Annotated in this window: 99 protein-coding genes and 1 pseudogene (1 of these 100 only partly in view); 44 read left to right on the forward strand and 56 right to left on the reverse strand. The window is 70.0% G+C overall.

All coding sequences use genetic code 11. The features are described from left to right. Positions 1-91 precede the first annotated feature (91 nt). Positions 92-1,321, reverse strand: a complete 1,230-nt coding sequence (locus ACIBF5_RS12565) for a helix-turn-helix domain-containing protein (RefSeq protein ID WP_396810952.1) — start codon at positions 1,319-1,321, stop codon at positions 92-94. A gap of 974 nt (positions 1,322-2,295) precedes the next feature. On the opposite strand from ACIBF5_RS12565, the gene ACIBF5_RS12570 reads away from it, so the two are divergent. From ACIBF5_RS12570 to ACIBF5_RS12585, 4 genes are all read left to right on the forward strand, one after another. Continuing rightward, positions 2,296-2,991, forward strand: a complete 696-nt coding sequence (locus ACIBF5_RS12570) for a GNAT family N-acetyltransferase (RefSeq protein ID WP_396810954.1) — start codon at positions 2,296-2,298, stop codon at positions 2,989-2,991. A 118-nt stretch (positions 2,992-3,109) separates the two neighbouring features. Further along, positions 3,110-3,337: a hypothetical protein gene (locus tag ACIBF5_RS12575; protein WP_396810956.1), complete on the forward strand. Its 228-nt coding sequence runs from the start codon at positions 3,110-3,112 to the stop codon at positions 3,335-3,337. A 13-nt stretch (positions 3,338-3,350) separates the two neighbouring features. Next, positions 3,351-3,872, forward strand: coding sequence for a GNAT family N-acetyltransferase (locus ACIBF5_RS12580; protein WP_396810958.1), 522 nt, complete (start codon positions 3,351-3,353; stop codon positions 3,870-3,872). Positions 3,873-4,016: 144 nt separating this feature from the next. After that, positions 4,017-7,124, forward strand: a complete 3,108-nt coding sequence (locus ACIBF5_RS12585) for a M14 family zinc carboxypeptidase (RefSeq protein ID WP_396810960.1) — start codon at positions 4,017-4,019, stop codon at positions 7,122-7,124. Between the two features lie 97 nt (positions 7,125-7,221). Here the strand turns inward: ACIBF5_RS12585 and ACIBF5_RS12590 are convergent, their stop codons facing one another. From ACIBF5_RS12590 to ACIBF5_RS12620, 7 genes are read right to left on the reverse strand one after another with little or no spacing between them, the layout of a single operon-like run. After that, on the reverse strand, positions 7,222-9,363 hold the full coding sequence (locus ACIBF5_RS12590; protein ID WP_396810962.1) for a hypothetical protein: 2,142 nt from the start codon (positions 9,361-9,363) through the stop codon (positions 7,222-7,224). Positions 9,364-9,382: 19 nt separating this feature from the next. Further along, positions 9,383-10,291, reverse strand: coding sequence for a carbohydrate ABC transporter permease (locus ACIBF5_RS12595; RefSeq protein WP_396810965.1), 909 nt, complete (start codon positions 10,289-10,291; stop codon positions 9,383-9,385). 35 nt (positions 10,292-10,326) lie between these two features. Beyond that, on the reverse strand, positions 10,327-11,415 hold the full coding sequence (locus ACIBF5_RS12600) for an ABC transporter permease (RefSeq protein WP_396810967.1): 1,089 nt from the start codon (positions 11,413-11,415) through the stop codon (positions 10,327-10,329). A gap of 50 nt (positions 11,416-11,465) precedes the next feature. After that, positions 11,466-13,076: an extracellular solute-binding protein gene (locus ACIBF5_RS12605; RefSeq protein WP_396810969.1), complete on the reverse strand. Its 1,611-nt coding sequence runs from the start codon at positions 13,074-13,076 to the stop codon at positions 11,466-11,468. 38 nt (positions 13,077-13,114) lie between these two features. After that, positions 13,115-16,639 (reverse strand): hypothetical protein, encoded by a 3,525-nt coding sequence (locus ACIBF5_RS12610; RefSeq protein ID WP_396810971.1) that lies wholly within the window; start codon positions 16,637-16,639, stop codon positions 13,115-13,117. A gap of 10 nt (positions 16,640-16,649) precedes the next feature. Further along, positions 16,650-18,203 (reverse strand): FAD-dependent oxidoreductase, encoded by a 1,554-nt coding sequence (locus ACIBF5_RS12615; protein ID WP_396810972.1) that lies wholly within the window; start codon positions 18,201-18,203, stop codon positions 16,650-16,652. A 21-nt stretch (positions 18,204-18,224) separates the two neighbouring features. After that, positions 18,225-19,898 carry an FAD-dependent oxidoreductase gene (locus tag ACIBF5_RS12620; protein ID WP_396810974.1) on the reverse strand — a complete coding sequence of 558 codons (1,674 nt, stop codon included), beginning with the start codon at positions 19,896-19,898 and terminating at the stop codon, positions 18,225-18,227. A 304-nt stretch (positions 19,899-20,202) separates the two neighbouring features. On the opposite strand from ACIBF5_RS12620, the gene ACIBF5_RS12625 reads away from it, so the two are divergent. Together ACIBF5_RS12625 and ACIBF5_RS12630 are read left to right on the forward strand one after the other, a co-directional pair. Continuing rightward, positions 20,203-21,687 carry an FAD-dependent oxidoreductase gene (locus ACIBF5_RS12625; protein WP_396810976.1) on the forward strand — a complete coding sequence of 495 codons (1,485 nt, stop codon included), beginning with the start codon at positions 20,203-20,205 and terminating at the stop codon, positions 21,685-21,687. 15 nt (positions 21,688-21,702) lie between these two features. Continuing rightward, a complete protein-coding gene (locus ACIBF5_RS12630) occupies positions 21,703-22,758 on the forward strand; it encodes a LacI family DNA-binding transcriptional regulator (RefSeq protein WP_396810977.1) in 1,056 nt (351 codons plus the stop codon). A gap of 67 nt (positions 22,759-22,825) precedes the next feature. Here the strand turns inward: ACIBF5_RS12630 and ACIBF5_RS12635 are convergent, their stop codons facing one another. The 4 genes from ACIBF5_RS12635 to glgC all read right to left on the reverse strand — a co-directional run bounded on the left by ACIBF5_RS12635 (position 22,826) and on the right by glgC (position 27,690). Continuing rightward, entirely contained in the window at positions 22,826-23,665 is an 840-nt protein-coding gene (locus ACIBF5_RS12635; RefSeq protein WP_396810979.1) for an ABC transporter permease, read from the reverse strand. Then, complete coding sequence (locus ACIBF5_RS12640) at positions 23,662-24,666, reverse strand: ATP-binding cassette domain-containing protein (RefSeq protein WP_396810981.1); 1,005 nt, start codon at positions 24,664-24,666, stop codon at positions 23,662-23,664. The genes ACIBF5_RS12635 and ACIBF5_RS12640 overlap by 4 nt, the downstream gene beginning before the upstream one ends. 76 nt (positions 24,667-24,742) lie before the next feature. Further along, complete coding sequence (gene pgm / locus ACIBF5_RS12645; RefSeq protein WP_396810983.1) at positions 24,743-26,389, reverse strand: phosphoglucomutase (alpha-D-glucose-1,6-bisphosphate-dependent); 1,647 nt, start codon at positions 26,387-26,389, stop codon at positions 24,743-24,745. A gap of 68 nt (positions 26,390-26,457) precedes the next feature. Continuing rightward, positions 26,458-27,690, reverse strand: coding sequence for a glucose-1-phosphate adenylyltransferase (glgC, locus tag ACIBF5_RS12650; RefSeq protein WP_396810985.1), 1,233 nt, complete (start codon positions 27,688-27,690; stop codon positions 26,458-26,460). 72 nt (positions 27,691-27,762) lie between these two features. Between glgC and glgA the strand changes: the two genes are divergently transcribed. The 3 genes from glgA to glgB all read left to right on the forward strand — a co-directional run bounded on the left by glgA (position 27,763) and on the right by glgB (position 33,230). Then, entirely contained in the window at positions 27,763-28,995 is a 1,233-nt protein-coding gene (gene glgA / locus ACIBF5_RS12655) for a glycogen synthase (RefSeq protein WP_396810987.1), read from the forward strand. Between the two features lie 87 nt (positions 28,996-29,082). Continuing rightward, positions 29,083-31,101 carry an alpha-1,4-glucan--maltose-1-phosphate maltosyltransferase gene (locus ACIBF5_RS12660; protein WP_396810989.1) on the forward strand — a complete coding sequence of 673 codons (2,019 nt, stop codon included), beginning with the start codon at positions 29,083-29,085 and terminating at the stop codon, positions 31,099-31,101. A gap of 20 nt (positions 31,102-31,121) precedes the next feature. Next, a complete protein-coding gene (gene glgB / locus ACIBF5_RS12665; protein ID WP_396811291.1) occupies positions 31,122-33,230 on the forward strand; it encodes a 1,4-alpha-glucan branching protein GlgB in 2,109 nt (702 codons plus the stop codon). A gap of 90 nt (positions 33,231-33,320) precedes the next feature. Here glgB and ACIBF5_RS12670 read toward each other — a convergent pair whose 3' ends face one another. Then, a complete protein-coding gene (locus tag ACIBF5_RS12670) occupies positions 33,321-34,208 on the reverse strand; it encodes an oxidoreductase (protein WP_396810991.1) in 888 nt (295 codons plus the stop codon). A gap of 165 nt (positions 34,209-34,373) precedes the next feature. On the opposite strand from ACIBF5_RS12670, the gene ACIBF5_RS12675 reads away from it, so the two are divergent. From ACIBF5_RS12675 to ACIBF5_RS12705, 7 genes and pseudogenes are all read left to right on the forward strand, one after another. Next, positions 34,374-35,696 carry a cation:proton antiporter gene (locus ACIBF5_RS12675; protein WP_396810993.1) on the forward strand — a complete coding sequence of 441 codons (1,323 nt, stop codon included), beginning with the start codon at positions 34,374-34,376 and terminating at the stop codon, positions 35,694-35,696. An 85-nt stretch (positions 35,697-35,781) separates the two neighbouring features. Further along, on the forward strand, positions 35,782-36,255 hold the full coding sequence (gene rnhA, locus ACIBF5_RS12680; protein ID WP_396810995.1) for a ribonuclease HI: 474 nt from the start codon (positions 35,782-35,784) through the stop codon (positions 36,253-36,255). A gap of 44 nt (positions 36,256-36,299) precedes the next feature. Further along, positions 36,300-36,578, forward strand: a pseudogene (locus tag ACIBF5_RS12685) (hypothetical protein); the annotation flags it as partial. 156 nt (positions 36,579-36,734) lie between these two features. Beyond that, positions 36,735-37,184: a SitI3 family protein gene (locus ACIBF5_RS12690; RefSeq protein WP_396810997.1), complete on the forward strand. Its 450-nt coding sequence runs from the start codon at positions 36,735-36,737 to the stop codon at positions 37,182-37,184. A gap of 192 nt (positions 37,185-37,376) precedes the next feature. Then, positions 37,377-37,598: a helicase-associated domain-containing protein gene (locus ACIBF5_RS12695; protein WP_396810999.1), complete on the forward strand. Its 222-nt coding sequence runs from the start codon at positions 37,377-37,379 to the stop codon at positions 37,596-37,598. Between the two features lie 280 nt (positions 37,599-37,878). Next, positions 37,879-38,634, forward strand: coding sequence for an SDR family NAD(P)-dependent oxidoreductase (locus ACIBF5_RS12700; RefSeq protein WP_396811001.1), 756 nt, complete (start codon positions 37,879-37,881; stop codon positions 38,632-38,634). Between the two features lie 183 nt (positions 38,635-38,817). Beyond that, the gene (locus ACIBF5_RS12705; protein WP_396811003.1) at positions 38,818-39,195 is read left to right on the forward strand and encodes a MerR family transcriptional regulator; all 378 of its coding nucleotides are present in this window, start codon (positions 38,818-38,820) and stop codon (positions 39,193-39,195) included. A gap of 74 nt (positions 39,196-39,269) precedes the next feature. On the opposite strand, the gene ACIBF5_RS12710 is transcribed toward ACIBF5_RS12705, so the two are convergent. The 3 genes from ACIBF5_RS12710 to ACIBF5_RS12720 all read right to left on the reverse strand — a co-directional run bounded on the left by ACIBF5_RS12710 (position 39,270) and on the right by ACIBF5_RS12720 (position 42,013). Beyond that, positions 39,270-39,797, reverse strand: a complete 528-nt coding sequence (locus ACIBF5_RS12710; protein ID WP_396811005.1) for an AAA family ATPase — start codon at positions 39,795-39,797, stop codon at positions 39,270-39,272. 155 nt (positions 39,798-39,952) lie between these two features. After that, entirely contained in the window at positions 39,953-40,780 is an 828-nt protein-coding gene (locus tag ACIBF5_RS12715) for a DUF72 domain-containing protein (protein WP_396811293.1), read from the reverse strand. A gap of 162 nt (positions 40,781-40,942) precedes the next feature. Next, positions 40,943-42,013, reverse strand: a complete 1,071-nt coding sequence (locus ACIBF5_RS12720) for an App1 family protein (RefSeq protein ID WP_396811007.1) — start codon at positions 42,011-42,013, stop codon at positions 40,943-40,945. Between the two features lie 156 nt (positions 42,014-42,169). Between ACIBF5_RS12720 and ACIBF5_RS12725 the strand changes: the two genes are divergently transcribed. Further along, on the forward strand, positions 42,170-43,855 hold the full coding sequence (locus ACIBF5_RS12725) for a hypothetical protein (protein ID WP_396811009.1): 1,686 nt from the start codon (positions 42,170-42,172) through the stop codon (positions 43,853-43,855). A 37-nt stretch (positions 43,856-43,892) separates the two neighbouring features. On the opposite strand, the gene ACIBF5_RS12730 is transcribed toward ACIBF5_RS12725, so the two are convergent. The 10 genes from ACIBF5_RS12730 to ACIBF5_RS12775 form a co-directional block, all read right to left on the reverse strand. Continuing rightward, on the reverse strand, positions 43,893-44,525 hold the full coding sequence (locus ACIBF5_RS12730; RefSeq protein ID WP_396811010.1) for a pyridoxamine 5'-phosphate oxidase family protein: 633 nt from the start codon (positions 44,523-44,525) through the stop codon (positions 43,893-43,895). Between the two features lie 145 nt (positions 44,526-44,670). Further along, positions 44,671-46,242 (reverse strand): aldehyde dehydrogenase (NADP(+)), encoded by a 1,572-nt coding sequence (locus ACIBF5_RS12735; RefSeq protein ID WP_396811012.1) that lies wholly within the window; start codon positions 46,240-46,242, stop codon positions 44,671-44,673. Positions 46,243-46,354: 112 nt separating this feature from the next. Continuing rightward, positions 46,355-47,011: a redoxin domain-containing protein gene (locus tag ACIBF5_RS12740; RefSeq protein ID WP_396811014.1), complete on the reverse strand. Its 657-nt coding sequence runs from the start codon at positions 47,009-47,011 to the stop codon at positions 46,355-46,357. Beyond that, on the reverse strand, positions 47,008-47,466 hold the full coding sequence (locus tag ACIBF5_RS12745) for a hypothetical protein (RefSeq protein WP_396811016.1): 459 nt from the start codon (positions 47,464-47,466) through the stop codon (positions 47,008-47,010). The genes ACIBF5_RS12740 and ACIBF5_RS12745 overlap by 4 nt, the downstream gene beginning before the upstream one ends. A gap of 175 nt (positions 47,467-47,641) precedes the next feature. Continuing rightward, positions 47,642-49,645, reverse strand: a complete 2,004-nt coding sequence (locus tag ACIBF5_RS12750) for a M6 family metalloprotease domain-containing protein (RefSeq protein ID WP_396811018.1) — start codon at positions 49,643-49,645, stop codon at positions 47,642-47,644. 257 nt (positions 49,646-49,902) lie between these two features. Continuing rightward, entirely contained in the window at positions 49,903-50,907 is a 1,005-nt protein-coding gene (locus ACIBF5_RS12755; RefSeq protein ID WP_396811020.1) for a proline racemase family protein, read from the reverse strand. Next, entirely contained in the window at positions 50,900-51,811 is a 912-nt protein-coding gene (locus tag ACIBF5_RS12760; RefSeq protein WP_396811022.1) for a dihydrodipicolinate synthase family protein, read from the reverse strand. Before ACIBF5_RS12760 ends, ACIBF5_RS12755 begins: the two co-directional genes overlap by 8 nt. Further along, complete coding sequence (locus ACIBF5_RS12765; protein WP_396811024.1) at positions 51,808-53,226, reverse strand: NAD(P)/FAD-dependent oxidoreductase; 1,419 nt, start codon at positions 53,224-53,226, stop codon at positions 51,808-51,810. Before ACIBF5_RS12765 ends, ACIBF5_RS12760 begins: the two co-directional genes overlap by 4 nt. After that, positions 53,219-53,524, reverse strand: a complete 306-nt coding sequence (locus ACIBF5_RS12770; RefSeq protein WP_396811026.1) for a (2Fe-2S)-binding protein — start codon at positions 53,522-53,524, stop codon at positions 53,219-53,221. Before ACIBF5_RS12770 ends, ACIBF5_RS12765 begins: the two co-directional genes overlap by 8 nt. After that, positions 53,511-54,695 (reverse strand): NAD(P)/FAD-dependent oxidoreductase, encoded by a 1,185-nt coding sequence (locus tag ACIBF5_RS12775; RefSeq protein ID WP_396811028.1) that lies wholly within the window; start codon positions 54,693-54,695, stop codon positions 53,511-53,513. The genes ACIBF5_RS12770 and ACIBF5_RS12775 overlap by 14 nt, the downstream gene beginning before the upstream one ends. Positions 54,696-54,973: 278 nt before the next feature. Between ACIBF5_RS12775 and ACIBF5_RS12780 the strand changes: the two genes are divergently transcribed. The 7 genes from ACIBF5_RS12780 to ACIBF5_RS12810 all read left to right on the forward strand — a co-directional run bounded on the left by ACIBF5_RS12780 (position 54,974) and on the right by ACIBF5_RS12810 (position 62,706). Next, a complete protein-coding gene (locus ACIBF5_RS12780; protein WP_396811029.1) occupies positions 54,974-56,206 on the forward strand; it encodes a PucR family transcriptional regulator in 1,233 nt (410 codons plus the stop codon). Between the two features lie 74 nt (positions 56,207-56,280). Further along, a complete protein-coding gene (locus ACIBF5_RS12785; protein WP_396811295.1) occupies positions 56,281-57,627 on the forward strand; it encodes an aminopeptidase P family protein in 1,347 nt (448 codons plus the stop codon). 168 nt (positions 57,628-57,795) lie between these two features. Further along, entirely contained in the window at positions 57,796-58,509 is a 714-nt protein-coding gene (locus ACIBF5_RS12790) for an SDR family oxidoreductase (protein WP_396811031.1), read from the forward strand. Between the two features lie 159 nt (positions 58,510-58,668). Then, positions 58,669-59,886, forward strand: coding sequence for a DUF2786 domain-containing protein (locus ACIBF5_RS12795; RefSeq protein ID WP_396811033.1), 1,218 nt, complete (start codon positions 58,669-58,671; stop codon positions 59,884-59,886). 254 nt (positions 59,887-60,140) lie between these two features. Further along, on the forward strand, positions 60,141-60,512 hold the full coding sequence (locus tag ACIBF5_RS12800; protein ID WP_396811035.1) for a hypothetical protein: 372 nt from the start codon (positions 60,141-60,143) through the stop codon (positions 60,510-60,512). A gap of 6 nt (positions 60,513-60,518) precedes the next feature. Further along, entirely contained in the window at positions 60,519-61,880 is a 1,362-nt protein-coding gene (locus ACIBF5_RS12805; protein ID WP_396811037.1) for a hypothetical protein, read from the forward strand. Positions 61,881-62,397: 517 nt separating this feature from the next. Next, positions 62,398-62,706, forward strand: a complete 309-nt coding sequence (locus ACIBF5_RS12810) for a hypothetical protein (protein WP_396811039.1) — start codon at positions 62,398-62,400, stop codon at positions 62,704-62,706. 98 nt (positions 62,707-62,804) lie between these two features. Here the strand turns inward: ACIBF5_RS12810 and ACIBF5_RS12815 are convergent, their stop codons facing one another. After that, entirely contained in the window at positions 62,805-63,773 is a 969-nt protein-coding gene (locus tag ACIBF5_RS12815) for a helix-turn-helix domain-containing protein (RefSeq protein ID WP_396811041.1), read from the reverse strand. Between the two features lie 70 nt (positions 63,774-63,843). On the opposite strand from ACIBF5_RS12815, the gene ACIBF5_RS12820 reads away from it, so the two are divergent. Then, a complete protein-coding gene (locus ACIBF5_RS12820) occupies positions 63,844-65,115 on the forward strand; it encodes an APC family permease (protein ID WP_396811043.1) in 1,272 nt (423 codons plus the stop codon). Here ACIBF5_RS12820 and ACIBF5_RS12825 read toward each other — a convergent pair. The 3 genes from ACIBF5_RS12825 to ACIBF5_RS12835 are packed head-to-tail and all read right to left on the reverse strand — an operon-like array spanning position 65,098 to position 67,641. Beyond that, positions 65,098-65,886, reverse strand: coding sequence for an amino acid ABC transporter ATP-binding protein (locus tag ACIBF5_RS12825; RefSeq protein ID WP_396811045.1), 789 nt, complete (start codon positions 65,884-65,886; stop codon positions 65,098-65,100). The two genes, ACIBF5_RS12820 and ACIBF5_RS12825, sit on opposite strands and share 18 nt — an antisense overlap. Before the next feature lie 6 nt (positions 65,887-65,892). Further along, positions 65,893-66,756, reverse strand: a complete 864-nt coding sequence (locus ACIBF5_RS12830) for an amino acid ABC transporter permease (protein ID WP_396811047.1) — start codon at positions 66,754-66,756, stop codon at positions 65,893-65,895. 57 nt (positions 66,757-66,813) lie between these two features. Beyond that, positions 66,814-67,641, reverse strand: coding sequence for a transporter substrate-binding domain-containing protein (locus ACIBF5_RS12835; protein ID WP_396811049.1), 828 nt, complete (start codon positions 67,639-67,641; stop codon positions 66,814-66,816). A 261-nt stretch (positions 67,642-67,902) separates the two neighbouring features. Here ACIBF5_RS12835 and ACIBF5_RS12840 point away from each other — a divergent pair, with 261 nt between their 5' ends. From ACIBF5_RS12840 to ACIBF5_RS12850, 3 genes are read left to right on the forward strand one after another with little or no spacing between them, the layout of a single operon-like run. Beyond that, positions 67,903-68,070: a hypothetical protein gene (locus ACIBF5_RS12840; RefSeq protein WP_396811051.1), complete on the forward strand. Its 168-nt coding sequence runs from the start codon at positions 67,903-67,905 to the stop codon at positions 68,068-68,070. 47 nt (positions 68,071-68,117) lie between these two features. After that, the gene (locus tag ACIBF5_RS12845) at positions 68,118-69,170 is read left to right on the forward strand and encodes an ATP-binding cassette domain-containing protein (RefSeq protein WP_396811053.1); all 1,053 of its coding nucleotides are present in this window, start codon (positions 68,118-68,120) and stop codon (positions 69,168-69,170) included. Continuing rightward, positions 69,167-70,009 (forward strand): ABC transporter permease, encoded by an 843-nt coding sequence (locus ACIBF5_RS12850; protein ID WP_396811055.1) that lies wholly within the window; start codon positions 69,167-69,169, stop codon positions 70,007-70,009. Before ACIBF5_RS12845 ends, ACIBF5_RS12850 begins: the two co-directional genes overlap by 4 nt. Positions 70,010-70,032: 23 nt before the next feature. On the opposite strand, the gene ACIBF5_RS12855 is transcribed toward ACIBF5_RS12850, so the two are convergent. The 3 genes from ACIBF5_RS12855 to ACIBF5_RS12865 are packed head-to-tail and all read right to left on the reverse strand — an operon-like array spanning position 70,033 to position 73,271. Next, a complete protein-coding gene (locus tag ACIBF5_RS12855; protein ID WP_396811057.1) occupies positions 70,033-70,947 on the reverse strand; it encodes a sulfotransferase family protein in 915 nt (304 codons plus the stop codon). Positions 70,948-70,950: 3 nt separating this feature from the next. Further along, entirely contained in the window at positions 70,951-71,991 is a 1,041-nt protein-coding gene (locus tag ACIBF5_RS12860; protein ID WP_396811058.1) for a sulfotransferase family protein, read from the reverse strand. Continuing rightward, a complete protein-coding gene (locus tag ACIBF5_RS12865; protein WP_396811060.1) occupies positions 71,988-73,271 on the reverse strand; it encodes a glycosyltransferase in 1,284 nt (427 codons plus the stop codon). The genes ACIBF5_RS12860 and ACIBF5_RS12865 overlap by 4 nt, the downstream gene beginning before the upstream one ends. 261 nt (positions 73,272-73,532) lie before the next feature. Here ACIBF5_RS12865 and ACIBF5_RS12870 point away from each other — a divergent pair, with 261 nt between their 5' ends. The 5 genes from ACIBF5_RS12870 to ACIBF5_RS12890 all read left to right on the forward strand — a co-directional run bounded on the left by ACIBF5_RS12870 (position 73,533) and on the right by ACIBF5_RS12890 (position 78,132). Further along, positions 73,533-74,504, forward strand: a complete 972-nt coding sequence (locus tag ACIBF5_RS12870) for a hypothetical protein (RefSeq protein ID WP_396811062.1) — start codon at positions 73,533-73,535, stop codon at positions 74,502-74,504. Then, the gene (locus ACIBF5_RS12875; RefSeq protein ID WP_396811064.1) at positions 74,497-75,282 is read left to right on the forward strand and encodes a sulfotransferase family protein; all 786 of its coding nucleotides are present in this window, start codon (positions 74,497-74,499) and stop codon (positions 75,280-75,282) included. Before ACIBF5_RS12870 ends, ACIBF5_RS12875 begins: the two co-directional genes overlap by 8 nt. Continuing rightward, positions 75,279-76,778 carry a hypothetical protein gene (locus ACIBF5_RS12880; RefSeq protein WP_396811066.1) on the forward strand — a complete coding sequence of 500 codons (1,500 nt, stop codon included), beginning with the start codon at positions 75,279-75,281 and terminating at the stop codon, positions 76,776-76,778. The genes ACIBF5_RS12875 and ACIBF5_RS12880 overlap by 4 nt, the downstream gene beginning before the upstream one ends. Before the next feature lie 85 nt (positions 76,779-76,863). Beyond that, on the forward strand, positions 76,864-77,430 hold the full coding sequence (locus ACIBF5_RS12885) for a dihydrofolate reductase family protein (protein WP_396811068.1): 567 nt from the start codon (positions 76,864-76,866) through the stop codon (positions 77,428-77,430). Positions 77,431-77,523: 93 nt separating this feature from the next. Beyond that, positions 77,524-78,132: a class I SAM-dependent methyltransferase gene (locus ACIBF5_RS12890; RefSeq protein ID WP_396811069.1), complete on the forward strand. Its 609-nt coding sequence runs from the start codon at positions 77,524-77,526 to the stop codon at positions 78,130-78,132. Positions 78,133-78,261: 129 nt separating this feature from the next. Here the strand turns inward: ACIBF5_RS12890 and ACIBF5_RS12895 are convergent, their stop codons facing one another. Beyond that, positions 78,262-78,789 carry a PadR family transcriptional regulator gene (locus ACIBF5_RS12895; RefSeq protein WP_396811071.1) on the reverse strand — a complete coding sequence of 176 codons (528 nt, stop codon included), beginning with the start codon at positions 78,787-78,789 and terminating at the stop codon, positions 78,262-78,264. 62 nt (positions 78,790-78,851) lie between these two features. Between ACIBF5_RS12895 and ACIBF5_RS12900 the strand changes: the two genes are divergently transcribed. Next, complete coding sequence (locus ACIBF5_RS12900; RefSeq protein WP_396811074.1) at positions 78,852-79,604, forward strand: alpha/beta fold hydrolase; 753 nt, start codon at positions 78,852-78,854, stop codon at positions 79,602-79,604. 183 nt (positions 79,605-79,787) lie between these two features. Here ACIBF5_RS12900 and ACIBF5_RS12905 read toward each other — a convergent pair whose 3' ends face one another. Continuing rightward, positions 79,788-80,336, reverse strand: a complete 549-nt coding sequence (locus tag ACIBF5_RS12905; RefSeq protein WP_396811076.1) for an SRPBCC domain-containing protein — start codon at positions 80,334-80,336, stop codon at positions 79,788-79,790. 141 nt (positions 80,337-80,477) lie between these two features. Between ACIBF5_RS12905 and ACIBF5_RS12910 the strand changes: the two genes are divergently transcribed. From ACIBF5_RS12910 to ACIBF5_RS12925, 4 genes are all read left to right on the forward strand, one after another. Beyond that, a complete protein-coding gene (locus ACIBF5_RS12910) occupies positions 80,478-80,903 on the forward strand; it encodes a winged helix-turn-helix transcriptional regulator (protein ID WP_396811078.1) in 426 nt (141 codons plus the stop codon). Between the two features lie 221 nt (positions 80,904-81,124). Further along, positions 81,125-82,021 (forward strand): glycosyltransferase, encoded by an 897-nt coding sequence (locus ACIBF5_RS12915; RefSeq protein WP_396811080.1) that lies wholly within the window; start codon positions 81,125-81,127, stop codon positions 82,019-82,021. Positions 82,022-82,257: 236 nt separating this feature from the next. Further along, positions 82,258-82,752, forward strand: a complete 495-nt coding sequence (locus tag ACIBF5_RS12920) for a nitroreductase/quinone reductase family protein (RefSeq protein ID WP_396811082.1) — start codon at positions 82,258-82,260, stop codon at positions 82,750-82,752. A gap of 121 nt (positions 82,753-82,873) precedes the next feature. Next, positions 82,874-83,770 (forward strand): hypothetical protein, encoded by an 897-nt coding sequence (locus ACIBF5_RS12925; protein WP_396811083.1) that lies wholly within the window; start codon positions 82,874-82,876, stop codon positions 83,768-83,770. 876 nt (positions 83,771-84,646) lie between these two features. On the opposite strand, the gene ACIBF5_RS12930 is transcribed toward ACIBF5_RS12925, so the two are convergent. From ACIBF5_RS12930 to ACIBF5_RS12955, 6 genes are all read right to left on the reverse strand, one after another. Next, positions 84,647-85,825 carry a DUF6891 domain-containing protein gene (locus tag ACIBF5_RS12930; RefSeq protein WP_396811085.1) on the reverse strand — a complete coding sequence of 393 codons (1,179 nt, stop codon included), beginning with the start codon at positions 85,823-85,825 and terminating at the stop codon, positions 84,647-84,649. Between the two features lie 28 nt (positions 85,826-85,853). Next, positions 85,854-86,576: a hypothetical protein gene (locus ACIBF5_RS12935; protein ID WP_396811087.1), complete on the reverse strand. Its 723-nt coding sequence runs from the start codon at positions 86,574-86,576 to the stop codon at positions 85,854-85,856. An 834-nt stretch (positions 86,577-87,410) separates the two neighbouring features. Beyond that, positions 87,411-88,655: a tyrosine-type recombinase/integrase gene (locus ACIBF5_RS12940; protein ID WP_396811089.1), complete on the reverse strand. Its 1,245-nt coding sequence runs from the start codon at positions 88,653-88,655 to the stop codon at positions 87,411-87,413. Next, complete coding sequence (locus ACIBF5_RS12945; protein ID WP_396811091.1) at positions 88,652-89,731, reverse strand: tyrosine-type recombinase/integrase; 1,080 nt, start codon at positions 89,729-89,731, stop codon at positions 88,652-88,654. The genes ACIBF5_RS12940 and ACIBF5_RS12945 overlap by 4 nt, the downstream gene beginning before the upstream one ends. 434 nt (positions 89,732-90,165) lie before the next feature. Continuing rightward, positions 90,166-90,600 carry a VOC family protein gene (locus tag ACIBF5_RS12950; protein ID WP_396811092.1) on the reverse strand — a complete coding sequence of 145 codons (435 nt, stop codon included), beginning with the start codon at positions 90,598-90,600 and terminating at the stop codon, positions 90,166-90,168. 72 nt (positions 90,601-90,672) lie between these two features. Further along, positions 90,673-91,272 (reverse strand): TetR/AcrR family transcriptional regulator, encoded by a 600-nt coding sequence (locus tag ACIBF5_RS12955; RefSeq protein WP_396811094.1) that lies wholly within the window; start codon positions 91,270-91,272, stop codon positions 90,673-90,675. A 90-nt stretch (positions 91,273-91,362) separates the two neighbouring features. Here ACIBF5_RS12955 and ACIBF5_RS12960 point away from each other — a divergent pair, with 90 nt between their 5' ends. After that, positions 91,363-92,331: an NADP-dependent oxidoreductase gene (locus ACIBF5_RS12960; protein ID WP_396811095.1), complete on the forward strand. Its 969-nt coding sequence runs from the start codon at positions 91,363-91,365 to the stop codon at positions 92,329-92,331. 54 nt (positions 92,332-92,385) lie between these two features. Here ACIBF5_RS12960 and ACIBF5_RS12965 read toward each other — a convergent pair whose 3' ends face one another. The 6 genes from ACIBF5_RS12965 to ACIBF5_RS12990 all read right to left on the reverse strand — a co-directional run bounded on the left by ACIBF5_RS12965 (position 92,386) and on the right by ACIBF5_RS12990 (position 99,462). Then, complete coding sequence (locus ACIBF5_RS12965) at positions 92,386-92,781, reverse strand: hypothetical protein (RefSeq protein ID WP_396811097.1); 396 nt, start codon at positions 92,779-92,781, stop codon at positions 92,386-92,388. Between the two features lie 39 nt (positions 92,782-92,820). Then, complete coding sequence (locus ACIBF5_RS12970) at positions 92,821-93,678, reverse strand: sulfotransferase family protein (RefSeq protein ID WP_396811099.1); 858 nt, start codon at positions 93,676-93,678, stop codon at positions 92,821-92,823. After that, entirely contained in the window at positions 93,675-95,297 is a 1,623-nt protein-coding gene (locus ACIBF5_RS12975) for a flippase (RefSeq protein ID WP_396811101.1), read from the reverse strand. Before ACIBF5_RS12975 ends, ACIBF5_RS12970 begins: the two co-directional genes overlap by 4 nt. Positions 95,298-95,319: 22 nt before the next feature. Next, complete coding sequence (locus ACIBF5_RS12980; protein WP_396811103.1) at positions 95,320-96,420, reverse strand: Wzz/FepE/Etk N-terminal domain-containing protein; 1,101 nt, start codon at positions 96,418-96,420, stop codon at positions 95,320-95,322. A 27-nt stretch (positions 96,421-96,447) separates the two neighbouring features. Then, positions 96,448-97,962 carry an O-antigen ligase family protein gene (locus tag ACIBF5_RS12985; RefSeq protein ID WP_396811105.1) on the reverse strand — a complete coding sequence of 505 codons (1,515 nt, stop codon included), beginning with the start codon at positions 97,960-97,962 and terminating at the stop codon, positions 96,448-96,450. Between the two features lie 192 nt (positions 97,963-98,154). Next, positions 98,155-99,462 carry a glycosyltransferase family 4 protein gene (locus ACIBF5_RS12990; RefSeq protein ID WP_396811107.1) on the reverse strand — a complete coding sequence of 436 codons (1,308 nt, stop codon included), beginning with the start codon at positions 99,460-99,462 and terminating at the stop codon, positions 98,155-98,157. A gap of 267 nt (positions 99,463-99,729) precedes the next feature. Here ACIBF5_RS12990 and ACIBF5_RS12995 point away from each other — a divergent pair, with 267 nt between their 5' ends. From ACIBF5_RS12995 to ACIBF5_RS13015, 5 genes are all read left to right on the forward strand, one after another. Continuing rightward, the gene (locus tag ACIBF5_RS12995; protein WP_396811109.1) at positions 99,730-101,622 is read left to right on the forward strand and encodes a CocE/NonD family hydrolase; all 1,893 of its coding nucleotides are present in this window, start codon (positions 99,730-99,732) and stop codon (positions 101,620-101,622) included. A gap of 253 nt (positions 101,623-101,875) precedes the next feature. Next, positions 101,876-102,457 (forward strand): hypothetical protein, encoded by a 582-nt coding sequence (locus ACIBF5_RS13000; protein WP_396811110.1) that lies wholly within the window; start codon positions 101,876-101,878, stop codon positions 102,455-102,457. A gap of 96 nt (positions 102,458-102,553) precedes the next feature. Next, positions 102,554-103,660 (forward strand): L-dopachrome tautomerase-related protein, encoded by a 1,107-nt coding sequence (locus ACIBF5_RS13005; protein WP_396811111.1) that lies wholly within the window; start codon positions 102,554-102,556, stop codon positions 103,658-103,660. A 30-nt stretch (positions 103,661-103,690) separates the two neighbouring features. After that, positions 103,691-104,551, forward strand: coding sequence for a GNAT family N-acetyltransferase (locus ACIBF5_RS13010; protein WP_396811112.1), 861 nt, complete (start codon positions 103,691-103,693; stop codon positions 104,549-104,551). A gap of 150 nt (positions 104,552-104,701) precedes the next feature. Beyond that, a complete protein-coding gene (locus ACIBF5_RS13015; RefSeq protein ID WP_396811113.1) occupies positions 104,702-105,730 on the forward strand; it encodes a DUF4331 family protein in 1,029 nt (342 codons plus the stop codon). An 82-nt stretch (positions 105,731-105,812) separates the two neighbouring features. Here ACIBF5_RS13015 and ACIBF5_RS13020 read toward each other — a convergent pair whose 3' ends face one another. The 9 genes in view from ACIBF5_RS13020 to ACIBF5_RS13060 are tightly spaced (at most 38 nt apart) and all read right to left on the reverse strand, a layout consistent with a single transcriptional unit that may run on beyond the window. Further along, on the reverse strand, positions 105,813-106,565 hold the full coding sequence (locus ACIBF5_RS13020; RefSeq protein ID WP_396811115.1) for an SDR family NAD(P)-dependent oxidoreductase: 753 nt from the start codon (positions 106,563-106,565) through the stop codon (positions 105,813-105,815). Positions 106,566-106,603: 38 nt separating this feature from the next. Next, entirely contained in the window at positions 106,604-108,235 is a 1,632-nt protein-coding gene (locus ACIBF5_RS13025) for an aldehyde ferredoxin oxidoreductase N-terminal domain-containing protein (RefSeq protein ID WP_396811117.1), read from the reverse strand. Next, entirely contained in the window at positions 108,226-109,521 is a 1,296-nt protein-coding gene (locus tag ACIBF5_RS13030; RefSeq protein WP_396811118.1) for an L-fuconate dehydratase, read from the reverse strand. Before ACIBF5_RS13030 ends, ACIBF5_RS13025 begins: the two co-directional genes overlap by 10 nt. Continuing rightward, positions 109,518-110,351: a fumarylacetoacetate hydrolase family protein gene (locus ACIBF5_RS13035; RefSeq protein ID WP_396811120.1), complete on the reverse strand. Its 834-nt coding sequence runs from the start codon at positions 110,349-110,351 to the stop codon at positions 109,518-109,520. Before ACIBF5_RS13035 ends, ACIBF5_RS13030 begins: the two co-directional genes overlap by 4 nt. Further along, entirely contained in the window at positions 110,348-111,184 is an 837-nt protein-coding gene (locus tag ACIBF5_RS13040) for an amidohydrolase family protein (RefSeq protein WP_396811122.1), read from the reverse strand. Before ACIBF5_RS13040 ends, ACIBF5_RS13035 begins: the two co-directional genes overlap by 4 nt. Then, positions 111,181-112,206, reverse strand: coding sequence for an aldo/keto reductase (locus tag ACIBF5_RS13045; RefSeq protein WP_396811124.1), 1,026 nt, complete (start codon positions 112,204-112,206; stop codon positions 111,181-111,183). The genes ACIBF5_RS13040 and ACIBF5_RS13045 overlap by 4 nt, the downstream gene beginning before the upstream one ends. Beyond that, positions 112,203-113,762, reverse strand: a complete 1,560-nt coding sequence (locus tag ACIBF5_RS13050) for a sugar ABC transporter ATP-binding protein (protein ID WP_396811126.1) — start codon at positions 113,760-113,762, stop codon at positions 112,203-112,205. The genes ACIBF5_RS13045 and ACIBF5_RS13050 overlap by 4 nt, the downstream gene beginning before the upstream one ends. Then, positions 113,759-114,751, reverse strand: coding sequence for an ABC transporter permease (locus ACIBF5_RS13055; RefSeq protein WP_396811128.1), 993 nt, complete (start codon positions 114,749-114,751; stop codon positions 113,759-113,761). Before ACIBF5_RS13055 ends, ACIBF5_RS13050 begins: the two co-directional genes overlap by 4 nt. After that, a protein-coding gene (locus tag ACIBF5_RS13060) for an ABC transporter permease (protein ID WP_396811131.1) crosses the window boundary here: on the reverse strand, positions 114,748-115,343 show its 3' portion. It continues 481 nt past the right edge of the window; 596 of the gene's 1,077 nt are visible here — the last part of the coding sequence; the start codon falls outside the window, past its right edge — the gene reads right to left on this strand; its stop codon occupies positions 114,748-114,750. Before ACIBF5_RS13060 ends, ACIBF5_RS13055 begins: the two co-directional genes overlap by 4 nt.

Genomic DNA, 115,343 nt, shown 5'->3' on the forward strand with positions numbered 1-115,343 from the left:
TCGTGCAGGGTGCTCCCGGTGAGGGCCACTGTCGCGCCCGGAAGACATGGTAGGCGGCAATTGGGCGGTATCTTCGGCTTACCCGCGACCCTCACACCCGGGCGCCCATCTGCGTCGCGAGGTCCGCGACCAGAGCCGGGGCGGTGCCCTTCGTACGCCGAAGGATGTCCGCCATAAGCTCGTGCGCCAACGGTCGTCCCCGGATCTCCCAGGGCGCCACCCGGTCGGCCTCGACCAGCGCGTCCCCGGCGCAGCCGGTCTCGCCGACCAGCAGATACCCCCGGGCGATGTCGAGCAGGTGGTGTGCCCGGCGCTCCGGTAGCAGCCCGGCAAGGCGCCGGTGGTGGAGCCGGTTCTCGTGGATGTCGACCGCCTCCCGCCCCTCCCCCAGCTCGATCGCAGCCGCCGCCCGATGCAGTTCCACGTTGGTCGGGCCGAAGCTGGTCCAGTACTCGTTGCGGTCCGCACCGAGATGGTTCGCCGCCTCCTCGGCGGATCGCAGCAGCTCACGTACGCCGTCGTGATCCCCGAGCCGGGCCGCCGCCATCGCCGCCTGCAACAGTGTCGACCCGTACACGGACAGCCGGGCCGGGTCCGCGATGCTCGGGTCGTGCGGGGCGAGCCGCTGCGCCATCACCATGTTCGCCTCGAAGGCCGCCCGCGCCCGTCCGGTGGCCAGCAGTGCGTTCGCCATCCTGCTGGTCGCCACCCCGGCGAGGAGTTCGTCCTCGGCCCGCAGCGCGACCGTGATCGACCGGTCGGCGGCGAGCCGGGCCGACTCGTGGTCACCGAGCTTTCGCAGCGCCGACGAGGCGATCTGGAGCACCTGACCGAGCAGGCTCGCCGCCTGCCGGCCGGTGTCGCCGGTGTGGCACGCGTCCGCCGCCTGGGTGTCCCGCAGCAGTCCCGGCAACGCGCGGGTGAGCACGCCGTAGCGCGCGTACTGGTAGGTCAGCCAGGCGTGGTTGACCGACCGGGCCAGCTCGGGCAGCGGTGGACCGGAGCCGGTGGCCCGGCCGAGGTAGGCGGCGGGGGCGCACCGGTCCAAGGCCAGGCGGAGATCGTCCAGCTCACGCTGGTCGTAACTTCCGGTCGGGCTGGACCTGCGCTCCGGGTCACGGTTGAGCAGCATCGCCACGTCGATCTGGAGCACCACGGCGATCTGGTGGAGCAGGGAGAACTTGTCCAGCCGCCGGTCGCCCCGCTCGATCTTGTCGACCCAACTCTTCGACCGGCCGATCCGGTCGGCGAAGACCTGCTGCGACATCTTCCGCTGCCCACGCCAGTAGGCGACCCGGCGCCCGATCGGCAGCTCGTCCATCAGGCGGTCGGGTTGCGGCGGATCCGACCGGACACCCCGATCGAAAAGAATTCGAGCGGCTCGGGGGGCGTCGGTGTGTCGAACCGGCCTCGGTTCCGGGCCCGGTGGCGGTTATCGGGCTCGGAAGGCAGGTCAGGCGTCAGCTCGCGGGGGGCGGTCGCCGGTGTATCCGAATCCGTCGTCGTCTCCGGTTCGCGTTCGCGGTTGGCCATCGCACTCTCCCTCTCGTCGTCGACAGGAGCCGCCCCGATGCTGAGCGGGGAGGCCGGAGCGGCCCTGTGGTCACGCCCGGGCGAGATCGCCTGCCGACGAATCCGAGCACTTCCGCTAGTGACACTCTGTTGTGGAAACCCCAACTTCGCGGAGTGGTTACGCCCAGCAATGGCCCGGTTTGATCCGCGACCAACAGGTGAGACGGAGGCAGGCGGACGACGGCAACGAGTACGCGGTGGTCAGGCTCGGGGTCGACGCCTGGTCCGGCCGGACACCCCGATCGCGAAATTCTGGTGTGGCCCCGCACCCTTGCCGGCACTGAGCGTCGAAGGGGCTCGTCCGGCAGGCGAAAAGGTCTCGGGTCCCGCCTGCTCGACCTCGACCTCGATCTCGACGTCGGGCTCGATCTCGACGTCGGGCTTCACAGACGTCGAGCCTGCCGCCGACGCTCCATCCTTAGTGGACATCGTTGTCCTCCCTGTGCGGTGGAGCGCTGCTCCCGTACGAACCTAGGAAACCCTAGATCCAAACCCGCTCCGGCCGATCGTTCGACGCGGATCTTGATGAAGACTTGAGCCTCCCCCGTCGACAGCCTCGGCGCCCCGAGTTCGGATGGAACGGACGACTCGGGCGCGGCGATCAGGATGGCCGAGGTGTGGTCCAACTCTCCGAATTCGCGTACGCCCAGTTCACGGCCCTCGGATAGCCTTGCCCCCGGCGAGGACCAGCCCCCATCGGGAGAAATGACGACAATGACCCTGATGCCGACTGAATACAACATTCCGGATAACGCGGTATGGCAGTCGCTGACCGGTCGACACGCCCGGTTCGCCGAGTCGCACGGTCGGGCCGTCCGGTACCAGCCTGACGTGTCACCGTTCTCGGCCGTCGAGGACTGGTCCGACGAGCGGGCTTGGGCCGACCTGGCCGAACTCGCCGGCCCGGGGACGACCGTCGTCGTCGCGGGCGTCGGTCTGACGCTCCCCATCGGGTGGGAGGTGCTGTGGCACGGCGAACGGTTGCAACTCGTCGATGTCGCCGTTGACGCAGCCGACGACGCCGAGGCCGTGACGCTCACCGCCGACGACGTACCGGAGATGCTCGATCTGGTCGCCCGTACCTTGCCGGGACCGTTCGCCCCGCGCACCGTCGAACTCGGGACGTACCTGGGAATCCGACGCGACAGCGCCCTGGTGGCGATGTCGGGCGAGCGACTCCAGGTACCCGGCATGACGGAGATCAGCGCGGTCTGCACCGATCCGGCCCACCGGGGTCAGGGACTGGCCAGCCGACTGATCAGGGCGTCGGCGGCCGAGATCCGCCGTCGGGGCCAGACACCGTTCCTGCACGTCGCCGGCCACAACCTCAACGCGATCCGACTGTACGAGTCGATGGGCTTCAAGGTCCGTACCTCGATCACCTTCGCCTCGATCCGTACGCCGGCAGTCTCCGCCTGACGACGCGGCGGACAACCTCACCCGGAGCGAGCCGAGGATCAGCTCAAGCGCGAAGTCGTCGACCTCGGCCCGGGCCGAACCAAGCCCGCTGAGCCGGCTACGGATCCGCAACCGTCAGGTGCTGCCGCCGCCGGGCGAGGAGGCGGCAGCGGCCCATCCGTACACGGTGGAGGGTCGGCGGACGGTCGAACGGATCCGGCAGACGTACGCGCTGGGCTCACCGGAGACGGTCCGGGCCCAGCTCACCGAGGTGGTACGCCGGACCGACGCGGACGAACTGATGCTGGAGACGATGGTCTACGACCCCAAAGACCGGGTCCGATCCCACGAACTGATCGCGCGTTAGGCACCATGCCTATGTGCATGCCCCCGAACCCCTGACCCCCGCAGCCCCACTCATCCGGCCGGCCACCCCCGCCGACGTCGACCTGCTGCACCGCCTCATCGTGGAACTCGCCGAGGCGGAGCGGTACCCGGGAGCGGTCACCGCCGAACCGGAGGACCTGACAAAGAGCCTCTTCGGTACGGAACCACCGCTCGCCGAGGCGGTCGTGGCGGTCGTGAAGGGGGAACCGGCCGGGTTCGCCCTGTTCTACCCGACGTACAGCACCGTCCTGGGGCAGCCCGGCCTACACCTGGAGGACCTCTACGTCCGCCCCGAACACCGTGGCGGTGGCCTCGGGCGGGCGCTGCTCGGACACCTCGCCGCCCTGGCCGTACAACGCGGCTGCGCCCGGCTCGAATGGTGGGTGCTGCGCGACAACGAACCGGCCCTGCGGTTCTACGACCGGCTGCACGCGCGGGGCCTGCACGAGATCGAGGTACGGCGACTCGACGGCGACGTGCTGCGGCACCTGGCGGCGACGTACTCCCGTAGCTGACGCCTGTCCCACGCCGACGGGTGCCTGTCGGAGCGCTCGGTCAGTGCCCGGCGGAACCGGGGTACAACAACCGATCGAATCATTGACACGTCTGATCCGGCGCAGGAGGCTCGCGCGTAGAGATCCTTCGAACGAGGGGGCGCAATGCGCAAAACACGGCTGGCGATCGCCGGCGTGTTCACATTGGTCGGCGTCATGGTGCTGACCACACCGGTCAGCGCGGCACCACCGGCCGCGCCGGGCGGTGGCAACAGCAATCTTGAGGTGTACGTCGGCTCGGCCGACGCCAAGCAGCTCGACGTGCTCCGAAATAGTGGTGTCGACGTCGGCCACGCGGTCGGCGAGGTCGACAAGTCCGGCAAGTCCGCGGTACAGGTGGTGCTGACCAAGGAACAGGCCGCCAAGTTGGCCACCGAGGGCGTGCCACTGTCGGTCAAGAAGGTACGCGGTAAGGAGGCCTCCCGGGCGCTGCGCGAGCAGTCGTCCAAGGGCTGGTCGGCGTACCGGTCCTACAGCGAACCGGGCGGTATCCGCGACGAGATCACCTCGACGGCGGCCCGGTTCCCGAGGCTGACCAAGGTAGAGACGATCGGCAAGACCACCCAGGGCAAGCCGATCCTCGCGATCAAGGTGACCAAGAACGCCAAGAACGTCGAGGACGGCAAGCGCCCGGCCGTGCTCTACGGCGCCGCCCAGCACGCTCGTGAGTGGATCACCCCGGAGATGACTCGCCGGCTGATGCACCTGGTGCTGGAGAACTACGGCACCGACCCGGAGATCACCCAGCTGGTCGACACCACCGAGCTGTGGTTCCTGCCGGTGTCGAACCCGGACGGGTACGACTTCACCTTCACCCCGGGCAACCGGTTGTGGCGCAAGAACCTGCGGGACAACAACGGCGACGGTCAGATCACCAGCGGCGACGGTGTCGACCTGAACCGGAACTTCTCCTACAAGTGGGGCTACGACAACGAAGGATCCTCGCCGGATCCGTCGAGCGAGACCTACCGGGGGCCGGGCCCGAACTCGGAGCCGGAGACGAAGGCGCTCGACGGGCTGTTCCGCCGGGTCGGCTTCGAGTACTACATCAACTACCACTCCGCCGCCGAGCTGCTGCTCTACGGCGTCGGCTGGCAGGTGGAGACCCCCACTCCGGACGACCTGATCTACAAGGCGCTGGCCGGTGACGACGCCCACCCGGCGATCCCCGGCTACGACCCGGACATCTCGGCCGAGCTGTACACCACCAACGGCGACACCGACACGCACGCCACGGTCCGCTACGGTGCGCTCGGCTTCACCCCCGAGATGACCACCTGCGAGACCGCCTCGAACTCCGACCCGAACGACGAGTGGCTGGCCGAGGACTGCGCCAGCGGCTTCAACTTCCCGGACGACGAGGACCTGATCGCCGCCGAGGTGGCGAAGAACGTCCCGTTCGCGCTCGCCGTCGCCAAGTCCGCCGCGACCCCGGACAACCCGGTCTCGGTGGTCGGACGCAGCACGCCGGACTTCGAGATCGACAAGTTCGACGTCTCCTACGGCACCCGGCAGCCGGTGGCGGCCATCGCCCGCCGGTCGCTGAAGAACGTCCAGATGCACTACGTCGTCAACGGCGGCCGGCCGAAGTCGGTCGAGGTCAAGGAATGGCGTGGTGGGGAGCGGTACGGCAACACCCACGACGACTACTTCGCCGAGGCGCGCGGAATTGTGACCGGCACCAAGCCCGGTGACCGGGTGGAGGTCTGGTTCACCGGCACCAAGCCCAAGGGTGGCGGCCCCACCGCGAGTGAGCACTTCACGTACCAGGTGAGCACCGACATCGGCGGTGACGTGCTGGTGCTGGCGGTCGAGGACGTCACCGGGCCGAGCCCGGTCCAGACCGGCACCAGCGCCAAGTACGCCGACGAGGTGGCCGCCGCGCTGAGCGCCGCCGGCAAGACCAGCGACGTCTACGACTTCGACACCCGGGGTCGGAAGGCGCCGCACCCGCTCGGGGTGCTCTCGCACTACGACGCGGTGGTGTGGGAGACCGGCGACGACGTGATCCTGCGGGCGCCGGGGCAGGTTCCCGGCACCACGGCGAGGGCCGCGTTCGAGACCGAACTGGCCGTTCGGGACTATCTCAACGAGGGTGGCAAGCTGCTCGTCAGCGGGAAGAACGCGCTGCTGGCACAGTCGGCGAACGGCTCGTACTACTACGCGCCGGGGGCCCCGCCGGAGTGCGCCGCACCGGGCGGCGCCTGCCTGCCGATCCTGAACGATTTCCAGCAGTACTACCTCGGCGCGCACACGTACGTCAGTGGCGGTGGCCAGGACGGTGACGGGAACCCGTACCCGGTGGTCGGCAACGACGGCCCGTTCTCCGGGTTCAACGGCACGCTCAACGCGCCGGGCTCGGCCGCCAACCAGGATCACACCGCGTCGTTCCTGTCCACGTCGAGCTTCCTGCCGCCGGACCAGTTCCCGCAGTTCGCCAGCTCCGCACCGGTCGGCTGGGGTCGGCCGGGCGGCGCGCCGTTCGACCCGCACACGGGTGACTGGTACGTGTTCAGCGGCCAGTCTGACGTGTCGTACAAGCGGCTGACCCGGACCGTCGACCTGACCGGAGCGACCAGCGGCGAGCTGCGCTTCTTCATGTCGCACGACATCGAGGCGAACTGGGACTTCGCCTTCGTCGAGGCGCACGAGGTCGGCACCGACAACTGGACCACGCTGCCGGACGCCAACGGTCACACCGGCACGGCGACCGGCGACAGCTGTGGCTCGGGTTGGGTGGACGCACTGCACCCGCAGCTCGCCCACTACATCGGCGCCGACTGCTCGCCGACCGGCAGCACCGGCACCTGGAACGCGGCGACCGGCGCCTCCGGTGGCTGGCAGGAATGGTCGGTCGACCTGTCGGCGTACGCCGGCAAGCAGGTCGAGCTCTCCATCTCGTACGCCTCCGACTGGTCCACCCAGGGCCTTGGCGCGTTCGTCGACGACGCCAAGGTGATCAGGGATGGTGTCACCATCGCGGAGACGTCGTTCGAGACGGACCTGGGTGGCTGGACGGTGGCGGGACCGCCGGCCGGTTCCGTGCCCGCGTCCAACGACTGGGCGCGTAGCCAGAAGGCATTCGAGGAGGGTTCCGTGGTGGTCACCCCGGACACCGTCTACCTCGGCTTCGGTCTGGAGGGGCTGGCCCCGGCGGCCCGGAACGACCTCGTCGCCCGCTCGCTGGACCACCTCCTGGGCGGCAACCAGTAAGTGGTGACCGAGAACAGGTGACATGACGTCGGGGGGGGGGGGGGGCGCCCCCCCCCCCCCCCCCCGACCCCTTGTCCCGCTCGCGGCAGCCGGCCGCTCAGCTAATGATCTGGTACGCGAACTGCACCTCAAGCCCCTGCGCGGCGGCGGCGCCGGTGACCCTCAGTTGGAGCCGCTTCGGCCCGCCGACACCGTCGAGGGCGTACGGCGGGTTGACGTTCGTCGACTGGAGCTGCGTCGAGACCGCGATCGTCGGACCGCCCGCGCTGGCCCCGTCCGCGTCCAGCCGTACGGTGCAGCCACCGGCGGCGAGTTTCCGGGTGACCTTGGTGATCCGGATGCGCTGGCCGTCCAGGTAGAGGAAGTTGCGGAAGTCGTAGAGCCCGTCCGCGACCGGGCCGACAATCTGGGCGCTCAACCAACCGTCGATCTGCTCGACGCCCTTGTTGCCGACAAACCGGGTCTGCGCGGACTGCGCCCCGGTGTTGAGGTACGCACCGGTGGTGTTACCGGCCAGGTCGTTGCTGCTGACCAGTACGTCGGTCGCGTCGTTGACGATCCCGTAGTCCTGCCGGGAGATCCCGTCGGCGAGGGGGCCGATCACGTTGCCCGTGATCACCACCCGGGACGCGGTCGACCGGATGTTGATCCCGGCACCGTGCCGGTACGCCGACCCGCCGCCCGCGTACGCCCGCTCGAACCTGACGCCGACCAGGTCGAACTCGGTCGGGCTGACCACGGTGATCCGCCGTTTCCCGTTCGCCTCCGTGCTGCCGGTGACGTCGGAGACGGTGATCCGGTCCTCGGTCTCCCAGCCGTGCGGGACCGCGGTGGTGACCCGTACGTCGCCGGACGGGTTCGCGGCGACCCGCTCGACCGCCCGGGAGAAGGCGGTGTGGGCGGTCCGACCGTTGTTGCCGATGAGGCAGCCGGTGACGGTGACCCGGGTGGAGGCGATGTCCAGCCCGTTGCGGCCACATCCGCGCAGCACGCAGCCGACGAAGGTGGCGCTGCCGACGAAGCCCGGCCCGATCTTGACGTCGTCGTGCTCGTTGTCGGCGGAGATGTACGTGTTGGCGAAGTGGACCTGCGCCCCGGCTTCCAGCAGCACCGGGACACCGTGCCCGTTCTCGAAGCCGCCGCCCTCGAAGTAGAGGAACTTCGGCGTGTTCTGGCCGGTGGTGTTACGCAGCCAGAGGCCGTGCCGTCCGAACAGCAGGGCGGTGGAGATGAACTTGATCGACCCACCGAGTCCGTCGATGACCAGGTTGTCGGTGTTGTTGTTGCCGGTGCCGGCGGCGATGCCGCACTCCACGAACTCGACCGGGTCGGCCCGGCTGCTGTCCCCGACCCCGTTGAGAAGGATGACCTGCTCGCCGACGAAGCCGTTCCACACGCAGTTGACGAACCGGACCGTGTTGCAGGCCCGCAGGGCCATGCCGTTGTAACCGTCGCGGAACCGCACGTTGGCGAAGGAGAGCATGTAGTTGCCGTCGGTGCCGGAGCGTTCGGTGGCGAGCAGGTAGCCTCCGGTGAGCCCTTCGCCCCGGACCTGTAGGTCGCGCATCCCGCCGCCCCTGGCCCCGCTGAGCCGGAACCCGTCGGCGGTGCCGGTCGCGACGACGTACTGGGTGGAGTAGTCGACGTTGTCGGTGGCGCCGGCGCCCTGGAACGTGATCGGCACCCGGTCCACCGTGACGGTCTGCTCCAGCCGCACCTTGCCCGGCCCGGCCTCGATGAAGCCACCGGTGGGAAGTGCGTTCACCGCCTCCTGGACCAGGGGTGAGTCGTTCCCGGTGCCGCGCCCGGTCCAGCCGAACCAGGCCAGGTCGAGCCGGTTGGTGGCGGGACGCTTCCAGCGGCCGGTGGCAACGCCCTCGACGGCGAAGACGGTGCCGCCGTTGTCCCGTTCGGTGCTGGCCGCGTCCCAGTAGAGATCGCCGCCGCCCCGCCCGATCTGGTCGCCGTGGTAGGCCAGCAACCACACCCAGTGGCCGGCGCTGCCCCGGGTACGACGCAGTTGCGCGACGGTGTCGACCGGGTCGCCCTGCGGCGTTCGCTTCGCCGGGCGGCGGTCGTCCTCCGGCCGCCTCGACCCGGCCTGGGCGGCCGACGGGGCGAGGAGCTGCCCGCCGGCCGCGACCATGCCGGCCAGCCCCAGGGCGGAGAGGGTACGGCGGCTGAGCGTGCCACCGACCGGTTCGTGGGCGGCGGGGTGGGACTCGTTCTCCTTCTTCACCTGTTCCTCCTTGCGGGGATCAGCCCTTGACCGCTCCGATCACGACACCCTTGGCGAAGTGCCGTTGCAGGAACGGGTAGACCAGGCAGATCGGGATGAGGGAAACGACCAGGATCGCCATTTGCAGCGACTGCTGCGGTGGCATGACCTCGCCGGGGAGGTCGGCGGCCCCGAGCGCGGTGTTGTCGATGACGTACGTGCGGAGCACGAGCTGTAGCGGCCACTTCTCGGTGGAGTTGATGTACAGGACCGCGTTGAAGAACGCGCTCCAGTAGCTGACCGCGTTGAAGAGTGCGACCACGGCGATGACGGCCTTCGACAGCGGCAGCATGATCCGGGTGAGGATCTGCAGTTCGCTGGCACCGTCGATCCGGGCCGCGTCGATGATCTCCTTCGGCACCTCCATGAAGAAGGCGCGGACGATGATGATCTGGAACGCCGAGGTCAGGCCGGGCAGGATCAGCGACCAGTACGAGTCGATCAGCCCGAGTTCCTTGATCAGCAGGTAGTTCGGGATCATGCCGGCGTTGAAGAACATGGTGAAGAGCACCAGGAGCAGGATCGGCCGGTGCCCCCAGCTCCCCGGCCGGGACAGCGAGTACGCCAACAGCGCGGTCACCACGACCGAGAGGCCGGAGCCGACCAGGGTGATCCCGATCGACACCAGGGTCGCCCGGGTCACCACGCCACCGCGGAAGATGGCCCGGTAGGCGTCGAGGGTGGGGTTCTCCGGCCAGAGCACGTACCCGCCGGCCTTGGCGATCTGGGCCTGGTCGGCGAGGGAGGTGGCGATCACCGCCAGGAACGGGGTGAGCACCAACGCGCAGGCGACGAAGAGCACCACGCCCTTCAGTCCCCGTACCGCCGGGCTCGGCGGGTTGGCGCCGTTGATGGTCCGCAGCCGGCGGGCCCGCGAGACCCCCGGCATCAGCTTCGTCGGTCGCGGCCGGTGTTCTGTCCGGGTCACCATTTCGCGTACAGCCCTCTCTCCCCGAACAGGTGCGCGACCTTGTTCGCACCCAGCACCAGGACCGCGCCGACCAGGCCCTTGACCAGCCCGACCGCGGCCGATGTGCCCCAGTTGCCGCCCGCGATTCCGTAGTTGTAGACGTAGGTGTCGAGCACCTCCGACGCCTCCAGGCCGACCGGCCCCTGCTGGAGGAAGATCTGCTCGAAGCCGACCGAGAGCACGTCACCGAGCTTGAGGATGAACAGCAGGATGACCACCGGTCGGATGGCCGGCAGGGTGACGTGCCAGAGCTGCCGCAGTCGTCCGCCGCCGTCGACCGCGACCGCCTCGAACAGTTCCAGATCGACCCGGGAGATGGCGGCGAGGAAGATGATCGTTCCCCAGCCCGCGTCCTTCCAGACCACCTGGGACGTGATCAGGGCCATGAAGAGGTCCGGGTCGCCGATGATGCTCAGCAGCGGCAGGTCGTGCGCCCGGGCCCAGGTGTTGTAGAGGCCGGCGTTGCCGAGCATGTGCTGGAACAACGCCACCACGATCACCCAGGACATGAAGTGCGGCAGGTACAGCACCGACTGCACCACCCGCTTGATCCGCTCGCTGAGCAGGCTGTTCAGCAGCAGGGCCAGCACGATCGGCACCGGGAAGACGAGCGCGATCTGGAGGAACGAGATGACCAGCGTGTTGGTCAACGCGTTGAGGAACGCGGGATCACCGTTGAAGATCACGTCGAAGTTGTCGAACCCCACCCAGGGCGATTCCCAGATGGTCAGGTACGGCTGGTAGTCCTTGAACGCGATCACGTTGCCGATCAGGGGTACGTACTGGAACAGCAACACCAGGAGGACTCCGGGCAGGGCGAGCAGCAGCAGGAACCGGTCCCGCTTGAACCGTCGCCAGGACGCGAGCGACCTGGAGGGCGTACGCGGCCGGGGTGGCGCTGCCGGCGAAGCCGGAGGAGGCTTACCAGCGGAGTCACCGGGTCCGGCCGTACCCGCGCCGCCGGTGTCGTCCCCGCCCGGATCGGCTTCGACCGGTAGGTCCACCGCCAACCCCGTTTTCCGTGACATCCCGCTGGAAGCCATCTCTCGCTCCTCCGATTCGCCCCGACACCGACACCGCTACGACTGCGTACTCACCCCTGGCTCGCGCGGGCCGCCACGTACTCGGCCCGGATCTGGTCCCCGCCCGCGCGGCGCCACTGCGCCACCGCCTCGTCCCAGGCGCCGATCGGCTTGCGCCCGGAGACGATGTCCAGTTCGACGTTGTCGATAATCTTGCTGAGTTCACCGGACTTGTCGATCGAGGTGTCGGAGTAGAGCCCCTCGGCCGGGTTACGCAGCATCCGGGGCACGACCTTCTCCTGGTACGCCCGCTGGGCGTCCACCCGTGCCTTCTCCGCCGGGCCGAGGATCGGCGGGGCCTCGGCGACGTACTCCAACGGGAGCTTGACCTCGGTGTTGCCCAGCGCGGTCCGGACCGGTACGTCGTCGCGCCAGGTGTAGTGCTGTCCCTCCACGCCGAACTTGCGGAACATGTACTCGCTGGTGCCCAGCGGTGTGGCCAGCCAGTCGCAGATGCGCAGCAGCTTGCGCAGCCGCTCCGGGTCGGCCTTCCTGAACGCGGTGAGCGCGAAGGTCGGGGTGCCGGTCCGGTTGATGCCCTCGCCCCCGCTGAAGCCCGGGGCCGCGATGCCGCCCACCTCGACCTTGTACGTGTTCGCGAGGATGTCCCAGGCCGCGTAGCCGTCCGAGGTGAGGCCGAGCGTGCCGTTGCCGAACAGGTCACGCAGTTGCAGCTTGCCGCCCATCGCGTCCGGGTGGAACAGCCCCGCCCGGTACATCTCGGCAACCCGGGCGACCGCCTCCTTACGCTGCTCGGTCTCGAACTCGGAGGTGAACGCGCCCCCCTCCTCCCGCCAGACGTTCGGCACGTTCAGCATGTTGCCGACAAAGGTGATCACGCCCTTGGGGTGACCGAACGCCCACTGGTTCGCCTTCGCGTTCGTCAGCCCCGTGGCGAGTTCGAGGAACTCCTGGTAGCTGCCGGGGGCCGGGTTGAGACCACGCTGCCGGATCAGGTCCTGCCGGGAGAACATGATGGTGCCGGCCACCCCCCGGGGGATCGGGATGGCATAGATGCCGCTGCCGTACCCGGTGGAGAGCCACGAGTCGCGGGGAATGTTGGCCAGGAACGGGAAGTCCTTCACCGCACTGCCCGACAGCAGGCCACTCAGGTCGGCGCAGAGCCGGGTCAGCACGTCCGCCCGCTTGGTCAACCGGGCCGAGATCAGCATGACGTCGGGCAGGTCACCACCAGCGATCACGGTGGACAACTTGTTCAGGTAGTCCGCCGACGGGGTCATGGTGATGTTGAGCTGCGCACCGACCCGTTTGTTGAGTTCCTGCCAGTAGCCGTTGCCACCGAGGCCCGGAGGCACCGGGTTGAACATGTTCGTAAAGATCGACACCTCGCCGGCACCGTCACCGGGCTTGTCGGAGAAGGCGTCGACCAGCGTCCGGGGGTAGCGGTAGTACGCCGCCATCACCCCTTCCGGGGTCGCCGGAAGGTCCGGCTTGACCAACTCCGAGGCGATGTAGTCGGGCAACTGGGCGGTGGACGGACCGGATGGCTGCCCCGACTCCGCCGTGTTGCAGGCGGACAGCAGGCCGCCCGTACCGGCCGCCACTGCCGTACCACCGACCATCGTCAGGAACCGACGCCTGTCGAAACGCGCGTCAACCACGGCACTCTCCCATCTGTTGTGAACGGCCAGATATGTCCTCAGCGCAGGATGAGCGTGATGACCTGCCAGGGGCGCAGGTCAACGGTGAAGCGGCCGTCCGGGTCAGACCGCCGTCGGGCGATCTCACGCTCGTCGGCGTGACACAGCACCGCGCTCCCGGCCGCTCCGGCCGGGTGACGCAGGGCGAACGTGCTCGGCCGGCCGGCCAGGTCCTGTAGCCGCAGCAGCAGCCCGTCGCCGTCGCGGGACTGCGCGACGGTGGCGTGCACCCACTCGGGCAGGTCCAGGTCGAGCAGGGAACCGGCCGGCTCGGCCAGCGGCCTCGGATCGAGGTCGAACTTGTCCAGCCGGGTCACCTCGGTCGCCACCGCGGCGGCCCGCACCTCGCGGGCGAACCGACCGGCGGCCACCGGGTCGAAGCCCGGCAGCGGGGTGAAGGCGTACCGCAGGGTCAGCGAACCGTCCTGCTCCGGCGGGGTGTTGGTGGGCCAGTAGTTGTTCATCACCCAGGAGAAGAGCCCACCGGTCGCCGGTGTGAACCGCTCCGGCCAGGCGCCCCGCACAATGTCCCCCGCCGTGAACAACGGGGCGTCGGCCGAGGTCCAGGCAATCGCCGGACCGGCCGGTGCGGTCTCGACGACCACGCCGTACTGGGTGGTGAACCACTCGTGGCAGGCTCCGGGGGCGTGGTCGGTGGCCGGGTCGACCCAGCCCTGCTGCCGGTCGTAGCGGAACGTCGGGTCGTCGGCGGCGAACGGGAACGCCACGTAGACCGACTCCTTGCCGAGCACCCGCTCCTTGTCGAACCCGACCAGCACGTCGATCCGGTCGCTCCGGTCACGCAACAGGATGTCGACCTCGATCCGGGGCAGGCTCGGCGCCGTGCCGACGGTGCGCAGTCGCCACCCGTCGTAGCCGCGTCGCAGACCGACCGGCCGCATCGTCGCCGGGCTGACCGTCAACTCGGGACGGTCGGTCACCGGGCGTCGGCCGAGCAGGGTCGTACGCGGTGCCGGCGGATGGGCGTGTGGCGTACCCGAATGATGGTGCGGATGTGGGTGCGAATGCTCGGCCTGGTCGCCCCGGGTGAGCGAGTCGGGACCGTTGAGGACGTGCAGCACCTGCCCGAGCCGCCACGGCGAGGTGTCGTCGAGCAGTTCGCGTCCGGTGGACCGGTGGGTGAGTCCGAGCACCGCCCCGGTGAGCGGGTCGAGCCTGAGCTGCCAGCGCTCGGTGGTCAGCGTCGCCGGCACCGACCCCCAGTCGTCCCGTTCGGCGGGCAGGCCCGTGGCCCCGCCGCCGTCCTCCTCGCCGGGCGAGAGGGTACGGGCACCACCGACCGGCACCGTGCGGTAGCCGAAGGGCGGAACGTCCGGCACGGTGACCCGGAACCGGTGCAGCCCGTTGCAGTCCGCCAGCACCTCGGCACCGAGCGGTTCACCGTCGAGCAGGAACGGGGTGCCGGCCTTCGCCTCCACCTCGACCTCGATGTCACGCCGCCAGCCCAGCGGGTTCTGCACCAGCAGGGTCGGGCCGGCCGTGGTCACCAGCTCACCGAGTTGGCTGAGCGCCCGGCGGGTCTCGTCCACCGCCGACCGGTACGCGGTGTGCACCTGGTGCCGCTTCCAGTCGAGCTGGTCGGCGACCTGCTCGCCGTGCGGGTGGGCGTTGGCGTGAGCCCAGGTCCAGGTGTGCTCGCAGCCGTACAACGCCCCTTCCCAGGCGGCGTCGAGCACAGCCCGGTGCGGCCGGTAGGAGGGGTCGAGGTGGGCCACCAGGGCGGCCAGTGCCTCCGCCGCCGGCAGTGCGCTCTGGGCCCGCCGATGCTCGGCCGCCACGGTCGCACCGGTACCGACCCCGTCCTCCCAGTAACTGCCACCGTCGCCACGCCAGACCGGCAGCCGGTCGGCGAGCGGACGGACCGCGTCGAGGTAGTCGGGAATGGTGGAGACCAGGATCCTCGGGTACGCGTACACGGCGTTCCACCGGGCGGCGAAGCCGGCGTCCCCGTCGCCAAGGTCCTCGTTGTCGGCGTGGGTGCCGATCACCGCGAGGTCGTGTGGCAGGTAGCCGGGGCGTTCGTAACGGGCCAGCAGCCGGGGAAACGAGTGCGCCCCGCCGGTGATGGTCTGCGGGTCGCCGACCATGAACCGCAGTTGGGAGTAGGTGTCGGAGAAGTGGGTCAGGACGCGTTCGCCGTCCACCCCTTCCCACATCACCGGGCTTGCCAGGTGCTGCTGGTCGCTGTCGGCGTTGCCGCCACGGTGGTGGTTCTCGATGCCGACGAAGTCGTCGATGCCGAGTGCACGCAGCATCGACGGGACCGCCCAGGAGTACGAGGGCACGTCGGTGAGGTTGGCGTACGTCACCGGCACCTGGTGCTCGGCGCGGAGTCGGGCGGCCAGGTAGGCGGCCCGGTACACCTCCTCCAGGCTCGCCACCCCGGAGAGGAAGAGGCTGTGGAAGGCGTTCACCGCCAGCCGGCCCGAGCGCAGCGCGGCGAGCACCCGCTCGGCCCGCTGATCCGAGCGGGTGGCCAGGTACTGATCAATGATCATGGAGCCGTCGACGGAGAAGGCGAACCGCTCCGGTCGGTCGAGCGCGTCCAACGCCCGGTCGAGGTTACGGCTGTGCAGCTCCAGGACCTTGCCCTGAAGATCGGTGTAGCCGACGTCCAGGTGGACGTGCGGGATGAGGTGCAGGGTCCACTTTCGGCCCGGCCGCAGCGCGAAGGTGACCGGCTCGGCACCGTCGAGGCGCACCTCGGCGTCGGTCACGGCGACGAGTTCCGGCACCGGGAACCGCACCCGGACCTGGCCGAAATGCCGGCCCGGCCGGTCCAACTCCAGATCGTGGCTGGCGTCACCGATCCGCACCAGCGCGTGCCGTGGCCAACTCTGCCCGCCGGCTGGCACCGTGACCGTCAGCTCCAGTAGCTGACACAGTCCCGCATCCCGGTCGGTGTCCGCCGGCTCGCCGTGGTTGGCGTCGAGGTAGAGCGGGGTCGCCACCAGGTCGAGGCCGTGACCGGCCCCGGCACCCAGTTCCGCCCCGGCCGGCAGCAGGGTGAGCCGGTGCCAGGTGATGCCGCTGCCGAAGTGGTTGCCGAACTGCTCCCGGTGCCGCGCACCGTCTCCGTCGTCGACCCCGGTGAGCGGGCCGGTCGCCGCGTCCCGGTCGACGGTCGTGGTCAGCGCGAGGACGTGCTCCCCCGGGACGAGCCAGGCCGCCGGCAGTGGCACGTCGAGCGTGACGTCGCCGGCGATCGGGCCGTGGCGGTAGGTCTCGGACCGGTCCTCGCGGCGTACCGAGGGATGGAACAGGCCACGGTACGCCCCGTCGATCTCTATCTCCAGATCGGGACAGGGGCCGTGGCCGGCGGCGAACTCCAACCGGAGCAGCCAGCCACCGGCCGGTGCCGGGCCAGATTCGATCCGGAACGCTAGCTCGACCCGGTGCGGTCGCCACCCGGTGGAGGCGTTCAACGGCCCGGGTTGGAACGCCGGCAGGTCCACGCCGGCAACGGCGAGGGTCAGCGGCGACGCGACGGTCTGCACGGACACGGCGGCCATCTCAGTGCAGTTCCGGGAGGGAGAGCACGCTGCCGTACTCCTCCAACGCCGAGGCCAGCTCGGCGTACCGGTATTCCTGCACCGGACGGTCGGCCTGGATCGACTGGGCGGCGAGCTCGCCGCACGCCTCACCGAGCATGCCGTAGTTCGGTTCCATCCGAGGTGAGCTGAACCCGACGTGCGAGGCCGAGAAGCAGACCGGTACGGCGATGTTCTCGACGCCACCACGGGCGGGGAAGAGCACCTCGGCCGGGATCTGGTAGAGGTCGACCGGCGGGTTGTACTCGGTGCCGCTGAGCGTGCCCTCGCCGACGATCGTGTCGTCCCCCTCGGTGTAGTACTGCACGACATGGCAGTCCATGCCGTACTTCCAGCAGCAGACCGAGCTGTCCTTGGTGTTGTTCGGCTTGAGCAGGTCGTGCTGGGTCAGGACCTTCGCGCCGACCATCCGGCGTCCCTCGCGGACGTAGAGGGCGTGCGGGAAGCCGTGCCCGTACGGGCTGTCCACGAACTCGTCCGGCGGCAGGCCGAAGGTCTGCGTGTCGACGCGGAACGACTCCGGTAGCGACGGGTCGTTGGCGAGCCAGTACAGCATCCCCCGATGCCACCGGACCTGCTCGGCGATGACCTCGTCGCGGCGCTGCCAGGTGCCGTCCGGGTAGGCCCAGGAGGCGCCCGGCAGGTCGAAGCCGATGAAGAGGGCCTGGTTGGTCTGGTACTTGTTGTTCGGCAGCAACGCGGTGTGGGTGACGATGTCGGAGAGCCCGGTGACGCCGCGCTGTTCCAGCATCGCCCGCAGGTGGAGGTAGAGCCCCGGGTCGTAGTCGTCCGGCCTGGTGAACGGCATCCGGTCGGCGTTGCGGGACAGCACACCCCGGAAGTTGTACGCCTGGGTCTTGTCGTCGGCCTCGCCCGCCTTCATGTCCGGCACCGGTCCGACCGGGTAGCCGGTGTTCGGGCGGAACACCTTCCGACGCAGCGCCTGCACCGGTTGGAAGCCGGCGAACGGCTCGTCGTACTGGTCGGCGGACTCGCGTCCGAAGGTGTACGGCACCCCGGCCGCCGCCATCAGGTCGCCCTCGTAGCTGGCGTCGATGAAGAAGCGGGCCCGTTCCCAACCGTGCGCGGTCCGCACGCCCCGGATCCGCCGGCCCCGCATCTCCAGGTCGTCGGGGCCGTGGATGCGGTGTCCGACCAGGACGGTCGCCTTCGCCTCGTCGAGCAGCCGCTGGGCCACCCGCTCGGCGACCTTCGGCTCGAACCGGTACTCCGCGCCGTCCTTGCCGTACTCGGCGCCGATCCCCTCGAAGTAGCGCGTGTGGGTGAGCCCGGCGAGGGCGGCGATGATGTTCGGCGCGTCCGACTTCACCAGCCCGCCCGCGACCACACCGCCGACGTGCCCGGTCGGCTCCAGGATCAGGGCGCTCAGTCCGCGCAGCCGCAGCCGCAGCGCGGCCATGATGCCGGCGAGGGTGGCGCCGTAGATGATGACGTCGTAGTTGTCGTCGCCGTCGGGGGTGCGCTGGCCGGCGGTGGTCACCGTTCGTTCTCCCATGTCCGTTGCTTCCTCTTCCGGTCAGGCCGTGGGTACGCGGGGCAGGGGCGGGGCGAGCACCGGTGTGGCGCCCTTGCCAGCCTGCGAGGGTCGGGTGCGCCGGATCTCGTCCGGCCAGGCCACCGGGATTCCCAGGGTGGTGGTGAGCAGGCCCTGAAGCTCCCCGGTCAGGCTCGTGGAATCGGCCACGGCATGTGGTTCGGTGTCGCGGTCGAGGCAGAACGCGGCCAGGGCGCCGACCGCCTCGCCGATGCTCCACTCGACGGGGTGCAGCCGGTAGCAGCCGTTGGTGATGTGCGTGGTGCCGATGTTCTTGTTCGCCGGCAGCAGGTTGCGCACGCGTACCGGCACCAGCGCACCGAGCGGGATCTGGAAGGGGTAGCACTCCAGGTTCACGTAGTTGATGCCGGCGGTGCTCGGGTGCAGGTCGATGTTGTAGTGGCCGACGCCGACCGCATCACGGAAGACCTCGGATCCGGCCCCGGCGGGCCGGTCGGTGACCGAGACGTGCTGTTCCAGCACGGTGAAGCGGGCCTTGATCCGCCGGGACTCCCGGACGTAGACGTGCTTGGCGAGACCGTCCTCGGTACCGGTCAGGTCGGGGCGCAACCGCAGCCCCGGGTAGCCGTGCCCGTCGTCGTGCCGAGGGGCCTCGGTCTGCATCCAGTAGAGGTACGACAGGGAGAGTTCCTTGCACCGCCGCAGGGCGTGCTCGCGGGCCTGCGCGTCCACGTCGGCCCCGACCAGCGGCGCCTCCCAGTAGTCGGTGTTGGGCCAGTTGACCAGGGAGATGTCGCTGTCCACCAGGGCCGGGTCGAACTGTGAGCGGGCCCGGATGCGCCGGAAGTGCCACAGGTCGGGGAGGCGAACCGCGTCGGTGTCGCCCTCGAAGATGTGGTTGACCCGCCCGCTCATCGTGTGGATGTCGATCTTTTCCCAGGAGAGCTGGGGGCCGGGCCAGAACGGGTCCACGTGGGTCTTCCAGTGGTCGTACGAGGCGGGGCGGTCGATCACGTGGTCCTCACCCGGTCGGTACTCCAGGGGGAAGCACCAGGTGATGGCCTGCTGGTCGGTCGGGTCGGCGACCGGCGCCGCGTACCGCTCTCCGGTCTCGTCCTGGGACTCGGCCCCGACCACGTGCTCGACTCCGGCCAGTTCGAGCAGGTCACCGAGTTCGGTGGCGTCGGCGACCAGGCGGGCGCTGACCGTGGTCCGCACTCCGGTGCGGCGGCTCTCCAGGGTGACCGAGGTGATCCGGTCGCCGTCGGTCTCGGCCGCCACCGGTACGTTCTCGTAGAGCACCCTGATCCGACCGGCCGAGATGTACGGCATGAGCAGTTCGTCGATGACCGCGACGCCGACCCGTGGTTCATGGCAGAGCCGGCTGACGTTGCCGAGCCCGGGGTTGAGAGTGGGGTTGGCCGCGGCCTCGGGACGCAGCGGGTAGTTGCGCCGGTAGTAGTCCCGGATGCGGTTGCGCAGGTCGCGGTAGCCGGCGGAGATGTGCTCGGTCTCGATCCAGGGATGTTCGTCGGAGGGGACCGCCTGCGCGGTCAACTGTCCCCCGAGCCAGTCGGTTTCCTCGGTCAGCACCACCCGACGGCCGAGCCGTGCGGCGGTGAGAGCGGCGGAGACCCCACCCAGACCGCCGCCGACCACCAGCAGATCGGTCAGCACCTCGACGTCCCTGCTCATGACCGCGCTCCTCGTGTCCACTTCGTAGTCATCCTCAGCACACCCCAGAGATTGCTAATCTATTTGCGCTTCAGCGCCGGCAAAAGGATTGCGGCTACGTTACATCCGATCGTCGATCTGATGTCAAGAGGTTTCGGCAGCAGTTTTGCCGTCATGTAGAGACAAAGTTATTAGCAAATATTTGCTCTTCACTGCCGTCGATGCTCATGTTAAAACCAGATCCATGACATCAGCACCCGCTCTGCCCGGCCTGTATCACTACCGTCCGTCACACCACCCCTGGACCTCCCCAACCGGGTCCGAAGTGGTCGAAGCGGACGTGGTCGTCTATGGCGCGACCTCTGGCGGGGTGACCGCCGCGGTCCGTGCCGCGCGCGGCGGGTTGTCGGTCGTCCTGCTCGCCTTCGGCGACCACATCGGCGGAATGAGCGCCTCCGGGCTGGGCACCACCGATGTCGGCCGGGCCGCCGCGGTCGGCGGCCTCGCCCGCACCTTCTACCGGCAGGTCGCGGCGGTCTACCAGGCGCCGGACCCGCACTGGGACGTCGAGGGCTCCGTCGCCGAGGAGATCTTCGAGACCTGGCTCGCCGAAGCGGGCGTACGGGTGTTCCGGCGGCAGCCGCTGCGCGACGTACGACGCGAATTCGACCGGCTGGTCGAACTTCGTACCGACGACGGCAGCAGGTTCCAGGCCACGGTCTTCGTCGACGCGTCCTACGAGGGCGACCTCATGGCCCAGGCGGGAGTCACCTACACCGTCGGCCGCGAATCCTCGGCACAGTACGGCGAGCCGAACGCCGGGGTGCAACACAGCGTCAACCATCAGTTCGAACGACCCGTCGACCCGTACGTCGTACCCGGTCAGCCCGGCAGCGGACTACTGCCCGGCATCTCGCCCGACCCGTACGGCACCGTCGGCGACGGCGACCGGCGGGTCCAGGCGTACAACTTCCGGCTGCACGTCACCACGTCCGCCAAGCGCATCCCGTTCCCCCGGCCGGAGGGCTACGACCCTGACCGGTACGAACTCCTGCGGCGCTACATCGAGGCGGGCGTCTACGAGCTGTACGGCCGCACCACCCGCGTACGCGGCGACGTGTTCGACATGAACAACCACGGCGCCTTCTCCTCCGACCACATCGGCGCCAACTACGACTGGCCGGAGGCCGACCACGCCCGACGGGAGGAGATCTTCCAGGACCACGTCCGCTACCAGGCCGGACTCCTCCACTTCCTGGCCAACGACCCCCGCCTGCCGGCGCCGGTACGGGACGCGACCCGTGAGTACGGGCTCGCCCCGAGCCAGTTCGCCGACACCTCGCACTGGCCACACCAGCTCTACATCCGGGAGGCCCGACGAATGGTCTCCGAGCACGTGATCACGCAACACGACGCCACCGGCCGGGTACGCGCCCCCGACCCGGTAGCCCTCGCGACGTACGTGATGGACTCGCACAACGCCAAGCGGGTCCTGCGCGACGGGGAGGTACGCAACGAGGGCAACGTGCAGCACCCGCTCACCATCCCGCTCGGTGTGTCGTACCGTTCGCTGATTCCCCGGGCCGGCGAGTGCGCGAACCTCATCGTCGCCTCGGCGATCTCCGCCTCGCACATCGCCTTCGCGACGGTCCGGATGGAGCCGGTGTTCATGATGCTCGGCGAGGCGGCCGGCGCGGCTGCCGGACTGGCCAGCACCGGCAAGGTGGCCGTGCAAAACGTCGACTACGAGGAGCTACGCAAGGAACTGACCCGAGCCGGTGCGATCCTGACCTGGCCGCCATCGGTCTAGTAGGAGGATGAGAGCGTGACAAAACCACGCAGCCGCAGCTCGCGCCAGGCGGACATCGCGCGCGAGGCCGGCGTCTCCCAGTCGACCGTGTCCATGGTGCTCAGCGGCTCCGGAGACCTCGCGAGGATCTCGACCGAGACTCAGCGGCGGGTGCTCAGCGCGGCCCGCCGGCTGCGCTACACCTCGGTCGGGCCGCAGCGCACCGGCGGAACCGGCACCCGCAACGCACCACTTCTGCTTGGCGTGCACACCTTCGAACCGATCTTTCCCACCAGTGCCCGCGACTACTACTTCGAGTTCCTCAAGGGGATCGAGGAGCAGGCTGGGATCGAGGGCTGCAACCTGGTGCTGTTCACCGCGGCCCAGAACGAGGACGGCGTCCGTCGCATCTACCAGGGCTCGGTCAACGGGCTCCGGCAGGCGGCGGGCAGCCTGCTGCTCGGTCACCACGCCAACCGGGACGACCTCGCCCAACTCGCCGGTGACGGACACCCCTTCGTCTACATCGGGCACCGTGAAGTGCCCGGGACGGAGATCGCCTACGTCGGCGGCGACTACCGGGGGGCGACCGGACGGATCGTCGACGACCTGGTGGCGATGGGGCACCGTACCTTCGCGTACCTCGGCGAGGCGGTGCGCTACGAGCCACAGGTCGATCGTTGGGAGGGCTTCGCGGCGGCACTGGACCGCTTCGGACTCGCCATCCCCGCACCGGCGATCGGCCGGCCGGAGGAGCTGACCGCCCAGTGGCTCGACGACACGGTCCGGGCGGGTGCCACCGCCATCCTGGTCGAGTCGGTCAGCCTGCTGCGCGTCCTGGCCGCCATGATCCGCCTGCGCGGCCTGAGCATTCCACAGGACCTCTCGGTCATCCTGCTGGTCGACGTCCCCGCCGAGGAGGGGAACGAGCGGTGGGCCTCGCTGCGGATCCCCCGCAACGCGATGGGACGCCGGGCGGTACGACTACTCACCTCGCTGCTCACCGACCCGACAGGAGATCACGAACAGCAGATCCTGCTCCCCTGCACGCACACTCTCGGATCGACCGTCGCCCCACCCCGGGTGCTCTGAGTCGGGTCCGCTCACCGGTCGTCCTGGCCCGGCTCAGGTCCGGACGACCGGTGGGCGTGCACCGCCGTCAGCGCTTGTTGCGGTAGAGGTACATGGTGACCGGGCCGAAGATCCCGACCAGGACCAGGCAGGCGAGCAGGACCGCACCGATCTGGCCGGTGGTGGCCTCGCCGGCCATCAGGCCGCGGACCGCGGTCGCCGCGTGACTGATCGGGTTGGCCCGCACCGCCGCCTCCAACCAGCCCGGCATGGTGCTCGGGTCGACGAAGATGTTGCTGCCGAAGGTGAGCGGGAAGAGCACCAGCATGCTCACCCCCATCACCGAGTTCTGTGTCCGCAGCAGCAGGCCGAACATGGTCCAGACCCAGGTCAGGCTGAACGAGAAGAGCAGCACCAGGAGCACCCCGAGCAGCACGCCGATCGCGCCGCCACCGGGGCGGAAGCCGAGGGCCAGCCCCAGTCCGATGACCACGGCGGAGGCGAGGGCGTAGCGGAGGGCATCGCCGAGCAGGGCGCCGACGATCGCCGACGGCCGCCAGATCGGCAGCGTACGGAACCGGTCGAAGATCCCCTTGGTGATGTCGTTGTTCAGCGTCATCCCGGTGTACATGGTGATCATGACGACGGTCTGGAGCAGGATGCCCGGCAGCAGATATTGCAGGTAGTCGCGAGGTGAACCGGCCAGCGCACCGCCGAGCAGATAGGTGAAGATCAGCGTCAGCATCACCGGGAAGATGGTGACGTCGAAGAGCTGCTCCGGCACGTGCCGGATCTTGCGCATGGCCCGCCAGCCGAAGGTCACCGAGGCGGAGAGCGCGCTCGGCCTGGGCGGACGGGAGCGGGTGGCGAGCACCGCCCGCAGCGCGTCCTCGTCCACCGGACGGGCGGTCGTCGTCGTACTGGTCATACCGGCACCTCCTCGATGCTCTCCTGGGCGCCGTCCTCGGCGGGGTGGCCGGTCAGGGCGAGAAAGACCTCGTCGAGACTCGGCTGCCCGAGCGAGAAGTCGGTGACCGCGAGCCCGGCCCGGGTCAGCTCGGTGAGCGCGGTCGCCACCCGTGCCGGGTCGGCGACCCGGGCCGAGAGGGCCAGCGGGTCGGACTCCAGCACCACCGGCACGCCCAGCGCCTCGGTGAGCACCAGCTCGGCCGCGGTCCGCTGCTCGGCCTCACGCAGCCGGACCCGTACGGCGCCGGCACCGACCGACGCCTTGAGTTCGCCGCTGGTCCCCTCGGCGATCACCCGCCCGTGGTCGATCACCGCGATCCGGTCCGCGAGCTGGTCCGCCTCCTCCAGGTACTGCGTGGTGAGCAGCACGGTGGTGCCGGAGGCGACCAGCGCCCGGACGATGTCCCAGACCTGGTTGCGGCTGCGCGGGTCGAGACCGGTGGTCGGCTCGTCCAGGAAGAGCAGATCCGGGGTGACCACGATGCTCGCCGCGATGTCGAGCCGGCGCCGCATCCCGCCGGAGTATGTCTTGACCAGCCGCCCGGCCGCCTCGGTCAGCCCGAACGCGGCCAGCAGCTCGTCGGCCCGCCGCCCCGCCGCCCCCCAACCGAAGCCGAGCAGCCGGGCGAGCATCAGCAGGTTCTCCCGGCCGGTCAGTTCGTCGTCGACCGAGGCGTACTGCCCGGTCAGGCCGACCCGGGCGCGTACGGCGTCGGCCTCGCGGACGATGTCGTGTCCGAAGACCCGCCCCGTGCCGCCATCCGGGCGTAACAGGGTGGCGAGCATCCGGATGGTGGTGGTCTTTCCCGCGCCGTTCGGCCCGAGGAATCCGTAGACCGTGCCGGCCGGCACCGCAAGGTCAACACCGTCGACCGCCCGATTGGCGCCAAATATCTTCACAAGTCCGGACGTTTCAATGGCAAAATCCACGCCCACCGTTATACCAACCCGGTCGGACATTCAGCCGCTTAAAAGCGAAAGGAAGGGGCCCTTGTTATCGCCTAGGCGATAACAAGGGCCCCTTCCTTTCGTATGGTCAGGCTTTGTCGAGGACCTCGGTGACGAGGGCGCGGGCCTCCTCCTGGATCCGGGTCAGGTGCTCCGGGCCCTGGAACGACTCCGCATAGATCTTGTAGACGTCCTCGGTGCCGGACGGGCGGGCGGCGAACCAACCGGATTCGGTGGTGACCTTCAACCCGCCGATCGGCGCCCCGTTGCCCGGCGCGTTGGTCAGCGTCGCGGTGATCGGCTCACCGGCGAGTTCGGTCGCGGTCACCTGCTCCGGCGACAGCTTGCTCAGCGCCGCCTTCTGCGCCCGGTCGGCCGGGGCGTCGATCCGGGCGTACGCCGGCTCGCCGAACCGGGCCACCAGATCGGCGTAGTGCTCGCTCGGGGAGCGGCCGGTGCTCGCCTGGATCTCCGCGGCGAGCAGGCAGAGCAGGATGCCGTCCTTGTCGGTGGTCCAGACCGAGCCGTCATGGCGTAGGAAGGAGGCGCCCGCGCTCTCCTCGCCGCCGAACCCCACCGAGCCGTCCAGCAGCCCCGGGACGAACCACTTGAAGCCCACCGGCACCTCGATGAGGGTGCGCCCGAGGTCGGCCGCGACCCGGTCGATCATCGAGGAGGAGACCAGCGTCTTGCCGATCGCGGCCTGCGGGGACCACTGCGAGCGGGTCCGGAACAGGTGCGCGATGGCGACGGTCAGATAGTGGTTGGGGTTCATCAGTCCGGCGTCCGGCGTGACGATGCCGTGCCGGTCAGCGTCAGCGTCGTTGCCGGTGGCGATCTGGTAGTCGGCCCGCGCGGCGATCAGCGAGGCCATCGCGTACGGCGACGAGCAGTCCATCCGGATCTTGCCGTCCCAGTCCAGGGTCATGAACCGCCAGGTCGGGTCGACGGCCGGATTGACCACGGTCAGCTCCAGCTTGTGCCGCTCGGCGATCTCCCCCCAGTAGCCGACGCTCGCCCCACCGAGCGGGTCGGCGCCGATCCGCACCCCGGCCGCCCGGACCGCCGCCAGGTCGACCACCGAGGGCAGGTCGTCGACGTACGCGCCGAGGAAGTCGTACCGGCCGGTGGTCTGCGCCGCCCGGGCCCGCGCGTACGGGATCCGCTGCACCCCGGCGAGCCCGTCGGTCAGGAGTTGGTTGGCCCGGTCCTGGATCCAGCGGGTGGCGTCGGTGTCCGCCGGCCCGCCGTGGGTGGGGTTGTACTTGAAGCCACCGTCGCTCGGCGGGTTGTGCGACGGGGTGACCACGATGCCGTCGGCGAGGCCGCTGGTCCGACCCCGGTTGTGGGTCAGGATCGCGTGTGAGAGCGCCGGGGTGGGGGTGTAGCCGTCCCGACTGTCGATCAGCACGGTCACCCCGTTGGCGGCCAGCACCTCCAGCGCGGTCACCGTCGCCGGTTCGGAGAGCGCGTGCGTGTCCCGAGCCAGGAAGAGCGGGCCGTCGACCCCCTGTTCGCGCCGGTATTCGCAGGTGGCCTGCGTGATCGCGGCGATGTGGTCGGCGTTGAACGCGGTGCTCAGACTCGACCCGCGGTGCCCGGACGTGCCGAACGCGACCTGTTGGCCGGGGTCGGCCGGGTCGGGGTGCTCGGTGTAGTACGCGGTGACGAGGTGCGGTACGTCGACCAGGTCACCGGGTGACGCGGGCTGACCGGCGCGGGCGTGGACCGACATCGGCGTGTTCTCCTCCTGGCTCTGGCGCGGAGCCTGCTGTGCTGCGGCGCCGAGTGTATGAGCTGACCTTACGGCTCGACCCGGTGGCCCTTTCCGATGACGACGATCCCGGCCTCGGAGACGGTGTAGCGGGCCCGGTCACGCTCCAGGTCGACGCCGATCTCGGCCCCCTCGGGGACCACCACGTTCTTGTCCAGGATCGCGTTGCGCACCACCGCGTGCCGGCCGATGTCCACGCCCTCCATCAGCACCGAGCCCTCGACGTGCGCCCACGAGTTCACCCGCACGTTCGGCGAGACCACCGAGTTCTCCACCAGCGCCCCGGAGACCACCACGCCGGGCGAGATCATCGAGCCCACGGCGCGTCCCACCCGCTCCTGCCAGCCATGCACGAACTTCGCCGGTGGCCACGGCGGGTGGTCGGTGTAGATCGGCCAGGCCGAGTTGTAGAGGTTGAAGATCGGGTGGATGGCGATCAGGTCCATGTGCGCCTCGTAGAACGAGTCGAGCGTCCCGACGTCGCGCCAGTAGCCCTGGTCCCGCTCGGTGCTGCCCGGCACCTCGTTGTCGCGGAAGTCGTAGACGTTCGCCTCGCCCCGGTCGACGAGCATCGGGATGATGCTGCCGCCCATGTCGTGCCGGCTGGCCTTGTCCGCCGCGTCGCGCTCGACCGCCTCGCAGAGCACCTTGGTGGTGAAGACGTAGTTGCCCATCGAGGCGTAGATCTCCCCCGGTGCGTCCGGCAGCCCCCGGGCGTCGGTGGGCTTCTCCCGGAACGCCTGGATCCGGCGGCCGTCGGGTCCCACCTCGATGACACCGAACTGGTCGGCCTGGTGCAGCGGCTGGCGGATCCCGGCGACGGTGACGCCGGCTCCGGAGGCGATGTGGTCGGCCACCATCTGCCGGGGGTCCATCCGGTAGATGTGGTCCGCGCCGAACACGATCACGTAGTCCGGCTTCTCGTCGTTGATCAGGTTGAAGCTCTGGTAGATCGCGTCCGCCGAGCCGGCGAACCACCAGGGTCCACGGCGCTGCTGGGCGGGGACCGGGGCGACGTAGTTGCCGAGCAGGTTCGACATCCGCCAGGTCATGGTGACGTGCCGGTCGAGTGAGTGCGACTTGTACTGGGTCAGCACGACGATCTTGAGATAACCGCCGTTGGCCAGGTTGGAGAGAACGAAGTCGATCATTCGGTACATGCCGCCGAACGGCACGGCCGGCTTGGCCCGGTCGGCGGTGAGCGGCATCAGGCGCTTGCCCTCGCCGCCGGCCAGGACGATGGCGAGGACCTTCGGCGACATGTACCGACGCTAACCACAGCCAGCCGTTCGCACCAGTCGTACGAGGCAACATGCTGGACTAGTGTGCGGAACGTGGCCGAAACCGCTCCGTACGACGGACGACTCCGGATCGACCTGCTCACCCGCGAGTACCCGCCCGAGGTGTACGGCGGAGCCGGGGTGCACGTGGAGTACCTCGCCCGGGAACTGCGCCGCCTGGCCGACCTGCGGGTGCACTGCTTCGGCGCGCCGCGTACCGGCCCGGACGACCCCGCCGGGGTGACCGCGTACCCCGAGCCGGTCGAGCTGGCCGGCGCCAACCCGGCGCTGCGCACCATGGGCGTCGACCTGGCCATGGCCGCCGGATGCGCCGGCACCGACCTGGTGCACAGCCACACCTGGTACGCCAACCTCGCCGGCCACGTCGCCAAGCTGCTGCACGGGGTGCCGCACGTGGTGACGGTGCACAGCCTGGAGCCGCTGCGGCCGTGGAAGGCCGAGCAGCTCGGCGGCGGCTACGCCCTCTCCTCCTGGTGCGAACGGACCGCGCTGGGCGCCGCCGACGCGGTGATCGCCGTCTCCGCGGGTATGAAACGCGACCTGCTCGCCGCCTACCCGGAGGTGCCGGCCGAACGGGTCCGGGTGGTCCACAACGGGATCGACACCCGGCAGTACGCCCCCGACCCCGGCACCGACGTGCTGCGCCGCCTCGGCGTGGACCCGGACCGACCGAGCGTGACGTACGTCGGTCGGGTGACCCGGCAGAAGGGCCTGCCGTACCTGCTCCGGGCGGCCCGGTCACTGCCGCCGGAGACCCAACTGGTGCTGCTCGCCGGCGCCCCGGACACGGCGGAGATCGCGGCCGAGGTGGAGTCGTTGGTGGCGGAACTGCGCGCCACCCGGGACGGGGTGGTCTGGGTGGCCGAGATGCTGCCCAAGCACGAGGTGATCCAGGTGTTGAGCCACACCACCGTCTTCGCCTGCCCGTCGGTCTACGAGCCGATGGGGATCGTCAACCTGGAGGCGATGGCCTGCGAGACGGCCGTGGTCGCCACCGCCACCGGCGGCATTCCCGAGGTGGTCGCCGACGGGGAGACCGGTCTGCTCGTCGGGATCGAACAGGCCGACGACGGCACCGGTACGCCGCTGGTGCCCGAACGCTTCGTCGCCGACCTGGCGGCGGCGCTCAACACCCTGCTCGCGGACCCGGACCGGGCGGCCGAGTTCGGCAGGGCGGGGCGGAGCCGGGCGGTGGAGCACTTCTCCTGGGACGCCATCGCCGATCGGACGATGGGGGTCTACCGCTCGGTGCTCCCGGTCACCTGATCAAGGAAACCGCCCCGGGCTGCGGTGGAACCGGACGATCGGATTTCAACCGGGCGGCGGGGCGGCCGGGGCAGTAGGTTGGCAACCGTGACGGGACGGTTTCCGATCGAAGAGATCACCCCGGCGGTGGCGTGCGGTCGCTATCCCGCCAAGGCGGTGGTGGGCGAACTGGTGCCGGTCAGCGCACGGGCCTACCGGGAGGGGCATCGGGCGCTCGGCTGCAACGTCGTCTGGACCGGCCCGGACGGCGTGTCACGGCCGTTCACCCGGATGCGCCCCGAGTGGGACGACCGGTGGTACGCGACCATCGCGCCGGACGCCGTCGGCGCCTGGACGTACGCCGTCGAGGCGTTCGACGACCCGTACCTGACCTGGCGCGACGCGGTCACCAAGAAGACCGCGGCCGGGCAGGACGTGGCCGAACTCGGCAACGACCTCGCCGAGGGAGCGGCGCTGATGGACGCCGCGTCGGCACTGGTCCCGTCCGACGCACAAGGCGACGTGAAGGCCGCCGCGGCGGCGCTGCGCGATCCGGAGTTACCGCTGCACCTGCGCCTGCGCCCCGCCCTCGACCTGGCCGGGCTGCTCTGGGAACACCCGGTGCGGCGCCTGGTCACCCGGAGCGACGAGTATCCACTCTGGACCGATCGGCCACGCGCCCTCTTCTCCGCCTGGTACGAGTTCTTTCCCCGCTCCGAGGGGATCGCCCCGCCGACCGAGGGCGATCCGGCCGCACACGGCACCTTCGCCAGCGCCGCCAGCCGACTGCCGGGCGTCGCCGCGATGGGCTTCGACGTGCTCTACCTGCCGCCGATCCACCCGATCGGCCGGGTCAACCGCAAGGGCCGCGACAACTCCCTGACCGCCTCGGCCGACGACGTCGGCTCGCCCTGGGCGATCGGCGCCGCCGAGGGCGGTCACGACGCGATCCACCCCGAGCTCGGCACCGCCGAGGACTTCCGGCGGTTCGTCGCCACGGCCGGCGAACTCGGCCTCGAAGTCGCGATGGACCTGGCACTACAGGCCGCCCCGGACCACCCCTGGGTGACCGCACACCCGGAGTGGTTCACCACCCTCGCCGACGGGTCGATCGCGTACGCGGAGAACCCGCCCAAGAAATACCAGGACATCTACCCGCTCGACTTCGACCGGGACCCGGAGGGGATCCGGGCCGAGATCCTGCGGGTCGTCACCCACTGGGTCGGGCAGGGCATCCGGATCTTCCGGGTGGACAACCCGCACACCAAACCGTTCGACTTCTGGGAGTGGCTGATCCGCGAGGTCAAGGCCCTCGATCCGGAGGTGCTCTTCCTCGCCGAGGCGTTCACCCGGCCCGCCGTCATGCACGGCCTCGGCAAGATCGGCTTCACCCAGTCGTACACCTATTTCAGTTGGCGCAACAGCGCCGACGAACTGCGCGAGTACTGCGCCGAACTGCTGGCGGCGGCGGACTACATGCGGCCGAACTTCTGGCCCAACACGCCGGACATCCTGCCCGAGCCGCTCCAGCACGGCGTACCGTCGATCTTCAAGATCCGTACGGTGCTGGCCAGCCTCCTCTCCCCCTCCTGGGGCATCTACGCCGGCTTCGAACTCCTCGAACACGAGGCACTGCCCGGCGGCGAGGAGTACCGGAACAGCGAGAAGTTCGAACTGCGACCCCGGGACTGGACGGCAGCCGAAGCCGAGGGCCGGTCCCTGGCCCCGTTCATCGCCCGGCTCAACGCCGTACGCCGAAAGAACCCGGCGCTGCACTGGCTGCGCAACCTGCGGTTCCACCACAGCGACAACCCACAACTGCTCTGCTGGTCCAAACGGGACCCGCAGACCGGCAACACCGTGCTGGTGGCCTGCTCACTCGACCCCTACCACGCCCAGTGGGCCAACCTCAGCCTGGACCTGCCCGCACTCGGCCTGGACTGGTCCGACCGGTTCACCGTCTACGACGAGTTGAGCGGCGCCCGGTACGAGTGGGGCCAGCACAACGTGGTCGGCCTCGACCCGCACCAGCCCGCGCACGTCTTCACCGTGCGACACCCCGGCACACCCCCGACCACCGCGCCGAGCACACCCGACCCCGCCCCCTCCCCCGAGACGACGAGATGACGCCACTGATGGATGGAACCCTGGACTCGTTGATCTCCGGTGTGGCGTACGACCCGCACGCCGTCCTCGGTGCACACCCGCGCGACGGGCAGACCCTGATCCGCACCTGGCGCCGGGGCGCCCAGCAGGTCACCGTCCTGGTCGGCGACGACCGGCATCCGACGCGCCGGATCCACGACGAGGGCGTCTTCGAGGCGACCGTGCCCGGCACCGTGCTCGACTACCGGGTCGAGGTGGACGGCAAGATCCTCGACGACCCGTACCGCTTCCCGCCGAGCCTGGGCGAGATGGACCTGCACCTGATCGGCGAGGGCCGCCACGAACGGCTCTGGACCGCACTCGGCGCCCACCCCCGCGACGACGGCGGGGTTTCCTTCGCCGTCTGGGCCCCGAACGCCCGGGGCGTTCGGGTGGTCGGCGAATTCACCGGCTGGGGTGCCCACGAGGGCTGGCCGATGCGCTCGCTGGGCAACAGCGGTGTCTGGGAGATCGTGGTCCCGGAGGCCCGCCCCGGCCAGACGTACAAGTACCGGATCCTCGGCCGGGACGGGATCTGGCGGGACAAGGCCGACCCGATGGCCGCGCACACCGAGGTACCGCCCCGGACCGCCTCGGTGATCTACCAGTCCGGTTACCAGTGGTCCGACGACGACTGGCTCGCCCAGCGGGCACGGCGGCACCCGCACCAGGAGCCGATGAGCGTGTACGAGGTGCACCTCGGCTCGTGGCGGCCCGGTCTCGGCTACCGGGAACTGGCCGAACAGCTCACCGCGTACGTGGTCGACCTGGGCTTCACCCACGTGGAGTTCATGCCCGTAGCCGAACACCCGTTCGGCGGCTCCTGGGGCTACCAGGTCACCGGCTACTACGCCCCGACCTCCCGGTTCGGTACGCCCGACGAGTTCCGCCACCTGATCGACCGGCTGCACGCCGCCGGCGTCGGCGTCCTGCTCGACTGGGTACCGGCGCACTTCCCCAAGGACGAGTGGGCACTGGCCCGGTTCGACGGCACCCCCCTCTACGAGCACCCCGACCCGCGGCGCGGCGAGCACCCGGACTGGGGCACGTACGTCTTCGACTTCGGCCGCCGCGAGGTGCGCAACTTCCTGGTCGCGAACGCGCTCTACTGGTGCGCCGAGTTCCACGTCGACGGGCTGCGGGTGGACGCGGTCGCCTCGATGCTCTACCTGGACTACTCCCGCGAGGACGGGCAGTGGCTGCCGAACCAGTACGGCGGCCGGGAGAACCTGGAGGCGATCGGCTTCCTCCAGGAGACGAACGCGACCGTCTACCGGGAGCACCCCGGGGTGGTGATGATCGCCGAAGAGTCCACCGCCTGGCCCGGCGTGACCCAGCCGACCCACGGTGGCGGGCTCGGTTTCGGCTTCAAATGGAACATGGGCTGGATGCACGACACCCTGAACTACCTGGCCAAGGAGCCGATCCACCGGCAGTGGCACCACAACGAGCTGACCTTCTCCCTGGTCTACGCGTGGAGCGAGAACTACCTGCTGCCGATCAGCCACGACGAGGTGGTGCACGGCAAGGGCTCACTCGCCGGCAAGATGCCGGGCGACACGTGGCAGCGGCTGGCCAACACCCGGGCGCTGCTGGCGTACATGTGGGCGCACCCGGGCAAGCAACTGCTCTTCATGGGCAGCGAACTCGCCGACGACCAGGAATGGAACGTCGACCGGGGGCTGGACTGGAACCTGGGCCACGACCCGGCGCGGGCCGGGGTGCAACGGTTGGTCCGGGATCTGAACGCGAACTACCGGGCCCATCCGGCGCTGTGGAGCCAGGACACCACCCCGGACGGGTTCCGCTGGATCGTCGGCAACGACGCCGGCAACAACACGGTCGCGTTCATCCGGATCGCCGCCGACGGCTCTCCCCTGGTCTGCGTGGCGAACTTCTCCGCCGTACCGCACGAGGTGTACCGGCTCGGCATGCCGGTGGCGGGCGTGTGGCGGGAGGTGGTCAACACCGACGCGCAGACGTACGGGGGTTCCGGGGTCGGCAACCTGGGCTCGGTACGCGCCGAGCCGGTGCCGTGGCACGGTCAGCCCGCCTCGGCCACGCTCCGCCTCCCACCGCTCGGTGTGCTCTGGCTCCGCCCGACCCGCTGACCCGGCCCGCTGACCCGGCTCCTGCCGCCGCCGTGCCGATCGACCCGGCTCCGCCGTCACCGCCTCGGCGGGCGCGCCGGTCCGGAGGTGTCAGGTGATCGTCGGGGTGACCAGGGCGGCGATCGCCGACTGATCGAGTTCGGCCCGGCTCTCGAAGTCGGTGGCGCGGCTCACCTCGGCCCAGTGGGAGGCTTCCTGTGCCCGCGACAGCGACGACTCCTCGGCCAGGCGCACGGCGTCGGAGCCGAGCAGCAGCCGCAGCGGCGGGTCCGGCAGTCCGACGATGCCGACGATGACCTGCGCCGCCCGGGCCGGGTCACCCGGCTGCTGCCCCTCCACCTCGCGGCGGTACGCGTGGATCCGCCCGACGGTCTCCTGGTAGTCCGGGCCGACCTCGGCGATCCGCATCGAGGAGCCGCCCCAGTCGGTCCGGAACGCCCCCGGCTCGATGATGGTCACCCTGATGCCGAGCGGTCGCACCTCGTTGTGCAGCACCTCGGAGAAGCCCTCGACGCCGAACTTCGCGGTCTGGTACGCACCCAGACCGGGGGTGCCGCCGACCCGCCCGCCAATCGAGGAGAACTGGAGGAAGTGCCCGGAGCCCTGACGGCGCAGCACCGGTAGCGCCGCCTTGGTGACGTTGACGACGCCGAACAGGTTCGTCTCGACCTGCTCGCGGAAGTCGTCGTCCGAGGTCTCCTCGATCGGCCCGCTGTTGGCGTAACCGGCGTTGTTCGCCACCACGTCGAGCCCGCCGAACGTGTCCAGGGCGACCTGGACGGCGACGCGGGCAGCGGCCGGGTCGGTCACGTCGAGCGCGACCGCGCGAACCTGGTCGCCGTGGTCGCGTACGAGTGTGTCCAGTTGCTCGGGCCGGCGGGCGGTGGCGACGAGGTTGTCACCGTTGGCGAGCACCGCACGCCCCAGTTCCCACCCCAGACCCCGGGAACTGCCGGTGACCAGCCAGGTCTTTGCCATGGTCGAAATACTTCCGTACGCGTTGCGTCCCCACGTCTCGTCCTCAGAACTGGAGAACCCCCTCCGATTCACGTTCTTCGGCACGAACAGGCGTGGACGAACCCGGGGCGGGGAAAGGCTAACCACCACCTGCCCGATCCGGGGCGGCCAGGAGAGGGTGGTGGCGTGGAGCCGATCGACGTGGCGTTCACACTCGTCGGACTCGGCGCGCTGCTCGCCGGTGTCCTGCCCCGGATGCTGGAACACCGGCCGCTGTCCATGCCCATCGCCTTCCTCGGGCTCGGCATGCTGGTCTTCCTGCTGCCGACCGGACTACCCAGCCCCGATCCGCTCGCCCACCCACAGTTGACCACCCACCTCACCGAGATCGGTGTGATCGTCGCCCTGATGGGCGCCGGGCTGAAAATCGACCGAAGGGTCGGCTGGCGACGCTGGTCCTCGACCTGGCGGCTGCTGGCGATCGGCATGCCACTCTGCATCGCCGGCGTCGCCCTGCTCGGCTGGTGGTGGGCGGGGCTGGTGCCGGCCGCCGCGCTACTGCTCGCCGCCGCGCTGGCACCGACCGATCCGGTGCTCGCCGCCGACGTACAGGTGGGTGAGCCAACCGCCGTCGAGGACAACGAAGACGAGGTACGGTTCGCGCTCACCTCGGAAGCCGGACTCAACGACGGGCTCGCCTTCCCCTTCGTGTACGCCGCGATGGCCATCGCCACCACGGGCGTCGCCACCAGCCTCGGCCCGGTCGACTGGCTCACCCGGTGGCTCACCGTCGACGTCGCCTACAAGATCGGCGTCGGGATCGGGGGCGGGCTGCTCGTCGGCTGGCTGCTCGGCAAACTCTTCTTCCGCGCCCCGTCACACCTGCGACTCGCCCGGCACGCCGAGGGATTCGTCGCCATCGCCGCCACCTTCCTCGCGTACGGGCTGATCGAGGTGATCGGCGGGTACGGCTTCCTCGCCGTCTTCTTCGCCGCGCGGGCGATCCGGGCGGCGGAACGGACACACGAGTTCCACGGAGTCCTACACGACTTCGCCGAGCAGATCGAACGGCTGCTCACCGTACTGCTGCTGCTCTTCCTCGGCGGCGCCGTGGTCGACGGGCTGCTCGCCCCGCTGACCTGGCCCGCCGCCCTCGCCGGGCTGGCCCTGGTCTTCGTGATCCGGCCGGTCGTCGGCTGGCTGTCGCTGCGCGGGGCACCGGGGCGTCCCGCCGAGCACTGGGTGATCGCGTTCTTCGGCATCCGGGGCGTCGGCTCGTTCTACTACCTCGCGTACGCCACCGGGCACGCCGACATCCCCCAGCTCGACCTGGTCTGGGCGACGGTCGCCCTGGTAGTGATCGTCTCGGTGGTGCTGCACGGCATCGCCGCGACCCCGGTCATGCGCCTGCTCGACCGCGACGACGAGCGTACGTCCAACGCGACGGAAGGGGAACCGGCACGCGACCCTGCGCGGGATTCGGCGCCTACCGGCACGGCGGTGGGGTAGACAGTCGACGTGGCGGTTCCTGGCGTGGCGGGTCCTGGCGTGGCGGGTCGGAAGCCTGGGTTGTCCGGACCGGTAGATTGCCGGCATGACGGACCAGCCGGCCGACAAGGTCGTGACCATCTACACCGACGGCGCGTGCAGCGGTAACCCCGGGCCGGGCGGCTGGGGTGCCGTGCTGCGCTACGGCGAACACGAGCGGGAGCTGTACGGCGGCGAGCCGACACCGACCACCAACAACCGGATGGAGCTGATGGCCGCCATCCAGGCCCTGGAGAGTCTCACCCGCCCGGTGGTCGTACGCCTCCACACCGACAGCACGTACGTCCGCAGCGGCATCACGAGCTGGATGGCGAACTGGAAGCGCAACGGGTGGCAGACGTCGGCGAAGCAGCCGGTCAAGAACGCCGACCTGTGGCAGCGGCTGGAACAGGCGGTCAAGGCGCACCAGGTGGAGTGGCTCTGGGTCAAGGGGCACAACGGCGACCCCGGCAACGAACGCGCCGACGCCCTCGCCAACCGTGGTGTGACCGACGCCCGAAGCGCGATGTCGAACCGCTGACCGCAGCCCACATGCCCATCACTACCTTGCGTTAAGGGAGCCGCGTGTCGCGCGTCGAAGAAATTACGGTTCAGTTGCGGGCGTTGATGACCGGTGTCGAGCAGGCGCGAGCTCAGGCCGCTAGGGCTGACGCGCAGGCGCAGGAAATCACCCAACGTGCCGCTGGCGCTGGATTCGCCGCCGTTGCGGCGGGCATGGCCCGGGTAAGGCAGGCGCTTGGCGAGATACAGGGCGGTCTGGGTGGGCTTGCTGGCGCGATCGGTGAGGCGACGAAAGTAAGCGCGGCCGTTCCCCAGGAGGCATCGCCTGAAGCGGCGATCGCCGAGTGGCTTTGAACCTCGGAGACTGGCGCGGGAATCTCGGCGAACTGCAGAGGCAGTTCGCCGACTGGCCCGTACCCGGGTTGAAGGAGCTGGTGGCGGTAACACGTGGCGGTGCGATCGTTCAGATCGTCAAGCGAGACTAAGGGAAGGCGACGCGTGGCTATCGAGTACCGACTGACCCTGGCAGGTGACATCCCGCTGGAGGACGTGGCGCGGCTGGCCGCTCCCGACGCCACCGAGCGGCTGACAAAGAGCGGCAAGCGAATGCTCACCTCCGCCCTCGACGAGCGCGGCTACGTCGTCGATGTCACTGCCGGGAGCGGCGGTTACTACGATGCCGAGGACGACGGCTCGCAATGGGTGTGGGAGCCGGATGCCTACGTCGACATTGACTTCCGCATGGACAAGGACACCCTCAGCGACAAGGGCATTCCCAACATGCTGACCACGGTGGCCCGAGTACTGGCTGATCGCACGGAAGACGCCGTCCTGGTGATGAACGGCAACTGGCTGCTGTTGACCAGGTTCAGCGGTGTGCTCCGCAAGCACAACCTGACCGAGTGGTACGACGACGAGTACGACAGGATCCTCGCCGGCGTGGTTTAGGCCCTTGAATGCCAGAGGTCCCGCATCATGCTCGTCGGGGTGCTGGGGTTCATCCCGGGTCCTAGTGTCTCGTGGTCCTGTTGTCTTGACTTGAAGTTGGTTGTAGTTGGCTTTGTCGCGTGGAGCTGACGTCGACGAGCGGGCCGAGCTTCGGGCGTTGATCAACGGCACCGAGGTGGCCGAAGGTGGCTCATGCCGCAGACACTCACCTACCTGATTAACGACGTAGCCCACCGGTACGGCCGCGTACAGGTACGCCGGGCCGGCTACTGCCGGTGCCGCGGCGACGAAACCCTGCTGACCGGGCTCCTCAACACCCACTCACTGCAAGCCCTGCAACTGGTCCAGCTCGCTCCGACCGTGCCCCTCAGCGCGAAAGTACGCCCACGTCAGCGACGCCACCAAGTGGGATGACCATGCATGGTCGTGGATCGGCTCGCTCACCGAGTGGGCTTCGCGACGCCGCATCCGATCGGGGTACGGTCGCACTCTCCTGCCACCGATGCCGCGAACCCCAAGACCCAGGACCCACGTTCGAAGTGCCGCCTTGCCCCGCTCCAGAGGCAGCCGATGCCGATCTAGAGCGCTGACGGTTGAGTGACGACTATCACGCCTGTCGGGGTGGACCTTGACACTAATGTCAATCTTTAGCTTCGGCTGAGTAAGTGAAACCAGCCGAACTAAGGAGATCACCGTGTCCAACGCCCTGGAAGGCCGGACTGCGCTCGTGACCGGAGGGTCGCGGGGTATCGGTGCCGGGATTGCCCGTGAACTGGCACGTGAAGGTGCAAGTGTCGTGATCACCTACCGGAAGTCACGCGAGCAGGCGGAAGAGGTTGTCGCCGACTTGGCTGCTCTTGGGGCGAAGGCGTTCGCTGTGCAGGCGGACCAGTCCGTTCCACACGAGGCGTCGACCGCGGTCGAGCAGGCTGCCGAGTTCCTGGGCGGCCAGATCGACATCCTGGTGAACTCCGCCGGAGTCGCCGTCATGGGCACCGTCGACCAGTTGGACCTGGAACTGCTCGACGGGGTCCAGCGGATGATGGCCACGAATGTGTTGGGAACCATCGTCACCACGCATTCCGCGTCGCGGTATCTGCCGGATGGCGGGCGCGTCATCCTGGTGGGAAGCATCCTCGCCCACCGCATTCCCAGCCCTGGCGTTGCCGAATACGCGGCGAGCAAGGCAGCGATCGACCAGCTCGGTCGCGGATGGGCGCGCGACTTTGGTCCGCGCGGCATCACCGTCAATGTCGTACAGCCCGGGGCGGTCGACACGGACATGAACCCGGCGGACGGGCCGAACGGGGCCGTTCAGGTGGCCATGACGCCCCTCGGGCGTTTCGGCACCACCGACGACGTCGCCAAGGCGGTCGCCTTCTTCGCCAGCGACAAGGCCGCGTTCATTACGGGCTCGCTGTTGACCGTTGACGGCGGATTCAGCATCTGACCCGACAGCGACACTCGCAGCGTACGAAGCTCCGGTGCCAGAGACAACGGTCGACGGCACCGGAGCTTCGCCGCCGCCGATGCTGGCGACGGGCTGGGAAACGTAAACTTGCCGTTGATGTCAAGGTCAAGCGGAGACGGGGACGTCGTCGTCCCGGACCACAAGAGGGCAGGTGGGGCGTTGATGAAGATCGGAGACCTGGCGGCGAGGACGGGTGTCGCCACTCGGCTGCTGCGCTACTACGAGCAGGTCGGAATCCTGCACCCGTTCCGGTCGAGCAACGGCTATCGGTCGTACGGGGAGCCGGCCATCGAACGGGTGCTGCAAATTCGCGAGCTTCTCGAAGCCGGCCTGACGACAGAGATGATCCGTGAGGTTCTGCCGTGCTTGGACAGCGAGACGGACAACCCCGGTACCCGCCATTGTCCGACCGTGAAGGACCTCGACGGGCTGCGACGTCAACTCGCCAGCATCGAACGACGCATCGACGTGCTGCAACGCAACCGCCAAGCGATCAGGAACTACCTGAGCGCCTGGGAGGAGGCCGGGGCCACGACATGAACGCCCCGCACTGAGGTCCGTCATGCGCGATGGAAACGGCCGGCGGTTCATCCCATCGGGCTGTCGCCACCAGGTCAGAGGGCTCGACTCTTGACCGCCTCTGCGATCTGTCGGGCGGCCTGGGCAGGCGTGAGGTACGTGGTGTCGATGACTTCGGCCTCGGCGTGTAGCCACGTGCGGGCCGCCTCCGCGTACGGATCGAGGTATGTGAGGCGGAACGGTGAGGGGACGGGGTGTTCCCCCTCGATACGCCTGCGGAGGGTGTCCTGGTCGGCGTGGAGGACGAAGTGCCGCACCGGGATGGCGTGTTGGGCGAGGCCCACGCTGATCTCGCGCCAGTACTCCTCGACCAGGACAGTCATGGGCATCACCAGAACGCCGCCGGTGTAGTCGAGCACGCTGCGGGCGGTTTCGACGACGAGCTGCCGCCACGGCGGCCAGTGCTGGAAGTTGTCCGTCTCGGGCAGCCCCGGCGTGATGTCCATGAGTGTCTCGCCGACCTTCTCGGCGTCGAACACCCGCGAGTCCGGGATCAGTTGCCGCACGAGTGCGCTGGTCGTCGTCTTGCCTACACCGTGGGTGCCATTGATCCATACGATCATGAGACCCGATGCTAGCGCCGCCGGCCAGGGAAACGGGCACGGCCAGCTTGTCGTTGGCGGCGGCGCGGCTGGCGCCGAATTCTTCGGCTCGTCAGCAATGGGTCGGACGTGGATCACTCAGGATAGGGACTCCCGGGTCGATCTGCCCTCGGCGCTCAGAAGAGGGTCAGGGGCTCGACCGGTAGCGGCTCGGGCAGTGCCTCCAGTTCAGGCACGCGGGCTCGTACCTCGTGGTGAAAACGGCGGGCGAGCATGGGCGCGTCGGCGTTGTCCGGCGTGTGCACGAACATGGTCGGTGAGCGGCCCTCACGCAGCCACCCTGCGATCACGTCGACCCAGTGCTGCCAGCCCTCGATCGTCTGCTCGTGGGCGTCGCGGCCGAGGTACCGGACGATCGGCCGATCGGTCAACGCGAGCGACCGGAGCGGCATCCTCGGCTTCTTGGTCCACGCGTCCCGTTCCGCGTCGCTGGTCGGCGGGGTGCGGAAGAACGCGGTGGTGTCGAACGGGATCCATTCGGCGCCCGCGCCGTTGAGCACTCCTTCGAGGAGCGACGCCGAGCGCGGGTCGTCGAAGAACGCGGGGTGGCGGACCTCCACGGCGTACCGGTGGTTGCTCGGAAGCCGGCGCAGAAAACGCGCGAGGACGGGAACGTCAGCGGGAGCGAACGATCCCGGCAACTGGATCCAGAGGGCATGCGCCCGTGGTCCGAGTGGTTCGATCGCGTCCAGGAAGACGCGCAGCGGTTCGTCGACGTCGGTGAGACGGCGTTCGTGCGTGATGGGTTTGGGGAGTTTCAGCACGAACCGGAAATCGGGGCCGGTCTGCTGCGTCCAGGATGCCACGGTCTCCCTGGTCGGAGTCGCGTAGAACGTGGTGTTCCCCTCGACCGCGTCGCACCAGGCGGCGTAGTAACGCAGGCGCTCCTGAGCGGGCAACGGGTGCACGGAGACGCGCCCCTGCCACGACTTGTGCGCCCACATCGCGCACCCCACATGAAGACGCATGCCCCGATCCCTCCCGCCACACACCGCCCCGGGCAGCGTAGTTGCCCCGGTTCCGTATCAACGGGTGAGGTGGCGGCGCTGGTGAATGGGTCCAGGCAGAGCGGGCCGGGGTGAAGAAATACGAAGTGCCATCCGGGGTTACGGCGTGCCCGCCGCGCCCTCGGTCAGCTCGGTGTCCCGCAGCAGACGCCAGAGGCCGGCGCCGTCGGGTGCGTAGAGCCAGGGCTGACCTGCCAGGCCGGAGGCGCGTGGGTCGCCGTTGTGGTGTCCGGGCAGTCCACCGGCGAGCACCGACTGGGTCGGGGAGAGCCGGCGGATCGCCACGGCGGCCACGTTCTCGGGGTGGGCGGCGGCGAACTCGGCGTAGATCTCCTGGTCGTGCTGGCCGTCGTCACCGACCAGCAGCCAGCGGACCTTCGGGAACTCACGGGCCAACTGGGCGAGCGTGGCCCGCTTGTGCTCCCGGCCGCTGCGGAACCAACGGTCGACGGTCGGCCCCCACTGGGTCAGCAGCAGCGGGCCGGCCGGGTAGAGGTGCCGCGAGAGGAACCGGGTGAGGGTCGGTGCCACGTTCCAGGCGCCGGTGGAGAGGTAGAAGACCGGGGCGCCGGGGTGCGCGGTCACCAGCCGCTCGTAGAGCACCGCCATGCCGGGTACGGCCATCCGGGCGTGCTCGTCGAGGACGAAGGTGTTCCAGGCGGCGAGCATGGGCCGGGGCAGGGCGGTGACCATGACCGTGTCGTCGATGTCGGAGAGGATGCCGAACCGGGCTTCCGGGTCGACAACGCGCACCGGGGCCTCAACCGGTTCCGCCCCGGGGCTGGTCATCCGGGCCGTGCCCCAGCCGGGCGGCAGGTCGGCCTCGATGACGGCGTCGATGAATCCGCTCCGGTCGGTACGCGCCTCGTGCCGGCCGCCGCCAGCCTCGATGAGCACCGGGGCGTCCTTCACCGGCAGGGTGACGAAACTGCGCCAGCCGCGTACCTTTTCCGCCCGTCGGGTCTCACGCGGATCGACCCGGGTGAGCAGCATGCGTCCCATCACCCGGACCCAACCTGGACCTCCGTAGCCGGCGTAGGCGACGATGGTGGGCGGCCAGCCCCGCTGCCGGAGTCGGCGTGCGACGACCTCGTGAATGGCGTCCTCGACCCGGGCCGCACGGTGCGGGCGGCGGGCTACAGCCGACGTTCGGGCGGGTACGAGCGACACCCTGACACCCTGCCACAGACCGCTCCCGGCGGCCACGGGAGTGCCCGTCCCCGATGATCAAAAATCGTCGTCGCGTGCCCGCTTTGCCAAGATGAACCACTTTCGCCTGTTTAGTCGTGCGACACTGCCTGCGGGACGACGACGGGGGCGTTGGTCGTGTCAGTGGCAGCGGAGCAGACCGGTCGGCGGCGCCGACGGCTCGATCCACCGGGCCTGGTGGCGCTCGTACTCGGACTGGTCGGGATCGGCTACCGGCTGGTCCTGCTCCTGCTCACCGTCCCCGGCTCGAACAGTGACGAGGCCACCTTCGGGCTCGCGGCGGCACATATCGCCACCGGCCAGGAATGGCCGATCTTCCTCTACGGCCAGCACTACATGGGCGTCGTGGAGTCGTACCTCGCCGCGCCACTCTTCGCCGCCTTCGAGCCGAACTGGGTACTGCTCCGCCTCCCCCTGCTCCTGCTCTACGCCGCCTTCGTCTACCTGATGTACCGACTCACCCGCCGGCTCTACTCGCCGTGGCTGGCCACCCTGGTCGTCGGGTTCCTCGCGCTCGGCTCCGAACGGGTCGTACGGGACCAGATGACCGCGGTCGGCGGACGCCCCGAGGTCAAACCGGCGGTCGCCCTGCTCCTGCTCATCGCGCTGGCCCTCGGCGAGCACCGGATCAGCCGCCGCCGCTGGCTCAGCTTCGGCGCGTTCGGGCTCCTCACCGGGCTCTGCGTCTGGGACGACTGGCTGATCCTGCCGTACCTGGCGGTGGCCGCGATCGTGCTGCTGGTCGGTTGCGCCCGGGAAGTGTTCGGCTGGCCGGGACTGCTGCTGATCGGCGGCTTCGTCCTCGGCGTACTGCCGCTGATCGTGGACAACCTCACCGCGCCGCCGGGGCAGGACTCACTCTCCGTACTGTCCCAGGTCAGTGCGGGCGAGGGCGGGCAGACCTCGGCCGTCGACCAACTGCACGGCAGTGTGCTGGTCGGCATCCCGCTCGCCACCGGGATCTGCCTGTCGACGTACTGCACCGGCTGGCAGATGGCCTGGGGAGCGCTCTACCCCGTACTCCTGTTGACCGCAGCGGTGCTGGCGGTGGCGGGCCTGCGCCGCCCCGCTCCGGGCCAGCACGGCGCACGGTCGTCGCCGGTCGGCCGCCGGATGCGGTACGTGGCCCAACTCGCCCTGCTCGCCGGTGCCGCGCTGACCCTGGCCGGGTACGCCCGCAGTTCGCTCGCCGCCAGCGCCCCCCTGGCCAGCGCCCGCTACCTGTCGATCCTCCAGATCTCCCTGCCCGCCGTCCTCTGGCCCCTCTGGCTAGCCGCCCGCCAGGTGGTAAGGAAGGGCCCCTTGTTATCGGATTCCGTTGTACAAGGGGCCCTTCCTCACCGCAGGGGGGTGGTGGTGCGGGCCGGTGGGGTGGTGGCGGGTGGGGTGATCACCGCGCTGCTGGCGACGATGGTCTACACCACGGTCGACCTGATCACCGAGGTGCCGACCATCCGGGCCGAGGAGCGACAGTCCCAGCAACTCGCCACCGTGCTCCGCCAGGCGGGAATCAGGCACGTCTACGCCGACTACTGGACCTGCAACCGGCTGATCTTCAACAGCCGGGAACGGGTGCTCTGTGCCGTACTCGGCGACAGCCTCCGCCCCGGCCAGGACCGCTACCCTGCCTATCCCCGGCAGGTGAACGCGGCCGACCGGCCCGCGTTTGTCTTCACCCTGCACGAACCGGCGAACCTGGCCTTCCGGAACCTGCTGCGGGACCGGGGCGTCACCGCACGCACGATCGAGTTCGGCGAGTACCGGATCTACCAGCCCTCGGCCACCCTACGACCGCTGCCGTGACCACGCAGAGCGGGCGCGGCCCGGCAGCGACCGCCGATCAGCCGTAGAGTCGCTCGGCGTACGTCGGGCCGTAGTAACGCTCCAACTCCTCGATCGATTCGTTGGGCTGTTCGAGTGCCTGGGCGATCCGGGCCCGGGAGGGCACCGTCTCCGGCTGCCAGTTCTCCGGCTTCCAGAGGTCGGATCGGAGGAACGCCTTCGAGCAGTGGTAGAAGATCTCGTCGATCTCCACCACCAGGGCCAGGGTCGGCACTCGTCCCTTGACCGCGAGCCGGGGGAAGAACGGGGCGTCGCGGACCAACCGGGCCCGCCCGTTGATCCGCAGCGTGTCGCCCCGGCCGGGAATCAGGTAGACCAGACCGACGTGCGGGTTGTCGAGCACGTTGTGGAAGCCGTCGGCGCGCCGGTTGCCCAGCCGGTCCGGGATCACGATCGTCCGGTCGTCCAGGACCAGGGTGAAGCCGGCCGGGTCGCCCTTGGGCGAGACATCGCAACTGCCGTCCGCACCGGCGGTCGCCATCAGACAGAACGGAGACGCGGCGAGCCACTGCCGGTCGTAGTCGTGCAGAAAGCCGCGGGCCTTCTCCGCCACCCGTCGCAGCGGCTCGCCGAGCAGCTCGCGCAGCTCGTCGTGTGAGGTCACCTCGACCAGTCCATTGTCGTCCGTCATCGGTCCTCCCCGTCCGGCCGGCCCGTCGTCCCGGCCACGCCATCGCCGTCGTCCGGCGAGCCCAGCACCGTCGTCGCGCCCGGCCTCGTCGCCGTGGTCGCACCCGGCCTGTCGGATCCACCCTAGCCAGGGGCGCCAGACGGGGTCACCCCGTTACCGGCCGATCGACGTACGTCGGGCCGTCGACACCGAGTACCCCGTCGAGGCGGCGGACGATGCCGAGCGGGTTGCCGTCGCGCAGTGCCGGCGGCAGGAACTCCTGAGGAACCCCCTGGTAGGCGACGGGACGGAGGAACCGCCGGGCGGCGGTCTGACCGACCGAGGTGTGCAGCGAGCCGGTCGTCGCCGGCCACGGGCCGCCATGCTGCATGGCCCAGGTGACGGCCACCCCGGTCGGCCAACCGTTCCAGATCACCCGTCCGGCCCGGGCCACGCAGAGGTCGATCAACTGGGCGGCGAACCCCTCGTCGCTGGGGACGTCGGCGTGCACGCTCGCGGTCAACGTGCCGGGCAGGATCGACAGGGCCGCGACCAACTCCGCCTGGTCGGCGTACTCCACCACCAGCGCCGCCGGGCCGAAGCATTCCGCCAGCAACTCCCCGGGCCGGGCCAGCAGATCGGGTACGGAGACCGCGAACAGCCGCGCCGGCACCCGGTAGCCGGCCTGCTCCCGCTCCGGCTGCTCCACGGGCGTGAGTGTCCGTACGCCCGCAACCTCCGCCAGGGCGGCGGAGATCTCCGTGTAGCCGTCCCGGATCCGGGCGTTGAGCAGCGGTCCGACCGGCACGGCCCGGACCGCGTCGACCAGTGCCGGGGTCAGTCCGTGTCCCACCGGCAGGAAGAGCAGCCCGGGTTTGGTGCAGAACTGGCCGGCTCCCAGGGTGAAGGAGGCGACGAAACCGGCGGCGATCTCGGCCCCCCGGGAGGTGATCGCGGCCGACGTCACCACGGTCGGGTTCAGCGAGCCGAGTTCGCCGTAGAACGGAATCGGGTCGGGTCGGGTGTTCGCGAGGTCGAGCAGGGCTTTGCCGCCGGCCTCCGATCCGGTGAAACCGACCGCCTTGATCGCCGGGTGGGTGACCAGTGCCCGGCCGGCCTCCGTGCCGTACAGCACCGCGAACGACCCGTCCGGCGCACCGGCACCGGCCAGCGCCGCGCCCACGATCTCGGCTGTCCGTACGGAGAGCCCCGGGTGTCCCGGATGGGCCTTGACCACGACCGGGCAGCCGGCGGCGAGTGCGCTCGCGGTGTCACCCCCGGCGACGGAGAACGCGAACGGGAAGTTGCTGGCGGCGAAGACCGCCACCGGTCCGAGGGGCACCAGCATCCGCCGCAGGTCCGGTCGGGGTGCCGGCAGCGCCGCCGGGTCGGCCGGGTCGACCACCGCCTCGAACAGCCCGCCCTCCTCGACCGCGTCGGCGAAGAACTCCAACTGGACCCGGGTCCGGGTCAGTTCGCCGCCGAGCCGCACCGGGCCGAGGCCGGTCTCCCGGCCGGCGAGCGCCACCAGTTCGTCGCGGGCCTGCTCCAGCGCGGCACCGACGGCGCGCAGCAGTCCGGCCCGCTCGGTCAGGGGCAGTGCCGCGAGCCGGCCGGCGGCCTCGGCCGCCGCCCACCCGATCCGGCGTACGCGCTCGGCCGGGGTGTGCGCCACCGCCGCCCCGACCGGTTCCCCGGTCTGCGGGTCCATGCCCTGGTCACAACCGGTCAACTCCACCGCGATCCTCTCCCCTACGACAACGATCCCGTCGGCCGGCGCGTCCGCGCCAGCGACAACGCATCCGTCGGCCGGCGCGTCGTGGCCGACCGGGACACCCGTACCGGCGGAGTCAGCCGGCGATCACCAACTCGCGGAGCCGGGCGTCGAGCGCCGCCGCGTCGATCCCACCCGGCCAGCCACGGAGCAGGGCACCGCCCTTGGCCACGATGGCGACGGCGGGTGGTTCCCGCACGGCGTACGACTGCCAGATCGTCTGGTCGCGGTCGAAGACCACCGGGAACTCGACCCGGTGGTCCCGCAGGTACGCGTCCAGGTCGGCGGGTTCGTCCTCGCTCGCCACACCGACGAAGACCACCTGGTCCCGGTAGCTGCGGGCGAGGTCACTGAGCGCGTCCTGTCGATCGGCGCAGATGGTGCACCAGGAGCTGAGGAAGAGCAGCACCACCGGGCGGTCGGCCCAGAGGGTGGCGGCGGTGAGCGGGGTGCCGTCGGTCAGGGCGCCGGTGAAGGCGGGCGCGCCGGGTGAGTCCGTCGGGGCGGGCCGCAGTGCCAGCGCACTCGGCACCGGACCGGGCAGGGTGGCAGCACCACCGGCCGAGACCGGGGCGGGGGGCTTCTCGGCGGACTCGGGCGCGCCCGCCGAGCAGGCGCCGAGCGCCATCGCCACCGCGACCAGCACCGCCGCGAGCCGGGGTGCCGGCGAGGTGGCCGGTGAGTGCGGGGCAGCGCCCGGACGCCAGGCGCGCGAGGAATCGGGGCGCCTCACGACGGCACCACGGCGACCAGCGCCGGACCCTCGTCGTTGTTGGCGGTAAGGTCGATCGGGGCGCGGTCGTCGACCACCAGCCGGTAGCGGTCCCGTGGGGGCACCGAGACCGGGATGGCGAACTCGCAGTAGGTGGGGATACGCGCCACTTCGAGATCCTCCTGGAAGGTACGCACCGAGGTGCCGGGAGGCAGTGCGCCGTCGGTCAGCGTCTTGCCGTCGCCGTCGAGGATCCGGTACGCGGCTCGATTGTGGATGAACAGGTACGGGCCGGTGCCAGCGCAGTCGACACCCTCCTCCCGAATGTTGATGTCGCGTACCAGCACCCGGACCGTCATCGGCGACGTCGCCTCGGGCTCGTCCGCGCACCCGGTCAGGCCGACACCGGCGAGCAGGGCGCCGAGCAGCGGTGCCAGGACCGCCCGGCGGGCGTACCCGTTGGTCGGTCGGCGCATCGTCAACTCCTCGTGGTCCATGTCCTTCCGGCGGCGCAAGGCCGGCGCCGGAGAGACGGCGGCGGTGCCCGGTCGGGAAACGACCGGGCCGGACAGGTCGTCGGGTCGGGATCGGCGAACCCCGACCCGACGACCTGTCCGGTGATCAGCTCCGGTGATCAGTCTCGACGATCGGTCAGGACTTCTCGACCCGGCACTGCTTGGTGACGGTCTTGCTCGGGTCACTCACCGACGTGGCGGTCAGCTTGACGAACCCGGTCGCGGCGGCGTCGCTGGTGGCGGCAACCGAGACCTTGACCGTGGTGGACTTGCCGAACTGCGCGGTGGCGAGTGCGTTCGGCAGGTCGGACCGCCAGCCCTTACCAGCGACCTCGGTGGAGAGCCGGTAGACATCGGACTTGAGGTACGCGCTCGCGTCCTCAGGGTGCTGCTGACCGCCGGCCGAGTAGCTACCGGTGTTGGTCAGGTCGAACGAGCAGGTGACGCCCTTCTTGGTCGGCGCACCGGCGCTGGTCACCTCGCCCTTGCCGAGGTTGACACCGTGGGCACTGGGCCCACCGGTCCCGTCCAGCGACTGGATCGCAACCGTGTAGGACAGGATGCCGTCGGCGTTGCGCTTGATGTCGAGCACGAAGAAACGCAGCCGGTTGGCCTCGTCGACGTACTCGTACTCGCTGCCGGAGTTGGTGCCGGCGTGGAACAGCGCGTCCGAGAGCTGCCGGTAGTCACCCATGGTGATCTTCTGCGGGGTGCCGTTCGGCTGGTAGAAGTCGATCATGTCGATGTCCTGCGGGTTGGCATCGACGACCCACTGGAACGGTGCGCTGTCCGCGTTCTTGGTCTTGCTGATCAGCACGCCGCTGTCCGGGGTGAACGAGTCCGCACCCATCCGGTCCACGACCTCGACGGTGTAGTTGTTGAAGTTGCCACCGTCGCAGAGCGAGTCGGTGTTGGTGTTGCAGGTCGGCTGGAGATCCTTGTTCAGCGCGATGTTGACGCCGGTCAGACCCTTCGGGCCGGCGTCGACGGCACGCGCCTTGATCTCGGCGACCACCAGGCCCGAGGAGGAGAGCGCCTCACGGGAGAGCCGCAGCGCGTGCTCCTCACCGAGCAGCCCGATCTTCAGCTTGTCCCGCACCGTGTGCAGCGAACCCATCGAGCCACCGTTCACCGGCGGGATCTGCCAACGGGTGTGCGGACCACCCGGGCCGTTGAACGACCCGCGCGACATCATGCTCCAGATACCGGTGTACGCCCGGCGCAGCGGAGTGCCGTACGGGTTGTTGTAGTTGTCGCCGATGCTGAGCAGGTGCGTCAGCTCGTGCGCGTACACGCCCATGCCCGAGCTTTCCGCCTGGGTGGAGGAGCCGCCACCGGCGTTCGGCCAGATGGTCGCCGCCGACTTCCAGGAGGTCCACTCGACGTACCGGGTCCGCGCGTAGTTCGGCATCGCCGGGTCCGGCGGCCCCCACGCGTCCGGCACGTCCTCCTTGTTCTGGAACATCATCTGGCCGAACTCCTGCCAGGTCGACGACTCGTCCTGACCGGCGCCGAGGATGAAGACCAGTTCGAAGGAGTCCGCGACCGCGTCACCGACGGCCGCGCGCCAGGCGCCCAACCCGTCGGTACGGATGTTCCGGTTGCAGGTCTCGCCACCGGGGCACATGCCCGGGTTCATGTCGTTGGTGATGCCGTACTGGTACGACTTCGCCGGCATCTGGTACGGGCCGAAACCGGACAGGTCCACGCCGTACCGGCCGTTGGAGTCCTGCATCCAGTACTCGTGCAGGGTGTGGCCCTTGTTCAGGTCGTTCGGCGTGTTCAGGAAGTCCTGGTAGAACTGCGGGACCTGGGCACGCGGGATGTTCTGCGCGGTGGCCTGCGGGTTGCCGAAGACCGTCGAACGGGCCCGCTGGGTCACCACGAACGGCTGGTCGACGTAGTCGAGCGTGACCAACGCGATCTTGAAGTTCCGGACCGAGCCGCGCACGCTCGGGTCGGCCCAGTTCTTGTTCGGGACGGCCTTGTAGTCGTCCCAGGTCATCGTGTCCGGGTTCTGCCAGTGCTGCGGGTCCAGCACCTGGAACGGACCGTTGCCACCCTGGGGGTTCGCGGGGGCTGCCGACGCCGGGCCGGTCGCCACGGAGACGACCAGCGCGGACGCGACCGCAGCGACCATTATGGAGCGCCGTGCCGTTCTCTTCTTGAACTGAAGGTGCATCTAGTGGCCCTTCGTCGCGGGGATTCGACGCGGGAGGCGCCGAAGTGGCCGGGCGCCCCCGAAGGGTCCCCGCCGCGCAACGAATGTAGAAGCCTCGTCACATGTCGGTCACCGTGCAGATGTCGGCAGGTCAACGGGTGGCTTCCGACACCTGAATGAGGTTAGGAAGGGCCCCTTGTACAACGGAAAGCGATAACAGGGGGCCCTTCCTTACCTCAGAGCACGAAGCCTTCGGGGAAGGGGTCGTCGGGGTCGAGCAGGTACTGGGCGGTGCCGGTGATCCAGGCGCGGCCCGTCACCGTGGGGAGGACGGCGGGCAGGTCGCCGACGGTGGTCGTACCGACCAGGCGACCGGTGAACCGGGTGCCGACCGGGGACTCGTTGACAAAGTCGGAGTCGAGGGCGAGCAGGCCACGGGCGTGCAACTGCGCCATCCGGGCCGACGTACCGGTGCCGCACGGCGAGCGGTCCACCCACCCGGGGTGGATCACCACAGCGTTGCGCGCATCCGCGCCGTCTTGGCCGGGCTGGACGATCTGGACGTGCCGGCAGTCGTCGATGCCGGGGTTGGTGGGATGCACCGGCGGCGCCTGCTCCTCGATCGCCGCCATGATCTTCAAGCCCCGACGGATCAGCTCCGGCACCGTCGCAGGCTCCACCTGTAGGCCGAGCGACTCGGCCTGCACGATGGCATAGAAGTTGCCACCGAAGGCCATGTCGTAGCGGACCGTACCGATCCCGTCTCCCACCTGGACCTCCTGGTCGGCGGCGAGCAGGAAGGACGGCACGTTCCGGATGGTGACCCCGGCGGCGCGGCCGTCGCGGACCGCCACGTCGACGGTGACCAGCCCGGCCGGCGTGTCCAGCCGGACCGTGGTCACCGGTTCCACCACCGGCACCATGCCACTTTCGACCAGCACCGTCGCCACCCCGATGGTGCCGTGCCCGCACATCGGCAGCAGGCCGGAGACCTCGATGAAGAGCACCCCGAAGTCGGCGTCCGGCCGGGTCGGTGGTTGCAGGATCGCGCCCGACATGGCCGAGTGACCGCGCGGCTCGAACATCAGCAACCGACGCAACCCGTCCCGGTCCTGCTCGAAGAGGCGCTTGCGCTCGAACATGGTCTCCCCGGGCAGCACCCCGACGCCGCCGGTGATCACCCGGGTCGGCATCCCCTCGGTGTGCGAGTCGACCGCGTGCAACACCATCCGGCTACGCATCCGAACCCCCGGCGACAACGACGGTGGCGAGCGCACGGGCCATGTCCTTGCGTACCTGGGCCTCGGTCTCCGGGGAGAGCGGGCCGCGCGGTGGGCGACACGGGCCGCCGTACCGGCCGGCGAGTTCCATCCCGAGCTTGATCGCCTGTACGAAGACCGGTCGGCTGTCCCACCCGAAGATCGGGTGCAGCGCGGCGTAGAGCGGCAGCGCGGCGGCGAGGTCCTGCGCCCGGGCGAGTTCGTAGAGCTGGACGGAGAGCCTCGGCAGGGCGTTCGGGAAGCCGGCGATCCAGCCCTTCGCCCCGCAGACCACCAGTTCCAGCAGGACGTCGTCGGCGCCGGCCAGCACGTCGAGGTGCGGGCTGAGGTCAAGGATGCGGTGCAGCCGCCGTACGTCGCCGCTGAACTCCTTCACCGCCACCACGCCGTCGGTCTCGGCGATCGTGGCGAGCAGTTCGGGGGTGAGGTCCACCTTGGTGTCGAACGGGTTGTTGTACGCGACCACCGGCAGTCCCGCCGAGGCAACCTCACGGAAGTGCGCGACGACCTCGCTGTCCCGGGCCGCGTAGGTGTTCGGCGGCAGCGCGAGTACGGCCTGCGCCCCTACCTTCGCGGCGTGCTCGGCCCAGCGGCGGGACTGGCGGCTGCCGTACCCGCCGACCCCCGGGACCACGGCGAACCCGGCCGGGGCGGCCTCGACGGTCGCCCGCACCACGTCCGCGCGTTCGTCGTCGCTGAGGTTCTGGTACTCCCCCAGCGAACCGCACGGCGTGACACCATGGCAGCCCTCGTCGGCGAGCCAGCGCACGTGTTCCTGCAGCCGGTCGAAGTCGATGGAGAGGTCGTCGCGGAACGGCGTGGGGATGGCGACCACGACGCCCTGCCACGGTTGGAGAGCTGTCACTGGGGTGTTCCTTCCTCGGCGACGGTGCGTAGTGGCACCGGCATGGCTAGTTGGCGGTTGGCGAAGGTGGCCAGCGGTTGCGCTCGCCCACTCACCTGCCCGAGCAGGCAGGCCGCGGCCCGCCCACACATCCGGCCCTGGCAGCGGCCCATGCCGATCCGGGTGACCAGCTTCAGGGCGCGAAGGTCGTCGATGCCGTACGCGGCGACGTCGGAGCGGGTCCGCCCGACCGTCACCTCCTCGCACCGGCAGAGCACCGTCTCCGGTCGCAGCCAGTGGGTCCAGCCGTCCGGCACCGGGTAGACCCGGTGCAACGCGGTGGCGAACCGGCGCTGGCCGACGATCCGGCGGCGCGGCCCGACCGCGGCACGGTGGAACGTGGCGGTGTCGAGGCGGCCGGTCCGGTGCAGCGCGGCGAGTCCGGCCAGGGTTCCCTCGTGGCGGGCGAGGTCGGCCCCGCCCACCCCGGTCGCCTCGCCGGCCACGAAGACCCCGGGCACGGTGCTCGCCTGGGATTCGTCGACATCGACCACGAGGCTGCCGTCGGCCGGATCGGTCCGTACGGCGCAGCCGAGCGCCACGGCCAGCTCCACCGAGGGGGTGAAGCCGTGGCCGACGCAGAGTGCGTCCACTGTCACGGTCCGGGTCACCGGCCCGGGGCGCCACTCGGCGTCGACCCGGCGCACCGTGGCGCGGAGCCCGTCGCCGTCCGGCTCGACCTGGGTGACCGCCTCGCCGGACCAGATCGGGATCCGGCGGCGACGCAGGCCACCCAGGTAGCGAAACGCTTCGCCGAGCTTGCCGGGTGCGCTGGCGATCGCGCCGAGGTGCCCCGCCCAGCGGTGCAGCCGGGACGCCTCGACCACCCCGGCGACCTCTGCTCCGGCGGCGGCGAGCCCGTCGGCGACGGTGAGCAGGAACGGGCCGGTCCCGGCGACCAGTACCCGCCGACCGACCAGCACCCCCTGCCCTTTGGCGAGGGCCTGGGCGGCACCCGCGGTGACCACGCCGGGCAGGTCCCAGCCGGGGAAGGGGACCACCCGGTCGTGGCCGCCGGGCGCCAGCACCAGCGCGGCGGGGCGCATCGTCACCGGTCCGGCCGGGCCCTCCAGCCGCAGCGTCAGGACGGGGTGATCCGGGTCGCTGCCCGGTTGCGCCGTCGCCTGCCAGACCTGGTGGCCGAGGAGGAAGACGATCCGGGGGTGGTTACGGGTGCGGTGCAGGAGTCGTACGGCTGCCGCGCCGTGTCGGGCCGGCGGCAGCCCGGCGACCGCCGGCTGGCGCAGGTACTGCCCACCGGGGAGGCTGCCCAGGTCGACGACGGAGACCTCGGCACCGTGGTCGGCTGCGGCGAGCGCGGCGGCGAGCCCGGCCGGTCCGGCACCGACGACGACGATTCTCGGTTGGTCAGGCATGGTCGGTTCCCGCTGCCGGACGGTCGACGTCGGTCTCGATGACGTCGCCCGGAGCGACCGGACGCAGGCAGGACCGGACGCCCGACTCTCCGTTGCAGACAACGAGGCAGTCGAAACACATGCCGATCCCGCAGAAGACGCCGCGTGGGCGTCCCCCGAACCGGGTTCGCCGGGTGGCGCGCTGACCGGCGGCGAGCAGCACCGCCGCGATGGTCTGCCCGGGTCGGGCGGCGACCGGGGCACCGTCCACGGTGACCTGGAAACCGCTGCGCGGCGGCGACTGGTCAAGCGGCTGCATCGACGTGTTCCTCCTCGTCGGTCATGAACCGGGCCGGACTGAACGGACGCATGTCCAGCTCCGGACGTTCGCCGAGGAGAAGCTGGGCGACCAGCTCACCGGTGATCGGGGCGAGTCCGATCCCGGCCCCCTCGTGCCCGTGCGCGTGGATCAGGCCGGGTGCCCTCGGGTCGGCGCCAATCACCGGCAGGTGGTCCGGCGAGAACGGCCGGAAGCCGTGGTAGAACCGCATCGCCCGGATTCCGGCGAGCGCCGGGAAGAGCGAGATCGCGCCGTACGCGAGTCGCCGTACCGCTTCGGGGTTGGGGGTGGGGTCGAAGCCGACGAGTTCACGGGTGGCGCCGATCAGGATGGTGCCACTCGGGGTCCCCTCCACCACGGCGGAGAACTGGAGGTCGGCGTCGCCACTTGCCACGTTCTCCAGGTAGTCGGCGACGTAGACCTTGTGCCGTACCAGCGGCGGGACCGGTTCGGTGACCAGGACGAAACCGCGCCTGGGGCCGATCGGTACAGCGGCTTCGGCCAACGCGGCGACGTCGCCGGCCCACGCACCGGCCGCGTTCACCACATGTTCGGCGCCGATCACCCCGTCCGCCGTACCGACACCGGTGACCCGCCCGGCGGTGTCCCGGCGGACCGAGGTGACCTCGGTCCGTAGCCGTACGCTCGCTCCCGCGCCCCGGGCCGCGGCGAGCAGCACGACGGCCGCCCGTGCCGGCATGAGCTGCATGTCCTGCGGGTAGTACACGCCGCCGGTGAGCCCGTCGGCGAGCCCGGGTTCGAGATCGCGCAACCCGGCCGGGTCGACCGGTTCGGCGGTGACACCGGCGGCGCCCTGTCCGGCCGCGAACTCGTGCAGGGCGGCGAGGCCGGTGGCGGTGCGGGCGACCATCAGCCCGCCCTTCGGTTCCAGTTCGAAATCGCCGTACCGGTCGGGAAGTTCGGCGGCGAGTTGTCGCCAGAGTCGGAGGCTGCGCAACGCCAGGTCCAGTTCGGGACCGGGTGATTTGTCCGAGACCAACAGGTTGCCCTCACCCGACCCGGTGGCGCCACTGACCAGTCCACCGCGTTCGAGTACGGCCACCGACAGTCCCCGGCGGGCGCAGGCGTACGCGCAGGCGGCTCCGATGATCCCGGCTCCGATCACTACCACGTCGTACCTGTCCGGCATGTCGCCTCCTCCCCCGTTCTTGGGGCAACCGTAGGTACGGCGGTTACGGCGAGTCTTCGGACAGTTGCCGGAACAGCGCCCCGCCCGGCAGTCACTTCTGTCGGTGGTTCGCCCCGACTTCTGCCGGTAGGTGGGCACGGCTTCGGTCTGGAGTTGGTAACGACCCCTTGCGCTCGGACCAATATCAACGCGAAGGTAGGGCCTGGCGGTCCAACGGCTCCGGTCGGATTCCCGGAGCACCTGCCTTCTGCGGCATTCACGGACGACCAGGGGATGACATGCAGGCTGAGCTGCAACGCATCGTCGATGCCGTCGCCGCCCGCGTCGGTCGACCGGCGCTGATCGAGGACCGGCGCCAGCGTGTGGTGGTGTACAGCGAGCACACCGGTGTGCTGGACGACGTACGACGTGCCTCGATCCTGCGGCGGCAGACCACCCCGGAGGTGATCGCCTGGTTCCGCAACGTCGGCATCATGAAGGCCCGCGAGCCGGTACGCACACCGGCCTGCGCCGATCTCGACCTGCTGCCCCGGGTCTGCGTGCCGATCCGCCACGACGACCTGCTACTCGGGTTCGTCTGGTTCATCGACGCCGACGAGGGGATGACCGACGCCGACATCGAGACCGCCACCAGCGTGATGTCCGACCTGTCGCTGGCGCTCTACCGGGAGAACCTGCTCGGCGAACTGGCCTCACAGCGGGAGACCGAGGCGGCTCGCACCCTGCTGGTGGAGAGCCTGGAGGCGCGCCGGCACGCGGTTCGTACGTTGCTTGAGGAGGGCGTGATCGTCGGCGACGGCGCGACCACCGCGTTGGTCGCCCAACTCGTCGTCCAACGTGGTCAGGTGCCCGACGAGGTGGCTCGGATCGCCCTGGAGCAGGCGTTGGTCACCACCCGCCGCTGGCTCGGCATCCGCGAGGCACTGCACCTGGTGCGGCACGACCACGGCGTGCTGCTGCTCTGCGGTGGCCGGGTCGCCGGCCGGCCCGCGCCGGAGGCGGTCGCCCGGCATCTCGACGAGGCGTTGCAGCACGCGACCCGGGGGCTCGGCTCGGTCGCCCGTACGGTGATCGGCATCGGCGGGTCGCGGTCGGGGCTGGTCGACGCCGTCGGCTCGTACGAGGAGGCGGCGCAGTCGGCGCGGGTCGGGGTGCAGTTACCCGCGCTGGGCCGGGTGGTCTCCTGGGCGACCCTGGGCATCTACCGGGTGCTGTCCCGTCTGGACAATCAGCATCTCGACGTGGCCGGGGTGCATCCCGGGCTGGAACGGCTACTACGCGACGACGCCAACCACGTGCTGCTGGAGACGTTGGAGGCGTACCTGGACCTGGCCGGCAACGCGCACGCCACCGCCGAGCAGCTCCGGTTGCACCGGACGACCCTCTACTACCGACTGCAACGGGTCGAGCAGCTCGCCGAGACCGACCTGAAGGACGGCAACGAACGGCTCTGCCTGCACCTGGCGCTGAAGCTGGGCCGGCTCACCGGCAACTACCGTTCGCAACACTGAGGAGGGGACCCGTGTCCGAGACGCTCGACACCGGCAGCCACGACCTGGCCATTCCGGCCGCCCTGGCCGAGTTCATGGCCGACGGCTGGAGTGAGCCGGAGGCGCCGGTCGAGGTCCACCCGGAGGTGGCGGTATGGGCGGCGAAGCGCCGGACCCGGCTGCACGGCATGTTCCCCGGTGAGCACCTGGTGGTGCCGGCCGGCACGGCACCGGTACGCAGCAACGACCAGTTCTACCGGTTCCGTCCCGGTGCCGACTACACCTGGTTGACCGGGGACGGGTCGCGCGGCGGGACGCTGGTGCTCGATCCGGACGGCGAGGCGACCCTCTTCACGGACGAACCGCCCCGGCTGGGGAGCACCGCCTACTGGGCGGACCGGACCGCCGGGGTGGTCTGGAACGGTCCCCGTGCCGACCTGGCGAGCCTGGGCCGGGCGCTGGACCTACGCTGCCGCCCGCTGGCGGAGCTGCCGGACGCACTGCGCGGTGCCCGCCGGCCCAGGCTGCTGCGCGGCGTCGACCCGCTCCTCGACGCACTGGTCCCGGTGACCGATCCGGCCGCCGACACCGATCTCGCGGTGGCGCTGGCGGACCTGCGCCTGATCAAGGACGAATGGGAGATCGCGCAGCTCCAGCATGCGGTCGACGTCACCGTCCACGGCTTCGAGGACGTCGTACGGGCGCTGCCGGAGGCGGGCGGCCCTGGTGGCGAACGGTGGCTGGAGGGCACCTTCTGGCGGCGTGCCCGGACCGAGGGCGAGGAGGTCGGCTACCACTCGATCGTGGCAGCGGGTTGGCACGCGGCGGTCCTGCACTGGAAGGAGAACACCGGCCAGGTCCGTCCGGGGCAGTTGCTCCTGCTCGACGCGGGGGTGGAGGTCGGCACCCGTTACACCGCGGACATCACCAGGGTGCTGCCGGTCAACGGCCGGTTCACTCCGGTCCAGCGTGACGTCTACGAACTGGTACGCGCGGCTAACGACGCGGCCATCGCGGCGCTGCGCCCCGGTGCGTCGTTCCGTGACTACCACTGGGCGGCGATGGCGGTCTTCGCCACCGGCCTGGTGGAGATGGGGTTGCTGCGTTGTTCGCTGGAGGAGGCGCTCGACCCGCAGCGGCAGCTCTACCGGCGGTGGACGCTCTGCGGTTCGGGGCACATGCTCGGGCTGGACGTGCACGACTGTGCCCGTGCCACCCCGGCCCGGTACGCCGACGGCGAGCTCCAGGCCGGCATGACCCTGACCGTCGAGCCGGGGCTGTACTTCCAGCCGAACGACGAGCTGGTCCCGGCCGAGCTGCGTGGGCTGGGGATGCGGATCGAAGAGGACCTGTTGATCACCGCGACCGGCAGCCGGAACCTCTCCGCCGCCCTGCCGCGTACCGCTGCCGACGTGGAGAGCTGGATGGCCAACCTGAGCTAGTCGCGTGGCCGAGCCACACCTGAGATTTGGATTACATATGACTTCTAAACCGCCACCCTTCTCGGTCGATTAGATTAGGCTCCTCATCCATAGGAGCTCGGTGGGGCCACTCCAGCGTCCGCAGGTACGGCGGCGGACACCCTCCCACCACCCGACCGAAAGGAAGACATGAAGATCAAGGACGCCTCGGTATTCGTAACCGGGGGCAACCGGGGCCTCGGCAAGGCGCTCGTGGACGAGGCGCTCGCCCGCGGCGCGGCGAAGGTCTACGCCACCGCCCGCGACCCGAAGACGATCACCACCGATCCGAGGGTTGTCCCGCTGCACCTCGAACTCACCGACCCGGCCTCGATCGAGGCCGCCGTCGCGCAGGCCCCGGACGTCAACCTGCTGATCAACAACGCCGGTGTCACCCTCGCGGCCGACCTCCTGGACGGAGACCTGGCCGAGGTCCGCCGCGAGATCGAAATCAACTTCTTCGGACCGCTGCAGGTCACCCGGGCGTTCGCCCCCCGGCTCATCGCCAACGGCGGCCACCTGGTCAACGTTCAGTCAACGCTCGCCTGGTTCGCGATGCTCGGCGGGTACGCGGCGTCGAAGGCCGCTGGATGGTCGGCGACCAACACGCTCCGTCAGCAACTGCACCCGCACGGCGTGGGCGTCACCGGCGTCTACGCGGGCTGGATCGACACCGACATGGCCGCCGAACGGGCGGCGGAGACCGACCTGAAGACCCCTCCCGCCGACGTGGCCCGGATGACCATCGACGCGGTCGAGGCCGGCCAGCACGAGGTGCTTGCCGACGACTGGACCCACCTGGTGAAGAACGCGCTGGCAGCGGACATCCCGACCCTCTACCCGCACCTGGCCGCAACGGCCTGAGCGGAACAGGCTGGTGGGGGGAGGGCAGTCCTTGGTCACCCTCCCCCACCAGCCGGGCAACGCCGCCCGCAGAGCCGGTCACGCTCCGTCCCGGTGTCAGCCGCCACTGGTAGTGACACCCCGGCGCACGCCCGGACCGAGATCCGTAGCCTTGTGCTAGTGACGTCAGTGCGGGAACGGATCAGGGCGGTAGTAAGCGGTGCGGTCGGTTATGAACCGGGGTTGGACGCGCTGACCGTCGCGCCCGCGGCGGAGGTCGACCCGGCGCTGGTCGCCGCCGTACAGGAAGCCGTGGCCCGTCTCTCCGGCAAGGGCTGGCAGCCGGCCGAGCTGCACCGGGTGGTCGCCCGCCGGGGCCAGCCACAGCAGGGCGAACTGCTCACCGACGCGGTCGCCGCGCACCTGCGACGGTTTCCCCGGGCCACCGTCGACCAGCGGTGGCTGGCCCAGGCCGACGCGCTCAAAGCCCGGGTCTGGTGGAGCGACGACGCGACCTACCTGGACGAGGTCGCCCGGCGCTGGCGGATCGACCGGGTGGCCGTACTCGACGTGGTGTTGAGCCTGCTCACCACCCTCGCCGAGCTGCCACCGGTCGAGGTGCTCGTCCCACCGCCGGGAACCCCCGCCGCGCCGGCCAACCAGTCGACCGGCGGTTCGTCCCGGGTCGACACGCGGCTGCTCGACCGGGTACGCGCCCTGCTGGCCAAGGCCGAGTCGACCACGTTTCCGGCCGAGGCGGAGGCGTACACCGCCAAGGCCCAGGAACTCGTCACCCGGCACAGCCTGGACGAGGCGCTGCTGATCGCGCGTGGTGGTGAGACGGCGACCGTGGTGCCGTTCGCGCGGCGGATCGGGGTGGACCATCCGTACGAGGGTGAGAAGGCATCCCTGCTCGACGCCGTGGCCCGGGCCAACCGCTGCCACACGGTCTGGTCACCGGAACTCGCGTTCAGCACCGTCTTCGGCTTCGACGCCGACATCGACGCCGTCGACCTGCTCTACACCTCGCTGCTGGTGCAGGCGCACCGGACGATGGCACAGAACGAGCCGCCGGGTGGCAAGGCCGGACGGGCCAGACTGAAGGCATTCCGCCAGTCCTTCCTGGTGGCCTTCTCGGTACGCATCGGCGAACGCCTCGCCACCGCCGCACAGGCGGCGCTGGAGGAGGTCACCACCGACGTCGGCGGAACCGGGGTCACCGACCCGGCCGACCTGCTGCCGGTGCTCGCCTCCCGGGACGAGCAGGTCCGCGAGACCATGAACCGGATCTTCCCGCGTACGGTCCGCGCCCGGGGCAGCCGCGTCGACAGCCGCGAGGGTTGGGAGTCCGGCCGGGACGCCGCTGACCGCGCCGCCCTTCCGGACCCGGGCCGGTAGTACAACGTCTTCTCGGATGTTGAATCAGCCGCTGACATCCCGGACGGCTCGACAACGCTCCGAGCGCCGCTGTCGTCCGCGCTGCCCAGCCACAACCGTGCCGGGAGCGCCAGATAGCATCGCGCGGACCAGAACAGCCCCCGGGGGAAACCGTGAGACCTGACGTCACAAATGTCGGCGACGTTGACAAGCTTGGCGGTACGGCATCGGATGGTGCCGCCCGCCGAGGTCCGTTGGCGCATACGGGCAGTTTCGTGATCCGCTCGCTCGTCGTGGCCCTGGTGCTGGTCGTCTTTGCGCTGAGCAGTGGAGGCGCGCTTGACGCGACCAAGTCGGGCGCTCGGTTACTCGCGAAGTCGGGATCGGTGCGTCAGACCGACCCGAAGTTCGAGGCGTTGCGCGCCGCGTTCCGTCAGGGCGTACCCGCAGGCACCCGGATGTTCAACGGCCAGGAATCCGAGACCGCCGACGGTCTTTGGCGGCATCAACGGGTCATGGAGCTTGCCGTCATATACGACGTTGTCGTGGTCGACAATCGGAGCCGGGCCGATGTCGTGGTCACGACCGTCGACGACGAGAACGCCCCGGACGGTAGCGGGTTCCGACTCGTCGTAGAGAGAGTGTGACCAGCGATGGCTCCGATTGTCGCGGTACTGCTGATCATTGTCGCGGGCTTTCCGCTCGCCCTGGCGCTCACTCGCGCACCTCTGCTCGCGCTGGTGATCGCACCGCTGATCAGCACGCTCACCAGCGCGGCGGCGACCATCCTCATGCTGCTGTTGGACGGTCCGTTGCTACTCTGGACCGTCGCACTGCTGCTTGCGCAGTACGCGCTGATCCCCATCCTGCGCAAACGCGTGGTCGAGCTGCTGCCGTACGGCTCGTGGGCCGACGTCCTGTGGCTGGTCGGACCTCTGCTGCCCCCGCTGCTGCTGGTGCTCGACCTGCCGATGAAGTGGGACTCGCACTCAATCTGGTGGCTACACGCCGCATACTTCACCAAGGGTGGCGAGGTCGCCCGGGCCGCTATCGAAAACCCGACGTACGCCTTCTCGCACACCGACTACCCGCCGCTGCCCTCGGCCCCGGTCGCCGCCGTGTGGGCCGTGCTTCCGGACTACGACTTCTACGTCGCGCAGTTCGTCTCCGCCCTCGTCACGTTCTCAGCGATCGTCGTGCTCGCGTACGCTGTTCGGCGTGCCACCGGCGCGGCGCCGGCGGGGGTGTCCCGGCTGGCCGGGGTCGCGGTCGGCCTCGCCGCCTGGTCAGTCGCCTGGCAGAACGTTTCGGGCGGGTACAGCGACGCGCTCTGGGCTGCGGCGTTTGTCGCCGGCGCGGTGCTGTTGCTCTTCGCGGCAGACGGTCTGACCCGTCCCACGCTCCCACTGCTCCTGCTGACCGTTGCCGGTCTGTCGAAGAACGAAGGCTTCGTGACGGTCGTCGTGTTGGCCGCTCTGGTGACGGTGAAGGAGCGGCGCAACTTGCGTCTGGCGTGGCGGGTCTGGCTACCGGTCGCGGCAGGATTGTCGTGGAGCCTGATCGCCCGGCTCCTCGGTGCTCAGTCCGACCTCGTTGCCGGTGGTCAGTTCCACCAACTGCTGACCGCCGACCCGGTGATGCTCGACCGGTTCCAGCAGATCTTCGTCGCGATGGCGCGGATCAGCGGCCCCATCGTCGCGATCTCGCTCGGGGTGGCGCTGCTCGGTGTGCTCTTCCTCCGGCGGGCACGACGCGAGTTGGGCATCGGCTCGGACCTCTGGCTCTGGGCCGTCAATGTCGCGTACGCGGCCAGCCTGGTCCTGACGTATCTCATCACCCCGCACGACCTCACCTGGCACCTTGGATCCTCGGTCGACCGGGTCAGCCTGCCACTCATCCTCATGGCGTGTGCGAGCGCGGCCTGCTGGGGCGCGGCCGCCGTCGGGCGCCGTGCCGCAAACCCCGGTCGGCGCGGTGGACGACGCCCCGGCCGCTCACCAGCCCGCGCCGTCTGAGGTCGTAGCGGTGTGATCCGGCCACTCGGCGGCTTCGTCAAGCGATCGGAGTGCGTTCACCTCGCGTGGGGTGGAGGTGCCGACACGCTCCACCCCACCCGGGAACCGTTTGCTGTCTCAGCCAGAATCGCAGGTCGGTGACGGTGTAGGAAAGCGAACCACGGAAGCCCACCTCGGTACGCTGCGGCGCCAGTGCGGCAATTCCTCACTCGGGGACGGCAGGCAGCTGAGTTCGCCGCTGCCCGACCAGGCGTCCGCCACCTGGATAGCCTCGTCAAGGGCTTGTCCGACCCGTTGACAGGCTGTTCGGGGATAGTGCACTGTCGCAAAGGGATGTTGGTAACGGCCGCAGCCGCCGCGACACCTCCTTTGGCGGACCCGTTGCTACGCCCCCAAAACGGGCTCGTGAGGCAGAACGCTCAGGAGCTACTGAACCGGCCACCTGTGAGAGCCGCGAGTTCCACGGGACGTCGCCGCCCGAGGAGGGGTGACCCGTACGCGGTGGGATGCTATGGCCATGGATCGATTCGAGGCGTCCGGATGGCTGGACTGGTGGGCGAACCCGTCGACCCGTCTCGGCAGTGTCGAGGTCTCGGTGGTGGTCGGCAGCGACGACACCGAGTGGGACGCGGTAGCCCGGGTTCGTGACCAGGACAGGGAGGAGATCGCCTTCCTCTGCGACCTCGACCCGGTCTTCGTCCTGCGGTTCGCCGACGACAGCACCATCGCGGTCAACGTCCACACCACCGACGATCGGAATCGGTTCAGGTTGACCGAGTACGCCGAGCCAACGACCCGACCGGTGGTGTCCCGCCTCGACCTGTAGCGGGCCCGTAGGGCAACGGAGTCAGAACCGTTTGAGCCATCAGCACCGAGAACGAGCACAGGTAAGTAACCTACGGAAGCTTTGGCGGGGACTTCGTTTCAGGGCGCGCCCGCTCGGCGGAAGACGTGCCGGTACGTCTGCGGTGACACGCTGGTGACCCGGCGGAAGTGCCGGCGGAGGCTGACCGGGTTGCCGAAGCCGGCCTCGCGGGCGATCCGTTCGACCGGTTCGTCGGTCGTCTCCAGCAACTCCTGGGCCACCCGTACCCGCTGTTCGACCAGCCACTGGAGCGGGCTGGTGCCGAGGGTGTCGCGGAACCGGCGGGCGAACGTACGCGGGCTCAGATGCGCCTGGCGCGCCAACTCCGCCACGGTCAGCGGCCGGTCCAGGTGCTCGCGCGCCCAGTTGAGCAGCGGCGCGAGGTCGGAGTGCGGTTCGCCCCGGGTGACCGGGCGGGCGTACTGGGCCTGTCCGCCGTCGCGATGCGGTGGCACCACCATCCGCCGGGCCACCTCATTGGCGACGGCGGTGCCGTGGTCGAGGCGGACCAGGTGCAGGCAGAGGTCGATGGCGGCGCCGGTGCCGGCAGAGGTGAACAGGTCGCCGTCGTCGGTGTAGAGCACGTCCGGGTCGACCCTCACGCGTGGGAAGCGATGGGCGAAGTCGACCGCGTTCATCCAGTGCGTGGTGGCCCGACGCCCGTCGAGCATCCCGGCGTACGCCAGCATGTAGGCGCCGCTACAGATCGAGACGATCCGGGCACCCCGGGCGCGGGCGTGGTGCAACGCGTCCAGCAGCGGCACGGGTGGGTGCAGTTGCACCTGCCGGTTGCAGGCCGCCACGACGACCGTGTCCGCCTCGGCCAGCTCGTCGAGGCCGTAGGGGGTGTCGATCCGCATGCCGAGCGTGGTGCGCAGCGGGCCCGGCTCGGCGGCGCAGAGGCGCAGGTCGTACCAGGGATCGACCAGGTCGGAGCGGTCGATGCCGAAGACCTCGCAGGGTACGGCGAACTCGAAGACCGGGATGGCGTCGGTGACGGCGACAGCGACGACGTGCGGCGCACTCATGGCAGAAACGTACCGCAGATCGGCATTCCTGCCACTGTTCGCCCACTCTGGAGTGCAGCAGGTTTGACCCGTGACCGACTCGTTGATCGAAAACAGCCCCTCCGTACGTTCCGGCGGTCGGCTGACCGTCGCCCAGGGCACCGCGCTCTACGTCGGGGCGGTGCTCGGCACGGGCGTGATCGCCCTACCGGCGCTAGCGGCGGAGGCGGCCGGGCCGGCCTCGCTGCTCGCCTGGCTCGCCCTGGTCGTGCTCTCGGCACCGTTGGCCGCCACCTTCGCCGCCCTCGGCGCCCGCTACCCCGACGCGGGCGGGGTCTCCACGTACGTCCGGAACGCCTTCGGGTCGCGGGCGGCGGCGATCGTCGGTTGGTGTTTCTATTTCGCGGTCCCGGCGGGCGCACCCGCCGCCGCGCTCTTCGCCGGTGACTACGTCGCGGTCGCGGTCGGGGGCGGCGAGACCACCACGGCGGTGACCGGGGCGCTCCTGATCCTGGTCGTGACCGTGACGAACGCGTTCGGGCTGCGGGTTTCCGGCCGGCTGCAACTGGTGCTCGCCGCCGGGCTGGTGGCGCTCCTGCTGACCGCGGTGGTCGCGGCGGTGCCGCACCTGCGATGGGAGAACCTGGAGCCGTTCGCACCGCACGGCTGGTTCGCGGTCGGGCCGGCGGCGGCGCTGCTGGTCTGGAGCTTCGCCGGTTGGGAGGCGATCACCCACCTGGCCGCGGACTTCCGGCGGCCGAGGCGCGACCTGCCCCGGGCGGCGACCATCGCGGTCGTCGTGGTCGGGGTCCTCTACCTCGGCGTCGCCACCGCCACCGTGCTGGTGCTCGGCCCGGCCGCGGGCAGCAGCGAGGCGCCGCTCGCGGAGCTGCTCGCGCTCGGCATCGGCGGTGAGGTGCACCTGCTGGCGGCCGTCGCCGCGCTGCTGCTCACCCTCGGCACGATGAACGCCTACTTCGCGGGGGCGGCGAAGCTCGGTGCGGCGCTCGGGCGCGACGGCGCGCTGCCGACCTGGTTGGACCGGGGAAGCAGCGCGGGTGAGGTGCCCCGGCGCAGCCTGCTGCTGGTCTCGGTGCTGGCCGGGGTGGCGATGGCGGTCGCGGTGGTGGCCGGGATCGGGCCCAAGCCGCTGGTGCTGCTCACCACCGGCTGCTTCGTCCTGGTGTACGCGTTGGGCACCGCCGCCGCGCTCCGCCTGCTGCCCCGGGGCAGCAGGGCCCACCGGTACGCGCTCTGCGCGCTGGTGGCGGTCAGCGCGCTGCTGGTGATGACCGGGTGGTACCTGCTCTGGCCGTTGGTCCTGGCCACCGGGGCGCTGCTCTACCTACGGCTGCGCGCCTGACCAGTCGTGGGCGCCGATCTCGGCCTCGCTCACCTTCGTCGGTTCGAGGACCCGGTGCAGGAACTCCCGGGTGCGGGCCTCGCGGGGCGCACCGAAGACCTCCTCCGGCGGACCGGACTCGACCACCGTGCCGCCGTCCATGAAGACCACCCGGGACGCGACCTCGCGGGCGAAGCTCATCTCGTGGGTGACCACCAGCATGGTCATGCCCTCGGCGGCGAGCGAACGCATCACCGCGAGCACCTCGCCGACCAGTTCCGGGTCGAGCGCGCTGGTCGGCTCGTCGAAGAGCATCAGCCTCGGCTCCATCGCCAGCGCCCGGGCGATCGCCACCCGCTGCTGCTGGCCACCGGAGAGCTGTGCCGGGTAGGCGTCGGCCTTCTCGGCGAGACCAACGCGCTGGAGGTTCTCCGCCGCGATCCGATTCGCCTCGGCCCGGTTGCGGCCGAGCACCCGGCGCTGCGCGATGGTCAGGTTCTCCCGTACGCGCAGGTGGCCGAAGAGGTTGAACTGCTGGAAGACCATGCCGATCCGGCGTCGTACGGCGTCGATGTCGCAGTCCGGGTCGGTGACCTCCACCCCGTCGACGTGGACCGACCCGCTGGACGGCTCCTCCAGCAGGTTGACGCAGCGCAGCAGAGTGGACTTGCCCGAGCCGGACGGCCCGATCACACAGACGACCTCGCCGGTCTCCACCGACAGGTCGATCCCGCGCAGGACCTCCAGGTTGCCGAACGACTTACGTAGGTCGCGGATCTCGATGGCGGGCACCGCCGGTCACCTTTCCTTCGCGGCCCGGCGTTCCAGCCACCGGACCAGTTGGGACAGCGGCAGGGTGATCGCCAGGTAGAGCAGACCGGCCACCACCAGCGGGGTCGGGTTGACCCGGGTGTTGAGGGCGTCACCGGCGAACTTCGTCAGCTCGATGGTGGTCGCGGTGACACCGAGGACGTACGCCAGCGAGGTGTCCTTGGTGAGCAGGATGATCTCGTTGGTCAGGGGTGGGATGACGATCCGGAACGCCTGCGGCAGCACGATCGAGACCATGGCGCGGGTGTGTGACATGCCGAGGGTCCGGGCCGCCTCAAGCTGCCCCTTCGGTACGGCCTGGATGCCGGCCCGGATCGTCTCCGCCATGTACGCCGCGGCGGTCACCCCGAGCCCGACGGTGACCGCGCCGTACACGCCACCGGGGATCTCCCGGTCCGGGAAGGCGAGCGGCACGCCGTAGCCGACCATGAAGAGCACGAGCAGCGAGGGAAGCCCCCGGAACAGCTCGATGTACCCGGTGGCGAACCAGCGGTACGGCCCCACCGACGAGAGCCGCATCAGCGCCAGCAGCAGCCCGGCTACGAGACCGAAGGCGAACGCCAGCAGCGTGTAGACGATGGTGTTGCGCAGCGCGACCGTGATCGCCTCGGGGAACATGCTCGATGCGACGTCCAGCCGGAAGAACGCGTCGGCGAGGCGCCCCCAGTCGGCCGCCGCCACCACGGTGAGCACTACCAGGGTGAAGACCAGGTAGCCGGCGAGCCGGCCCAGTCGCTGTCGCTGACGGCGGCCGAGCCGGCGCCGAGGGGTCGGCGGGACCGGGGCCGGTCGAGTCTCGGCCCCGGTCGTCAACATCTGCGGATCTGCCATGCCTCCCCCAGTTCGCCCGGGGTGGCGCCCCGGGCGATGTCGTCACGTCGGACCTGGTCAGACCGCCGGCTTCGCGCCGATCCACTGGGCGTAGATCTTGTCATAGCTGCCGTCGGCCCGCGCCTCGGAGAGCGCCTGGTTGATCGTCTCCAGCAACTTGGCGTTGCCCTTCTTCACCGCGAGGCCGTACTGCTCGCCGGTGTTGAAGCCGCCCGCGACCACGACCTTGCCGGGGTTGGCCTTGACGTACTCGTTCCAGACCGGCAGGTCGCCGACGGCGGCCTCGATCTGTCCGGTGGCCAACGCCTGCTGGGCGGCGGCGAGATCCTTGTAGGAGACCAGCTCGACCTTGAGTCCCTGCGTCTGGATCTGCTGCTTGACGTAGTCCTCACCGGTTGTCGCACCCTGCACGCCGACGCGCTTGCCGGCCAGGTCGGCGAGGGTCTTGTACGACTTGCCGACCGACACCGCCAGGGCCTGGGTGGCGTCGAAGTACGGGTCGGAGAAGTCGAGCACCTTCTTGCGCTCGTCGGTGATGGTCATGCCGGCGGCGGCGACGTCGCACTTGCCGGCGTTGAGGTCGGCCCCGGACTTGATGCCCTCGAACGGGGTGTCGACGATCGTCTGGGTGAGGCCGAGCTTCTTTGCGGCGAGGTCGACGATGTCGACGTCGAAACCGACCACGGTGCCGCTGGCGTCCTTCGACTGGAACGGTGAGTACGGCAGGTGGGTGCAGGTGGTGAGCTTGCCGGACGCGACGACCTTGACACCGTCGGCGGTGGTGCTGCCGGTGTCCTCCTTCGCGCAGCCGACCAGTCCGGTGACCGTCAGCATCGCGCCCATGGCCAGTGCCGCACCACGCCGTGCACCTTGAAGCTTCGCCATCCGCGTTCCCTCCCCAGGGCAAGCAATCTGTATGTTCCCTATAGGTTAAGCCAGGATCTATCGGCGCCGGTGTTCGGGGGCAGGTCATGCTCCGTTCACCAGCCCCTATGGGTAACACACCCGGTTCCGGCCCGCTGGCCCGGCCGCCGTCGATGGGTGGGGACGACACGGCACCGAGTCCCACCGATGCGATGCGGGAACACCTGCGCGAAGCCGGCAGCCATCCGAATCCGGCACCGGTGCAGGACGAACGGGGGCGACATGACTCTCACCCAGCGAGCGCTGAACCGGGCCACACTCGGCCGCCAACTGCTGCTGCGACGTGAACCCCTGGACGTCGCGGACGCCGTACGTCGTGTCGTGGCCCTCCAGGCGCAGCAGCCGGGGCGCCGAGGTCCGTCTCCTGCCGGGCTGAGCGGTCCACTTTAGCTAGCCTGCAAGACACTAACCGCGCGACGTAGTCAGTGGGAGGTCTGGTGGGACACGCAACCGGCGACGCGGTCGTCGTCGCGGAGGGACTGCGGAAGAGATTCGGCAACACCCAGGCCCTCGCCGGCCTCGACCTGGCCATCCCCGCCGGCACCGTCTACGGACTGCTCGGCCCGAACGGCGCGGGCAAGAGCACCGCGATCCGGATCTTCGCCACGTTGACCCGGCCGGACGCCGGCCGGGCTCTCGTCGCCGGCCACGACGTGGTCCGGGAGGCGGTGAAGGTACGTCACCGGATCGGCCTCGCCGGACAGTACGCGGCTCTCGACGAGGGACTGACCGGCCGGGAGAACCTTCAGATCTTCGGCCGGCTCTTCCACCTCACCGGACGCACCGCCAAGCGTCGCGCCGACGACCTGCTCCACCGGTTCGACCTCGGACACGCCGCCGACCGGCTGGTCCGGACCTACTCCGGCGGCATGCGCCGACGACTCGACCTGATCTCCAGCCTGATCGTCTCCCCCGCCGTGCTCTTCCTGGACGAACCCACCACCGGACTCGACCCCCGCAGCCGCAACGAGATCTGGCGGACCATCCGCGAACTGGTCGTCGACGGCATGACCGTCCTGCTCACCACCCAGTACCTGGACGAGGCGGACCAGTTGGCGCAGCACATCGCGGTGATCGACCACGGTCGGGTGGTCACCTCGGGCAGCCCGGACGCGCTCAAGGCCGAACTCGGCGGCCGGATCGACGTGGTCGTCCGTACCCCGGCCGAACTCGACTCCACCGCGTCGATCCTGGCCCGACTGGCCGGGGCCGAGCCGAACATCGACCCCGACCGACGGCTGCTGAGCGTGCCGATCGGTGCCGACACCCTGACCCTGCCCTCGGTGGTGCGCCTGCTGGACCAGGCCGGCGTCGACCCGGAGGACGTCGCCGTACGCCGCCCCACCCTGGACGAGGTCTTCCTGCGGCTCACCGCCAAGGCAGAACCCGCCAAGGCCGAGCCTGCCAAGGCAGAACCCGCCGAAGCGGAACCCGACGCGTCGACCACCCGGCGGAGCGCCACCACCACCCGTAAGGAGACCGTCGGATGACCACGATCAGCACCGGTGTGCCGGACGGTCACGGCCTCGCCCGGCTGCGGTGGCGGGTCGGCGACGTCCTGACCATCGGGTACCGCAACCTGCTCCAGCTCAAGCACGCCCCGGGCCAGATCATCGGTACGCTCGTCTTTCCGCTGGCCGCCGTGGTGCTCTTCGGATACGTCTTCGGCAGCGCCATCCCGGTCGGCGACGGGGGCAACTACAGGGCGTACCTGATGCCCGGCCTGTTCGTGATGTCGACGGTGACCACGCTGGTCACCGCGATGATCACCATTGCCAGTGACAGCGACCGGGGGGTGATGGACCGGTTCCGTTCCATGCCCGCCTCACGTTCCTCGATCCTGCTCGGACAGACCGGCGCCGACCTGCTGGTCAACGCGGTGACCCTGCTGGTCATGGCCGGTGCCGGGCTGCTCGTCGGCTGGCGGGTGCAGACTGGCCCCGGCCCCGCACTGGGCGCCTTCGGGCTGCTGATGCTGCTCCAGTTCGCGGTCTCCTGGGTCGGCATCTTCCTCGGCACGGTCTTCCGGAACGTGCAGACGGCGGCAAAACTCGGCCCGCTCGTCATGCCGGTCACGATGATCTCGAACGTCTTCGTGCCGACCTCGGGGATGCCCACCGTGCTGCGTACGGTCGCCGACTGGAACCCGGTGAGCGCCGCCGCGGGCGCCTGCCGGCAGCTCTTCGGCAACCAGTCGGCGACGGTCAGCCCGGTCGACCCCGCCTGGCCGGTCGCGCATCCGGTCGCGGCGACCATCGGCTGGTCCGTGCTGCTGGTGGTGGTCTTCATGCCGCTTGCCATCCGGCGCTTCGACAGCGGCCCGCACTGACCGCCACTCCGACGGGTCGGACCCTACGAGATGGCGTAGCCCCACTCGGCCAGCGGCTTCTCCAACACCCGCTCCATCGCGCCGAGCTGGACCGGGGTGAGTTCGTCGCGGTACGCGGCGGCCCGCCCCGGTGGGAAGTCGTACCGGGCGAAGCCCTTCTCGAAGGCCGGTGACCATTCCAGGCCGAGGAAGTCGAGCATCCGGGCGACCTGCTCACGCGGCTGCGCGACGAGATCCTCGTACCGGACGTCGAGCCACTGGTCCCCCGGGTGACGCAGCCGGGCCTCGGTGAACGCCTCCATCAGCATCTTCCAGCCCAGCGCGGCGAGCACCTGGAAGGAACGACCGGACTCGGCCCACTCCTCCCGCAGGTCCGCCGGGAGCGGACCGTAGATCCAGTTGTCCGGCCCGCGCCACCCGTCCCACCAGCCCATCTGGAGCCAGGAGTTGGCCACCGCGCGGCCGTCGCGGACCACGTTCACCACCCGCAGGTCGGGGTACGCGGCGTGCAGCAGCCCGGTACGCGGCCACCCGGTGACATGCTGGATCAGTTGCTCGCAGCCCTGCCGGGCGATCCGCTGGTCGAAGAAGGCACGCAGTCGCCGGGCCACGAACGGGGTCAGGTCCTCGGCGAGCAGGTCCCGGCACGGCCGGGAGAACCCGGCGAGCACCTGCCGGTCGAGAAGGTGGTACGCCTCCGACGGCGCCACCCGCAGCCGACCCCGTTCCAGCAACCGGCGGCTGTGCCGCAGCGACGTCATCCCCACCGGACGCGGCGCCGAACGGCGGTAGAGCGTGCCGTTGAACCGGCCCTTCGGGTTCAGCCGGGAGAGCTTGTCGTCGAGTCCGGAAACGAAGCCGACCCCCGGGTGCCGGGAGAGCAGTTCCTGGACCAGGGTCGAACCGCACCGGCCGGTGCCCACCACCAGTGAGAGCATCGTTCAGCCTTCCTGCCCGGCGACGGGTGACGAGGGGACGACGGTCGACCCGGGATCACCGGTCGACACGCTATCGGCGGCCATGGTGGCCGGTCGGCGCAGTGGGTAGCCGAACCGGCGCAGGACCGGCCCGGTCAGTGCCGTCACCACGGCGTACCCGCGGGCGGAGAGCCCGGTGACCCATTCGGTGTCGGCGACCACGTCGACCACACCGGTCCGGTGCCGCGACGGGTTGCCGGCGACCGAGTGGGTGGGCGCCAGGCGAACCATGTTTGGGCTCGGGAAGGGCAGCTCACCCGGGGTGGCACCGACGAAGCGGACGATCCGGGCGGTGGTGGTGGCGGGGTCCGCGACGAAGTCCTCGTACCGCACCCGGAGGTAACGGTCCGGGCCAGCTTCGGGCCGGTTCCCCGTGCCCCAGAGTCGTACGGTCGCGGTGTTCCACACCAGCCAGAGCAGGGCGGCCTTCCAGACCGGTGGACGGCTCATCAACCGGTCGTCGGCGCCACCGTCGAGGGCCCGGCGACGGCGCCAGGAGAAGGCGGTGGCGCGCGGGTCGCGGACCACGTGCAGGACGTACAGGTCGACGCCGGACAGGCTGCCGAGCAGTGCCCCGTACGGGGGCAGCTTGGACGAGTCGACGATGACACCGGGCTGGTCGTGCTCGGGAAACGCGTGCTCGGCGACCGAGGCGTAGAGCCGGGCCAGGTGTGTGTCGTCCGGGTGACCGGGGACCGGCGGCCGGCCCCGGCGGTGACGGCGCAACAGCGCGGGCAGTCCGCGCAGTCGCAGTCGCGTCGCCAGCCGACCCGCGATCGCTGCCGGTTCCGCCTCCGGCAGGTCGGCCAGCACCTTGCTCCACAACGGACAGTTCCCGATCGGCACGCCGCAGCCGCAGGGACGGTTCTCCACGATGCCGCGCCGCCACAGGTAACGCAGCTCGCCCGCGGCGAGGAACCCCGGTAGCTGGCCCAGCACCGTGGTGACCAGGGTGCTGCCGCTGCGGCCACTGCCGGCGAGATAGAGCACCCGGGCCGCGCTCATCGGGCCACTCCCCCACCGACGGTCACGGGCGCTCCCCGCCGACGCCTCGGCACCGCCGTCGCCGCCTCGGCGTACAGCTCGCGAATCCGGCTCAGGTGCAGCTCCGGCGCGAAGTCCCGAGCCACCTTCGCCCGCCCCGCCTGCCCCATCCGGTGTGCCCGTTCCGGGTCGGCCAGGAGCGTGCGCAGCGCCTCGGCCAGTGGCCCGGCCTGGTCGGCGGGGACGATCTCACCGTCCACGCCGGGAGCGACCAGCTCGGGCAGGCCGCCCAGGTCGGTGGCGACCACCGGCACGCCACAGGCGAACGCCTCCAGCACCGCCATCGGCTGGTTCTCGTGCCAACGTGACGGCACCGCGACCACCGCCGCCGCCCGGACCAGGTCGTGCAGCCGCGACTTGTCGAGCCGGCCGTGGAAACGGATCCGGCCGGGGACGAGACGCGCGGCGAGCGCCTCCAACGCCGGTCGGGCCGGGCCGTCGCCGGCGATGTCGACGGGCACCCCGTCCGGCAGCGCGGCCACCGCCTCGACCAGCACGTCGACGCCCTTCTCGGGGGCCAGCCGGCCGGCGAAGACGACCCCGCCACCGGGTTCGGCCTTGGCCGCCACGCCGGTCAGGTCGACGAAGTGGTTCACCACCCGCACCCGATCCGGGAAGACACCGGCGCGACGCATCACGTCGGCCAGAAATTCACTCGGGCTGACGAAGACCTGCACCGGGTCGTACGCGCCCAACTCCCGGTGCAGCCAGGACTCGACCGCGAGCAGCGCGCTACGGGAGAACGAACCGTCCTTGCACCGGCGCCGGGCCGCCTGCAACGGGCCGTCGGTGACGCACGCCTGACACGGGCGCCCCTGGTCGAGGAGCTGGTAGCTCGGGCAGGCGAGTTTGTAGTCGTGCATGGTGAGCACGCACGGTACGCCAGCCGACCGGGCCGCCGCGAGCACGGACGGGGAGAGCTGGTGGTAGATGTTGTGCAGGTGCAGCACGTCCGGCTGAAAGTCGTCGATGACCCGGGCCAGCCCGCGTCGGCTCGTCGGGGACCAGAGCATCCGACCGGCCGCGACCGCCCGGGGGCGCAGCCCGCTCGGCGCCGGCTCCAACTCCACCTCGGCCGGGAAGTGGGCGGCGTACGGCAGCGGCGACTCGTTCTCCGGATGCGTCATCCCGAAGGAGGCGACCGTGTCGCCGGACGCCTCCTGTAGTGCCGCGAGGTCGAGCAGGTAGCCCTCGGCACCGCCACGGCGGTAGAGGAACTTGTTCACATGCAGCACGCGCATCGAATCGGCCCGCTCACGTCGATCGGGCGAACCCGGCCCGGAGTTGGAGATCGGCGCCTGCCTGCTCCGACCAGGGCTCACCGTATGCAGGGCGGGTCGGGGAGTCCAGTTCACCCCCCTCATGTGCCTGAACGGATGATCTTTATGTGCCCGTACGGCCCGCAGCCTGGCGACCCGCCATGATCTCCCGATAACCTGGCTCCGCCGCCGGCCACGCCCCGCTTTCCGCAGGGCAGCGCTGGTGCCCGAGCGAGGAGGACCGTGGCAGCCGACGACGAACTCTCCGCGTTCGCGTACACCGCCCGGCGGGTCAGGCGGCATCTGCGCTGGGCCCGTACCGAGGGGATCGGGCGGCTGATCGAGGAGGACCGACTCGATCCGGTCGACCGGATCGGCACCGCCCTGGCGAAGTGGCGCTGGCGGCGGCGGGCCGGTCGAGCGCCCGGCTCGGCGATGCCGGTCTACCTGGTCGGGCTGCAACGCTCTGGCACGAACATGCTGGTCCGGGGGCTGGACTCGGCGCCCGAGGTCGAGGTACGCAACGAGAACGACCGCACCCTGTTCCACCGCTTCCAGCTCCGGCCGGACGATGTACTCACCGCCACGGTGCTCCGCAGTCGACACGCGTACGTCCTGGTCAAACCGCTCTGCGAGAGTCACCGGGTGGACGAGTTACTGGCCCTGCCCGGGCTTGCTCCGGGGCGGGCGATCTGGGCCTACCGGGACGTCGACGACCGGGCCCGGTCGGAGGTCGCCAAGTTCGGCGACGCCAACCTGCGGGCGCTGCGCGCGATCGCCGACGGCAGCATCGGCGGGCGGTGGCAGGGGCAGCGGCTCGACGACGCGACGGTCGAGCTGATCCGCTCCCACTCCCCGCAGCGGTTGGATCCGCACAGCGGTGCCGCGCTCTTCTGGTACGTACGCAACTCGCTCTTCTTCCGGCTCGGCCTGGACCGACGCGACGACGTCCTGCTCTGCCGGTACGACACACTGGTCGCCGAACCGGCGGCGCAGATCCGCCGACTCTGCGACTTCCTCGACTTCCCCTACCACCCTCGGCTGCACGCGCACATCGCCCCACGCGAGTCGCACGGCGCCGGGCCGGCCGGGGCGGCCCGACCGGCGTTGCCGATCGACCCCGGGGTCCGGTCCCGCTGCGACGAGCTGGCCGACCGGCTCGCCCGCGTCGCGGCGGACGAACCCTCCGAGCAGAAGGCGGCCGACCGTGGCTGAACCCGAACCCGCACGCCCTACCGCACCGATCTTCCTCGTCGGGTGCCAGCGCTCGGGCACCACGATGCTGCGCCTGGTGCTCGACTCGCACTCCAGCATCAGTTGCGGTCCGGAGACCCGGTTCCTGCCCGACCTGCAACGGATCGTGGGCCGGGACTGGGAACGGTTGTCCCGGTTCGGCTTTCCTCGCGAGGACTGGCTGCGTCGTATCCGCGAGTTCTTCGGCGGCGTCCACGCCGACTACGCCGCCACCCGGGGCAAGACCCGCTGGGCGGACAAGACCCCGCTGTACGCGATGTCGCTCGACTTCGTCACCGAGGTCTTCCCGGACGCCCAGATCGTGCACCTGATCCGGGACGGGCGGGACGTGGTGGTCTCGCACCGCAAGCGGTTCGGCTACTGGTCGGCGGTGAAGTGCGTGGTGAAGTGGCCGCGCTACATCCGGACCGCGCGGGCGGTCGGCGCCACCCTGCCGGCGGACCGCTACTACGAGCTGCGTTACGAGCAGACCGTGACCGAACCGGAGAAGGCGATGCGGGGCTTGTTCGAGTTCCTCGGCGAGCCGTGGGAGGACGGCATCCTCGACTACGACAGCAAGCAGCACGACGTGGCCCAGAAGTACACCACCGAGGCGGAGAAGCGGCGGGCCGCCGGCGGGGCCAGCGAACCGATCTACGGCTCCCGGGTCGGCACCTACCGGCGCGAACTGGACCCGTTCCTCCGCCTGCTGGTCTGGATCTTCTCCGGGCGGACCCTGCGCGCCCTGGGATACCGGTGAGGGGCGGCCGGCGACTGCGGGTCGCCGCCACGGCCGTACTCGCCGCCGCGTTGCTGGTCACCGCCGGCTGCACCGCCGACGGCGACGATCCGCCGCCGGCCCCGCCGAGCGCCGGCACCCCGTCCGGTACGCCGGCAGCCGGCGACGTGGGACCGCGCGGGACGGTGGACCGGGTCGGCAACCCGTTCGGCGCGCACTGGGACTGGTCGCGCTACCAGCAGTTCGCCCCGTACCTGGCGAAGATCGGTGGTTCGGCGACGTACGAGGAGATCTCCTGGTGCGAGATCGAACCGAAGCAGGGGCAACTGGACTGGACGGCGCTGGACCAGATCGCCACCCGCAGCCGGGACCTCGGCATCACGCTGCACCTGAAGATCCGTACCGGGATGTGCTGGGCGACCGGCGGCACCCCGGAGTACACCCGGGGCACGGCGAACAAGACCGAGTCGGCGATGCCGGCCGACCTCGCCGCGTACCAGCGGTTCGTCGGCTCGGTGGTGCGCCGCTACGCCCCGTACGGCGTGCGCGAGTACGCGATCGAGAACGAGGTCAACGCGCCGAGTTACTGGGCCGGCAGTCCCGAGGAGTACGTACGGCTGGTCAAGGCCGCCGCCGAGACGATCCGCGCGACCGACCCGAAGGCCCTGGTGGTCGACTCCGGCATCAGCAGCGTCGCGTACGGCATGGGCGTGGCCGACCGGCTGCTCCAGGCCGGCCGGGTGCCGGACGCGATCGCCGCCTACCAGGCGTACTTCCAGCGGCGGATCGGCACCCGGGGGCAGCAGATCCCGGCGGTGACCGCCGAGGCACAGCTTCGCAAGGCGCTCGGCACCGACGTCAACAGCCGCAGCCTGCGTTTCCTCGCCGCGACCGAGTCCCTGTTGGCGGACCGGACCGTCGACGTCCGGCAGTTGCACTTCTACGAGCACTTCGACGGGGTGGCGCCGCTGCTGGACTACCTCAGGACGATGACCCCGACCGGGGTGCCGGTCCAGGCGTGGGAGGTCGGCCAGTTCTGGCGCGACGCCGACGGTGACCCGGCCAGCCGGGCCGCCGAGATGGTCAAGACCGTCACCCTGCTGGTCGCCGGTGGGATCGGCGAGATCAGTTGGCTGCCGTTGGCGTACAACCCGAACAACGCCGCCGGCAGCGAGGTCCGGTACGGGCTGCTCGACCCGAACGGCACCGAACGCGAGGCCGGACGGATGATGGCGAGCCTCGCCGAGGCGGCCCGGGATGCCACCGTCACCCCGTTGCCCGCCTCGGTCGCCGGCCGGCTGAACGGGGTGGCGTTCGTCCGGGGCGGGGCGAGCACACTGGTGCTCTGGTCGGCCTCAAAGACGCCAGTGACCGTACCGGCGGCACCGGGCGGGCTCAGCGGTGCGGTGGGCGCCCCACTGCGGTCCGACGGGGGTGCCGGCACCACGGTGACCGACACTCCGCTCCTGCTCCGCGCCGACCAGCCGGTGGACAAGATCCTCGCCAGCCTGCGCTGACCGCACCCCGCCGCTGCGGCTCGGGCGCTGCGGCTCTGCCGTCGCCGGCCCGGATTTCGTCGGTGCGCCGTGGCAGTATGCCGGGGTGCCGAAGACGCAGTACTACACCGCGACCAGCGTCGACGGGTTCATCGCGGATCCCGACAACTCCCTCGACTGGCTGTTCCAGGCTGACTCGCGCGGAGAGGACCGCTTCGCACCCTTCTTCGCCGGGGTGGGCGCGTTCGCCATGGGCTCCACCACGTACGAGTGGGTGCTCGAACACGAGCTGCTGCTCGACCAGCCGCAGAAGTGGCACGACTACTACGGCGACCGGCCGAGCTGGGTCTTCACCCACCGCGACCTGCCGGCGATTCCGGGCGCGAACATCACCTTCGTCAGCGGCGACGTACGCCCGGTGCACGCGGCGATGACGGAGGCTGCGGGCGGGAAGAACGTGTGGCTCGTCGGGGGTGGCGAACTGGTCGGCAGCTTCGCCGACCACGGACTGCTCGACGAGATCATCCTGGGCGTCGCGCCGGTGACCCTCGGCGCCGGAAAGCCGCTGCTGCCCCGCCGACTCCTCTCCGACCGGCTCCAACTCGTCGAGCTGGAACGAGTCGGCCACTTCGCCTACCTCACCTATTCGGTGACCGGGCCGGCGCGGCGCTAACCCGCGCTGGCGCGGCGGGTGGTGCTGCCTCGCGTGACTCGCCGCGCGAGCGTGGTCCTGCTCTGCGAATCCGACAGCTCATATAGTCCCGGGGTGGACAGGGACAAGGTCCGGCACGCGTATGCGTCCGTCGCGGGGCTCTACATCGAGTTGTTCGGTGCCAGCCACCAGGTGCACGACGACGACCTGGCCTTCATCGGGCGACACCTGGCGATCCGGTCCGGCGCGGTGCTCGATCTGGGGTGCGGGCCTGGGCATCTCACCGGTTACCTTCGCTCGCTGGGTGCCGACGCACGGGGAATCGACATGGTCCCCGAGTTCATCGCCCACGCGCGGGCGGCCCACCCGAGCGTTGAGTTCCAACTCGGGTCGATGGAGAACCTCGACGTCGCCGACCACTCCGTCGCCGGCATCCTGGCCTGGTACTCGTTGATCCATCAACCGCCGCAGAACCTGGACGGCGTGCTCACCACGTTCCGGCGAGCCATGGCCCCGTCCGGCACGTTGGTGCTGGGCCTCTTCGACGGCGACGAGGTCGCCGCCTTCGACCACAAGGTCATAACCGCCTATCGCTGGCCCATGGACGAGATCTCCAAGCGACTCACCCGAGCCGGATTCACAGAGGTCGAACGTCTGCGACGGCCCCGCGAAGGCGATCAGCGACCCCATGCCGCCATCGCGGCGATCGCAGTGGACGGGTGAGCGGGTCGCCGAGCCTCCGAACCCCGTCCGTCGAGACGGTGATCATGTGATCGGCGTGCATGATGTCGCGGCAGGTGTACGCCTCGGCACGGGCTACGGACGGTCAGCCTGCTGAAGGCGCCGTTTCGGTCATCGTGTGAGTGATCTCAACATTTCCCGAAGCCAGGCGATCTCGGTCCGACTGGTGGCGGTGGCGATGCGGAACAACCCTTGGCGGAAGGGATCGTCGGGGAAGTCGTCAGCACGTAGTGGGCGCTCGCCGTCCCAGAAGAAGCTCCCCGGTCGAGTGAGGAAACTGAGTCGGCGGTGCAGCACCGCCGCTTGGTCTGCTGGGTCTTCCAGGTGGCGGAGGAACGCCAGCAGCGTGAACCAGCGGTTCTCATCGGTGATGAACAGCTCTTCGGGTGTGTGGAGCTGACGCAGCAGCTCTGCGTGTCCGGCCGGGCTGAGGGTCAGCACGTGCCGGGGTGCCGCCATCTGACCGGCCTGCACGTCGCGACGCAGCAAGCCTGCACGTTCCATGCGTTTGATCGTGGGGTACAGCGTCCCGTCCGCGATCGGCCGGATGTGTCCAGTGAGTGCGGCCACGCGTTTGCGCAGCTCGTACCCGTGCAGCGGGGCGTCGGCCAGGAAGCCCAGTATCGCGAACTCCAACACCGTGCTAGCTTACCTCGGCAACGAGATACCTCGAACACGAGGTACCAATCAGGAGGTACGTGATGCGCGGCGCCCAGGTGCGACCAGATGGCACGACGATCCGCTGGGTGGAGTTCCCCGGCACCGAACCCACCCGGGTCTACCTGCACGGGCTCGGCGCCTCCTCGCCGGCCTACTACGCGGCGGTGGCCACCAACCCCGCTCTCGCCGGACGACGTGCCCTGCTGATGGATCTGCTCGGGCACGGCATCAGTGACCGGCCAGCCGACGCCTCGTACACGCTGGAGGAGCACGCTGACCTTCTCGCTACCGCATTGACAGCAGCCGGTGTCGGCGCCGCAGAGGTGATCGCGCACAGCATGGGTGGCGCCGTCGCCATCGTCCTGGCCGCCCGCCATCCGCACCTTGTTTCCGCACTGGTCCTTGTCGACGCCACCCTCGACCCGCAGCCTCCGGGCGTCGGCATCCCTGCCCGCTACACCGAGGAGCAGTTCGTACACGGCGGTGGCCGCTCCGACACGCTCACTCAAGTGGGCGCGACCTGGGCGGCGACGATGCGGCTCACTGGCCCGGAGGCGCTCTACCGCACCGCGGCACACCTCGGCCGCGGCACCACTCCCACCGTGCGGGAGCTCCTGCTCGAACTGCCCGTGCCGCGCACGTACCTTCACCCGTCCGGCAGCGAACCAATCGGTGCGCACGCCCTGACCGCCGCCGGAGTGCAGGTGGTCGCCGTGCCAGACGCCGGCCACAACATCATGCTGGACAACCCCGATGGCTTCGTCGCGGCCACAGCCGCGGCATTGCGGGGGTAGAACACCGACCCATCCGCAATTCGGCTACCGGTTTCGTGCCCTACGACCAGTTCAGGAGGTCGGCACCACGGACCCCGCTCGGCGACCCACCCAACCATCTGGTGAGCTCCCCGGCTGAGGCGGGTGCTGCCGAGGACGATGCCGATGTTCGTCATGCGTGGTCCGTTTCTGTCGATCTGACAGTTACCGTTGGTCCGAAACGTCGTGCTGCGCGGGTCCTTCCCCGGAACCAACCGGGATCTTCACCGTCGTGGCTGATGCCGATGTGGCGGGGTGCAGAGCCGCGTCGAGGCCGTTCAGCCGCAGCACGCTCGCGCCGCGCAGGTGCGCCAGGTCCGCACCGCCGTCGCCCTCGTACCGGAGAAATGTCACCTGTTCGGTCCATTCCAGGCGGGTTCCGTCGGTCTCGGCGTGGAGCCGGACGGTGACCAGCGAGGTCCACCGCAGTTCGCCGTCGACGGCGGCCTCGTAGCCGTAGACGATCCGGTGGGTGTCCACGATGTCGATGTACCGCGATCGGTACTCCAGCCGCTCGGGCGCCGTGTCCAGCCCGGCGAACATGCTGCGCGCCGTCTCACCACCGCCCACCCGGAAGTCATGCTCGTACGAGGCTCCGCTGCCGGGAAGTCGGAACCACCGCCGCCTGGTCGCGGTGTCGGCAAACGCCGCGAAGACCTCGCCCGGTGGTACGTCGAGGTGCCGCGAGATCGTGAAGGTTTCGTGCCGGGCCATGGCGTCCTCCCGCTGTCGCGGCCACCCAGCGGCTGGCCGCACGTCAGTTACGATCAGTAAGAAACGTACGGCGACCCGTTTTAGTCCGGCTCTCCCGTACGCACTTTGAAGTCAGCTACTGACGCGCGAGGAACGAAGGCCATGACAAGCTTCCTTGGTACCGAACTCGCACACCACACGATCGCGCCGGACTGCGTCCAGACGATCGAACTCGTCCGCGATGTGCTGGCACGGGTCGGTGACAAATGGACGTTGCTGACGATCACGGTCCTGGCGTCCGGCCCGCTGCGCTTCACCGCGCTGCACGAACAGGTCGCCGGCATCTCCCAGCGGATGCTCAGCCAGACTCTGCGCGCCCTCACCCGCGACGGGTTGGTCACCAGAACCGCGTACCCCGAGGTACCTCCGAGGGTTGAATATGCCCTGACGCCGCTCGGCCGCTCACTGCACGAAGCCGTGGACGGACTCGTGCACTGGGTCCGCGGCCACCAGAGCGACATCCTCCGCAACCGCGACGAGTTCGACCAGCCAGCCGCCGCGAATCCCGCCGCACCGACCCGCGCATAGCCGCGTCACATCGCTCGCGATCGCCGCATCGCGCCTTGTCGTCGAGCATTGCCTCGGCAATCAGGTGCGACTCGGGCCTCGGCCGAGCATCCGGGGTTCTCGGGAGGACGCCGACCGTCTCGCCGAGCCTCGCCGACCGATGCGGCGATGGCATCGACGCGGTCCCGTATGACACGCTTCCGGCGCGACGATCCAATGACCCCCGAGGGCGGGAGCGGAACGTGACCGGTGCGGCTCGACCATCAGACAGCGCCGCAGCGGGTCCGGCCCGCATACCGAGAGTCTCGATCGTCGTGCCGGTGCACAACGAGGAGGAGTCCATCGGCCCGTGTCTCGATGCGGTCCTCCGGCAGACAACACCGGCCGACGAGATCATCGTGGTGGACAACGCATCCACGGACGCGACCCGGGCCCGGCTGACCGCGTACGCCGATCGGATCGTGCTGCTGACCGAACCGCGACTGGGAGTGCTGCCTGCCCGCGACCGCGGTCTGATGGCGGCCACCGGTGACGTCATCGGCCGGATCGACGCGGACACCCGGCTGCCGCCGTACTGGGTCGAAGAGGTCCGCCGGCTCTTCGCGGACGACACCGTCGCGGCGGCGACCGGACCGGTGACCTACTACGACATTCGCCTCCCTGCGGCAATCAACACAGTGGACCTGACGCTGCGCCGGGCCTGGGCACTGCCGAGCCGGCAGCGGCTCGACTGGGTCTTCGGCGCGAACATGGCGATCCGGGCCCGGGCCTGGCACGCGGTCCGCGACGACCTCTGCGACGACCGCCGCTACCACGAGGACCTCGACCTCGGCATCCACCTGCACCGGGCCGGCCATCGTGTGGTCTTCGCCGCCGGGCTCCGGGCGAGTACCTCCGCACGCCGCTTCCGGGATCGCCCAGGCGACTTCTGGACGTACTTGAGGATGACCGATGCCTGCTACGCCAGCCACTCGGGGCGAGCCGGTAGCGCCCGCTACTGGCGGTCCTGGCTGACCACCCGGCTGATCATGCTCTGCTACCCGCCGTTCCGGGCCCTGCACCGGGCCCACCCGGCCTACATCACCGCCCCACCCCGGAAGAACCCGATGGCGGCCGAGCCGTCATCCCGACCGGGCTGACACATCCGCAGGTCCCCGCCGAGGAACGCGGCGCACCAGGCAGGACGCTGTCGTCGCGGACCGCCGGGCCGACGGCAACGATCATCTCGGGTAGCAACCGCTCCAGCCTCCAAGCGCCCACCCTGCCTATCCGGGTTTGAGCCTGGCGAGCAGTCCGTTCGGCTCTACCAGCCGTCTGCGGAAGCGACTAGCGTCCTGTCTATATCCGCACCCAGTTGAGCGTGCAGGAGGTCGCCATGTCGGTCGAACGCCGGGCGAGACCACCGCAGCTTCCGCCGAGGTGGTTCATTCGCTTGGCCTGGTCGGTGCACCGGGGTGTGTACCGAGTATTTGCTGGCCGAGTCGGACTGTGGCGGCCACGCGCCGATGCCTGGGGGACGCTACGGCTGACCACCACCGGGCGTCGCACCGGCCGGCAGCGCAGCGTCATCATCGCGTACCTGGAGGACGGCCCGAATCTGGTGTCGCTGGCAATGAACGGATGGGGCGAAGGTGAGCCCGCCTGGTGGCTCAACCTGCGGGCGCACCCTGATTCCACCGTCGATCTGGTCGACGGGCAGCGGTTGGTCCGCGGTCGCGCGGCAACCGGCGACGAACGGATGCGGCTGTGGGCCCGCTGGCGGGAAATCGACACCAAGCTGGACGCCTACGCGGCGCGGCGGCCGTCCGAGACTGCGGTGGTCGTCCTCGAGCCCAGACCCGGCACCTCGGACACCTCGCTCGGCGACTAACGCTCTACTTCCGGCAGGTCAGGGCGCCGAGAGGCTTGGCCGATCGGGGCAGGACTTGCCTTGAGCCGCCGCGACTGCGCTGGGCGTTCCTGGCTGTCGTACGGCCGGTACGCTCGCCGCTGTGACTGATGCGCCAGCGATCGCCAGCGGTGACACGGCTCCCAGTACAGCGCTGGTCGAACGTGTGCTGGCCGAGGCTGCTGAAGTACTGATCGTTGAGGCGTCCCCTGATGAGCTCGACCGGCCCGACGCGGCCCGGATTGTGGTGTCGGGCAAGGAGGTTGCAGAGCTGGCTCGCAGGCTCGCTGTCGTCGACGGCGACACCGGAGATCGTTGTCGGTGCATGGGATGGCCGACAATCCTCGTGTCGGATGCCGCCGGCCGCGAGATCGCGCGCTGGACGCTGCATCATCAAACCGCTATCAGAGGCGTCGGAAGTTGGGATGCGGACCTCCGTGATGGCCCTGGCCTGACCGACTGGCTGGCAGACCGAGGTCTGAGCGGATCGCGCGAGGTCCAGCAGTTGTTGGCTGGTCAAGCGGCTGAGGAAGAGGCACGTCGCGTCCAGTGGGTGAAGGCCGCGCCGCCGGCTCTCGCCGAGGCGGCCAAGGCCGCGTCGCGCCGAGAAACCGGCGCGGAGGAAAGGCTTGCCGATCTGGTAGCCCGGCGGTACCCCAACACCATCGAGCGCATCCGAACGCTGGTGGCGTGGGCTGGCTTTCCGCCTCGCCACACGACCACGATGGGTGGCACGCCGTGGTACGAGCTGGCGCCCGAGCGCATGCTGTTGACCGAGCCGACCGAGTCGATCTTCTGCGCGTTGACGTCGGCATCGTTGACTCTGAGCCAGCTCGACGGCGCCGCAGAGCTGTTTACGTCCCTTCAGTGGGCCGGTTCGCAGCGCGCCGACATTCCCGAACCGCTGAGGTCTGTGCTGATCGCACACGTGACGACGACCGGGACCGATCCGATGAAGATCCGGATGCGCCATGGATACGGCGCGGAGCGGACGAAATAACACCTGTCGGCCGGCTGCGAGGGCTATGCCCTAACCGACGAGCGCCGGGCATACTCAATTCGGAAGTCTCGCATCCTGAGCAACAGCGAAGAGGACTACGGTGCTCGGCGGCACGCCGCCTACCCATGCGCACAATCAGCGGCGACAGAAGCGCGAACATGATCTTGTCGGACGCGGCGCGCCCGATCAGGGTGCGCGGAACGTCTGACGCCAGGCAACACCGCAGCCACAGCCGCTGACACCTCTAGCCATACTGATTGATCCACACGATCAGGTTGCCACAACGAACTTTGTGCCCGGCGTCCGAGCGAGCGCGCCGCACCAATACGGCGTACGAGCGAAGCGCTGCTGCCGGAAGATACGCGGTCGCGCGACGCGCGCATGCCGGGCGTAACGATGCCCTGCGGCCTGCGCGCACCATCGGCGGCATGTACGCGTGATCTCGTGCGTCTGTGAGGGTGTATCCGGCAGTGGGTGCCACTGTCAGGGCGTTTGGTTCCCGGTTGCTGGGGGCGGCGGTTGGCCGCGTCCCACGGCGTTGACCCGTGCGCGGTCACCGTTGAAGTCCGGGTTGAGGCGGTCGGTCAGACAGGACCGGTGCGCGGCGAACGAGGCGCATCCCGGTCCCTCACTGCTGCGTACATCGACGGTGACGCCGTCGCCGCCAGGGCTGAGGGTTGTGGGCTGGCCGCAGCATCCGCGCGGCCAGCCAAACTCATCCAGGTCTGCGGCACGCAGCGTGAGGCGTATCCAGGCGGGCGGGTAGTACCGGCTGACCTCCTGAACGACCGCGTCGACCTGCTCGCCGACTGGCGGGTACTCCGCAGGCAGTGCCGCAGCCGGTGTATGCATACCGTAGCGGGTCAAATCCGGTCATTACCAGGGCTTGGTGGTCACGCCGTCCAGGTCGCGGATCGCGTTGCGGTTCTCGGTGGCCAGGATGGTGAGCATCCGCTCGGCCTCGTCGAGGCTGGCGTACTTGCCGACCGAGGCGGACTCGCTCACGAACGGCGACTCCAGCCAGAGCACTCCGTTCTCCCAGCGCATCTGCACGATGCCGGCTTCGTGCGTGGCGGCCAGCCACGAGTCCGTCCGGGTGGGCAGCCGCCGCACGACGGCGAGTACCTCGGGCAGACTCATCGGCCGTCCGGCGATCTGCTCTGGGCCGCTCGGCATGCACTGATAGGTGACCTCGATCAGCCCCGTCTCGTCGGGTAGCTCACCTTCGTTGTCCGCGCTGAAAAGCCCCAAGCCCTCGAAGCGGCCCGCCTCCCGGCCGTCGTCGCCGATCAGGCGGTGCCTCTCCCGCCGGATCGTCACCGTCCGTTCGCCGTCGTCGACCCGCACGCTCGTATCGTCGGGCAGCCAGGGCAGCTCGAGCGCGGCGAGCGCGCCCACCGACATCGGTGGGAAGACCATGTGCCGGTCAGGAACGAACTGAACCGCCACGGTACGGCCGGGCTCAGCGCTCACCGGGAAGGCGGCCATCCGGCCGTACCGCCGTTTTGCCCAGCGCAGCCGGACGTGAATGCGCTGGGCGGCGTCGCCATTCCAGTCCACCTCCAGGTCTTCGCCGCGCAGGGCGGCCACAACCTCCTCACCGACCTGCGCAGCGCCGATCTGCTTGTCGAAGGAGCCGTACGCCAGCCACAGGGTCCCGCCCTGAGCGGCCCGCTCGGCATCCTGCCCGTGATAGAAGACGAATCCGCGAGCCGGAGTCCCTATGCCGACATGGTCACCGATCTCGCTGTTCCCGCATGACTGACAACAGGCGAAATCCTCCCGGGCGACGATCCCAGCCAGGTCGAGCGCGCGGAACGCGTCCGTGAGCCGGTCGCTGTCGGTCCGCGCGGGCCACTCCGCCTGGACATCCAGGTGCGCAGCGAACTCGCGCGGCACGATCTCCCAGGCCAGCGCGTACAGGTCCGCGGGCTCGCCCTCACCGTGCAGGTACTCCGCCATACCGGACACGATCATCCCGCACGTCATGATGCCGCGGGCCACCTCACGGCGTGCGTACTGGGTCGCGGACTGCCGAAGGTCATCGGGTTGCATCGCGGCAAGATATCAACGTCTCCGCCGCTCAGTCAGGCCGCTCCGAAGCCTGACCATTGCCCGCGTCGCAGGACAGCCAGTGCTGCCAGCTGACTCTCTTGACGGCGCGCTGCGGATGCCGGGCAACGTGGAGGATGAACTGCGCCCGTAGCCGAACGAGCGGATCCTCAGCGTCCAGGAGTGCCTCGACCCTGCTGACGAAAGGCACGTCCAGGACGTGCCGGACCAGCCGCCCGTACATCCAGTCCTTACACCGATACGGTCGCTCGAGGGCTGAGACGATCAGGTCGCCGATCTGTCGCCGGACCTGCTCAGGCACACCACCGCGGTCCAACTCACGCAGGAGCACCTCCTTCGTTCCCCAGGGCGACCACATCCACGAGCCAGGCGCACTCCACTCCTGCGGGTAGTCCGCCTCCCACCGCAAATACAGCACCAGATATGGGGCATACAGCAGTCGAGCTACCGAGTCGGAGCGCTCCGACTCGAAGAACGCGCTGATCGGTCCGAGGATCGTCCGCTCCCGGTGCCAGCGGAATTCGGCCCTGGCCTGATCCATCTCGGCAGCCAGGTGCGGTTCGGTCGGCGCCGGGGTGCCAGCCTGCTCCCATACCCTGTTCGACCAGTGCAGTGCCTCCGAAGCCGCCGCGAGCAACGCCTGGTGCCGGGTCAGCGCGCGGTGACGTAGGACATTGTCAGATGCGGTGAGGTCGAACACCCACGACTGGTTCCCCGGCGGCTTTGCGAGCACCTCGGCAGCCTGCCACCCCTGGCCTTCTCACGCGACTCTATTCAGTGCTGCCCAACGTCAAAGGCTCCTCATCGAGGCAGATCAATCCCTTACGCCGACCGTCGAGGTCCGATATTGGCTGGCTGGTCAGGCTGGCGGATCATCTCGAAAAAGATGCTCTTTCAAACCTCGGCCGCCCCAGCGGGTCGCAACGAGTTCGGGACGAGGGCGGGTCGGCTCGGGCACCCAGCGGTGTTGTCTAGTGTCGGGCGCAGGGCTGTCCCAGTCGGCAATCAGCGCAAAAGGATCCGTGGCGCGTTCAGGCTCATCGTCACACGCCTCCCGGACAACCATCGCTGGGTAAAAGCGCGTCTCCTGGGCCACCCTGCAGTCATCCGTCCGGGAGGCGACCAAGGCGCCACAGCCTTCGCAAGCCACACAGGGGTTCCACCCCACCAGGGACCAGCAGCCCGTGCGCACAAGCTCATGGACGAAACGTGTCCCGCGTACGTCGCCGGGTGAGAGAACGAAGGTACCGAGGACCTGATCACGGCCATACGCGGCCTCGTCGATGGCGTAGGTGCCGGGGACGAGGAGCGGCGGGTTCACGTGATGGCAATCCAGGAGCGACCAATGCGGCCCCGGCGGCAGCTCCACCAACCGGACCGGGACGCTCAGCGTGTTCCCGCAGCTCGCACACCGAAAGCCCTCCACTGCGGCATTATGACATTCGGGCTAGGCGAAGGCATCCGAGAATATGCGGGAGCAGGCGTTCGCGTGACGGACCATCTCCAAGTGCTCACCCTCGTAAATGCACTCATCTCGACATTATGCAGGTAATCCTTGTCAAGCTGATCATGATGCGTGTCGGTCAACGCGGGTGAGGAGCCGGTCGAACAGGTCGGCGCGGTGTTCCTGCCCGTGTTCGGCGGCGTGGTCGCGTTGGCGTTGCAGGACGGGCCGGAACTCGATGCTGGTCTGGAAGTAGGTGCAGGCCTCGCAGATCGTTTCGAAAGCGCAGTCCAGTTCGGGTGGGCGGGTGCAGTAGCCGTTGCCGAGCAGGCGGTGATGCTCGCGTCGCAGGCGGGCCATCTTCGGTCCGATGGTGTCGGCGGGCAGTGGTTTGCCTTGCTGGTAAAGGGATTCCACTTTTTCGGTGACGGCGAAGTATTCGTCGGCGACGGTGCGGTTGGCGATTTTGGCGTAGCGCAGGGTCATGTCGAGGCTGCGGTGTCCGAGTAGGGCGGCGATGGCTTCGAGGGTCATGCCTCGGTTGATCGCCTGGGTGGCCAGGGTGTGACGTAGTTGGTGCGGGTGGATGTGTGTCAAACCGGCGGCGGCGCTGGCTTTGTTGATCAGCCGGGTGACGGTGTGGCGATCCAGCGGTCGGCCGTTCTCCCTGGGCAGTAGCAGTGGGTGGTCGGCGTTGACGTGGGCGGTGCGGTAGTCGGCGATGAGGGTGACCAGGTGGGGGTGCAGGGGCAGGTAGCGGTCCTCGTGGAGTTTGCCGACGGGCACGTGTAGCCAGTGCGCGGCGCCGATGAGCACGACTGCGTCGGCCCGTAGGGCGGTGAACTCCCCGACGCGTAGTCCGGTGCGTAGCAACACTTCCACGACGACGCGGACCAGCATGCGTGGTTGGGTTTGGGCGCAGCGCAGCAGTTTGGCCGCGGCCGCGTCGTCGAGAGCTTTCGGTAGGGGGTGGTCTTGGCGGGGCAGGTCGGCGGGGATGATCGGCACCCGTGCGGGTGCGTCGGGCCAGTCCCACTCCTGAAGGCGGACGAAGAACATCCGTAGCGTGCCGAGCCGGTGAGCGAGCGTCCCCGGGGATACCCGTGCCGTGTCGCGGCCTGGTCGGTCCGCGAGCCAGCGGCGGAAGTCTTCCAGGTGGCGGCGGTGGATGCCGGCGATGGTGCGCACGTCGGGCGCTTGTTCGACGAGGAACGCGGCCAGTGACCGCAGGGCCAGGTCGGCATTGCCGACGCTGCCGGGGCGCAGGATGCAGCCGATCTGGTCGAGGTAGCGGCGCATGGTGGCGACCACGTCCGGAACGGCTGCGGCCAGGTGGTCCCAGCTGGGCAGGCGTAGCGGGCTACTCACTGCCGGCCTCCGTCCACCGGCTGGAGGCTGTGACCGGACGCTGGTTTGCCGGGAAGCAGCTGCGCGTCGATGGCCTCGGCGGCGCGTCGGTACTGGGACGCCAGCCAGTCGTCGGCCAGATGCAGGTAGACGCGGGTCGACTCGATCGAGGCGTGACCGGCCTGGGCCTGCACCGCTTCCAAGGCCATGCCGGCCTCGCGGAGTCGGGTCAGGCAGGTGTGCCGCAGTTGGTGGCAGGTCGCCCGCGCAAGCCCGGCCCGCTCGCGGGCGGAGTCGAGGATCTGGTCCAGGCCCGACGCCGACAGCGGCATCCCGCGACGCGGTCCCTTCAACACCACGAACACGCGGTCGGTGTCGGCACCGGCAGGGCGTTCGGCCTCCAGATACGCCGCCAGCGAGGTGAAGAACCGGCCCGAGACCGGGATTATCCGCTGATGGCCGCCCTTGCCCTCAGCGATGAACAACCGCCGCGTGGCGACCCGCAGGTCCTCCAACCGCAGGCCGAGGACCTCGCAGCGGCGCAGCCCGCCCAACAGCATCGCCTCGACCATCGCCCGGTCCCGGTGCGTGCGCAGCGCCGCCAGCAGCGCGTCGACCTGCGCGGGCTCAAGAATCCTGGGCAGCGTCCGTGGAGTGCGTACCAGCGGCACGCCCTGACGCGGACGCTGCCGTTCCCGCCGCGTCGGCAGCCCACGCGGCACCGGGTTGGCCGCCACATCACCGCGCGCCTGCAGGAACGCGTACAGCCCCGACACGCTCGACAACCGGCGACGCACCGTGCGCGCCGACAACCCCGCCAAGCCATCGACAACGCCCTGCAACCGGCCAACAGGCCGACCCGTGTGCTGCGCGGTGACGAACGCCAACACGTCCGCCGCGACCACCTCCACCGGCGGCTTACCGACCACCATGAAGAACACCTTCAGGTCGTACGCGACCGCCGCCACCGTGTTCGGCCGTGACCGCACGGACAAAAACTCCAGATAGGCGTCCAGCAACGGCACACCGAACCGGACGACGAGATCACCAGCCACGGTCCGCGACCGCCGCAACCCAAGATCCAACCAGACAGACATACAGGAACCTCTCCGTCAGACCCACCGGCGGATACCGACACTGAGTCAACGAGGATTACCTGCATATCAAGCAAATCCGCTTGTTGGGCCGATACGTTCCGGAGGCCATGTAGGCGGCGAGGATGTAGTTGGGGTGGCGGTCGAGGTTCTTGCGGGCGCGGTCGTAGCGCATGACACGCGGATCGCGGAATGGATGCACGGACGTTCCTGACGAATCTATGCCGTCCGAGGACTACTGGGGTGCGGCTACCAGTGGGAACTCGCGAAACGTGGCGCTCAACCCTCTTGCGCACCAATCCCTCCGCGTCCACCAGTTACGAGGTGGTGCGACCGGCATCCGGGGCCTGCTCTCGCCCGTTTGCTACGGGAGGGCGACCCGTCGTGGTGGCGGACTGCACCAGTCGACTCGCAAAGGTGCCACGGTCGCCGGCGACTCAGTCGAGACAGAACTCGTTGCCTTCGATGTCCTGCATCACGAGGCACGACTCGTTCTCGTCATCCGCAGTCAGGAGTCGCACACGTACGGCGCCGAGCGGGAGCAGTCGTGCGCATTCGGCCTCAAGTGCGGCCAGGCGCTCTTCACCCACGAGACCGGTGCCGACCCGCACGTCGAGATGCAGCCGATTCTTGACGACCTTGCCTTCGGGAACGCGCTGGAAGAACAGTCGCGGCCCCACGCCTGAGGGGTCAAGGCATACGAACGCTGAACCCTGCCGCTCGGGCGGCAGGGTGCGATCGAAATCGTCCCAGGTGGCATACCCCTCCGGCGGCGGAGGTACGACGTATCCCAGCACCTCGCACCAGAAACGGGCGACGCGCTCAGGTTCTGCGCAGTCGAAGGTGACTTGGAACTGCTTGACCGACGCCATCGGTCCACCATAGAGGCGGGGTCCATCGTCGTCCCGACCGGCCCGCTCCTGGCTGAGTTGTGGCGTCCGGTGTCAGGGGGCCGCCGGCGGTGGGTGGGGCAGCGGGTGGGCGCCTTCTGGGCGTAGGCCGTCGAAGATGATGGCGAGGTATCGCCGCCAGAGGTCCGGTGAGGCATCCTGCACGTAGCTGATGACGTAGTTCGGCGCGCACATCAGCAGGATGATGTCCGCGCCGGTGACGTCGGCCCGCACGGCGCCGTGCTCACGAGCCCGATCGACCAGCCTGTGCACGGTGTGGAACATCTCGGCGCGAACCCTGGTGACATCTGCGGACAGTTCGCCGGCCTCATGCAGGAAGGACAGGTCGCGTTGCTGTCGCTGCTGGGCGGCGACGGTGAGGAACTCCAGCAACGCGGCGCCCGGATCCGCCGTTTCGAGCAGCCTTTCACCGACCGTGTTGAGCGCCTCGATCCGGTCGAGGACGATCGCGGCGATCAGGTCGTCCTTCGTCGCGAAGTGGCGGAACACGGTGCCCTTCCCGACACCGGCCCGGCGGGCAATGTCGGCGACCGAAGCGTCCAGACCCCGCTCCGCGAACTCGTCCGTTGCCGCCGCCAGCAACAGCCGCCGGTTGCGGGCGGCGTCGGCACGCAGCGGACGGGTCGAGGTCATGTCACCACCCTAGCAAGTTGACCGCCCGGTCCGCTTATTGCTACCTTGCCACTCGAACATGACCACGTGGTCCGTTTCCGGAGGTGGCACATGAAGGCAGTTGTCGTAACCGGCTACGGACCACCCGAGGAGTACACGGTGGCCGATGTGCCGGTGCCCCTGCCCGGTCCGGGACAAATCCAGGTCCGGATCGCCGCCGCCTCGATCAACCCGGCGGACGTCCGGCTGCCGAGCGGCGATTTCCGCGACGTCGTACCGCTGGAGTTTCCGCACGTGCCCGGCAACGACTTCGTCGGCACGGTCAGCGAGCTCGGCGCCGACGTGACGGCCTACCAGGTGGGTGACGAGATCTTCGGCCAGGCCGTGCCACGGGCGCTGCGCGCGATGGCTGGTGCGACCCGGCCGTCACTGAGCACAGGCTCACTGGCCGAATACGCGGTCTTCGAGGCCAACACCCCGTTCCTGGCGCACCGCCCGGTCGGCCTCGACATCGAACAGGCAGCCGCCCTGCCCACCATCGGCCTGACCGCACGAGCACTGATGGCCACCGCCAAGGTGCAGCCCGGCGAAACCGTCCTGGTGGTGGGTGCTACCGGCGGCGTGGGCACCGCTGTGGTCCCACTGCTCGCCAGGGCAGGAGCCCGGGTGATCGCCACCGCGACCGCCGCCGATGCCGACATCCTGCGAGCTCTCGGCGCCGAGGAAACCATCGGGTACGCGGAATCCGAGTACCCCTCCGACGTCGACCTCGCGCTCAACCTGACCCTGCCGAGCGATCACCTCACCCCAGTGGCAACCACCATCCGCCCAGGCGGACGCCTTTTCACGATCACTTACCCCGTACCGCAGCAGGAGTGGATCGGGCGCGACGACGTCGGCCTGTATTTCGTGCTGGACATGGACGGCACCTTCGGCGGCATGCGTGAGGTCGGCGAGCTGGCGGCCAGTGGCGCGCTGACCGCCACCATCGGCCGCCGCTACACCCTCGACGAGGGCGCTCAAGCGTGCGCCGACTTCGTCCGCCTGCACACGACCGGCAAGCTGGTCGTCACGATGTGACACACACTGCCCATCGGAATTTCGCGGTGAGGCAACCCCGGCATGAAACTGCGGCTAGAAGCTCATGAGCGTGAGGAAGTCGGCGGCGTCGGGGAACGGGGCGTTTTCGGCGAACTCGCCTATGTAGACGACAGCCTCCTCGTCCTGGGCGTAGGAGAAGGCGTCCAGTGCCGGGCCGACCACGAGGATGTGGCGGCCACGTCGCCAGGCGGCGTACCGCCACGAGTACCGACCGATGGACAGGTGCTCACCATCGGTCCGGACATCACACTCCGGTGGACCGAGCCGTTCGGCGAACCGGTCGACGACAGCGTTGACGTGCTCCCCGAACTCCTCGCGACCGGCCCCCCGCTCGCTCGACCAGCCGGGCAACGACCCCCAGAAGTCGTCCGGCGACAGCTCCCCGCCCACAAGGTAGGAGTGGGCGAACGGCATGTAGAGGATCGTCATCCTCCGGCGACCCTAGCCGTCACCCCACCGGCGACCGGTTCAGCCGTCGCTCCCCCACGCTTCGGTCCAGCCGAGCAGTTCGGCGAGGCGGGCGTTGTGCGGCGCGAAGTACGCCGCCAGGCGGTCCCGCAGCTCCGGGGTGAGCTGCGACGGCCCACTGTCAACCCGGCGGGTGTGCCGGGCGAACGCCTCCGGAGTGAACGCCGGCAGGTCGAGGAAACGCAGGATCTCCGCGTACGTGCCCGCCGGGTCGCGGCTCAGGTCCTCGTTGCGGGCCACGTGGATCCGCTCCCGGGGGATCTGCGCGAACCAGCGTTCCAACTGCTCGGCGTAACGGCCACGGGCCACGTACGAGTGGTTGCGCAACGCCCGGTGGGCGGCCCGGCTGTCCGGCCCGTCGCGTAACGCCCGGTCCAGCCGCTCCTCCTCCGCGTCGAGCGCGTCCGCGAAGGAGAGCGGCTCGGCGCCGTACGAGCGGGTGTGCAGGTAGTGCGAGTAGGCCCGCTGCACCGGGTCGCGCAACAGCGCCACGAACCGGGCCTCGGGCAGGGTCGCCGCCACCCGCGCCGGCACGCTCGGGTGGAACAGGTAGTAGGGGCTCGCCTCGAAGGTGCGCTCGCCCGGGGCGAGGCGCGGGAAGTGGCCCCGGTACCAGCGCGTACCCCGACCGTGGTGCAGGCTGAAGAACTGCAACTCCTTGCCGGTCGCCACCCGTACCCCCGGGTGTGCGGCGAGGTAGTGGTAGAGCGACGTGGTGCCGCAACGCTGCCCACCGATGACCAGGAAATCGGGGAGCGGACCGGCCGGTCCCGGGCGGCTCGCCCGTCCCCACGCCCGCGCGGCCCGGACGCCCCGGCGCAACTGGTCGGTGACCAGCCTTCGACCGAGGCCGCTCATGAGCCGACCCCGGCCCCGGTGTGGTCGGTCGCCACGCCCCGGCCCGCACCCACGCCCGAGGCGTCGCCCCTCGCCACACCCCCGGCGGAACGCCGGCCACCCCGGCGGGTCACCGACCGCAACACCATCACGTCCTCCCGACTGAGTCCGAGGGCGAGCACCGCGCCCAGGTAGACCACCACGATCGTGGCCAGACCGAGCACGAGCTGCGCCCCCCAGCCCGGCACCAGCGACCGCACGCCGAATCCGGCGGCCAACGCGAGCAGCGCCGCACCGAGCCCCTTCACCATGCCGACGGTGACCGGCACCGCCCGCACCTGCACCCGTACCTGCCAGACCCGGGCCACGTTCACCACCGCGAGGGAGACCGCCCAGGCGACCGCCGCGCCGAGGATCCCGTGCGCCGGGATGAGCCAGAGGTTGAGCAGGATGTTGAGCACCAGCGCGGCAAGATTGTCGAACATGTTGACCGAAACCCGGCCGGACATGTTCAGCAGCGTTCCGCACGGCCCGGTCGCCGCGTTGACCAACTGCCCGAGCGCCAGCACGATCGTCACCGCCGCACCACCGGCCAGGCCGGGTCCACCGATCAGGCGCAGTAGCTGTTCCGGGAAGACCAGCAGCGCCACGAACGCCGGCAGCGAGAGTCGTACGACCCAGCCGGTCGCGACCGCGTAGATCCGGCGTACCTCGTCCCACCGCTCCTGGTGGTAGAGGTGTGCCAGGTACGGGCCGAACGACGCGTTGATCGGCGCCAGCACGAAGACCGCGACCGTGACCAGCCGGGTCGCCACGTGATAGACGCCAATCTTGTCGGCCCCGTAGTCGAAGAAGCCGAGCAGCAGCGCGTCGACCCAGATCAGACCGGTGGAGGAGATCGAGGAAACCCAGCTCACCGTGGAGAAGCGGAACAGTTCGCCGGGCCGGTACGCGGGCCGCGCCGCCGGCACCCGGCCCAGCATCCGGGCGAGCGCGACGAGGGCGAGCCCGGCCGCGCTCCAGCTCGCCAGCACCAGTGCCCAGAACGCACCGGTGAGGCCGGCACCGACGAGCAGCGCCAACGCGGTGAGCAGCAACCGGGTGACCGGCTCGTACACCTGCCCGATCAGGGCGTACGCCCGCTGCCGGCGCCAGCCCCGGGTGGCGGCGAGCGCCGCCTCGCAGACGGTGGCCGCGGGCAGGGCCAGCGCGACCAGCCGCAGCCCACCGGTGAGCTGCGGGTCGTGCAGGGCCCTGGCCAGCCACGGTGCGCCGACGGCCAGCCCGACCGCGATCACGGTGGACGCCGCCGCCGAGATGACCAGACCGAGCCGGATCGTCCCACGGATCGCCGCCGGGTCGTCGTCAGCGAGGTGCACCGCCACGAACCGGGTCAACCCGGCCCGGAACCCGGAGAGCGAGAGGAGTCCGAGCAGCGACAGCACCGCGTAGACCTGGGCGTACCGGCCGACCTCACGGACACCGAGCACCCGGGCCAGCAGCAGCATGACCAGGAAGAGCGCGGCCTGACTCAACACCGCGCTGGCCAGGTTCAGCACACCGCCGCGGGCCATTCCGCGTACCTGTTGGTCACCGGTCTCCGATGTGGCCGGTGGCCGGTCGCCGGGCTCGCCGTTCACCCTGCGGCCCGGAGCCGGGTGGTCACTGCCGGGCCGCGGGCACGGTCCCGGCCGGGCCCGCCACCGCCTCGACCGACGGCGCGGCGACCGACGACGCACCGGTCGGCGCCGCGAACTCCGGTTCCGCGATCGCGGCCGGTGTCGCGACAGCCGCCGGTACGGTGACCGGCGGGGCCGACGGACGAATGGCGGCACGACCGCGCGCGAACAGTTCGAGCACCCCCACCAACAGCACTCCCAGCAGGAGCCCGGCACCGGCCACCGGCAGCGCGGTCCGGACCAGCTCCGACAGCCGGCTCACCGCGCGCACCGCCCCGATGCTCGTCACCTGGGCCGGATCGGCCGCCTGGGTCTGCGCCCGCGCGGCCTGCAACCCCTCCCGCGCCTGGGCGAGCGCGCTGGTCGCCGCGTCCCGCCGGGCGAGCAGGGCCTGGTAGTCGGGGAGCTTCGGTCCCAGTTCGTCGAGCTTCTTCTGGGCGGCGGCGATCGCTGCCGCCGCCGCGTCGGCACCCCGGCCGTTGCCGACCGCCTGCATGGAGAGCTGCTGCTGCCGCAGGCTGGTCAACTCGCTCAGCGTCGCCTGGTAGATCCGGTCCGGTTGGGAGACCTTGTTCGTCTTCTCCCACTCCCCGATCGCCTTGGTCGCCGCGGTGACGTCGGCGTTCGCCGCCTCGACCTCCCCGGTGGCGATGCCCACCTGGGAGGAGAAGAGGAACGCCAACGCCCGGGTGGTGGTCGCGGTCAGCACCGGTGCGACCGTCGCCCGCTTGGTCGCGGTGTACGTCACCTCCAGTTGGCTGCTCGCACCGACCTGGGTGACGGCGAGCCCGTCGCGCAGCCGCTCCGGCGCCACCCCGGTGTCACCGGCCACGTCAGCCACGACCCGTGGCGAGGTGACGGCCGCGCCGAAGGCCGCGACGAACTGGTTCGCCGCCTGGGTACCGGAGTACTGGGTGCCGGCCGTGCCGCCGACCAACGCCGGGGCCGCCACGTACGCGGTGCCGCTGTACTGCTGCGGCGCGAGCAGCACGATGCCGGCCGCGGCACCGGTGGCGAGCACCGGCACCCCCACGAGTACCCAGAGCCGCCGCCGGGCGACCCGCAGGTAGTCGACGATCTCCACGCTTGTTTCCCCAATGCTGTCGTTCACTCAAACCGGGACAGTGGTGCTTCGTGGTGGCTCGCCGACCGGGTTCGGCGCCGGCCGTCGGGCGATCGCACTGGCCGCCGCGGCGAAGGCGACGAAGTACCAGAGCGTCACCACGTTGGATATGACGTTGGAAGCGGCGCTGACCGCCACGAACGCGGTGGCGCAGCCGGCGAAGCCGACCGCGACGCCCCGCTCGAAGCTGGCCGGGGGAGCCCGACGCAGCGCGGTCCGCGCGGTGTAGAGGAAGGCGACCAGCATCGCGAGGTACGCGCCGAGACCGAGCAGTCCGGTTTCCACGTACGCCCGCAGGAAGTCGTTGTGCGGCTTCTTCGCCTCGTCGGTCTCGCGCTGGGTCATGTTCGGCCCGATCCCGGTGACCGGGTTGCGGTTGGCCAGGGTGACGATCTCGGTCCAGTAGCCGAGCCGCCAGGCGAGGGTGTTGCCGGTCGGGTCGCCGCCGACGGAACGGGAGTTGGCGAGTTGGGCGAAGCGCTCACCGACCGCAGGGACCAGCGCCACCCCCGCGACCGCAACGAGACAGAGCGTGACCAGCATCCGCTTGCTGCGGTGCAACACCGCGACCACGACCAGGCCGATCGCCGCACCGAGCAGGGCGCTACGGGTGTTGGTGAGCAGGAGGAAGACCAGGGAGAGGACGAGCATGAGGCCGAGCACCACCCGCAGTCGTCGTCCCAGGAACCGGTAGACCGCAAACCCGAAAATCACCATGAACATCAGGTAGCGACCGAAGGTGGTCGACTGGCTGAACGTACCGCTGATCCGGGTGAAGTCGCCCTTCACCTCGGCCGGCGGGTCTCCGAGCAGCGACAGGACCACCGTGTAACCGAGCGCCAGCACCAGCGAGGCGTAGCAGGCGAGCAGGACCCGACGGATGCCGGCGGTGTCCGGGATGAGCTGTTCCAGCACCACGAACATCACCACCACGGTGAGGATCCGCAGCGCCTCCAAGAGGCTGTTCGACGGCTTGGCCGCACCGAACGCGCTGATCAGGCTGGTCGCGCCGACCAGGAGCATCGCCCAACTCAGGGGCGAGCCGCGCAGCCGCCCGTGACGCCGCAACTGGGCGGCGAGCCAGAGCCCGGCGGCGAGCAGGAAGAGCACCGCGAGCAGGGTGGACGGGTCGGCCGCCCGTGCGGTGTCGGCCGACCCGGCCTGGCCGGCGCTGGGTCCGGTGAGCTTGAACAGGTCGACGCAGGAGCGGACCGCGAGCATCAGCAGCACGTATCCGGCGAACCGGGTCAGCGCCAGGACCGCCACCGCGATACCCGCGACCGCGGCGAGCGGCAGCACCACGCCCTTACGGTCCCCGGCCGCCATCGCCAACCCGGCGACCACCGCCACGACCGTGGCGACGAGTGCCGCGCCACCGGCGAGGAGGCGGGTGCCGGCGGAGTCGCCGAGCGCGGCGAGTCCCCCGGTGGGGGCCCTGCCCCCGGCCGGAGTGCCGCCCGTGGGCGGTACCGCGCCGACCAACTGCTGCGTGTGTTGTTCCACTGGTCCCACTGAAGCCGAATCGACGCTGCCCCGGCCGCTGCCGGGCGCGGCCAACCGATGTCCTCCCGGCACGAAGATCGGTTCAATCTAGCCCTGCTCGCCTGGGCGACAGAAGGGGCCGTTGTGCCGACCGGGTCATCCTCCCCCCGGACCAGCCGGGGCGTCCACCGGGGTCGGCGCCACCTCGGGGGGTCAGCCGGTGACGGCGGCGCGGGCGAGCCGTGCCCTGGCGCGTCGCCCCAGGGCCGGGACCAGGTCGAGGTAGAGCCGTTCCAGTTCCCGGGCGGCGGTGTCCCAGCTGTACATCCCGGTCACCCGGTCATGCAGCATCTCGGCACCGGCCCGCTCGACCACCGGATCGGCGAGCAACATGCCCAGGGCCCGTACCAGATCTTCTTCGTCGCCGTCACGGAACAGACGTCGTCCCGGTGCATCCGACTCCAGCACCTCGACGTGCGGCGCGATGTCGCTCGCCACCACCGGCAGCCCGTACGCAGCGGCCTCCAGCAGGGTCAACGGCAGCCCTTCCAACCGGGAGGGCTGCACGAACCCGGCGGCGTTCGCGTACAGCTCGGCGAGCAGGTCGCCGTAGGCGAACCCGGTGAAGACGATCCGCTCGTCCCCCTCGGCCTCACGGCGCAGCCGGGCCACGAAGTCGTCGGTGAACGACGATCCGCCGACGATCGCCAGGCGCATCCGGGTGTCGGTCCGGCGGAACGCACGAATCAGCAGGTCGGCGGCCTTCTCCGGGACCAGGCGGCCGACCAGCAGCAGGTAGCCGCCGGGGGCCAGCCCGAACCGGGCCTCGATCTGCCGGGCCGGCAGCGGCTTGGCCGGGTTCACACCGTTCGGGATGTAGCTCGTCGGCCGACCGAACCGGGTCTCGTAGTGGGCGGCGAGCCCTCGTGACACGGCGACCCGGTGGTGCGGGACGTACCCGCTGAGCCAGTGGGCGCTGCCGAGCACCGCCCGCGCGCCGAGACCCCACTTGTCCCGCTGGTTGTCCAGCCCGTGCACGGTCAGCACCACCCGGGAACGGGATAGCCAGCGGGGCAACGGTGCGACCAGACCCGGCCCGAGCCCGTGGTAGTGCACGATGTCGGGCCGTTCGGTCATCGCCGCCGCGGTCGAGGTGGCGGCGTGCACGATGGCGTCGAGGTGCTTGCTCGCGACCGTACGGACCTGACGCAGGCGTACGCCCCGGTACTGGTCCAGCGGCATGCTGCCGTAACTCTGCCGACAGTAGACGGTCACCTCGTGGCCGAAGTTCGCCAGGCGACTGGCCAGCTCCTCCACGTGCCGCTCGATCCCACCGTAGGTGGCCGGCATGCCCTTCTGACCGATCATCGCGATCCGGAGCGGTCGCCAGTCGGCGGCCGGTCCGGCGGGCTGCGCGGGAATGACCCGCCGGACCGGAGCACCGGGGCCGTATTGGCCGGGAATGGCGGCATTTCCAGCATCGTGGTCTAATTCCTCGGCCTGTAGGTCGGGATGGACCACGACGACTCCCTGCGTGACTAGATACGTGCCCTCTGTCCGGGCAGATCAACACCCTGCCACGAACGAGCCGATCAGCCCGCTGAACATCTGTTGGAAAAGATCACCTATGGCATTCGTCACTCGTCGAAATGCCATCCGGGTGTCGCCGAGGCGACCACGGTGGCCGGCGGTCGAACGGTGTACGAACAAATTCCTACAGGTGAAGATGGCCAACCACGCAGGCCGATGCCTAACCTACGCACGCTTCTGACCTAAAAGGAGAACTGCATGGGTCGCATCAGCAGGCTGTGGCGCGCGAGTATCGCCGTGCTCCCCGTGGCCGCGCTCGCCGTCGTCGGGGCGGCGCCACAGGCACTCGCCATCGACACCCCCGCGATCGTCGTACAGGACGGTGTGACGCAGCCGGTCTTCGGCTACGCGGACGCCATCCGGGAACGTCTCTTCATCGACTCCACATTCGACAGTGACAAGGACGGCCTCCGGGACATCATCGCGTTCGACGTGATGCGCCCGAAGGCCACCGCGAACGGCCTCAAGGTGCCGGTCGTCATGGACGCCAGCCCCTACTACTCGACCGTCTGCCGCGGCAACGAGTCCGAGTGCAAGGCGGACCTGGACGGCGACGGCCTGCTCGACAAGTGGCCACTCTTCTACGACAACTACTTCGTGCCGCGCGGCTACGCGGTGATCCTGCTCGACATGGTCGGCACCAACAACTCGACCGGTTGCCCGACCACCAACGCCAACGAGGACAACCTCAGCGCCAAGCAGGCGATCAACTGGCTCAACGGCCGGGCCACCGCCCGCAACGCCGCTGGTCAGGTCGTCAAGGCGGACTGGCACAACGGCAAGACCGGCATGATCGGCAAGTCGTACGACGGCTCGCTGGCCATGTCGACCGCGGTGACCGGAGTCAAGGGCCTGACCACCATCGTCCCGATCAGCGGGCCGACCGAGTACTACGACTACGTACGCAGCAACGGGGTCATCACCCGGGGTAACAGCTACGTGGCGTCGCTGGCGAACACGGTGACCAACCCGGAGCGGCGGGACTACTGCAAGCCGACCCGGGACGCGATGGCCGCCGCCGACGGTGACGAAACCGGCGACTACACCTCCTTCTGGAACGAGCGCAGCTACGTCAAGAAGGTCCCGAACATGACCGCGAGCGTGCTGCTGTACCACGGCCTCAACGACGACAACGTACGGCCGGACCACTTCAGCAAGTTCTGGTACGCGCTCGCCGAGAACAACGTGCCGCGCAAGCTGTGGCTCTCCCAGGAGGGACACGTCGACCCGTTCGACTCCCGCCGGGCCGTCTGGGTGAACACCCTGCACCGCTGGTTCGACTTCTGGCTCCACGGCGTACAGAACGGCATCATGGAGGAGCCCCGGGTCGACCTGGAGCGTTCCGCCGACGTGTGGGAGACGTACGCCGACTGGCCGGTGCCGGGCAAGGCCGACACCGAGATCTTCCTCCAGCCCGGCACGACCGGTGCCGGTGGCCTCGGTCTGGTCCCGACCGCGAAGCCGGTCAACGGCGCGTTCCAGGACAACCCGACCCAGAGCCAGAACACGATGATCCTCAATCCGGACACCGTGCAGCCGAACCGGCTCGCCTTCCTCTCCGCCCCGCTCACCGCGCCGCTGCACATCTCCGGTACGCCGGTCGTGCAGCTGCGGGCCTCGGCCAACCAGACCGACACCAACTTCGGTGCCATCCTGGTCGACTACGGCACCGCCGAGCGGGTCAACCACCGGGCCTCCGGCGAGGGCATCATCACCCTCGAAACCTCCGACTGCTGGGGCGCGACCAGCCCGACCGACGACGGCTGCTACAAGCAGACCCAGAAGCGGGTGGCGACCTCCGACGTCGAACTGGTCACCAAGGGCATCATGGACGCCCAGAACCGGCAGTCGATCCGGACCGCGGTGCCGCTGGTGCCGGGTCAGGCGTACAACTACTCCTTCCCGCTGCTGCCCGAGGACTATGTCTTCGAGCCGGGCCACCGGATCGGCGTCATCATCGTCGGCAGCTACTCGCAGTACTCCAGCCAGGCCGACCAGACCCGGGCCAACATCGAGGTCGCCCTGAAGAGCAGCAACATCGTCCTGCCCGTGGTCGGTGGCACCGCCGCCGCGCACGCCGCCGGACTGTAACCAGGAACCCCGGGACGTCCTCCACCTGGGCGTCCCGCCGGTAGGACCGCGGGTCGGCGGCCCCATCAGCCCCGCCGCCGGCCCGCGACCCCTCCGGATGTAAGGAAGGGCCCCTTCTTATCGTTTTCGGTAGAGGAAGGGGCCCTTCCTAACATCGGGCGGGACGTGGGCATGGCCAACGAAGTGACGATCCCCCTGCTGCCTGGTCGTCGTACCGGACCTCGCGGCGATCTACGCGGCACTCGCCGAGGGCATGCGAGCCACGTACGGCAAACTGCCCGTCGCGGGCATCCCCCGGATCACCCGACCCCGGCGGCGGAAGAACACCGGCCACCTCTCCGGCTTCAGCATCGTCGACCCCGGTGGCAACTGGATCCGGTTCACGCAGGCGGCCGGCGCGGCCGACGTACCCGATCGGGAGCCGGACCACGACGACGCCGCGCCCAGCCGACTCGCCGAAGCGCTGCGTAACGCGGCCGTGCTCGGCGACAGCCACGGCGACCACCGCCAGGCAGCCAAGATCCTCGCCAGGGCGCTCCGCCAAGCCGGCGACGCGACCGGCGGGCACGCGACCGGCGGGCACGCGACCGGCGGGCACGCGACCGGCGGGCACGCGACCGCTGGTGGAGCGACCGGCGGCGAGCGGTTCGAGGCCCTGGTCTACCTCGCCGAACTCGCCCGACGGCGGTCCGACGACGACCAGGCACGGGTGCGGCTCGCCGAGGCGCGCGGGACCGAACTGGCCGACGCCGAGCGGGACCGGCTCGCCGAGGTGCTGGCCGCCGCCGACGAACTCGAACGCGACCTGGCCCGGCCGGCGACCACGAAGGGCTGATCCCCGTGCGCCCGTTGCCGCCCGAACGGTTACTTCCAGACAGATATGGGAAGTATCGGCCCGGACCACGGTGGTCACGGCAAGGGGGTACGGGAGATGAGCGACCGGTTCGCCAGGGACGAGCCCGTGGGCGACCTGGAGGTGGTGGCGACCTTCACCGGCCCGATGCCGACCGGGGTGAGCGTCTCGCACACCGGCCGGATCTTCGTCAACTTCCCCAAGTGGGGCGACGAGGTGACCGCCACCGTGGCGGAGGTTCGGAACGGAGAGACCCACCCGTACCCGGACCAGGCGTGGAACAGCCCTTCCGGGGACGACGATCCGGAGGCGTTCGTCTCGGTGCAGAGCGTCGTCGTCGACCCGGCCGACCGCCTCTGGGTGCTCGACACCGGCAGCCCCATGCTCCAGCCCACCCGGCCCGGTGGACCGAAACTCGTCCGGGTCGACCTGGACACGAACAAGGTCGCCCAGCGGATCGTCTTCCCCGCCGACGTGGCGCTGCCCACCAGCTACCTGAACGACGTCCGGTTCGACCTGCGACGCGGCCCCGCCGGCACCGCCTTCATCACCGACTCGGCGGCACGCGGCGCGGAGAACGCGATCATCGTGGTCGACCTGGCCAGTGGTGAGGCGTGGCGGCGCCTGCGTGACCACCCGTCCACCAAGGCCGAGCCGCTTTCCGACTTCCATCCCCTCGTGGAGGGGCGTGAGTTCATGAAACGCCCGGCCGAGGGTCCGCCGACGCCGGTCGACATGGGCTCGGACGGGATCGCCATCTCGGCCGACGGCAGCAGGCTCTACTACTGCCCGCTCGCCTCCCGCCGGCTGCACAGCGTCTCGGTCGACTCCCTGGTCGACCGGGGACTCGACGACGCCCAGGTCGCCGCGACAGTGGTCGACGAGGGCGATCGGGGCAGCGCCTCCGACGGGCTGGAGAGCGACGACGCGGGACGGATCTACCTCACCGCGTACGAGCAGAACGCGATCCTGCGCCGACACCCGGACGGGCACCTGGAGACGATCGCCCACGACCCGCGCATGCTCTGGCCGGACACCATGTCGGTCGCCACCGACGGGCACCTCTACTTCACCGCCAACCAGCTTCACCGGCAGCCGAACTACCAGGGCGGGGTGGATCGTCGGCAACGGCCGTACCTGCTGTTCCGGGTGCCGATCGATGCCGGTCCGGTGCTGCTGAGGTAGCGCCGACCGGGGCTGTGTGATCATTTTCGGATGCCGTTGGAGAGTGTGCACGACCGGACCGAACTCGCCGACCTGCTACGCCGTACGCCGGACCTGCGGGCGTACGAGCTGGGCGACCTCGACGACCGGTTCTGGCCGTACACCAGTTGGTATCGGCGCGGTGACGCGCTCGCGCTCCTCTTCCACGGTGCCGGCATGCCCATCCTGCTCGCCCTGGACACACCGGACCGGTCGGAACCGCTGGCCGAGCTGCTCACCGAACTGCTGCCGCTGCTGCCGCGCCGGTTCTACGCCCACCTCTCCCCCGGGCTCGAAAAGGCGCTGGAGCCGGCGTACGAGGCCGAGTCGAACGGCCCGCACCTGAAGATGGCGCTGACCGACCCGGCCCGGCTGGCCCCGGCCGACCGGTCGGACGAACCGGCCGGGGCTGTCGAACCGGCCGGGGCGATCGAGACGGTCGGGGCGATCGAGACGGTCGGGGCGATCGAGACGGTCGAGACGGTCGAGCTGACCACCGCCGACCTGCCCGAGCTGAACGCCTTCTACGAACTCGCCTACCCGGCGCACTCGTTCGCGCCGAGTATGGTCGCGAACGGCCCGTACCTCGGTCTCCGACGCGGCGGCGAGTTGCTCGCGGTCGCCGGGGTGCACGTCTGGTCGCCGGGCTACCGGGTCGCCGCGCTCGGCAACGTCGCCACCCACCCACGGGTCCGGGGCAAGGGGCTCGCCACGACGGTGGTCTCGGCGCTCTGCCGGCGTCTGCTGGCCACCGTCGACCGGGTCGCGCTGAACGTCAAGGCGGAGAACGGAGCGGCGGTCGGCCTCTACCAGCGGCTCGGCTTCAGCCCGGTCGCGGAGTACACCGAACTGACCTTCACCGCCCGCGACTGAGGCGCGGGCGTCCGCCGGGTGCCGACCTGAGCCAGGCGCGCTTCTCCGTCGCGCGGCCGGCTACGGCACCGATCTGGCAAAACTCCCGAAATGGGGCGAATCAGGTAGTAAACATAGGGGCGCAGACGTTGCCACACCAGGAGGCGCCCCGTGTCGCACCACCTCGACTCCCCACTCGCCCGGGAGGACAGTCGGCTGGACCTGACCGACCAGTTCGTCTTCCGCGGCGACACCGGAACCGTCTTCGTCATGAACGTGAACAGTTCCGCGTACGGCAAGGACGGCAAGCCCGGCTTCCACCCGGAGGGACGGTACGAGATCAAGATCCATCTCGACGGCTCGCCGGTCGAGGAGTTGACCTACCGGCTCACCTTCGAGGAGATGGACTCCGACGGTGAGCAGGCGCTCACTCTGTACGCCCTGACCGGCCCGGACGCCAGCGACGACTCGGCCACCGGCGACATGATCGCGCAGGGGCGCACCCACGCGCCGATCTCCGGTGCGAACGGGGTACGGGTCTGGGCCGGCAAGGCCAACGACCCGTTCTACATCGACCTGAAACAACTCGAGGCGATCGACGCCGCGGTCAGGAACGGCGCCAAGCTCGACTTCGCCGGATGGCAGGCGAAGAAGGCGAAGAACAGCTTCGCCGGCACCACCATTCACTCGATCGTCATCGAGGTCCCCGACGGCGATCCCCTGCTCGGCACCGACCGCGACATCTGCACCTGGATCGCCACCAAGCTCGCCACCGACGCGGGTGGCTGGCGGCAGATCAACCGGGAGGGACACCCGATGGTCTGGCCGATCTTCCGGCCGGTGGACAGCGAGTGGGCCAGCGACGCGAACATGGGCCATCCCGACACCGACATCACCATCGACGGCGAACAGATCGCACAGCTCGTCGCGGGGGTCGTCGCCGCCAACGGCACGGCCGACGACCCCGACGCGTACGGTCGGGCGGTCGCCGACCGGCTTTTGCCGGACCTGCTGCCGTACCGCCTCGGCACCACGGCCAGCTTCGGCTTTCTCGGCTTCAACGGCCGCACGCTCGCCGACAACGCGCCCGAGACGATGTTCTCCCTCGCCCTGAACACGGCCACCACCTCGGGACTCTCCGCGGAGCAGTTCGCCGACACCCGCAGCGACCAGTTCCCGTACGTGGTCGCCGCCGGCTAGCCGCTCCCGCACCGCCGCCCCCACCCGACGTTAGGAAGGGCCCCTTGTACAACGGAAAGCGATAACAAGGGGCCCTTCCTTACTACTTGGAGCGGGGGAGGCGGAGACCGGACATGCCGCCGTCGACGGCGAGCGAGGTGCCGGTGGTGGCGGCGGAGAGCGGGCTCGCCAGGTACGCGACCGCCCCGGCCACCTCCTCCGCGCGAACCAGTCGACCGGTGGGCTGCCGGGCGGCGAGCCGCTCCTTCTCCCCCGCCGGGTCCTCGGCCTTGGCCAGCAGCCGACCGACCCACGGCGTGTCCACGGTGCCCGGTGCCACACAGTTGACCCGGATGCCCTCGGTCACCAGGTCGGCGGCCATCGCCAGGGTGAGCGCGTGCACCGCCCCCTTCGACGCGGAGTAGAGCGCCCGCTGCACCAGTCCGGCGGTCGCCGCGATCGAGGAGGTGTTCACGATCGCCCCGTGTGAGCTGCGGCGCAGGTAGGGCAGCCCGGCCCGGGTGGTCCGTACGATGCCGATGACGTTGACGTCGAGCACCCGCTGCCACTCCGCGTCGTCGTTCGCCTCGACCGTGCCGACCGCACTGATTCCCGCGTTGTTGACCAGAATGTCGATGCCGCCGAACGCGTCGGCGACCGCCGCCATCGCCCGGTCCAGGGAACCGGCGTCGGCGACGTCGGCGACCTGGCCGAGGGTCGCGCCGCCCTGCTCACCGGGGTTGAGGTCGAGTACGCCGACCCGTGCCCCGCCGGCCACGAACGCCTCCACGCACGCCTTGCCGATTCCCGACCCACCGCCGGTCACCACCGCGACCAGCCCGTCGAACTCGCCCACTGCCACTCCCTACTCTCCGTACGTCGACCGAGCCCGGTTCAGGCGAACTCGGTGAATCCCAGTTGCCGGTGCAGTTCGGCGACCGCCTCGGTGAAGGCGGCCCGGTCGAGGACGGCTCCGGCGTACCGGCCGGTGGCGACCGGTTCGGTGAAGAACCGGTCCGGCAGGGTGTCCGCGTCCAGCCCGACGCCGAGCCGATGGTTGATCTCGTGTTGCAGCCGCAGCCGTCGCGCACCGAGCGCCAGTACGTCCGGCCGTTCCCCGGTGACCGCCTCGACCAACTCCTCGACGAGCGCGAGGGTGAGCGGCCGGGTCGGTGTCGCGGCGAACGCGCAGACGCCGAGGGCGTCCAGACCGCTCCAGAGGCGCAGTAGCTGCGCGGTCCGGGTCACGTCCAGTTCGTTGCGGGGGCGCGGCACGGTTGCGCCGAGCAGGCGCAGCTCGGGGTAACTGTGCGGGAGCCCTTCCTCCGGGTCGAAGTCCAGGTCGTGTTCGAGGATGTCGTAGCGCGGGCCGATCGGGGCGACCGCGTAGCCGAGGCCGAGGTTCGGTTGGACCCGTGGGTCGAACGGCGGCAGCTCGACACCCTTGCTGGTCATCGCCGTCTTCGGAGCAGCCCGTGCCGCTCCTTCGCCAAGCGGGTGACCACCGGCGGCGATCCGCTCGACCGTGGCCGGGACGTCGGTCGGCGGCACCCCGGCGGCGGCCAGGGTGCCGCCGAGCGACACCGGGTCGAGTCCGAGTTGCAGGCAGCGGGCGTGCAGCGTCCAGGGGTCGTCGAAGCCGATGTTCGGCCCGAGCATCGCCAGCGCCTCCTGGTGCAGCCCGGCTCCGGCGTACACCTTGACGCAGTCGGTGGGGCAGCCCGGACAGGCGGCGACCCCGTCCGGTGTGGGCGCTTCGCCGACACCACCTCGGGCGGTGGTGTCGGCGAAGTTGGCGACCGGGGCGTAACCGGGCTCGCCCGACCAGACCCCGAAACCGGGTACGCCGTGCTGCCAGGCGGTGAGCGGGTTGCCGGACTGCGCGGAGGCGTACCAGCGGGCGAGCCGGTCGAGCGTCTCCGGGTCGGCGACCGGCACCGGTTCCGGGCCGGGTACGCAGACCACCGCCTTGACGTTCTTCGCACCGCAGACCGCGCCGAGGCCGAGGCGGGGCAGCGGATGGTTGCGGCAGGTGACGATCGAGGCGTACCGGACGCCGTGCTCGCCCGCCGGACCGATCACCGCCACCGACGCCTCGTCGCCGTACCGGGCGAGCAGGGTGTCGGTCGCCGGACCGGTTTCCTGACCCCAGAGCGCCCCGGCCGGCTCCAGCCGGGCCCGGCCCGCCTCGACGACCACGCAGACCGGTTCGGCGGCTCGGCCGTGCAGCATCACCCCGGTGACTCCGGCGGCCCGCAGTCCGGCCGCGTACGGCCCTTCGGCCCGGGTTTCGGCCACCGCTCCCGAGAGCGGGGAGATCCCGATCGCGGCGCACCGGGCCAGCCCGGGTCCGGTGACTCCGGCGACGGTCCCGGCGACCAGGGCCAGTGGTGCGCGGGCCGGTTCGGTGGGGCCGGTGACCAGTCGCCGAAACGCCTCCAGCACCGCGATCGGGCCGCCGAAGCCATCGGCTTCCGGGATCGGGAAGCTCTGGCCGGTGTCGAGTTCGACGTGGATCAGGACCACGCGGGCCCGTCCGGGTAGCGGTAACGGGCCAACGTCTCCGGGTGCATCTGCGCCGAGAAGCCGGGCAGGCTCGGCGCCCGGTACGCCCCGTCCACGATCACCACCGGGTCGACGAAGTGCTCGTGCAGGTGGTCGACGTACTCGATCACCCGGTCGTCGAGCGAGCCGGAGACGGCAACGTAGTCGAACATCGACAGGTGCTGGACCAGTTCGCAGAGGCCCACCCCACCGGCGTGGGGGCAGACCGGCCGGCCGAACTTCGCGGCGAGCAGCAGGATCGCGATGTTCTCGTTGACCCCGGCGACCCGGCACGAGTCGATCTGGACGAAGTCGACCGCGTCGGCCTGGAGGAGTTGCTTGAACACGATCCGGTTCTGTACGTGTTCGCCGGTGGCGACCCGGACCGGTCCCCCGGACGGGGTCACGTTCTTCAGCCCGTGCCGGATCGCGGCGTGCCCGAGCACGTCGTCCGGGCTGGTCGGCTCCTCGATCCACCACGGGTCGTACGGGGCGAGCGCGGTCATCCAGTCGATCGCCTCGGCGACGTCCCAGCGCTGGTTCGCGTCGACCGCGATCCGGATGTCCGCTCCGACGACCTGCCGGGCCAGGGCGAGCCGGCGCAGGTCGTCGGCGCGGTCGCCACCGACCTTCAGTTTGATCTGCCGGTAGCCGTCGGCGACCGCCTGCTTGGCGAGCCGGGTGAGCTTCGCGTCGTCGTAGCCGAGCCAGCCGGGCGAGGTGGTGTACGCGGGGTAGCCTCGCCGTTCGAGTTCGGCTATCCGGTCGGCCCGGCCGGGCAGGGCGGCCCGGAGGATCTCCAGTGCCTCGTCCGGGGTGAGCGCGTCGGTGAGGTACCGCCAGTCGACCAGGTCGACGAGCTGTTCCGGGCTCATCTCGGCGAGCAGGCGCCAGACCGGTTTGCCGGCCACCTTGCCGGCGAGATCCCAGGCGGCGTTGATCACCGCGGCGGTGGCCAGGTGGATCACGCCCTTTTCCGGGCCGAGCCAGCGCAGTTGCGAGTCGTGGGTGAGTCGCTTGGAGAACTCACCGAGGTCGTCGACGGGTTGGCCGACGATGAACGGCACGAGCGCGTCGATGGCGGCTCGGCACACCTCGTTGCCCCGGCCGATGGTGAAGGTGAAGCCGTGGCCGTCGATCCCGCTGTCGGTGTGCAGCACCACGTACGCGGCGGAGTAGTCGGGATCGGGGTTCATCGCGTCCGAACCGTCGAGCTCGCGGGAGGTCGGGAAGCGGATGTCGTACGTCTCGACCCCGGTGATGATCATGCTGCGTCCTTGACGACCGAGCGCTGCCGTCCGAGGCCGTCGATCTCGACCTCGACCACGTCACCGGCGGACAGGTACGGGAACCGCCCGGAGAGCGCCACGCCCTCGGGAGTGCCGGTGCTGATCAGGTCGCCCGGGTCCAGCACGGTGTACTGGGACAGGTGCCAGACCAGGTACGCCACGTCGAAAATCATGTCGGCGGTGCCGGAGTCCTGCCGCTTCTCGCCGTTGACCCACGAGCGCAGGCCGAGCCGCCCCGGGTCGCCCAACTCGTCCGGGGTGACCAGGTAGGGCCCGAGCGGGTTGAACGTCTCGCAGGACTTGCCCTTGGACCACTGTCCACCGGAGACGGCGAGCTGGAAGTCGCGCTCGGAGATGTCGTTGGCGACCGCGTACCCGGCGATGTGCGCCAGCGCCTCCTGCGGGGAGGCCAGGTAACGGGCGGTACGGCCGATCACCACGGCCAGCTCCACCTCCCAGTCGGTCTTGGTCGACCCGCGCGGCACCAGCACGTCGTCGTACGGGCCGACGACGGTGTTCGGCGCCTTGTAGAAGACGACCGGGTGCTCCGGGTTCGCGGCCCCGGACTCGGCGGCGTGCGCGGCGTAGTTCAGCCCCACGCAGAGCACCACGCCCGGACGGGCGATCGGGGCGCCGATCCGCAGCCCGGTGATGTCGATCTCCGGCAGTCCGGCGACGTCGGACACTCCGCCCGTCGCCAGGAACGCCCCGTCGATGTCCCCCGTGATGCCGGACAGGTCGAAGTAGCGACCGTCCGTGTGGGCCACCGGGCGCTCCGCGCCGATCGGACCCACCCGCATGTACTTCATTCGATCTCCAACTTGTAGGTGCTGATCGCCGTGGTGGCGAAGATGGCCTCCGGAACGCCGCCGAGGATCTGCTCCAACGCGTCCCGCACCTGCCGGTAGGTGGCGGCGAGTTCGCAGACCGGCCAGTCCGAGCCGAACATGAGCCGGTCCGGGCCGAACAGTTCGACCGCGCTCGTCACGAACGGGCGCAGGTCCTCGACCGTCCAACCTCCCGGGTCGGCCTCGGTGACCAGGCCGGAAAGCTTTGCCACCACGTTCGGTCGGGCGGCGACCGGCGCCACCAGGGTCCGCCACTGCTCCAGGCCGGCGACGCCGGCCACGATCCGTGGCTTGCCGAGGTGGTCGAGGACGAACCGGCCCTCCGGCAGGGCGGCGGCGGCCCGCGCCACCGCCGGCAACTGCTCGACCCGCACCACCAGCTCGTTGACCAGGCCGGCGGCGGCGATCGTACGGAGTCCGGCGCGTACCTCGGGCCGGTCCAGGTAGTTGTCGTCGGGCTGGCCCTGCACCTGGTCGCGGATGCCGACGAGCAGGTGACCGCCGGTGCCGGTCCGGTGCCCGGCCAGGGTGTCGGCGAGCGCCGGGTCGGTGAGCGGTGCCCAGCCGACCACTCCGGCGATCTCCTCGGTGCCGGCGGCGGTGGCCAGGAACTCGGTCGTCTCGGCGGCCTCGCCCCGGGCCGCCTCGACCAGCACGGTCCGGTCCACACCGGCCTCACGCAGGTTGCGCCGCAGGTCGTCGATGCCGTAGTCACGGCGGATCCGGGTCAGCGCCGGGTCGGCGAGCCAGGCGTAGTCGGCGGTCCAGAGGTGCTGGTGGGAGTCGACGATCACGGGGTCGGCACCTCCTCCGGCAGCAGACCCGTCTCCTTGAGGTCCCGCCAGAGCTGGCCCGGGATCGGGTGGGCGAACATCTCGGCGGCGTCGGTCACCTCGTCCGCCGAGCGGGCGCCGACCACGACACTGGCGACCGCCGGGTGGCCGAGCGGGAACTGGATCGCGGCGGCCCGCAGCGGCACCCCGTGCGCGGCGCAGACGTCCTGGATGGCGAGGGCCCGGTCCAGCAGGTTGGCCGGCGCCGGCAGGTAGTCGTAAGTGGCACCGGGTTTCGGGTCGGCGAGCAGGCCCGAGTTGTAGACCCCTCCGGCGATCACCGAGACGTCCTGGTCGACGCAGAGCGGCAGCAACTCGGCCAGGCCGGACTGGTCGAGCAGGGTGTAACGCCCGGCGAGCAACACCGCGTCGAGGTGGCCGGTGCGGACGAAGTCGGCGAGCATCTCGGCCTGGTTCATGCCGACCGAGACAGCACCGATTCGGCCCTGCTCACGCAGTTCCGCCAGGGCCGGCAGGGCGCCGGCGAGCGCGTCGGCGTAGTGGTCGTCGGGGTCGTGGATGTGCAGCACGTCGGCCCGGTCCAGGCCGAGCCGGTCCAGGCTCTCCGCGTACGACCGGCGGGTGCCGTCGGCGCTGAAGTCCCAGGCGGGGGTGAGGTCGACCGGCTCGGCCCAGATCTCGTCGTTGTGGTCGACGGGCTCCGGTTCGGGTTCGCGGTGCCGGCCACCGCGCGGCGCCTCCCGCCCCGGTACGAGCAGCCTCCCGACCTTGGTGGAGAGGGTGAACTCGTCCCGGGGCTTGCCGGCGAGGACCGACCCGGCCCGCCGTTCGGAGAGCCCCGCGCCGTAGAGCGGTGCCGTGTCGAAGTAGCGGAACCCCAGCTCCCAGGCCCGTTCCAGGGTGGCCGACGCCTGCGCGGCGCCAACCGCCCGGTAGAGGCCGCCGAGCGGGGCGAGACCGAGACCGAGTCGGGTCACCTCGACGTCGGTCGTACCGAGTCGGGTCCGTTCGATGGGGTTCACGCGGCTGGCTCCCCTGCTGCATCGGGCCGGTCCGGGCCGGTGCCCGTCTGCTCCGGGTCCGGTCCAGCGTGGATCATCCGGATGATCGCCTGACTCATCCGGCCGTAGTCGTGGTCGTTGGCGAGTTCACCACGAACGGTGAAATCGTTCATCACCGCTACCCGGTCCGCCAGTGTCACGATCTCGGGAAGATCGGAGGAGATCAGCAGCAGGGCCATTCCGGCGCCGGCGAGTTCGGCGATCAGCTCGTGGAACGCGGCCTTGGTGCGTACGTCGATGCCGACCGTGGGTTCGTCGACGATCAGGATCTCGCACTGCGCGGCGAGCCACTTGGCGAGACTGACCTTCTGCTGGTTGCCGCCGGAGAGCTGGCCGGCGAGCTGTCGCGGGGAGGCGGCCCGGATGCCGAGCCGCTCGGTGTAGTCGGCCACCACGGTCCGCTCGGCCCGCTCGGTGACGAGCCCGGCGCGGGCGATCCGCCGCCAGATGGTCACCCCGATGTTGCGGGTGATCGGCTGGTCGAGGAAGACCCCTTCCTCCTTGCGGTTCTCCGTGACGTACCCGATCTTGTAGCGGCGCAGCGCCTCCCCGACGGTGCGGATCCGTACCGCTTGGCCCTGCACCTCGACCGTGCCGCCGGTGATCCGGTCCAGTCCGAGCAACGCCTTCGCCAGCTCGCTGCGGCCGGCGCCGACCAGCCCGTACAGGCCGAGGATCTCGCCGGGGCGGACGGTGAGCGACACGTCCCGGTGCCCACCGGCGGTGCTGACCCGGTCCAGCCGCAACGCCGGGCGGGTCTGCGGATCTACCTCACGGGCGGCGAGCGTCACCGACGCGTACGCCCGGCCGACCATCAGGTCCACCACCTGGTCCTGGCTGTACGACTTCAGCGGTTCGGCCTCGGCCACACTGTGCCCGTCACGCAGCACCGTCACCGTGTCGGCGATCGCGAAGACCTCCTCCAGCTTGTGACTGACCAGCACCACGGCCTGTCCACTGTCCCTGAGTTTGCGGACGATGGCGTAGAGCCGATCGGCCTCGTCGCCGGTGAGCGAGGCGGTCGGCTCGTCGAGCAGCAACACCTTGCTCTCCAGGCTGAGCGCCTTGGCGATCTCGACCAGTTGCCCGTGGGCGACGGAGAGGTCGGCGACCGGGGTGTCCGGGTCCAGGTCCAGTTCGAGCAGGTCCAGGCAGCGGCGTGCCTCGGCCCGCATCCGGTTGCGGTCCACCACGCCGAGACGACGGGGCAGGTGGTGCAGCACGATGTTCTCCGCGATGGAGAAGGCGGGGATCAGGTTCCGTTCCTGGTGCACCACGCCGATCCCGGCCCGCTGGGCGTCCAGCGGGCCGGTCAGGTGCAGTTCCTTCCCGTCGAGCACGATCCGCCCACCGTCCGGGCGATACACCCCGGTCAGCAGCTTCACCATGGTGCTCTTGCCGGCACCGTTCTCGCCGAGCAGCGCGTGTACGCTCCCCGCCGCCAACCGCAGGGTGGCGCCGTCGAGCGCGCGTACCCCCGGGAACGTCTTGACCAGGCCCTCGGCCGTGAGTATCACGACGACCTCCGCAACAGCTTCTGCCGGGCGGTGCCGAGCAGCACCGCGCCGAGGACGACCGCGCCGACGATCAGGTCGATCCAGCGCCGGTTGATGTCGAACTGGGCCTGGAGCACGTCCACCAGCCGGACGATGAACGCGGCCAGGCAGGTGCCGGCGACGCTGACGGCCCCGCCGGTGAGCGCCACCCCACCGATGATCGGCGCGGCGAAGCTGGGCAGCAGCAGGTCGTCGCCGATGCTGGAGTTGACCGAACCGGAGGAGGCCACGGTGATCACCGCGGCGACCCCGGCGAGCAGCCCGGAGAGGGCGTGCGCGATGACGATCGACCGGTCGTTGGAGATGCCGGAGAGGCGGGCGGCGAACGGGCTGCCGCCGCTGGCGAGCAGTTGCCGACCGGTGACCGTACGGGCGAAGAAGAAGGCGACCAGGGCGGCCACCGCGAGCGCGACGAGGAACACCACCGGCAGGCCGAGCAGGGAGGCGCGGCCGAACTCGCGCAGCCCCGGGGAGTAGCCCTGGAAGGTGTCGGGGCCGTTCACCCCGTACCGGAGCCCCTCGATGATGGTCATGGTGGCGAGGGTGACGATGAAGCCGTTGATCCGGGTGAAGACCACCAGCAGGCCGTTGGTCACCCCGGCGACCAGGCCGACCAGGAGCGCGACTCCGATGGCGAGCGGCGCTGGCAGCCCGGCTTCGAGCATCGCCCAGGCGGCGACCATGGCGCAGAAGCCGGTGAGCGCGCCGACCGACAGGTTCATCTGGCCGATCGCGAGGACCACCATCTGGGCCAGGCCGATGACGATCGGTACGGCGAGGAACCGGAAGAACGCGCCGAGGGTGCCGGCGGAGAGCAGGTTGCCGTTGGTGGCGATGGCGAGCGCGACGAACCCGGCGAGCGCGACCAGGGCGAGGGTGAACTCGGGGCGCCGGGTCAACGCCCGCAGCCCCCCGGTCGGTTCGATCCGCGCGGTGAGCAGCTTGGTCATGCCCGCACCCCCCTACGTTCGGCGAGTACGTGCCGTACCCGGTCCAGCGAGAGTGCGACCAGCAGCACCAGCCCGATGTAGAGCTTGAGCTGGTCGAGTTGGAACTGGAGCAGGTTCAGCCCCTTGTAGATGACCTGGGTGAGGGTGGCGCCGAGGACCGTACCCAGGATGCTGACCGCGCCCCCGGCGAGCAGCGTGCCGCCGAGCACCGGGCCGAGGAAGGACGGGAGCAGGAACTGCTCGCCGATGCTCGCGGAGAAGGCGCCGTTGTTCGCGGCGAGCAGGAAGCCGGCCAGGCCGGCGAGCAGGCCGGAGAGCGCGTGCGCCTGCACCACCCGGGTGCCGGTGGGGATGCCGGAGAGTTCGGCCGCGCGGGCGTTGTCGCCGGTCATCAGGATTTCCCGGCCGAGCCGGGCGTAGCGGAACAGCAGCCCGACCGCGAGCGCCGCGACCAGCGCGAACGGTACGACCAGTGGCACGTTCGGCCCGCACACGTTGCCGATGCAGTAGTCGGCGAAGGTGTCGTTGCGCAGCGCGGTCATGCTCGCCGGTTGGCCGCCGAAGGCGACCCCGTCGGTGAACCGGGTGTAGA

The organism is Micromonospora sp. NPDC050417 (assembly GCF_044458865.1).
In the GTDB taxonomy this organism is placed as follows: domain Bacteria; phylum Actinomycetota; class Actinomycetes; order Mycobacteriales; family Micromonosporaceae; genus Micromonospora_G.

What these genes read in the sequence shown, in the direction of transcription:
- ACIBF5_RS12565 (WP_396810952.1), bottom strand. Translation starts at nt 1,321, where the DNA reads ATGGACGAGCTGCCGATCGGGCGCCGGGTCGCCTACTGGCGTGGGCAG.
- ACIBF5_RS12570 (WP_396810954.1), top strand. Translation starts at nt 2,296, where the DNA reads ATGCCGACTGAATACAACATTCCGGATAACGCGGTATGGCAGTCGCTG.
- ACIBF5_RS12585 (WP_396810960.1), top strand. Translation starts at nt 4,017, where the DNA reads ATGCGCAAAACACGGCTGGCGATCGCCGGCGTGTTCACATTGGTCGGC.
- ACIBF5_RS12595 (WP_396810965.1), bottom strand. Translation starts at nt 10,291, where the DNA reads ATGCCGGGGGTCTCGCGGGCCCGCCGGCTGCGGACCATCAACGGCGCC.
- ACIBF5_RS12600 (WP_396810967.1), bottom strand. Translation starts at nt 11,415, where the DNA reads ATGGCTTCCAGCGGGATGTCACGGAAAACGGGGTTGGCGGTGGACCTA.
- ACIBF5_RS12615 (WP_396810972.1), bottom strand. Translation starts at nt 18,203, where the DNA reads ATGGGAGAACGAACGGTGACCACCGCCGGCCAGCGCACCCCCGACGGC.
- ACIBF5_RS12620 (WP_396810974.1), bottom strand. Translation starts at nt 19,898, where the DNA reads ATGAGCAGGGACGTCGAGGTGCTGACCGATCTGCTGGTGGTCGGCGGC.
- ACIBF5_RS12635 (WP_396810979.1), bottom strand. Translation starts at nt 23,665, where the DNA reads ATGACCAGTACGACGACGACCGCCCGTCCGGTGGACGAGGACGCGCTG.
- ACIBF5_RS12640 (WP_396810981.1), bottom strand. Translation starts at nt 24,666, where the DNA reads ATGTCCGACCGGGTTGGTATAACGGTGGGCGTGGATTTTGCCATTGAA.
- pgm (WP_396810983.1), bottom strand. Translation starts at nt 26,389, where the DNA reads ATGTCGGTCCACGCCCGCGCCGGTCAGCCCGCGTCACCCGGTGACCTG.
- glgC (WP_396810985.1), bottom strand. Translation starts at nt 27,690, where the DNA reads ATGTCGCCGAAGGTCCTCGCCATCGTCCTGGCCGGCGGCGAGGGCAAG.
- ACIBF5_RS12670 (WP_396810991.1), bottom strand. Translation starts at nt 34,208, where the DNA reads ATGGCAAAGACCTGGCTGGTCACCGGCAGTTCCCGGGGTCTGGGGTGG.
- rnhA (WP_396810995.1), top strand. Translation starts at nt 35,782, where the DNA reads ATGACGGACCAGCCGGCCGACAAGGTCGTGACCATCTACACCGACGGC.
- ACIBF5_RS12695 (WP_396810999.1), top strand. Translation starts at nt 37,377, where the DNA reads ATGCCGCAGACACTCACCTACCTGATTAACGACGTAGCCCACCGGTAC.
- ACIBF5_RS12705 (WP_396811003.1), top strand. Translation starts at nt 38,818, where the DNA reads ATGAAGATCGGAGACCTGGCGGCGAGGACGGGTGTCGCCACTCGGCTG.
- ACIBF5_RS12710 (WP_396811005.1), bottom strand. Translation starts at nt 39,797, where the DNA reads ATGATCGTATGGATCAATGGCACCCACGGTGTAGGCAAGACGACGACC.
- ACIBF5_RS12715 (WP_396811293.1), bottom strand. Translation starts at nt 40,780, where the DNA reads ATGTGGGCGCACAAGTCGTGGCAGGGGCGCGTCTCCGTGCACCCGTTG.
- ACIBF5_RS12730 (WP_396811010.1), bottom strand. Translation starts at nt 44,525, where the DNA reads ATGACGGACGACAATGGACTGGTCGAGGTGACCTCACACGACGAGCTG.
- ACIBF5_RS12745 (WP_396811016.1), bottom strand. Translation starts at nt 47,466, where the DNA reads ATGCGCCGACCGACCAACGGGTACGCCCGCCGGGCGGTCCTGGCACCG.
- ACIBF5_RS12750 (WP_396811018.1), bottom strand. Translation starts at nt 49,645, where the DNA reads ATGGTCGCTGCGGTCGCGTCCGCGCTGGTCGTCTCCGTGGCGACCGGC.
- ACIBF5_RS12755 (WP_396811020.1), bottom strand. Translation starts at nt 50,907, where the DNA reads ATGCGTAGCCGGATGGTGTTGCACGCGGTCGACTCGCACACCGAGGGG.
- ACIBF5_RS12765 (WP_396811024.1), bottom strand. Translation starts at nt 53,226, where the DNA reads ATGCCTGACCAACCGAGAATCGTCGTCGTCGGTGCCGGACCGGCCGGG.
- ACIBF5_RS12770 (WP_396811026.1), bottom strand. Translation starts at nt 53,524, where the DNA reads ATGCAGCCGCTTGACCAGTCGCCGCCGCGCAGCGGTTTCCAGGTCACC.
- ACIBF5_RS12775 (WP_396811028.1), bottom strand. Translation starts at nt 54,695, where the DNA reads ATGCCGGACAGGTACGACGTGGTAGTGATCGGAGCCGGGATCATCGGA.
- ACIBF5_RS12780 (WP_396811029.1), top strand. Translation starts at nt 54,974, where the DNA reads ATGCAGGCTGAGCTGCAACGCATCGTCGATGCCGTCGCCGCCCGCGTC.
- ACIBF5_RS12785 (WP_396811295.1), top strand. Translation starts at nt 56,281, where the DNA reads ATGGCCGACGGCTGGAGTGAGCCGGAGGCGCCGGTCGAGGTCCACCCG.
- ACIBF5_RS12790 (WP_396811031.1), top strand. Translation starts at nt 57,796, where the DNA reads ATGAAGATCAAGGACGCCTCGGTATTCGTAACCGGGGGCAACCGGGGC.
- ACIBF5_RS12805 (WP_396811037.1), top strand. Translation starts at nt 60,519, where the DNA reads ATGGCTCCGATTGTCGCGGTACTGCTGATCATTGTCGCGGGCTTTCCG.
- ACIBF5_RS12810 (WP_396811039.1), top strand. Translation starts at nt 62,398, where the DNA reads ATGGATCGATTCGAGGCGTCCGGATGGCTGGACTGGTGGGCGAACCCG.
- ACIBF5_RS12815 (WP_396811041.1), bottom strand. Translation starts at nt 63,773, where the DNA reads ATGAGTGCGCCGCACGTCGTCGCTGTCGCCGTCACCGACGCCATCCCG.
- ACIBF5_RS12830 (WP_396811047.1), bottom strand. Translation starts at nt 66,756, where the DNA reads ATGGCAGATCCGCAGATGTTGACGACCGGGGCCGAGACTCGACCGGCC.
- ACIBF5_RS12835 (WP_396811049.1), bottom strand. Translation starts at nt 67,641, where the DNA reads ATGGCGAAGCTTCAAGGTGCACGGCGTGGTGCGGCACTGGCCATGGGC.
- ACIBF5_RS12840 (WP_396811051.1), top strand. Translation starts at nt 67,903, where the DNA reads ATGACTCTCACCCAGCGAGCGCTGAACCGGGCCACACTCGGCCGCCAA.
- ACIBF5_RS12850 (WP_396811055.1), top strand. Translation starts at nt 69,167, where the DNA reads ATGACCACGATCAGCACCGGTGTGCCGGACGGTCACGGCCTCGCCCGG.
- ACIBF5_RS12855 (WP_396811057.1), bottom strand. Translation starts at nt 70,947, where the DNA reads ATGCTCTCACTGGTGGTGGGCACCGGCCGGTGCGGTTCGACCCTGGTC.
- ACIBF5_RS12860 (WP_396811058.1), bottom strand. Translation starts at nt 71,991, where the DNA reads ATGAGCGCGGCCCGGGTGCTCTATCTCGCCGGCAGTGGCCGCAGCGGC.
- ACIBF5_RS12865 (WP_396811060.1), bottom strand. Translation starts at nt 73,271, where the DNA reads ATGCGCGTGCTGCATGTGAACAAGTTCCTCTACCGCCGTGGCGGTGCC.
- ACIBF5_RS12900 (WP_396811074.1), top strand. Translation starts at nt 78,852, where the DNA reads ATGCGCGGCGCCCAGGTGCGACCAGATGGCACGACGATCCGCTGGGTG.
- ACIBF5_RS12905 (WP_396811076.1), bottom strand. Translation starts at nt 80,336, where the DNA reads ATGGCCCGGCACGAAACCTTCACGATCTCGCGGCACCTCGACGTACCA.
- ACIBF5_RS12910 (WP_396811078.1), top strand. Translation starts at nt 80,478, where the DNA reads ATGACAAGCTTCCTTGGTACCGAACTCGCACACCACACGATCGCGCCG.
- ACIBF5_RS12920 (WP_396811082.1), top strand. Translation starts at nt 82,258, where the DNA reads ATGTCGGTCGAACGCCGGGCGAGACCACCGCAGCTTCCGCCGAGGTGG.
- ACIBF5_RS12930 (WP_396811085.1), bottom strand. Translation starts at nt 85,825, where the DNA reads ATGCAACCCGATGACCTTCGGCAGTCCGCGACCCAGTACGCACGCCGT.
- ACIBF5_RS12945 (WP_396811091.1), bottom strand. Translation starts at nt 89,731, where the DNA reads ATGTCTGTCTGGTTGGATCTTGGGTTGCGGCGGTCGCGGACCGTGGCT.
- ACIBF5_RS12950 (WP_396811092.1), bottom strand. Translation starts at nt 90,600, where the DNA reads ATGGCGTCGGTCAAGCAGTTCCAAGTCACCTTCGACTGCGCAGAACCT.
- ACIBF5_RS12955 (WP_396811094.1), bottom strand. Translation starts at nt 91,272, where the DNA reads ATGACCTCGACCCGTCCGCTGCGTGCCGACGCCGCCCGCAACCGGCGG.
- ACIBF5_RS12960 (WP_396811095.1), top strand. Translation starts at nt 91,363, where the DNA reads ATGAAGGCAGTTGTCGTAACCGGCTACGGACCACCCGAGGAGTACACG.
- ACIBF5_RS12965 (WP_396811097.1), bottom strand. Translation starts at nt 92,781, where the DNA reads ATGACGATCCTCTACATGCCGTTCGCCCACTCCTACCTTGTGGGCGGG.
- ACIBF5_RS12970 (WP_396811099.1), bottom strand. Translation starts at nt 93,678, where the DNA reads ATGAGCGGCCTCGGTCGAAGGCTGGTCACCGACCAGTTGCGCCGGGGC.
- ACIBF5_RS12995 (WP_396811109.1), top strand. Translation starts at nt 99,730, where the DNA reads ATGGGTCGCATCAGCAGGCTGTGGCGCGCGAGTATCGCCGTGCTCCCC.
- ACIBF5_RS13000 (WP_396811110.1), top strand. Translation starts at nt 101,876, where the DNA reads ATGCGAGCCACGTACGGCAAACTGCCCGTCGCGGGCATCCCCCGGATC.
- ACIBF5_RS13005 (WP_396811111.1), top strand. Translation starts at nt 102,554, where the DNA reads ATGAGCGACCGGTTCGCCAGGGACGAGCCCGTGGGCGACCTGGAGGTG.
- ACIBF5_RS13010 (WP_396811112.1), top strand. Translation starts at nt 103,691, where the DNA reads ATGCCGTTGGAGAGTGTGCACGACCGGACCGAACTCGCCGACCTGCTA.
- ACIBF5_RS13030 (WP_396811118.1), bottom strand. Translation starts at nt 109,521, where the DNA reads ATGATCATCACCGGGGTCGAGACGTACGACATCCGCTTCCCGACCTCC.
- ACIBF5_RS13035 (WP_396811120.1), bottom strand. Translation starts at nt 110,351, where the DNA reads ATGAAGTACATGCGGGTGGGTCCGATCGGCGCGGAGCGCCCGGTGGCC.
- ACIBF5_RS13055 (WP_396811128.1), bottom strand. Translation starts at nt 114,751, where the DNA reads ATGACCAAGCTGCTCACCGCGCGGATCGAACCGACCGGGGGGCTGCGG.